This window comes from Cellulomonas sp. P4_D11 (genome assembly GCF_056401915.1).
Window position 1 is genome coordinate 1 of record NZ_JBFUIK010000012.1, and the last position, 114,392, is coordinate 114,392.

The window sequence follows — 114,392 nt, forward strand, 5'->3', positions numbered from 1 at the left end:
GTCCCGGGCGCGGCGGCCCGGGCCTGGCGCGACGACACCGACGCCGGCCGCGTCTGGGCGTGCGCCGACGGACCGCGCTGGGCGGTCGGTGCCGACGGGGGCCCGGACGCGTCCCTCGTCCTGTACCGGCACGGGTCCGGACCGGTCGAGGGCGGGACCGCGACGTTCTGCGTCGACCTCGCGCTCACGTCCGCGGAGCGCGCGGCCGTCGTGCGGGCGGCCACCCTGCCGGCCGCGCCGGAGCAGCCCCCACCGCCCACGCCGGTCGTCGCGGCCCCAGACTGGCTGACCGGCACGGTCCGCATCGAGCTGACCGCGGGGGTCGCGGCGTCGACGTCGACCTCGCTGCTGGGCGACAACCGCGCGACGTTGGTGCTCACGCTCGACGCCGCCTCCGGGCCGGCGCTCGCGACGGCCTGGGCCGCGGGCCTGCCCGACGCGCACGCGGTCGCGGACCTGCGGGTGCGCGCGGTCCGGCGGGCGTCGGCGCGGGCGTCGGCACCCGGCGTGCACGTGGCCGTCGACGTGTCCGACGTCGTCGACGAGCCCCTGACGCTCACGTCCGACCTCCGGCTTCCGGAGCCCGCGCGTATCTCCCGCCTCTCCGACATCCACCTCTAGGCATCGCAGCTTCGAGAGGAACCGCACCATGCTCAGCTTCTACGACAGCCTGACCGTCCCCGGCCTGGACAGCGTGACCGTCTACCGGGACGACGAGGACGCCTGCCGGTTCTACGTCATGCCGGCGACGCCGCGCATGGCGCGCGACGACCAGGGCCAGCTCCTGCTGCAGCTCATGATCTACGCGCGCAACGTGGACACCCTGCCGCCGGAGGAGCTCGAGGCGCAGCGCGGCTGGATCGCGGCCTCCGTCGAGCTGCGGCTGACCGACGCCGAGGAGGAGCAGGTCCGCGCGTACCTCAAGGAGGTCATCAACACGGGCCGGTTCCTCTGGTTCGCGCGCTTCTACCGGCTGGACCTCGCGCCGCGCGAGCCCAAGATCACGCTGCCCGCCGAGTGGATCTCGGGCGACGTCTCCCTGTCGATGCCGGCCCCGGGCGGGTCGAGCACGATCACCACCTCGAAGCCGTCGCTCATCGGCACCAACGTGGCGACGCTCGCCGGCGACCTGGGCCAGGACGCCTCCGAGCTGGCCCGGCAGGGGGTGCTCAAGGGCGGGCTGCCGATGGCCGTGAACTACACCAACCTCACGTTCGCGGCGCGGATCCCGTCGATCACCGTGCGCATCCACGGCGACCGCAGCGCGTTCATGAGCGAGGCGATCAAGCGGTACGAGAACGTGCACGTCGAGCACACCCGCACCGAGGTCGACTACTTCGGCGGCCTGATCTCGTTCACCTACGACTACTACCGCCGCTGGACCACGCCGGGCGTGACCATCTCCCAGTTCCAGAACGACACCCAGTCGATCACGCTCGAGATCGACGACACGGACTTCCGCAACGACCCGGACTCGGTGGCCATCCGCGCCAAGTTCGAGGAGATGGCGATCAAGATCTTCACGGAGTCCGTGGTGCCGTCGATCATGAAGGGCGCGGAGGAGCAGTTCAAGGCGGCCCGCGAGGCGATGGCCAAGACCCAGGACCCGTCGAAGCCGCCGCCGGACGTCTCCGAGCAGGAGATCACCTCGACCGTCACCGGCACGGTCGACATCACGTTCTCCAAGTCGGCCGTGGTGCAGATCGCCAAGAACCCCAACGGCGCGCTGGCCAAGGACCTGACGCCCGAGGAGATCACCAAGGCGGTGACCTACCTCGACCTCAGCAACCCGTACTTCAAGGAGCTGTTCCTGCGGGTGCACGCCAACGTGAACTTCGAGCAGGACCCTGTCTACGGCCTCAAGGTCAACGTCGAGTACGACCAGCAGGACGACCAGATCCCCCGCCCGGTCAAGGGCGCGAAGTCGATGCTGTTCACCAGTGCCGACGAGGTGAAGACGTTCCGGCAGATCCTCGCGCGCGGCTCGGACGGCAAGACCAAGGACGAGTACCGGTACTTCTCGGAGATCATCTACAAGGAGACCGGCCAGACGATCCGCGTGCCCGCCAGCGGGTACCTGCCGGGCACCGGCACCGAGCTGATCATCAGCTACCGCTCGCTCGGGTTCGTCAAGGTCGGCGTCACGCTCGGGCCGCAGCCCGCCGAGGTCGTGTCCGTGCGCGTGGCGTTCACCTACCCGCGCTCGACGGCCCAGACCGCGACGCAGACCATCGAGCTCACGCCGGCGGCACCCTCGGGGCGGTACTTCACCTACACCGGCCACGACGGCGACCCCGACCCGTACACGTACGCCGTCACCTACGTGCTCGCCGACGGCCAGCAGATGGACGTCGCGCCGCAGACCAGCCGCTCCGAGACCCTGGCCGTCGGCAACCCGTTCGAGGGCAGGACCACCGCGACGTTCGTGGCGCAGGGCGACTTCTCGGTGGTGGACAAGGTCATCGTCGACGCCGCCTACGACGACGCCGATCACGACCTGCACCTCACCCACCACGCCGAGCTGGCCACCAACGGCGCCTCCGACCCGTGGTCGGTGGCGCTGCGCGACCCGGCCCGCACGGCGTTCACCTACCGGACCACGGTGCTGTTCAAGAACGGCTCGAGCGAGCAGCGGGGCCCGACGCCCGCGGTCCTGGGCGAGACCGTGCTCGTGGGCGTCGGGGCCAGCGCCGCGCTCGAGGTCATGCTCGTGCCCAACCTCGACGACCGGTCGTTCAGCTCCGCGATCGTCCAGCTGGAGTACCACGACCCCGCGGGCGCGACGCAGACGCAGAGCTACCAGCTGACCAACGCCACCGCGCCGCCCGTGTTCCGGGTGCTGCTGCGCGACCCCGCGGCACGCACCTACCGGTACCGCATCCAGCTGCTGGCCCTCGGCAACGGCCAGCCGTGGGACTCCGGCTGGCGCGACGGCACCGACAGCGTGCTCCTGGTGCGGGCGGACACGCCGGTGACCCCACCCACACCGGCCGCTCCCCCGGCCACGCCCGCGCCGCCGGTCGCGACGCCGACCCCGCCGGTCAGCCCCGCCCCGCCGGAGCCGGTCCCCGGGCCGGGCACGGCCACCCCGCCGACCCCGGTGGCCTGAGCCATGGCCGACAACACGATGGCGATCGCCGGCCTGTCCGGCGCGACGTTCCAGCTGGCCCGCTCGCAGACGATCGCGACCTCGGTCAACCTGTCGATGCTGCAGCGCGCGGTGCTGGTGGTCGGCGGTGGCGGCCCCACGTTCGCCGCGGGCCAGGAGCCCCTGCTCGACGGCACCGCGTACACGGCGACCGACGGCGTCGCGTACTTCCGCCCGCAGATCATGGTCGCCGGCCGCCCGCCGGGCCGGCGCCCCGGGCCGGACGTCTGGTTCCTCAAGGACGACGCGGGCGACATCAGCCTCCAGTGGACGCTGGCCACGGCCCCGTTCCCGGCCAACCCCGCGGCCGTCCCGCTGCCGTTCACCATCACCGCGGTGCGCATGGAGTGGGCGCAGGGCTCGTTCGACTTCGTCGCGCCCGGCGTCGAGCCCGTCGAGGGCCATGCGCCCGACCAGCCGGCGTACCTGATCCACGGCGGGGCACCCCTGCTGCGCGAGAAGGCGAACGAGCTCGAGGCGGCGATGAACCGCCCGGACTCGGCCTGCCGGCTGACGGTGACCTACACCTACGACTACACGGTGCAGGTCCCGGTCGACGGCGGCCAGTCGCCCACGGGTCCGGTGCTCGACGTGCCGATCGTCCGCGACCACCGGCACGACATCGGCGACGCCGTCGTGCGCGACCACCGGATCCGGGACGGTGTGCGGCTGTCGCCGCAGGCCGACCTCGTGTCGTTCGACGTCTCCGCCGCCGTCGTCGCCGAACCCGCGATGTCGGCCGTGCCCGTCGCCGGCCTGACCCGCCGGTTCGACGCGCGGATCAGCAACGTCTTCGAGGGCGCCGCACTGTCGGCGATCTTCGCGGCGCAGCAGACCAACCCCGAGAACCGGACGCAGACGGTGGTGCGCTCGGTGCCGTTCGTGTTCGAGCCCTCCGACGAGCAGAACGCGCCGATCTACCGCTCCCTGCACGGCGCGGCGAACCTCACGGACGCCTGGGTGCGCGGCGACGGCGGCTGGATGAGCGGCTCGGAGCTGCCGAACACGGTCTACCGCCTGCCCGACGACCTCCGCCTCGCCTGGGACACCGAGCTGGGCGGCCCGCACATGGTGCCGACGCTGCACCGCGCGACCACCGGCGACATGCGCGTGCGGCTCCTGGTGCGGCTCGCGCCGTGGCACGACACCCGCAAGGTCGCGCTCGTGCGCAAGCTGGTCAACCTGCCCGCCGCGCACGTCGTCATCGGCGAGGTCGACAAGTCGATGCTGCGCATGGGCGGCTCGTTCCCCGAGGAGCTGTCGGTCGTCGGCGACGCCGGCGCCCCCGCCCCGCTGACCGGTCTCGACCTGACGCTCGACCTCTCGCTCGCGTACTACCAGCTGTTCTGCGAGCAGATCACGACGCCGATCGGCGTCCCCGGCACGGTCGACGTCGTGCTGGCCACCTCGCCGCCGGCGACCGAGGGCGCCGAGGCGACCGCCCAGGCCACGACCGTCCCGGTGCAGCTGCGCCTCGACCGCGTCGACGACCTGCCGTGCTCGGTCGCGTTGCCCGAGGTCTCGTCCCCGCGCACGGTCACCGTGACCAACCTGTCGGGCGTCGACATCACCGTGGCCGGCGCCGAGGTCACGCTGCTGCAGGTCGACGAGGAGTCGGTGACGCCGGTCGACACCTGCCCGGGCCGCTGCACCGCCACGTTCCCGCTGACCATCCCGAGCACGGGGTCGGTCGAGCTGCCCATCGAGCCCGCGGAGGAGGCCGCCACCCCGGACGCCCAGATGATCTGGAACGGGGTGCTCTTCGAGCTGGTCGACAAGCGCCTCCTCACCACCCCCGACCAGATGCTCAAGCACCTGCACGAGCTGGCCGGCGCGTCGGACTCGAGCCGCGACCTCAGCGTCTCGTCGCCGGTCTTCGCCACCGGCACCGTGCCCGAGCGGTGGAAGGGCCTGGTGAGCATCGAGGTCGAGGTCACGCCACCGGGCGGCGCGCCGACGTCGGTGGTGCTCAGCCCGACCAACCCGAGCCGGACGATCGCGGCGCGGATCACGCTGCAGGACGTGGCCGCGGGCGCGCCGGGGGGCATCTCGGCCGTCGGCTTCCGGGTGCGGAACAACTACGCCGACCACCAGGGCCAGTGGACGGAGAGCCAGCAGCAGTCGGGCACGGACCTCGTCGTCTACCCGAACGCGACGCCGGGCGACTGACGGTGCGGGCCGTCGCGGCGACGGTCGGCTCGGCCGTGCGCCGGCTCGGCCAGCTCGCGCACCGCGGCGGCACGTGGACCGACTTCTGGCTCGACCCCGGTCCGTCCTCGTCGTGGGTCACGGCCTACGTCGGCCTCACGCTGGCGCACGCGGCCGACGACGACCGCCTGCACCCGGACGTGCGGGCGCTCGCCCGCCGCACCGCCGACCGAGCCTCCGACGCGCTGCTGAGCACCACGCGCGACGCCGCCTGGGGCTGGTCCCCCACGGTCCGGCCCGACGCGGACTCGACGGCCTGGGCGGTGCGTCTCCTGTGCGCGACGGGTCGGCCGGTCGAGGCGCGGACGTGGGCGTTCCTCGACGAGCACACGGGCGCGGACGGCGTGCGCACCTACGCGGGGTCGCACGCCGCGGGCCGCTGGTCCGACGCGATGCCCGAGGTCACCGCCGTCGCGCTCATGGCCCGGCACGAGGGTGGCCGGCTGCCCCGGGAGCAGCTCGCCGCGCGGTGGGTCGAGCGCTTCGGCGCGGACAGCGGCTGGTCCAGCCACTGGTGGCCAGGCACGGCCCACCCGACGGCGCTCGTGCTCAGCGCCTGGCAGCTCGCGGRCCGGCCCGCAGGGGGCCACCAGGTCGAGGCACCGGCGAGCGGCGACCCCGCCGATCTCGTGCGGATCGCGGCGGCGCTCGGGGTGCCGACGAGCCTGGACCGGCTGCTCGCCGGCGCGCAGCCGAACGGCCAGTGGCCGGGGGCCACGGTGCTCCTCGTCCCGGCCGCCCACCCCGGGCAGGCGCCCACCCGCACGACCGACGCCCGCGGCGCCTTCACCACGGCGACCGCGCTCGACGCGCTGCTGGCCACCCGCCCCTGGCCGTCGGCTCCCGCACGCCCGGCGCGCCCACGCTCCCGCGACGATCGCTGGGACCCGGTCGTCGCCGACGCGGCCACCGCCCAGGGCGTGGACGACACCACCGCCCTCGCGGCGTTCCGGGCGCTCACCCGCGAGAGCCTGGCCGCCCCCTCGCCGTGGCCCGCCGAGCAGCTCTCGTCGCTCGCGGCCGGGCTCCCCGTCGAGCTCTCGGTGCAGCTCGGCACCCACCCCGACGCCGCTCTCCGGCTCGCGTGCGACGTGGGCGACCCGCGGCTCGCACCGCACCGCCGAGCGCGCTCCGGCCTGGCCGCCCTCGCCCGGACCGCCGACCACCTCGGTCTCGCGGACGCGTGGCACGCCGCCCGGCCGGTGCTCGGTCTGCTCACCGACCGCGACCTGCCGGTCCCGGACGGCAGCCGGTTCTGGCTCTGGGGCGGCCTCGACCTGCGCGCGGACTCCTCGGCCACGCTCAAGGCGTACCTGTCGATGCACGGCGGCGACGTGCCCGGCTGGCAGGCGCGCGAGACCGCCGCCCTCGTCGCGGCCGGCGTCCCCGCCGGGGCGCCGGTCCACGACGCGACCAGTCTCCTGGCGACGGCGGGGTGGTGTCAGCAGGTCGGGGTCGGCCTCGCCGCCGACGGTCGGTGGGGCCTCAAGGTCTACTACGAGCTCGGCGGGTGGCACCCCGAGCTCGTGCGCGAGGTGCTCGCCGCCTGCCGCCTGCCCGACGAGGTCGGCAGCCTGACCCCGGAGGTCCCGGGCGTGCTGCGCGCCTCCCTGGCCGCACGCCGGCGCGCGGGCGTCTCCCTGCGCGTGGATCCCGCGACGGGCGCGGTCGGCGAGCTCACGGTGACGTCGGCGTTCCCGCCGCCGCTCGTCGGGCGCGACGAGCTGGACGCGCGCGTCCTGCGCTGGCTCGCGACCACCGGCGCCGAGACCGGCCCGCTGGCCGCGCTCCTCGCCGCCGTCGCGCCGACGTGGCGGGACGCGCCGCCGCTCGACCGCCGCCTGAGCCTGTTCACCCGCAGCCTGAGCCGCACGCGGACGGCGACGACGGTCTACGTGCGGCCCGGGCTCACGCGAGCGTGACCCACTGCGCCCGCCAGGCGGGTGCCTCGAACGGCTCCGCCCAGTAGGCGGTCTCGCGGGCGATCTTCCCGTCCCGCAGCTCGAAGATGAACGTGCTGAGGAACACCGGACCGTCGTAGTCCAGCCTCGCCTCGAGCACGACCAGGTCGTTCTCGGCCAGCACCCGACGCGGGGTGATGGTCGGCAGTCCCGGGAACGCGCCGTAGACCCCACGCCGGGCGTCGCCGCCCACGACGGTCTCCCCCGACTGCGGCCAGTCCATCACCGCGTCCTCGTGGAACAGGTCGTCCATGACGTCGACCTTGCGGTCGTTCAGGGCCTGGACCAGCCGCTCGACGACGGCACGGTTCTCCGCCTCGGACATCCCGCTCACCGCCTGCGGGCGTAGTCGCTCGCGCCGTACCAGTCGACGACCACGACTGGTTCGTCGCCGAGCACCCAGGCGTCGTGCCCCTGGGGCAGGGAGGTGACGTCGCCGGCCGTCGCGACCATCTCGGTGCCGTCGTCCATGCGGATGGCCAGCCGACCGCTCACGTGGTACTGGAAGTGGGGCGCCTGGCAGCTCGGTGTGCCCGCGATCGGCTTGACGTCGACGGACCAGCGCCAGCCCGGGTCGAGGACCAGTCGGCCGATCTCGCTGTCCCCCACGGTGACGATCTCTGCTCTGCCGTGCGGGAACTCCCGGGTCTCGTCGGGCGCCTGGAACGTCTTGTGCGCTGTCTCCTGCATCGGTCCGGCCTCCTCGTACGTCGGGCGTTCTGTCCTGATATGAACCCTGCTCTGGTATCCTGACCTTCTAGTAGGTAGGTGTCAATGAATCTCACCCGACGGAGGATGCGGGCATGACCCAGACCGACGCCCCCGACACCCGCACGCGGATCCTCGACGTCGCCGAGCGCCTGGTGCAGACCCGCGGCTTCAACGGGTTCAGCTATGCCGACGTGGCCACGGAGCTCGGCATCGCCAAGCCGAGCCTCCACTACCACTTCGGGACGAAGGCCGACCTCGGCGAGGCGCTCATCCGTCGGTACGCCGAGCGGTTCGCCGCCGCGCTGACCGCGATCGACGCGCGGCCCGACGACGCCCGGCGCAAGCTCGACGCCTACGCGGCCCTGTACACCGACGTCCTGCGCGACCAGCGGATGTGCCTGTGCGGCATGCTCGCCGCCGAGTACCCCACGCTGCCGGAGCCCATGCGGGCCGCCGTCACGACGTTCTTCGACGACAACGAGGCGTGGCTCGAGCAGGTGCTCGATGCGGGCCGCGCGCAGGGCGCGCTCCAGCTGACCGGGCCGTCGGACGAGGCCGCCCGGATCATCGTCGGCGGGCTGGAGGGCGCCATGCTCGTCGCGCGGTCGCACGGCGACCCCACCCGGTTCGAGACCGCGGCGGGCCGGTTGCTCGCGGACGTGACGGGTGCGGGCACCACCTGACCGCCGGCCGGTCGCGGCCGAAGGGGCGTCGCTAGCATCGGGGGCATGCGCAGCTCACTGATGCAGAACGCCGAACGGTCCACCGAGCCCGGCAGCTTCGTGCTCCAGAACACGCGGATGCTTAAGGTCGACCTCGCCGGCACCGGCGGGTTCTTCTACGCCAAGCAGGGGTCGATGGTGGCCTACCAGGGCGACGTCGACTTCGCCTACGAGGGCAGCGGCGGCATGACCAAGATGTTCAAGAAGGCGTTCACCGGCGAGGGCATGAAGCTCATGAAGGTGTCCGGCAGCGGGGACGTGTTCCTCGCCCAGGACGCCGACGAGATCTTCGTGCTCGAGCTCGAGAACGAGAGCGTCACGGTCAGCGGGTCGAACATCCTCGCCTTCGAGAGCACGCTGACGTGGGACATCAAGCGCGTCGAGGGGGCCTCGATGCTCAGCGGGGGGCTCTTCAACACGACGTTCTCGGGATCCGGTGCGCTCGCGGTCACCGCGTACGGGACGCCCGTCGTCCTCCAGGTCGACGTCCCGACGTTCGTCGACATCCAGTCCGCCGTCCTCTGGTCGACCTCGCTCACCTCCAGCGTCCGCAAGACCGCCAAGATGTCCGCGGCGATCGGCCGGGGCTCGGGCGAGGCCTACCAGCTGGGCCTGTCGGGCAACGGGTTCGTCGTCGTGCAGGCCTCCGAGGGCCACACGATCCCGACGCAGAACTGAACCGGAACGCCGATCGGCCCCGGCGCGGGTGCGCCGGGGCCGATCGGAAATGAGGTGCGTCAGGCCACGCGGCCGGTCGCGTTCTCCTCGTCGCCGATCTTGTGCACGACGATCGAGTTGGTCGAGCCGACCACGCCCACGGGGGCGCCGGCGACGACCACGACGTAGTCGCCGATCTCCGCGAGGCCCTGCGCCCGCAGGGTCGAGTCGACCTGGTTGACCATCGCGTCGGTGCTCTCCACGGCCGGCACGCGGTACGTCTGCACGCCCCAGCTGAGCGAGAGCACGTTGCGCACGTCGTCGACCGGCGTGAACGCCAGCAGCGGGATGGCCGAGCGCAGGCGCGACATCCGCCGGGCCGAGTCGCCCGACTGCGTGAACGTGACCAGGTACTTCACGTCGAGCGTCTCGCCGATCTCGGCGGCCGCGCGGGTGATCGCGCCACCACGGGTGTGCGGCGTGGAGCCGAGCGGCGCGATGCGCTCGCGACCGAGCTCCTCGGTCGCCTCAATGATCCGCGCCATCGTGCGCACGGTCTCGATCGGGTAGTCGCCCACGCTGGTCTCGCCCGAGAGCATGACCGCGTCGGCGCCGTCGAGCACCGCGTTGGCGCAGTCCGACGTCTCGGCGCGCGTCGGGCGCGGGTTCGTCGTCATCGACTCGAGCACCTGCGTCGCGACGATGACCGGCTTGGCGTTGCGGCGGGCCAGCTCGACCGCGCGCTTCTGCACGAGCGGGACCTGCTCGAGCGGCAGCTCGACGCCCAGGTCGCCGCGGGCGACCATGATGCCGTCGAACGCGGCGATGATCTCGGCCAGGTTCTCGACGGCCTGCGGCTTCTCGATCTTGGCGATGACCGGGACGACCCGGTTCTCCTCCTCCATGATCCGGCGCACGTCGGTGTAGTCGTCGGCCGACCGCACGAACGACAGGGCGATGATGTCGGCGCCGATGGTGAGGGCCCAGCGCAGGTCCTCCTCGTCCTTGTCGCTCATCGCGGGAACGGACACGGCGACGCCGGGCAGGTTGAGGCCCTTGTTGTTCGACACGGGTCCGGGGACCTCGACGCGCGTGACCACGCGCGGGCCCTCGACGGCGGTCACGCGGACCAGGACCTTGCCGTCGTCGATGAGGATCGGGTCGCCCACGCGCGCGTCGTTCGGCAGACCCTTGTGGGTCGTCGAGACGAGCTCCTTGGTGCCCTCGACGTCCTCCGTCGTGATGGTGAACGTGTCGCCGACCGCGAGGTCGTGCTTGCCGTCCTTGAACCGGCCGAGCCGGATCTTCGGGCCCTGCAGGTCCACCAGGACGGCGACCGAGCGACCCGACGCCTGCGCGGCGGCGCGGACGTTGTCGTACACCTTCTTGTGGACCTCGGTGTCGCCGTGGCTGCGGTTGAGCCGCGCCACGTCCATCCCGGCGTCGACGAGGGCCTGGATCTGCTCCGCGGACTCCGTGGCGGGGCCGATGGTGCAGACGATCTTTGCTCTACGCATGAAGCGAGCCTATGCCTTCCGTGTATTCAAGGTCGGACCGAAAGTCCCGTCCGGCCACCATGGCCGGCCGGTAGACGACACCCGGTCAGGAGGGGTTCAGGGGCGCAGCGCCACGGTGCTGGCGGTGACCGGGGAGGGCAGCTCCGTGCTGCCGGAGAGGTAGGTGTCGACGGCCGCGGCGGCCGCCCGGCCCTCGGCGATCGCCCAGACGATGAGCGACTGGCCGCGGCCCGCGTCGCCGGCGACGAACACGCCGGGGACGGTCGTCGCGTAGTCGTCCGTGCGCGCCACCAGTCCGCGCGGCGTGAGCTCGATGCCGATCTGCGCGGTGAGCGGGTCGACCTCGGGACCGGTGAAGCCCATCGCGACGAGCACCAGGTCCGCGGGGATCTCCCGCTCGGTCCCGGGCGTCGGCACGCGGCGCCCGTCGGACAGGTACTGCGTCGTCGCCAGCTTCAGCGCGCGGACCGTGCCGGTGTCGTCGCCGACGAACTCGACCGTCGACGCGAGGTAGTCACGCTCGCCGCCCTCGGCGTGGGACGACGACACCTCGAACAGGATCGGGTCGGTCGGCCACGGCTGGTGCGCGGGGCGCTCCTCCGGCGGGCGCTTGCCGATGGCCAGCGTCGTCACCGACGCGGCACCCTGGCGCAGCGCGGTGCCGAGGCAGTCCGAGCCGGTGTCGCCGCCGCCGATGATGATGACGTGCTTGCCCTCGGCGGTGATCTGGTCCGCGACGGGCTTGCCGGCGGCGACCGAGTTGGCCTGGTGCAGGAACTCCATGGCGACGTGCACGCCGCCGAGCTCCTTGCCCGGCACCTGCAGCTCGCGCGGCACGGTGGCACCCGTGGCGATGACGATCGCGTCGTACCGCGCCTGCAGCTGCGGCCAGGTGACGTCGCGCCCGACCTCGACGCCCGGGCGGAACCGCGTGCCCTCGGCCTCCATCTGCGCCAGGCGGCGGTCGATGTGGATCTTCTCGAGCTTGAAGTCGGGCACGCCGTACCGCATGAGGCCGCCGATGGCGTCGTCGCGCTCGTAGACGGCGACCGTGTGCCCGGCGCGCGTGAGCTGCTGCGCCGCGGCCATGCCGGCCGGGCCCGAGCCGACCACCGCGACCGTGTGGCCCGTGAGGCGCTGGGGCACCTGCGGCGTGACGTACCCGCGCTCGAACGCCTCGTCGATGATCGAGACCTCGATGTTCTTGATGGTCACGGCCGGCTGGTTGATGCCCAGGACGCAGCTGGACTCGCACGGCGCCGGGCAGATGCGTCCCGTGAACTCCGGGAAGTTGTTGGTCGCGTGCAGGCGGTCGATCGCGTCCGACCACTGCCCGCGCCACACCAGGTCGTTCCACTCGGGGATGAGGTTCCCGAGCGGGCACCCATTGTGGCAGAACGGGATGCCGCAGTCCATGCAGCGGCCCGCCTGCTCCTTGAGGTACGGCTGGCCGTCCTGCAGGTGCTCGTGGACGTCCTTCCAGTCGCGCAGCCGGATCTCGACGGGGCGGTTGGGCGGGAGCTCACGGTCCCGCACCTTCAGGAAGCCGCGGGGGTCAGCCACGGGCCACCTCCAGGATCTGGTCCCACACGCCGGGCGCGGCCGGGTCGAGGCCGTCGGCCTCGGCCTGGGCCAGCGCACGGCGGACGCGGGCGTACTCGGTGGGCAGCAGGCGCGTGAATCGCGCCCGCGTCGAAGAGAAGTCCTCGAGCAGCTGAGCCGCGACCGGCGAGCCGGTCTCGTCGAGGTGCGCGCGCAGGAGGGCCGAGACCAGCTCGGCGTCCTCGTCGTCGAGCGGGTCGAGCGACAGCTCGTTCGTCCGCAGGGCGTCGATGTTGACCAGCGCCGGCTCGAGGTCGAGCACGTAGGCCGTGCCGCCCGACATGCCGGCGCCGAAGTTGCGTCCCGTGCGGCCGAGCACGAGGACCGTGCCGCCGGTCATGTACTCGCAGCCGTGGTCGCCCACGCCCTCGACCACCAGCGTGGCGCCCGAGTTCCGGACGCCGAACCGCTCGCCGACCAGCCCGCGCAGGAAGACCTGCCCGGTGGTCGCGCCGTAGCCGATGACGTTGCCGGCGACCACGTTGTGCTCGCTCGACAGCGCGGCGTTGCGGTCCGGTCGGACGACGATCCGGCCGCCGGAGAGGCCCTTGCCGACGTAGTCGTTGGCGTCGCCGAACAGCCGCAGGGTGATGCCCCGGGGCAGGAACGCGCCGAACGACTGGCCCGCCGAGCCCGTGAGGGTCACGTCGATGGTGTCGTCCGCGAGACCCGCTCCCCCGAACCGCTTGGTCACCTCGTGGCCGAGCATCGTGCCGACCGTCCGGTTGACGTTGCGGACGGGCAGGTCGATCCGGACCGGCTCGCGGCGCTCGAGGGCGTCCTCGGCCAGCGCGATCAGGCGGTTGTCGAGCGCGCGGTCGAGGCCGTGGTCCTGGTCCTTGGTGCGGTGCAGCTCCGTGCCGGCGACCGGCGACGGGACCGCGAGCACCGGCGCCAGGTCGAGGCCCTCGGCCTTCCAGTGGTCGATCGCCGCGCGCGTGTCGAGCAGCTCGACGTGACCGACCGCCTCGAGCAGCGTGCGGAAGCCCAGCTGCGCGAGCAGCGCGCGGACCTCCTCCGCGATGAACTCCATGAACGTGACGACGAACTCCGGCTTGCCCGTGAACCGGGCGCGCAGCTCGGGGTTCTGCGTCGCGACGCCCACCGGGCACGTGTCGAGGTGGCAGACGCGCATCATGATGCAGCCCGAGACCACCAGCGGCGCCGTGGCGAAGCCGAACTCCTCGGCCCCGAGCAGGGCGCCGATGATGACGTCGCGGCCGGTCTTCAGCTGCCCGTCCACCTGCACCACGACGCGGTCGCGCAGGTTGTTGAGCACCAGCGTCTGCTGGGTCTCGGCCAGGCCGATCTCCCACGGCGTGCCGGCGTGCTTGAGCGACGTCAGCGGGCTCGCGCCCGTGCCGCCGTCGTGGCCCGAGATGAGCACCACGTCGGAGTGCGCCTTGGCGACGCCCGCGGCGATGGTGCCGACGCCGAACTCGCTGACGAGCTTGGTGTGGATCCGAGCCCGCGGGTTCGCGTTCTTGGCGTCGTGGATCAGCTGCGCCAGGTCCTCGATCGAGTAGATGTCGTGGTGCGGCGGCGGCGAGATCAGGCCGACGCCCGGCGTCGAGTGCCGCGTGCGCCCGATCCACGGGTAGACCTTGTTGCCCGGCAGCTGACCGCCCTCGCCGGGCTTGGCGCCCTGCGCGAGCTTGATCTGGATGTCGTCGGCGTTGGTCAGGTACTCGCTGGTCACGCCGAACCGGCCCGACGCGATCTGCTTGATCGCGGAGCGGCGCGCCGGGTCGTGCAGGCGCTCCGGGTCCTCGCCGCCCTCACCGGTGTTCGACTTGGCGCCGATGCTGTTCATGGCGATCGCGAGCGTCTCGTGCGCCTCCATGGAGATGGAGCCGTACGACATCGCGCCGGTGTTGAACCGCTTGACGATCTCGCTGACGGGCTCGACCTCGTCCAGCGGCACCGGCTCGCGCACGCCGTCCTTGAACGCGAGCAGCCCGCGCAGGGTCATCAGTCGCGACGACTGCTCGTCGACGCGGTGCGTGTACTGCTGGAAGACGTCGAACTGCCGCGTGCGCGTCGAGTGCTGCAGGCGGAACACCGTCTCGGGGTCGAACAGGTGGTCCTCGCCGTCGCGACGCCACTGGTACTCGCCGCCGACCGCGAGCCGCAGGTGCGCCTGGCGGTTGCCGCTGGCCGGGTAGGCGTCCGCGTGCCGCGCGCCCACCTCCGCCGCGATGACGTCGAGCCCGATGCCGCCGAGCCGGCTGGTGGTGCCCGTGAAGTACTTGTCCACCAGCGGCTGCGAGAGCCCGATGGCCTCGAACACCTGGGCGCCGCGGTACGACGCGATGGTCGAGATGCCCATCTTGGACATGACCTTGAGCACGCCCTTGCCGAGCGCCTTGATGAGGTTGGCGACCGCCTTCTCCGGGCCGACGCCGGGCAGGTAGCCCGACCGCGCCAGGTCCTCGACGGTCTCCATGGCGAGGTACGGGTTGACCGCCGCGGCGCCGTAGCCGATCAGCAGCGCGACGTGGTGCACCTCGCGCACGTCCCCCGCCTCGACCACGAGCGAGATCTGCGTGCGGGTGTGCCGGCGCAGCGTGTGGTGGTGCACCGCGGACAGCAGCAGCAGCGACGGGATCGGCGCCAGGTCGGCGTCGGAGTTCCGGTCCGAGAGGACGAGGAAGCTCACGCCGTCGGCGACCGCCGCGTCGACCTCGGCGAAGATCTCCTCGAGGCGAGCCTCGAGCGCCTCTCCCCCGCCGCTGACCTTGTACAGGCCGCGGATGATGACCGACCGGAAGCCGAGCGACGGCTCCTTGGCCACGTGCACGATCTTGGCCAGCTGGTCGTTGTCGATCACGGGGAACGGCAGGATCAGCTTGCGGGCGTGGCCCGGGCCGTCCTCGAGCAGGTTGGGCTCGGGGCCGATCGCCCCGCCGATCGCCGTGACCAGCTCCTCACGGATGGCGTCCAGCGGCGGGTTGGTCACCTGCGCGAACATCTGCGTGAAGTAGTCGAAGAGCATCCGCGGCCGGCTGGACAGCACCGCGACCGGCGTGTCCGACCCCATCGCGCCCAGCGGCTCGGCGCCCGCCGCGGCCATCGGGCTGAGCAGGATCTTCAGCTCCTCCTCGGTGTAGCCGAACGCGCGCTGGCGCCGGCGGACCGAGGCAGCCGAGTGCGCGACGTGCTCGCGCTCGGGCAGCTGCTGCAGGTAGACCGAGTTGTCGCGCACCCAGTCGGCGTAGGGCCGCTGCGCCGCGAGCGACGACTTGATCTCCTGGTCGTCGATGATCCGGCCCTTGCCGGTGTCCACCAGGAACATGCGGCCGGGCTCGAGGCGGCCCTTGGCGACGACGGTCGCCGGGTCGATGTCGAGCACGCCGGCCTCGGACGCGCACACGACGAGCCCGTCCTCGGTCACCCAGTACCGACCGGGACGCAGCCCGTTGCGGTCCTGCACCGACCCGATCAGCGTGCCGTCGGTGAATGTGATCGCCGCCGGGCCGTCCCACGGCTCCATGAGCGTCGAGTGGTACTCGTAGAAGGCGCGCCGGGCGGGGTCCATCTGGGCGTGGTTCTCCCACGCCTCCGGGATCATCATCATCACCGCGTGCGGCAGCGTGCGGCCCGACAGGTGCAGCAGCTCGAGGACCTCGTCGAAGCTGCCCGAGTCCGAGCCGCCCGGCGTGCACACGGGCAGGAGCGGCGACAGGTCGCCCAGCTCCTCGCTGGCCAGCGTGCCCTCGCGCGCGGCCATCCAGTTGCGGTTGCCGCGCACCGTGTTGATCTCGCCGTTGTGCGCGATCATCCGGAACGGCTGCGCGAGCGGCCAGGAGGGGAACGTGTTCGTCGAGAAGCGCGAGTGCACCAGCGCGATCTCGGAGGCGTACCGCGGGTCCGACAGGTCGGCGAAGAACGGCTCGAGCTGGCCGGTGGTGAGCATGCCCTTGTAGGCGAGCGTGCGGGCCGACAGCGAGGCGAAGTAGAGGCCGTGCTCGCGCTCGGCGCGCTTGCGCAGCCGGTACGCGCGGCGGTCGAGGTCGATGCCGGACAGCTCCCGCGACGGGTCCGCGACGACGAGCTGGCGGAACACCGGCATCGAGGCACGCGCGGTCGGACCGACGAGGTCCGCGGTCACGACGACCTCGCGCCAGGCGAGCACGTCGAGCTTCTCCTCGGCGGCGATGGACTCGAGGGCCGCGACGGCCACACGCTGCTCGGTCTCGTCGACCGGCAGGAACGCCATGCCGATCGCGTAGAAGCCGGCGGGCGGCAGCTCGGCGTCGACGACGTCGCGCAGGAAGGCGTCGGGGATCTGCGTGAGGATGCCGGCGCCGTCGCCGCTGTCCTCCTCGGCGCCCACGGCGCCGCGGTGGTCCAGGTTGAGCAGCGCGGTGAGGCCCGCGTCGACGATGTCCCGGCCCGGGGTGCCGCGCAGCGTGGCGACGAACGCGAATCCGCACGCGTCGTGCTCGGCAGCGGGGTCGTAAAGACCCTGCGGCGGCGGCGCACTCATGGCGCCAGGGCTCGCGGGCGACGTCGACATCAGCACCGTCCTCACGGTCCCCGAGGGGTCGGGGCGTAGCACGAACAAGGGGGGAACGCGGGACGTCGTCGGCCCAGTGTGGCGACGATACAGGGCGGTCCGCGGACCGGTCGCATCGTCAGCGATGAGGGGGAGCCACCAGCCCTCCGCGGGTCAGCGGGCGGGGTCGGTCGCGTTCTCCTCGTCGTCCTGCACGGTCGGGGGTGCCAGCAGGAGGGTCGTGTCACGTCCTGGGTGCCGGCGCCCGACCACCACGAACGCTACCAGCGCTCCCAGACCCACGATGATGGACGTCCAGACGTTGATCCGGAGGCCCAGGAAGTGGTGGGCGGGATCGATCCGCAGCAGCTCGATCCAGAGCCGGCCCGTCGTGTAGATGACGACGTAGAGCCAGAACACGCGCCCGTAGCCCAGCCGCAGCCGGCGGTCGAGCCAGATCAGCAGCGCCGCGCCCGCGAGGTTCCAGATGATCTCGTACAGGAACGTCGGGTGGTAGAGCGTGCCCGCGGGATCGCCGACGGGCATGTGCTCAGGATCGATCCGCAGGCCCCACGGCAGCGTGGTGGGCCCGCCGTACAGCTCCTGGTTGAACCAGTTGCCCAGCCGGCCGATCGCCTGCGCCACCAGCAGGCCGGGCGCGAGCGCGTCGGCCCACGGGGGGAGCCGGACGCCCTGGCGGCGGGCGCCGATCCAGGCACCGACGCCGCCGAGCGCGACGGCCCCCCAGATGCCGAGCCCGCCCTCCCAGATGTACAGGGCGCGCACGGGGTCCCCGCCGACGCCGAAGTACGCGTCGGGCGAGGTGATGACGTGGTAGATCCGGCCGCCGACGATGCCGAACGGCACGGCCCAGAACGCGATCTCGAGGGTCGTGTCGGGCTCGCCGCCGCGCTCGATCCAGCGGCGCCGGGTCATCCAGAGCGCGACCACGATGCCGAGCAGGATCGCGAACGCGTAGGCGCGCACCGGGAAGGGCCCGAGGTGCCAGACGCCCTGCGACGGGCTCGGGATCGCGACCGGGAGCAGCGCGCTCACCGGGCCCTCACCGGTGCCGAGCGGACGCCCTCGGCCAGGTCGGTGGCCAGACGCGCCAGCGCGGCGCGGCCCGCCGCGTCGTCGTCCGCGTCGAGCAGCGTGCGCACCAGCGCCGAGCCGACGATGACCCCGTCGGCGTAGCGGGCCACCTCGGCGGCCTGGTCCGGGCGGGACACCCCGAGGCCGACGCACACGTGCGCCGCGCCGGCCGCGCGCGTGTGCGCGACGAGCTCCTCGGCGCGGCTGCCGACCGTCGCGCGCTCCCCCGTGACGCCCATGGTCGAGGCGGCGTAGACGAACCCGCGCGACGCGGCGCTGGTCGAGACGAGGCGCTCGGGCGTCGAGCTGGGGGCGACGAGGAACACGCGGTCGAGCCCGTGGGCGTCGGAGGCGGCGATCCAGTCGGCGGCCTCGTCCGGGATGAGGTCCGGCGTGATCAGGCCGGCGCCGCCCGCCGCGGCGAGATCGCGCGCGAACGCGTCGACGCCGTAGCGCAGCACCAGGTTCCAGTAGGTCATGACCAGCACGGGGGCGCCGCGCCCGGCCACCCGCTCGACCGCGCGGATCGTGTCGCTCACGCGCGTGCCGCGCGCCAGGGCCGCGTCCACCGCGCGCTGCACGGTCGGACCGTCCATGACGGGGTCGCTGTACGGCACCCCGAGCTCGACCACGTCCACGCCGGCGTCGATCATCGTGCGGACGGCCTCGACCGACCCGTCCACCGAGGGGTACCCGACGGGCAGGTAGCCGATGAACGCGGGGCGCCCGAGGGCGTCGAGGTGCTCCGCGACCTGCGACCGGACGGCGACGGCGCTCACAGCTGCTCTCCCTGGTCGGCCAGCACGACGGGCTCGTCCTCGATCAGGTCGAACCACGCCGCGGCGGTGGCCACGTCCTTGTCCCCGCGTCCCGACAGGTTGATCAGCAGCACCGGCTCGTGGCCGTCGTCGCCGGTCCAGGTCGCCAGCTCCGCGCCCAGCTGGATCGCGCCCGCCAGCGCGTGCGCCGACTCGATCGCCGGGATGATCCCCTCGGTCCGGCACAGGAGGCGGAAGGCCTCCATCGCCTCGTCGTCCGTGACGGGCCGGTAGTCGGCGCGCCCGATGTCGTGCAGCCACGCGTGCTCGGGACCGACGCTCGGGTAGTCGAGGCCCGCCGACACGGAGTGGCTGGGCAGCGTCTGGCCGTCGTGGTCCTGCAGCAGGTACGACTTGGCGCCGTGCAGCACGCCGGGCTCGCCGCCCGAGAACCGTGCCGCGTGCCGGCCGGACGAGATGCCCGCGCCGCCGGCCTCGAAGCCGAACAGCCGCACGCCGGGGTCGTCGAGGAACGCGTTGAAGATGCCCATGGCGTTGGACCCGCCGCCGACGCACGCCGCCACCGCGTCGGGCAGCCGGCCGATCTCCTCGAGGAGCTGGGCCTTGGCCTCCTCGCCGATGATCTTGTGGAAGTCGCGGACCATCTCGGGGAACGGGTGCGGCCCCGTGACGGTGCCGAGCAGGTAGTGCGTGGTCTCGACGTTGGCCACCCAGTCGCGCAGGGCCTCGTTGATCGCGTCCTTGAGGGTCCGCGTGCCGATCGTCACCGGGATGACCTCGGCGCCGAGGAGCCGCATGCGCGCGACGTTGAGCGCCTGCCGCCGCGTGTCCTCCTCGCCCATGTAGACCGTGCACTCGAGGTCGAGCAGCGCGGCCGCGGTCGCCGTGGCGACGCCGTGCTGGCCGGCCCCGGTCTCCGCGATCACGCGCGTCTTGCCCATGCGCTTGACCAGCAGGGCCTGGCCGAGCACGTTGTTGATCTTGTGCGAGCCCGTGTGGTTGAGGTCCTCGCGCTTGAGGAACACCCGTACGCCGGGCGCGACGTGGGCGGCGAACCGCGGCACCTCGGTCAGCGGGCTCGGGCGTCCGGTGTACGTCTTGTGCAGCCGGGCGAGCTCGCGCCCGAACGCCGGGTCGGTGAGGGCCTTGTGGTACGCCGTGTCGAGCTCGTCGAGCGCCGCGATCAGCGCCTCGGGCACGAACCGGCCGCCGAACTCGCCGAAGTACGGGCCAGCGTGCGTGGAGAGCGGTCCGCCCGCCACGGCCTCGAGCAGCTTGTCCGAGAGCGGTCCGACGGTGGGGCGACCGCTCACTGACGCACCGCCCGCAGGGACGGGTGCGCCCCCGCCGCCACGAGGTCGGCGACGGACTCGCGCGGCGCGTCGTCCGTGACGAGCGCCTCGCCCACGAGCACCGCGTCCGCGCCGGCGCGGGCGTAGTCCATGACGTCGTGCGGGCCGCGCACGCCGGACTCGGCGATCTTGACGATGTGCGACGGGATGGCCGGGGCGACCCGGGCGAACGTGGTCCGGTCGACCTCGAGCGAGCGCAGGTCGCGGGCGTTGACGCCGATCACGCGCGCGCCGGCGTCGGCGGCCCGGGCGACCTCCTCGGTGTCGTGCACCTCGACCAGGGCGGTCATGCCCAGGCTGTGCACACGCTCGACCAGCGACTCCAGCACGGTCTGCTCGAGGGCGGCGACGATCAGGAGCACGAGGTCGGCGCCGTGGGCACGCGCCTCCCACACCTGGTAGGGCGTGACGACGAAGTCCTTGCGCAGGACGGGGATGTCGACGCGCGCGCGGACCGCGTCGAGGTCCGCCAGCGAGCCGTGGAAGCGCCGCTCCTCGGTGAGCACGGAGATGACGGCGGCGCCGCCCTTCTCGTACTCGGCCGCCAGCGCGGCCGGGTCCTTGATGGTGGCCAGCGCGCCCTTGCTCGGGCTCGACCGCTTGACCTCTGCGATCACGCGGACCGCGTCCTCCGCGCGCAGGCGACCCACGCACTCGATCGCGGACTCGCGGCGGTTGGCGCGCTCCTTGACCTCGGCGAGCGGCGTGGCCTGCTCCCGGACGGCCAGATCCAGTCGGACTCCCGCGACGATGTCGTCCAGCACGGTCATCGACAGCTCACCTTCTCCCCCGGTCGGTTCCGGACCTTCTGCACGCCGTCGATCGTGGCGGTGGTCCAGTGGGACATCGTAGAGCGGTCCCGGAGTGACCCGGACCACAGGCCGCTGGGTGGGACAGAGACCTTCGTCAGGGGGCCAGCCACGGGGCCAGCACCGGGACGTTCCGCAGCACCCCGAAGAGCAGGAGGACGGCGAGGGTCGCCCAGGCGAGCCACGCCGGCGTCGGGCGGGCCGGCCGCCCCTGCGCGCGGCGGACGACCAGCCGGCCCCACAGGGCGATCACCACCGGGACGGCCAGCACCCAGAGGGGGTTCATCGACCAGGCGCCTGCGAGGTCGCCGTGCGCGAGGTCGTGCGTGGCCCGCAGCCCCCCGCACGCGGGGCACCACAGGCCCGTGAGCGCGTGGAGCGGGCAGACGCCGTAGCTGCCGGTCGTGTGCGGGTCGCGGACCGCGAGCACGAGGGTCGAGACCGCGACCACCGCGCCCGCGACCAGGGGCCCGCGCACGGACGCGCGTCGGCCCGCTCCGCGGGACACCGTGGCGTCGGGCGCGGGCGGGCCGGCGGGCAGCTCAGTACCCGGAGTTGTAGCCGTCTTCCCAGCCCTGCTGGATGTCGGCCCAACCACCGGTGGCGATGATCAGCAGGAAGAAGGCGATCCCCAGGATCGACAGCGCGATGCCCACCCAGCCGAGGATGATGCCCGCGGTCGCCATGCCGCCGTTGTTGGCCTCGCCCGCGGCGACGGCCTTGCGCGCCTTGTAGCCGACGATCACCGCGGCGACCGCCGAGAAGACGCCGCACAGGACGAACGTGAGGATGCCGAGCACCAGCGACCAGACCGCGAGGTTGTTCTTCGGGTACACGGCGCCGTAGCCGGCCGGCGGGTAGCCGCCCGGTGCCGAGCCGTACGGAGCGGCGGCCGGGTACGGGGTCGGTGCGCCGTACTGCGGGGCCGAGGGGTACTGCGGGGCGCCCGGGGCCTGCGGTGCCTGCGGGGCAGCGCCGGGGTACTGCGGCGCGGACGGGTACTGCGGTGCCGCGGGGGGCGGTGGGGGTGCGGCCGGGTACTGCGGCGTGGCGTCGGGGTCCTTCGGCGGCTCGGCGCCGTACGGGTTCTGCGGCTCGTTGGGGGTCGACATCGGTCCTCCTGGGTCGCGAACGCTCACCCGGTTCTCGGGCGGCGGTGGAACAGCTGTGCTCAGTGCCCGCCGTTGCGGGCCGCGCGGGCCCGCGTCTTCGCGCCGCCCTGGCCGTGGCCCGCAGCCTGCAGCGCCTTGCCGGCCACCAGGGCGAGCACGACGAGCGCCATCCCGACCCAGAAGAGCCAGATGATCGCGAACAGGACGCCCAGGCCGGCGATCGTGAAGGCGACCAGCACGCTGTACGTGGTGACCCAGGCGGCGAGCGTCTTGCCGTGGTTCGTGGGGGCCGCCGTGGGCGGCAGGTGCATCGCCTCGGTGGTCGTGGCGTTCTGTGCGCGGTGCGCGAGGGTGTTGTCGGCCATCGGTGTGCCCCTTCGTGCTCGGTTCTGCGCTCACCCTATCGGACGGCCGGGCCCCCACCCGGCACGAGCACCGCAGGTCAGGACGGGTCGTCGCCCCGGCTGAGGGCGTCCCAGTCGGCGCGCTCGTCGGGTTCGGCGGACGCCGTCGGCGAGGCCGCCGTCTCGTGCCGGCGGGACGGCCCCGCCCAGGCGCGGGACGCGATGACGAGCCAGACGCCGGCGAGCGCGTCGAGCACCCCGACGACGACCGCCAGCCACGGCCACACGCTGGTGGTGACGGGGCCCGCGAGCCGGCCCACGCCCGTCTCGTCGGCGACCACGGGCGTCACGGCCGCGGCCGGGTCCGCCAGCACGGCCAGCGTGGTCCCGACGACGAGCACGCCGCAGGCCACGACGACCAGCGCGACGACCCACCGGCCCGCACGCCCGACGAGGGCCACGGCCGCCACGGCGGCGAGCAGAGCGACCGCCGCCGCGAGGATCGCCGGCGCGACCTGCGAGCCCGACACCTGCACGGTCACCGTGCCCTCGAGCGCCGTGGTGCCCGTCGTCGTGAACCACGTGGGCACGGCGACGACGGCGGTCAGCCCCGCCAGGACCAGCAGCAGGCCGGCCGCGCGGCCCCGTCCGGACCGGCTGCGCGGTGCCGGGGCTGCCGGCACCGTCACGCGCCCGCCCGGCGCAGGCGGGAGGCGATCTGCACGGCGCGCACCGCGGCCGCCGCCTTGTTGCGCGACTCCTCGTACTCCAGCGCCGGCACCGAGTCCGCCACGATGCCGCCGCCGGCCTGCACGCTCGCGCGCCCCTCGCGGATCAGCGCGGTGCGGATCGCGATGGCCATGTCCATGTCCCCGGCGAAGTCGAAGTAGCCGACCGTGCCGCCGTAGATGCCGCGGCGGGCGGGCTCGATCTCGTCGATGAGAGCGATGGCACGCGGCTTGGGCGCGCCCGAGAGCGTGCCGGCCGGGAACGTCGCGACGAGGGTCTGCAGGGCCGTCGCGCCCTCCCGCAGGCGGCCGACCACGGTGGAGCAGATGTGCATGATGTGCGAGTACCGCTTGACCGCCATGAACTCCACGACCTCGACGCTGGTGGGCTCGCACACCTTGACCAGGTCGTTGCGGGACAGGTCGACCAGCATGATGTGCTCGGCGCGTTCCTTCGGGTCCGCGAGCACCTCGTCCTGCAGGCGGCGGTCCTCGTCGGGGGTCGCGCCGCGCGGCCGCGAACCGGCGATGGGAAAGGTGACAACGCGGCCCGACGTCACCTTGACCAGCGTCTCCGGGCTCGACCCGACGACCGCGAAGTCGCGTCCGTCCGCGTCCTGCAGCTGCAGGTAGTACATGTACGGGCTCGGGTTGATGGTGCGCAGCACCCGGTAGACGTCGAGCGGCTCGGCCGGGCAGTCGAGGTCCAGGCGCTGCGAGATGACCACCTGGAAGACGTCGCCGTCCCGGATCGCCTCCTGTCCCGTCCGCACGGCGTCCTCGAACTCCTGCCGGGTCGACCGGAACGCGAGCTGCGGCTCGGCGACGTCGGCCAGGACGGCGACGGCCGACTCGGTCGGCTCCAGGAGCGCGGCCTCCATCGCGTCGAGCCGCGCGACCGCGTCCGCGTGCGCCTCGTCGACCCGCTGGTCCGTGTCGTCGAAGTTGATGGCGTTGGCCACCAGCCACACCGAGCCGTCGTGGTGGTCGACGACCGCGAGGTCGGTGGCCAGCAGCAGGGTGAGCTCGGGCACGCCGAGCTCGTCGGGCGCGTTGGCCGGCAGCGTCGGCTCCCAGTGCCGCACGATGTCCCACCCGAGCGCTCCCACGAGGCCGCTGGTCAGCGGTGGGAGCCCCGAGATCGCTGGGGTGCGCAGGGCGTCGAGCGTGCCGGCCAGGACGTCCAGCGCGTCGCCGTCCGTCGGCACCCCCACCGGGACGTCGCCCACCCAGACCGCCGAGCCGTCGCGCACGGTCAGCGTCGCCCGCGAGTGCACGCCGACGAACGAGTAGCGGTCCCACGTCCCGTCCGCCTCGGCCGACTCGAGGATGAACGTGCCCGGCCGACCCGCCGCGAGCGTGCGGTACAGGCCGACGGGCGTGATGTCGTCGGCGAGCAGGCGGCGCACGACCGGGATGACCCGACGGTCCCGGGCCAGGCCGCGGAACGCGTCGAGCGACGGCCACGTGGCACCCCAGGGGACCTCCGCCGCGGCGATGTCCGGGAGTGTGGGCGCCGTCATCGAGCGTCTCCTTCGGTGGGTCGGGTGCCGACGACGACCGGCAGCGGGCCGCCGGCGTCGAAGCAGGTGCGTGCGCCGGTGTGGCAGGCGGCACCGACCTGGTCGACCTCGACCAGCAGGGCGTCGCCGTCGCAGTCGAGGCTGACGGCCTTGACGTACTGCGCGTGGCCGGACGTGTCGCCCTTGCGCCAGTACTCCCGGCGCGAGCGGCTCCAGAACACGACGCGGCCGGTGGAGAGCGTGCGGCGCAGGGCCTCGTCGTCCATCCACCCGAGCATGAGCACCTCGCGCGAGTCGTGCTGCTGCACGATCGCCGCCACCAGGCCGTGCTCGTCGCGCTTCAGGCGCTCGGCGACGGCGGGGTCGAGGGTCGGTGCGGAGGGGCTGGAAGACACGGACCGATCCTGCCACGCGGCCGCGCGGGTCACGCGCACGTCGCCGCCCCGTCCCACCACCCGTCAGCGGGTCTGGGACACCCAGGCGGCGTGCATCGCGGCGTAGTGACCGTCCCGCGCGACGAGCTCGTCGTGGTGGCCGACCTCGACCACCCGGCCCGCGTCGACGACGACCACGGTGTCGGCCGCCTCGGCCGTCGAGAGCCGGTGCGCGATGGTCAGGGTGCTGCGGCCGCGGGTCAGCGAGTCCAGGGCGCGGGCGATCCGCACCTCGGTCGCGGGATCGACGGCGGAGGTTGCCTCGTCGAGCAGGAGCAGGTCCGCCTCGGCCAGGTAGGCCCGGGCCAGCGCCACCAGCTGCCGCTCCCCCGCCGACAACGACTCGCCGCGCTGCCCGACGGGCGTCTCGAGGCCGTCGGCGAGCTCGTCCACCCACGAGTCCAGGCCGAGGGCGTCGATGGCCTCCCGGATGCGGGCGTCGTCGGACGACGCGGACGTCGTCCCGTCCTCGTGCCGCAGCCCGTACGCGACGTTCTCGGCGAGGGTGCCGTCGAAGAGGAAGCCCTCCTGCGGGACGAGGACCACGCGGCGGCGCAGCTCGGCCATCGAGATGTCCCGCAGGTCGACGCCGTCGAGCAGAACCGCGCCGCGGGTCGGGTCCATGAACCGCGCGACCAGCTTCGCGATGGTGGTCTTGCCCGACCCGGTCGCGCCGACGACCGCGACCGACGCGCCGGCGGGGATGGCGACGTCGACGCCGGTGAGCACAGGCGGTCCGTCGGGGTAGGCGAAGTCGACGTCGCGGAGCTCGACGTGGGCGGGCCCGCGCGGGCTGGGCACGCCGTCCGGACCGGCGTCGACGACCTCGACCGGCGTCTCGAGCACGCCGAGCACGCGCCGCCACCCGGCGACGGCGTTCTGCAGCTCGTTGAGGATCTCGGTCGCCATCTGCACGGGACCGGTGAACAGCTGGACGAGGAAGAGGAAGGCGAGCAGCCGGCCCACGGTCATCTCGCCGGCGATGCCGAGGTAGGTCCCGGCCACGACGACGATCGCGAGCACGAGGTTGGCCACGAGCACGCCGCTGGAGAACACGAGGGCGACCAGGTTCTGCGCGCGCACCATGGCGCCGCGCGTCGCCCCGACGGCGGCGTCGATCTTGCGCTGGGTCCGCCCCGCGACGCCGTACGCGCGGATCGTCTCGGCGCCGACGACGGCCTCGGACACGGCGCCGAGCATCCCGCCGACCCGCTCGCGCACCGCGGTGTAGCGGGCGTTGACCCGCTTCTGCAGCGGCTGGAGGAGCACGAACAGGGGCACGAAGCCGGCCCACACGATCAGGGTGAGCTGCCAGGAGTAGACGGCCATCAGCACGGTCGCGACGCCGATCTGCAGCACCGAGACGAGCAGCATGATGCCGCCCCACTGCACGAACAGCGAGATGGTGTCGACGTCCGACGTCACGCGCGAGACCAGCGAGCCGCGGCGCTCGGTGTTCTGCGTGAGCACGGACAGGTCGTGGACGTGCCGGAACGCCTGCGTCCGCAGCGAGAGCAGCCCGCTCTCGCTCGACCGGAACAGCCGCACGTTGACGTACGCGGAGCACACGGCGCCGACCAGGAGGCCGAGCGCGGCCAGCCCGGCGAGCGCGGCCACGCGCGGGACGTCCGGGCCGCCCTCGGCGAGGATCCCGGTGTCGACGGTCTGCTGGACCGCGATCGGCACGAGCACGCGGCCGATCGAGGCCACCACGGCGAGCAGCACCGTGAGCTGCCACCCGACCAGCAGCTGGGGCGAGACCTGGATGCCGCGACGCAGGGTCGCCAGCACGCCGAGCGTGCTGGCCGGCGCGAACCGATGGCTCATGCCGACTCCTCCACGACCTCGAGGGCCTCCTCGTCGGCCGCCTCGGCCGCCCGGCGAGCCGTCTCCTGCTCGTAGGCCGTCGCCAGCTCGCGGTACCCGGCGTCGCGCGCCAGCAGCTCGTCGTGCGTGCCGCGGTCGATGACGCGGCCGCCCTCGACGTGCACCACCTCGTCCGCCAGCAGGACCGACGACATCCGGTAGGCGACCAGCAGCACCGTCGGGCTCCCGGCGCCGCCCTCGTCGCGCAGGCCACGAAGGATCGCCTGCTCGATCCGCGGGTCGACCGCCGAGGTCGCGTCGTCGAGCACGAGCACCGCGGGCCGGCGCACGAGCGCGCGGGCGAGCGCCAGGCGCTGCCGCTGGCCGCCGGAGAGGTTGGCGCCCCGCTCACCGAGCGGCGCGTCGAGGCCGCCCGGCAGCGCGCGCACGACGTCGTCGACGCGCGCGAGGCTCAGGGCCGCCCACACCGCCTCGTCGTCGGGCGCGCCCTCCTCGCCGTCGTCGGCGAGCGTGACGTTCGACCGGACGGTGTCCTCGAAGACGAAGGTCGACTGCGCGACCAGCGCCACGTGCCGGCTCAGGTCGGCTGGGCGGACGTCCCGCAGGTCGATGCCGTCGACCAGGACCGAGCCGCGCGACGGGTCCGCCAGGCGGCTGACCAGGGAGACCAGCGTCGTCTTGCCGGCGCCCGTCGGGCCGACGACGGCGATCGTGCGTCCGGGGGCGACGTCCAGGTCGACGTCGTGCAGCAGCTCGAGCTCGCCGCCGCCGGGCAGGGCGACGGAACGCCCGACGTCGCGCAGCTCGACCCGTGCACCGGCGGCGGGCGACCACGGGGTGGTGCCGACGCTCAGGGCGCCGTGCGCGTCGATCACCCGCGCGATGCGGTCGTAGCCGACGAGCGCGCGCGGCACCTCGCCGAGCACCCAGCCGAACGCCCGGACGGGCACGGCGAGCAGGGTCAGCAGGTAGGCGGCGGCCACGACGTCGCCGGTGCCGATCCGCCCCGCGCTCACCTGCACGGTGCCGACGACGAGCACGAGCAGCGTGCCGAGGCTCGGGAGCAGGTCGATGACGGGGTCGAACAGCGCGCGGACGATCCCGACGCGCACGTTCGCGTCCCGCAGCTGCGCGGCCCGCGCCGCGAACCTGGCCTCCTCGCGTGCCTCCGTGCCGAGCGACGTGACCAGCACGGCCGCCTCGAAGCTCTCATGGGCGATGTCGGCGACCTCGGCCCGCAGCTGCTGCGCGTGGATCGCCGCGGGCGACATGCGGCGCTGGAACACGAGGTTCGCGATGACCGCGAGCGGCAGCACGACGAGGGCGGCCAGGGCCAGCCACACGTCGGTGCGGAAGAGCTCCACGGCCGCCACCACCAGCATGACGACGACGCCCAGGGCGAACGGCAACGGGTTGAAGATCGCCGTGGCCGCCTCGACGTCGGCGCTGGCGTTCGACAGCAGCTGCCCCGTCGGGTGCCGGCGGTGCCACGACATCGGGAGCCGCAGGTACTGCCGGGTCACGGCGAGGCGGTGGTCCTCCTGGATCAGGGCGTACCCCCGGCCCGCGAACATGCGGCGGCCGGCGACGGTGATCGCGAGCGTCACCGCGACCAGGGCGATGGCGAGCCCGGCCAGCCAGATGTCGCCGCGCGCCTCCGTCGAGCCCGACATCGCGGGGACGACCACCCGGTCCGTCACCGCACCGAGCACCCGGCTGACGGTGACCGTGAGGACTCCGAAGACCGCCGACGTGCCGATGGCCATCACGTAGGTGCCCGGGTGTGCGCGGATGCCGCGGGTGACCAGCTGAACAGCCCGGCGCGGCACGGAGCCGGTGAGGGCCACCGACTCTGGTGACTTGTCTCGCGTGGGCACGACAGGACCTTCCGTGGAGCTCAGGGGGTACGCCATCCTCTCACGACCGAGCGAGCGCTTACCTGTCACGCGGGGTCGCCGCGCGCGTGCGATCCTGCGCTCATGACCTGGCACGAGATCGAGCGCGCGCAGCTGGCGCAGGCCCTCCTGGACGTCGCCCCCGACGCGCCGACGCTCTGCGAGGGATGGCAGGCGCGACACCTGGCCGCGCACGTCGTGCTCCGGGAGCGCTCGGCCGTGGTGAGCGTCGGGATCGCCGTCCCGGCCCTCTCGTCGCGTGCGGAGGCGGCGATCGCGCGCCTCGCGGACACCGCGGCGACCGAAGGTGCCTACCGCGACCTCGTGGCCCGCGTGGCCGCCGACCGGCCCGCGTTCTGGCACCCCGGCGCCTGGGCGGCCGAGTCCACCAACGTCATCGAGTTCTTCGTGCACACCGAGGACGTCCGGCGCGGCGCCGGCTCGGTCCCGCGGCGCGACCTGGACCCCGACCTCGTCGAGACCCTCTGGGCGCAGCTCAGGAAGTCGGGCGGCATGCGGCTGCGGAAGGTGCCCGTCGGCGTGGTCATGGTCCGCAGCGACGGTGTCCGCCACCGGCTCCGGGCGCCGAAGGACGCCGACCACGGCACCGTCGTCGTCCGGGGCGACGTCGGCGAGCTGGTCCTGTACCTGCTCGGCCGCGGCGCCGCGGCGGACGTCCGGGTCGAGGGCTCGGCGGACGACCTCGCGGTGATCGAGGACGTCCTGCCCTCGCGCTAGCCGGCCGCCTGGTCCGGGTGGCCCGTGGCCAGGATGTCGACGACGAACACGACGGTCTGGCCCGCGAGCTCCTCGCTGTCCGTCACGCCGAGCGCGTACGTGGGCGGCACGACGAGCATGACCTGGCTGCCCACCGGCTGGTCGACCAGTCCCTCGGCCCAGGCCTGCACGTCCTGCAGCGAGAACGAGACGGGTAGCCCGTGCGTCCACGTCGAGTCGAAGGGCTCGCCCGTCGTCCACGCGAACCCGGTGTACTGCACGGTGACCACGTCGCTCGCGCCCACCTGCTCGCCGGTCCCGCGGATGAGCGGCTGCGCGACCAGCGCCGACGGCGGGTCGGTGCCCGTCGCGGTGATCGACGGGGCGCCCGACGCGTCCAGCGTCACCGCGGGCAGGTCGGGCCGGGGCGTCACCTGCTCACCGTCGGCGCGCGTCGGCAGGACGTCGATCACCGTCACGGTCGGGTAGTTCGTCGCCCCCGAGCCGGACCCCGGGCTCACCTGGAGCAGCCGCGCGCCCACCTTCTGGCCGCGGAGCGTGTCGTAGAGGTCCGTGCCCAGGTCCTCCTCGGTCAGCAGCATCGCCGTCGGGTTGGTGGAGTAGCTCTCCTTCACCAGCGACGCGTCCGTGGCGTCCTCGAGCCAGAAGTCGATGAGCACCGGGGCGCCTTCGACCAGCGCCGGGCCCGTGCCCTCCCAGATCTGCTCGGACCGGGTCGTGTCGACCTGCAGCGGTGTCACGTACGTGATGGTCGGCGCCTCACCGGGTTCGCCGGAGACGGTCACCGCGGCCGGCGTCGACTCCGGGGTGCTGCACCCGGCGAGAGCCAGGAGGGTCAGCACCAGACCGGCTACCAGGGCACGGCCCTGCAGTCGTCGCACGTCGTTCCTTCCGTTCTCGGCCCGGGCGGCCACCACGATGCACACGTCCTGAGGGACTGCAGGACCGCCACACTGTACGGCGTGGTCCTGGACGGGCGACCTGCTACATCGACTCGATGAGCCGGTCCACCCGCTCGTCGACGCTGCGGAACGGGTCCTTGCACAGCACCGTGCGCTGCGCCTGGTCGTTGAGCTTGAGGTGCACCCAGTCGACCGTGTAGTCGCGGCGGGCGTCCTGGGCAGCGCGGACGAAGTCGCCGCGGAGCTTGGCGCGCGTGGTCTGCGGCGGGACGGCGGTCGCCTCGAAGATCTCGAGGTCGGTGGTGACGCGCTCGACCAGCCCCTTGGCCGCGAGCAGGTTGTACAGACCCTCGGTGCGGGAGATGTCGTGGTACGCCAGGTCGAGGCGCTGCACCCGGACGTCGGACAGGTCCAGGTCGTGCTTGGCGCGGTACCGCTCGATGAGCTTGTACTTGATGACCCAGTCGAGCTCGCGCTCCACCAGCGACAGGTCGCCGGTGCGCAACGCGCGCAGCCCGCGCTCCCAGAGGTCCAGCACCTGCTTGTTCTCGGGCGTCGGACCGCCCTCGGCGGCCAGGAAGTCCGTCACCCGCGTGAGGTACTCCTCCTGCAGGTCGATCGCCGTGACCGTCCGGCCGTTCGCCATGGTCACCGGGTGCATCCCCGTGATGTCGTGGCTGATCTCCCGGATCGCGCGGATCGGGTTCTCCAGCGCCATCTCCCGCATGGGGACGCCGGCCTCGATCATCCGCAGCAGCAGGTCCGTCGTGCCGACCTTGAGCATCGTCGTCGTCTCGGACATCGACGAGTCGCCCACGATCACGTGCAGCCGCCGGTAGTGCTCGGCGTCGGCGTGCGGCTCGTCCCGCGTGTTGATGATCGGGCGGGACCGGGTGGTCGCGCTGGAGACCGCCTCCCAGATGTGGTCGGCGCGCTGCGACAGGCAGTACAGCGCGCCCCGCGGCGTGGTGAGCACCTTGCCGGCACCCGTGAGGATCTGCCGCGTGATCAGGAACGGGACCAGCACGTCCGACAGCCGCGAGAAGTCGCCCTGGCGCCGCACCAGGTAGTTCTCGTGGCAGCCGTAGGAGTTGCCGGCCGAGTCGGTGTTGTTCTTGAACAGGTGGATCTTGCCGGGCAGGCCCTCGTGCTCGAGCCGCTGCTGCGCGTCGGCGACCAGGCCCTCGAGGATGCGCTCGCCGGCCCGGTCGTGCGTGACCAGCTGGCGCACGTCGTCGCACTCCGCCGTGGCGTACTCGGGGTGCGAGCCGACGTCGAGGTAGAGCCGCGACCCGTTGCGCAGGAACACGTTGGACGAGCGGCCCCACGCGACGACCTTGCGGAACAGGTACCGCGCGACCTCGTCGGCCGAGAGCCCGCGGCCGTCCTGGGCGGCGCAGGTCACGCCGTACTCCGTCTCCAGGCCGAAGATCCGCCTGTCCATCGCCGTGCTCCCTCCTGTCGACCCGCGCCGGTCCGCTCTGCTCAGTCTGCGTCCAGCAGGTCCTCCAGCAACGCCCCCGCCAGCCGCCGGAACGTGCGCCGCGGCCGCGTCCTGTCGAGCACGGCGACCTCGAGCTGCGGCGCAGGGATCGGCCGCGCGTCACCGCCGTCCTCCGCCGGGGCGCCGAGCGTCCGCACCGCCAGCGCCAGCACCTCCGGCAGGGTCAGGCCGGCACGCCACTCCTGGGCCAGGAGGCCGCCGAGTCGCTCCGCCTGGCCGCCCATGACGACGTAGCCGTGCTCGTCGGTGACCGACCCGTCGTAGGCCAGCCGGTAGATCTGGTCGCCCGCCGCGGCCCGCCCCACCTCGGCGACCACGATCTCGACCTCGAGCGGCTTGGACTCCGTGGTGAACGAGGTGCCCAGCGTCTGGGCGTAAGCGTTGGCCAGGCCCCGCGCCGTGACGTCCTCGCGGTCGTAGGAGTAGCCGCGCAGGTCGGCGTAGCGCACGCCGGCCACCCGCAGGTTCTCGAACTCGTTGTACTTGCCCACGGCCGCGAAGCCGATGCGGTCGTAGATCTCCGAGATCTTGTGCAGCGCGCGCGACGCGTTCTCGGTGGCGAACGCGATCCCGTCGTCGTACTGCAGCACCACGACGGAACGGCCCCGGGCGATGCCCTTGCGGGCGTAGTCCGCCCGGTCCTTCATCAGCTGCTCGGGCGAGACGTAGAACGGCATGCTCATCGCGCACCCCCGCGGCCCTCGTGCGTCCGCCGACGTTCCTGCTCGACGGTCTCCGCGACCGCGCTCAGGTCGGTGTCGGAGACCCGCAGGTAGCCCGACTCGGTCACGGTCGCGACGACCGGCCAGATGCCGCGGGTGTGGTCGGGACCGCCGGTCGCGGAGTCGTCGTCCGCCGCGTCCACGAGCGCCTCGACGGCCACCCGCACGGCGCCGGCGGCGTCGAGCCCCGGCCGCCAGAGCTTCTTCAGAGAGCCGCGGGCGAACACCGAGCCCGAGCCGACCGCGTGGTGGTCGTGCTCCTCGTAGCGGCCGCCGGTGACGTCGTAGGAGAAGATCCGACCGACGCGACGGTCCAGGTCGAAGCCCCCGAACAGCGGGACGACGGCCAGCCCCTGCATGGCCAGGCCGAGGTTGCCCCGGATCATCGTCGCCAGGCGGTTCGCCTTGCCGTCCAGCGAGAGCAGGCTGCCCTCGATCTTCTCGTAGTGCTCGAGCTCGAGCTGGAAGAGCCGGACCAGCTCGACGGCGAGGCCCGCCGTGCCGGCGATGCCGACCGCGGAGTACTCGTCGGCGGGGAAGACCTTCTCGATCTCGCGGCTCGCGATCATCGAGCCCATGGTCGCCCGGCGGTCGCCCGCCATGACGATCCCGCCGTCGAACGCGAGGGCCAGGATCGTCGTGCCGTGCGGCGCCTGGACGTCTCCGCCCGGGCGGTTACCCGGCAGCAGCTGCGGGGCGTGGCTGGACAGGAACTCCACGAACGACGACGAGCCCGGCGTCGTGAACGCGTGCGGCAGCCGACCGGAGGCCGACGTGTCGTGAGAACTCATCGGCGCTCACTGACCGCCCTTCTGGACGAATCCGCGCACGAACTGCTCGGCGTTGGACTCCAGGACGTCGTCGATCTCGTCGAGCAGCGCGTCGACCTCGGCGTCCCGCGCCTGCGCGGCGGGTGCGGCCGGGGCCGGCGTGTCGGGGCCGTCGTCCGGCTCCGCGTCCTCGCGGCGTGGGCGTACGTGTTCCTGACCAGCCATGGTGACCTCCCCGGAGTGCCGACGACGTGCTGACGCCCACCCTAGGCCCATCTTCCGACGCTCCCGGTCCGCACGCCACGGAGCGGACCGGCGACGTCAGGCGCCGAGCGCGTCGAGCAGGGCGGTGGCGTCCGGGCTGCGGTCCAGCAGGGCGCCCACGTGCGCCTGCGTCCCGCGCAACGGGTCGCGCATCGGCACGCGCTGCAGCGTCGCCGCCCCGGGCACGTCGAACACCACCGAGTCCCAGCTGGCCGCCGAGATCTCGCCGCCGTAGCGCGCCACGGCCTCGCCGCGGAAGTAGGCCCGGGTGTCGCGCGGCGGGTGCACGACCGCGTCGGACACCTCCTCGGCGCTCACCAGCAGCTCGACCGCCCCGGCCTGGACCAGCCGGTGGTACAGGCCCCGCTCGGGCCGCACGTCCGCCCACTGCAGGTCCATCGCGGCCAGCCGCGGGTGGTCCCAGGCCAGCCGGTCGCGGCGCCGCATGCCCTCGAGCAGCCGCAGCTTGGCCAGCCACTCCACCTCGCGCGCGCAGGACGCGGGGTCGGCCGCCAGCCGGTCGAGCACCGACTCCCAGCGGTCCAGCACGTCCGTGGTCTGGTCGTCCGGGGCGTCCCCGACGTGGACCAGCGCCGCCCGCACGGCCTGGAGGTACTCGCGCTGCACCTCCAGCGCCGTCAGACGGCGCCCGTCCGCGAGCTCGAGCCGGGTGGTCAGGGTGAGGTCGTGGCTCACCAGGTGCACCGCGTGCACCGGGTCGCGCAGAGTCAGGCGGTCGACCGCGGCGAGCGCTCCCCCGGCTCCCCCGTCGGCGACCGCGCGCTCGATGAGCCAGAGCACGAGCGAGGTGGTGCCCAGACGCAGGTAGGTGGCCACCTCGAGCATCGTCGCGTCGCCGATGATCACGTGCAGCCGGCGCCAGCGGTCCGGGTCGGCGTGCGGCTCGTCGCGCGTGTTGATGATGGGGCGACGCAGCGTCGTCTCGAGGCCCACCTCGGCCTCGATGTAGTCCGCCCGCTGCGAGAGCTGGAAGCCGGGCTCCTCGCCCCGCTGGCCCAGCCCGACCCGGCCCGCGCCGGTGAACACCTGGCGCGTGACGAAGAAGGGGATGAGCCGGGCGGCCAGGTCGTTGAACGGGACCGCCCGGTCCACGAGGTAGTTCTCGTGCATGCCGTAGGTCGCGCCCTTGCCGTCCACGTTGTTCTTGTAGAGGGCGACGTCCGGGAGCGCCGCGGTCGACGCGAGGGCCCGCACCGACGCGAGCATGACGCGCTCGCCGGCCCGGTCCCAGCGCACCGCGTCGAGCGGGTTGGTGACCTCCGGCGAGGAGTACTCGGGGTGCGCGTGGTCGACGTACAGCCGCGCGCCGTTGGTGAGGATGACGTTCGCCGCGCCCGGGTCCTCGTACTCCTCGCTGGTCGCGCGCGGGAGGGCCTGCGGGCCGTCGCCCGACGGCGCGGGCTTCTCCGGGTCGTCGGTCAGCAGCGACGGGTGCGCCGACGCCCGCTGCAGGTGGAAGCCGCGGGCGTCGTGCAGCGGGTCCTCGTCGTCGTAGTCCCACCGGGCCTTGGTGCGTGCGCCCTCGCGGGCCGCGGCGTGCACCGCGACGACGTGGCTCGACAGCAGCATGGGGTTGGCCAGCGGACGTCCGGGCTGGAGGATCCCGTACTCGGTCTCGATCCCCATCACGCGGCGCACGGTCACGGGACCACCCTAGGGTCCCGCGACCGCGCGTCGGCGCGGACGGCCGTGCTCAGAGGTACTGGCCGGTGCTCGTCACGTTCTCGATCGTGCGCGAGCCCTCGGCGCCCTTCTTGCCCTGCACGATCGTCCGGATGAACACGATGCGCTCGCCCTTCTTGCCGGAGATGCGCGCCCAGTCGTCGGGGTTGGTGGTGTTGGGCAGGTCCTCGTTCTCGCGGAACTCGTCGACGCACGCGGTCAGCAGGTGGTCCACCCGGATGCCGCGCTGGCCGCTGCTCAGGAAGTCCTTGATCGCCGACTTCTTCGCGCGGTCGACGACGTTCTGGATCATGGCGCCCGAGTTGAAGTCCTTGAAGTAGAGGACCTCCTTGTCACCGCTCGCGTAGGTGACCTCGAGGAACCGGTTCTCGTCGCTCTCGGTGTACATGCGCTCGACGACGCGGGTGATCATCGCCTCGACCGCCGCCGACGCCGACCCGCCGTGCTCGGCGATGTCGTCCGGGTGGATGGGCAGCGTCGGCACGAGGTACTTGCCGAAGATCTCCCGCGCGCCCTCGGCGTCGGGCCGCTCGATCTTGATCTTCACGTCGAGGCGGCCGGGCCGCAGGATGGCCGGGTCGATCATGTCCTCGCGGTTCGACGCCCCGATGACGATGACGTTCTCGAGCCGCTCGACGCCGTCGATCTCGCTCAGCAGCTGCGGCACGATCGTCGTCTCGACGTCGCTGGAGACGCCGGTCCCGCGCGTGCGGAACAGCGACTCCATCTCGTCGAAGAACACGACGACCGGGTGCCCCTGCGACGCCTTCTCGCGGGCACGGGCGAAGATCAGCCGGATGTGCCGCTCGGTCTCGCCCACGTACTTGTTGAGCAGCTCGGGGCCCTTGACGTTGAGGAAGAAGCTCTTGGTGTCCGCGGTGCTCTCGCCGCGCGCAGCCGCCGCGGTCGCCGCCAGGGAGTGCGCGACGGCCTTGGCGATGAGCGTCTTGCCGCACCCGGGAGGCCCGTACAGCAGGACACCCTTCGGCGGCTTGAGGCCGTGCTCGAGGAACAGCTCGGGGTGCAGGAACGGCAGCTCGACCGCGTCGCGGATCGCCTCGATCTGCGGCCCGAGGCCGCCGATGTCCTTGTAGTCGATGTCCGGGACCTCTTCGAGCACCAGCTCCTCGACCTCGGCGCGCGGGATCACCTCGAAGACGAAGCCGCTGCGCGAGTCGATGGTCAGCGCGTCGCCGATCCGCACGCCGGCGTCCAGCACCTGGCCGGCGAAGCGCACGACCCGCTCCTCGTCGCCGCGCCCGACGACGAGCGCGCGGTCCGACCCCAGCAGCTCCTTGACCGTGACCAGCTCGCCGACCTGCTCGTAGCCGCCGGCCTCGACCACCGTCAGGGCCTCGTTGAGCATGACCTCCTGGCCGGGCAGGAGCCGGGAGACGTCGAGGGACGGGCTGGCGCCGACGTGCATCTTGCGTCCCGACGACACGATGTCGACCGTGCCGTCGGTGCGCGCGCCCAGGAACGTGGCGTACGTGCCGGGGGGCTTGGCCAGGTCGTCCACCTGGCGCTTGAGGTCGATGATCTGCTCGCGGGCCGCGACGAGGGCGTCGCTGAGGCGTTCGTTCTTCGCCGCCAGCACGGTCAGCTCTCGGTGCAGGTCCCGCCCAGGGGCAGCCGGATCGGTCATCTCGTCGGCCTCCGTTCCGCGTCGCGCGTGGTCGTCAACTCCGTTCCCACCGTGCACCGCTCTGTGCCTGCTGGTCCGACGACCCTAACCACCAGTGTCAACCGCCGACCGGCGACGCGCGCGAGCCCGCTCAGATACTGACCACGTGCCCGGGGTCTCAGACCTCCCGCGTCGGGTCCGGCGTCGCGCCCGGCACCGCAGGGGCCTGGCCGACGTCGCGACGCGCCCGGCGCAGCTTCTTGTCCGACACGAGCCGCTCCCCCATCGCCTCGGGCGACCAGAGCTCGGCGTCGTCGACCGCGGGGGCCCCGTCGGGCGCGACGGGGTACGCGCCCTTCGCGGGCCGACGACGACGCTGCGGGGCGTCGACCCCGTCCGCGAGCCGGCGGGTGGTGAGCAGGAACCCGGTGTGGCCGATCATCCGGTGCTGCGGGCGCACGGCCAGGCCCTCGAGGTGCCAGCCGCGGACCATCGACTCCCACGCCTCGGGCTCGGTGTACCGGCCGTCGGTGCGGATGTCCTCGGCCAGCCGCGACAGCTGCGTCGTCGTCGCCACGTACGAGATGAAGACGCCGCCGGGCGCCAGCGCCTCGGCCACCGCGTCGAGGTTCTCCCAGGGCGCGAGCATGTCGAGCACGACGCGGTCGACGCTGCCCGGCTCGGCGACGGTCGGCAGCACGTCGGACAGGTCCCCGACCGACAGCTGCCAGGCCGGGTGCGGACCGCCGAAGAAGCCCTCGACGTTGCCGCGGGCGATCGCCGCGAAGTCCTCGCGCCGCTCGATCGAGTGCAGCGAGCCGCCGTCGCCCACCGCGCGCAGCAGCGACATGGTCAGCGCGCCGGAGCCGACGCCGGCCTCGATCACCCGGGCGCCCGGGTAGATGTCCGCCATCGCCACGATCTGGCCGGAATCCTTGGGGTACACCACCGCCGCGCCGCGCGGCATGGACAGCACGTAGTCGGCGAGCAGCGGGCGGACCGCGAGGTACTCGATCCCGGCCGTGTTCCGGACCACCGAGCCCTCGGGCGCGCCGAGCAGCTGGTCGTGGTTCAGGTAGCCCCGGTGCGTGTGGAACGAGGCTCCCTCGGCCAGCGTGATCGTGTGCAGCCGGCCGCGCGGGTCGGTGAGCTGCACGCGGTCGCCCGCGCGGAAGAGGCCGCGACGCTGCGCGGCCCCGGTGGACGTCTGGTCGGGGTTCACGGTGCCCGAGTCTAGGAGCGGATGGCCGCGACGACGTCCATCGCGCGGATCAGCCCGACCACGCGACCGTCGACGACCGCCGCCACGACCGGCGAGTGCTGGGTCGCGCGCCCGACCGCGGCCACCAGCTCCTGGCCCGCGAGCGTGCCGTCGACGACGGCACCGACCGGCAGCGGGACGGCGACCGCCGTGACCGGCGTGGTCCCGGCGACGTCGGCGGGGACCGAGGCCGCCGCCGACCGGTCCACGTACGCCGCGGGCCGTCCGTCCGGCGAGAGGATCACGACCTCGTCGGCACCCGCGGCCGCGGCGAGGGCGCCGGCGTGCGCGATCGACTCGGTGAACGCGACGCCCACCGCGCGTCGACCCACCGACGTCACGGTGATCTGGCCGACGGCCTTCTGCGTCCGACCGCCGCGCACCGCGGCCGAGGCGCCCGTCCAGAGGAACGCGCCGATGAGAGCGGCCCAGACGACGTCGGTGAGGTCCGGCTGCCGGCCGGCCATCAGCGGCAGCACGAGCGCCCACGCGAAGACGGCGACGGCCACGACGCGCCCGACCCACCCGGCCGCGACCGTTCCTGTGTGCCGGTTCTTGGTCACGGCCCACACGGCCGCCTCGAGCAGGTAGCCGCCGTCGAGCGGGAGGCCGGGCACCAGGTTGAACAGCCCGACGAACGCGTTGGTGATGCAGCCCGACCAGAGCAGCAGCCCGATCAGGCTCACCGCGTCCACCGGCTGCGCGAGCGCGTAGAACCCGGCCGCGAGCACGAGGTTCGCGATCGGGCCGACGACCGCGATGAGCGCGCTGCTGGCCGGCGTGGGAGTGGCACCGCCGAAGGCCGTGTGGCCGCCCCAGAGCGTGAGCACGAACTCCTGGGGCTGCTGGCCGCGCGCCCGCGCCATGAGCCCGTGCGCCAGCTCGTGCACCAGCACCGAGGCGAACAGCAGGATGACGAAGCCCAGCGCCACGAGGTAGACCAGCGCGCCGAGGTTCTCGGCGCGGGCCCGCACGCTGGGCGCGAAGATGAGGGTCAGCACCACGGCGGCGATGAGCCAGCTGGGGGCCAGGATGATCGGCGCCCCGACCACGCGGCCGATCACCCAGCCGGAGGTCCGCCGGGCCGGGGGTCGGGAGTCGCTCACCCATCCAGCGTAGGTGCCCGCGCGGGCAGGTCCGGCGGGTGCCGGGGTGGGTCGGTCGCCGGGCGTGTGGGCGGCGGCGCCTAGGCTCGACGACGTGACAGTGCAGCACCTCGACCAGGACACCCCCGACGCGACGCCCGATGCCGTCGTGGGCGCCGACGACGCCGTCGAGGAGCTCGTGGAGGTCGCCGTCGAGGAGGCCGCCAACGAGCGGCCCCCGTCGCGGCCGGGCCTGTCGCCGTCCCGGGCCAACGACTTCCTCCAGTGCCCCCAGCTGTTCCGGTTCCGCGTGATCGACCGGCTGCCCGAGCCGCCCAGCTCCGCCGCCGCCCGCGGCACGCTGGTCCACGCCGTCCTCGAGCACCTCTTCGACCTGCCGGCCGCGGACCGCACGCTGGCCGCCGCGCACGCCCTGCTGCCGGACCAGTGGGCCACGCTCCTCGAGCGCAACCCCGACGTCGGCGAGCTGTTCGCCGAGCCGGCCGACCTCGCCGAGTGGCTGACCAGCGCGGAAGCCCTCCTCGCGACGTACTTCACGCTCGAGGACCCGACGCGCCTCGAGCCGCGGGAGCGCGAGCTCATGGTGTCCACGGAGCTCGAGGAGGGCGGCCCGCTGCTGCGCGGCATCGTCGACCGCGTCGACGTCGCGCCCAACGGGTGGGTCCGTGTCGTCGACTACAAGACCGGCCGCTCGCCGCGGGCGGGCTTCGAGAGCTCGGCGCTCTTCCAGATGCGGTTCTACGCCTACGTCATCTGGCGCACCCGCGGGGTGCTGCCCAAGCGTCTGCAGCTCGAGTACCTCGGCGACGGCGTGGTCCTCACGCACGAGCCCACCGAGCCCGAGATGGCGACGATCGAGGCCCGCGTGCGGTCCATCTGGGCCGGGATCGAGGACGCCGCACGGTCGGGCGACTGGCGTCCGCGGACCTCGAAGCTGTGCGACTGGTGCTCGTTCAAGGCGCTCTGCCCGGCCTTCGGCGGCACGCCGCCCGAGATCCCGGCGGGGGCCGTCGAGCGCTCGATCGGCGTCGTGCCCGCCGCCTGAGCCCAGCCCGCCGCTGTCGCGGGTGGGGCTGTCAGCTCGCCTTGAGCCGGTCCAGCACGTCGCCGCGCGCGATCCGCGCGAGGTCGGTCAGGGTGAGGTCGGCCAGCGACGAGACGCGGCTGAGCCCGGGCCGCGCGGCGACCGCCTGCATGACCTCGACGGCCAGCACGCGAGCGCCCGAGGCCACCGCGGACGCGACCCCGGTGCGGGAGTCCTCGACGGCGATGCAGGACGCGATGTCCACGCCCAGGCGCTCGGCGGCCAGGAGGTAGGGCTCGGGGTCGGGCTTCGGGCGGCTGACCTCGTCGCCGCTGACCACGACGTCGAACAGGCCCGCGGCCGCGGCGAACGGCTCGGCGAGGACCGCGAACGACGAGGTGACCAGCGCCATCGGCACGCCGGCCGCGGCCACCTCCTCGAGCAGCTCCCGGGCGCCCGGCTGCCACGGGATGCCCGCCGCGACGCCGGCCGCGACGCGAGCGTTGAGGAAGTCGACGATCTCGTCGTGCGGAAGGTCGACGCCACGCTCCCGCAGCACCTGCGCGCTGACCAGCATCGGGTTGCCCACGAGCGCGAGGCCGTCCTCGTGGGTCCAGACGCCACCGTGCGCCTCGACCAGCTCCGTCTCGGCGGCGATCCAGAAGGGCTCGGTGTCGATCAGGGTGCCGTCCATGTCCCACAGGACGGCGGACGGCGCGGCGAGGTCGGAGAAGGTGCGGGGCATCGGTCCATCGTACGAGCCGACACGTGAGGGCTTTCGACGCGCGGGCGGCCCGTCCGTGGCGGGCGGTGTCGCGCGCAATAGTCTGAGCCGATGAGCGAGACCCCACCGGCCGACCTCCCCGCCCGCGAGACCGTGCTGCTCGCGGCGTTCGAGGGGTGGAACGACGCCGGGTCGGCGGCGACCCAGGCCCTGGAGCACCTGCACGAGGTCTGGGGCGCCGAGCACGTCGACGAGCTGGACCCCGAGGAGTACCACGACTTCCAGGTCAACCGCCCGGTCGTCGGCCCGGGACCCGACGGACGCCGCGAGATCACCTGGCCCACCACGGCCGTCGCCGTCGCGACCGCACCCTTGAGCGGTCGCCGGGTCATCCTGGTGCACGGCATCGAGCCGTCCATGCGCTGGCGCCGGTACTGCACCGAGCTCCTCGACATCGCCGCCACCCTGGGCGTCGACGCCGTGATCACCGTGGGCGCGCTGCTGGCCGACGTGCCCCACACGCGCCCCATCCCCGTGAACGCGACCAGCGAGGACGCGGACGTGCGTGACGTCTTCGGCCTCGAGCCGAACACGTACGAGGGCCCGACGGGCATCGTCGGCGTGCTCCAGCACGAGGCCGCGGCGCGCGGGCTGCGGGCCATGTCGCTCTGGGCGGCGGTCCCCCACTACGTCGCGCACCCGCCGTCCCCCAAGGCGACGCTCGCCATCCTGCACCGGATCGAGCAGCTGCTCGGCGAGCCCATCCCGCTCGGCGAGCTCCCCGACGACTCGGCGGCGTGGCAGCACGGCGTCGACGAGCTCGCGGCCGAGGACGCCGAGATCGGCGAGTACGTCCACCAGCTCGAGGAGGCCAAGGACACCGCCGACCTGCCGGAGGCCAGCGGCGAGGCGATCGCGCAGGAGTTCGAGCGCTACCTGCGCCGCCGCGACAAGGGCACCGGCGGCTGACCCGCAACGTCCGAGCAGATGGAGCCCCTGACCTCCATCCGCTCGGACGTCCGGCCGTCACTGTGTCCAACGTCCGAGCAGCGGTGGCCCCTGAGCTCCCTCTGCTCGGACGTCCGCGGATACGGTCGTCCCGGCGCGCGGGTGTGCGGACGTCCTCGGGTGGGCTAGAGGCGGATGCCCAGGAGGGCGTCGAGGAGGCGGCCGATGATGCCCGGGGCGCCCTCGACCGGGTTCTCGGTGCCGGCCAGCGCCAGGTCCGACCACGCGTCCACGGCGGCGAGCGCGCCGGGGGTGTCGAGGTCGTCGGCGAGCGCGGCGCGGACGGCGGCCAGCGTGCCGTCGGCGTCGGGTCCGCCGTTGCCGGAGACCGCGCGGCGCCAGTGCTCGAGCCGGGCCTCGGCCGTGTGCAGCTCCTGGTCGGTCCAGTCCCAGTCGTCGCGGTAGCGGTGCGCCAGGATGGCCAGCCGCACGGCCATCGGGTCCACGCCCTCCTCGCGCAGCCGCGAGACCAGCACGAGGTTGCCGCGGGACTTGCTCATCTTGTGCCCGTCGAGCCCGACCATGCCGGTGTGCAGGTGCACGCGCGCGCCGCGGCCGGCGTCGAGCAGGCGGGCGTGCGACGTGCTCATCTCGTGGTGGGGGAACAGCAGGTCGGAGCCGCCGCCCTCGACGTCGAACGGCAGCCCGAGGGCGTCGCGGGCGATCACCGCGCACTCGATGTGCCAGCCGGGCCGGCCGCGGCCGAGCGAGCCGCCGTCCCAGGAGGGCTCGCCGGCCCGCTCGCGACGCCACAGGAGCGGGTCGAGCGGCGCGCGCTTGCCGGGGCGGTCGGGGTCGCCGCCACGCTCCTGGGACAGGGTGCGCATGGTGTCGTCGTCGAGGCCCGCGACGGCGCCGAAGTCGATGTCGGCCGAGAGGTCGGCGTACACGTCGCCGAGCCCGTCGTCCTCGACCGCGTCGTGCGTCGGCACCCGGTACGCCGCGCCGGCGGCGAGGAGCACCTCGACGGCGTCGACGACTGCCGGGATGACCTCGACCACGCCGGAGTACACGTCGGGCGGGATCACGGCGAGCGCGGTCATGTCCTCGGCGTAGAGCGCGGTCTGCTCGGCGGCCAGGTCGCGCCAGTCGACGCCGGTCGCGGCAGCGCGCTCGAGCAGCGGGTCGTCGACGTCGGTGACGTTCGAGGCGTAGCGCACGCGGTGCCCGGAGTCCCGCCACGCGCGCCCGAGGACGTCGAACGCGACGTAGGTCGCGGCGTGCCCGAGGTGGGTCGCGTCGTACGGGGTGATGCCGCAGACGTACAGCGTGGCGTCCGGCCCGGCGGCCGCGACCACGAGCCGGTCGGTCGAGGAGTCGCGCACCTGGACCGGGAGGCCACGGCCGGGGATCTGCGGGATGAACGGGGCCGGCCAGGTGAGCACGGCGGAAGCCTAGCCGCGTCCCGGCACCTGACAGCGCGGAGGTCCACAATGCCGTGGTGAGCACCGAGCCCCTGACCCAGCCCGACGAGCGCGTGTGCGTGGAGACGCCGGGCGGCTGGAAGCGCGCCGAGACGGGCGCCCGCACCAAGGGGGCGCGCTGGGTGATCGTCCCGATGGACGACCTGTCGGACGCCGCGCGCCGCTACGGCATCAGCGAGCACGCGATCGCGCTGCTCGAGCACCGCATCCCCGGCGCCCACCCGTCGGCACCGAACCACGCCCAGCGCGCCCGGCTCGAGCGCTCGCCGGACGGGGAGCTCATCCTCACCACGCCGACGCTCTCGTACGTCGAGGCCACGCACGACGTGCACACCGGGGCGCTGACCAGCGTCGTCGGCAAGGACGTCGTCATCATGGCCGAGCTGGGCGACGCGGCCGTTCTCGACCGCGCCCTCGCCAAGCTGACCGGCGGGTTCCCGGTGCCCGACGAGGGTGTCCACCAGGTCGTCGCCGCCGTGGTCCTGACGCTCGTCGCGGAGGCCTCGGAGGTCGAGATCGGCCTGGGCGACGCCGTCGCGGACGCGGAGCGCCTCGTGTTCTCCACCGCCCGGCACGAGAACCCGCTCGAGATGATCTACGACCTCAAGCGCGAGATCGCCGAGGCACGCCGGGCCCTCAGCCCGGTCACCTCGGTGCTGCCCGAGCTGATCGCCGAGGCAGAGGAGGCACCCGGCCGGCGCCTGTCCCAGCCGTGGCTGCGCCGGGCGGAGGCCTGGGTCGACCGGCTGGACAAGCACCTCGACGGCTACGACGACCTGCTCAGCGACATGCTCTCGGTGCACCTGTCGCAGGTGTCGGTGCGGCAGAACGAGGACGTCCGCAAGATCTCGTCGTGGGCCGCGATCGCCGCGGCGCCGACCCTCGTCGCCAGCATCTACGGCATGAACTTCGAGCACATGCCCGAGCTCGACTGGACCTACGGGTACCCGCTCGCCATCCTCGCGATGGGCGCCATCTGCGTCACGCTCTACCGGCTGTTCCGGCGGTCCGGCTGGCTGTGAGGGCTACGTGGTCGGCGCGCTGTTCGCGTCGAGCACGCCCGTGAGCAGCAGGATCACGACGAGCGCGGCGAGCCCGAGCCGGTAGTACACGAACGGCTTGTAGCTGAAGGTCGAGACGATCTTCAGGAACACGATGATGACGAGGTAGCCGACGACGAACGCCACGAGCGTCGCGACGAGGGTCGCGCCGAACCCGGGCGTGCCACCCTTCCCGAAGTCGTCGACGCTCTTGGCCAGCTGGAACAGGCCGGAGCCGAACACCGCGGGGATCGCCAGCAGGAACGAGTAGCGCGCCGCCGCCTCCCGCGTGTAGCCCATGAGGAGCCCGCCGGTGATGGTGCCGCCGGAGCGGGACACGCCCGGGATGAGCGCCAGCGCCTGCCAGAAGCCGAACTGCACGGCGTGCCTGCCGGTCAGCTCCGTGAGCTCGCGCTGCTTGGCGCCCACCTTGTCGGCCCAGCCGAGCACCAGGCCGAAGCCGGCGAGCGTGAGGGCGATGAGCCAGAGGTTGCGGAACGTCTGCTCGATCGCGTCCTGGAACGCGAGCCCGAGGATGACGATCGGCAGCGAGCCCAGGACGATGAACCACGCCATGAGGGCGTGGTGGTCGGAGGGCTGCCCGGCCGGCATGCCCGCGCGGGACCGCCAGTCGGAGCCGAGGTCGCCGCGGATCGCGCGCCACCAGGCGCTCGCGATCCGCGCGATGTCGCGCCGGAAGTACAGGATCACGGCCGTCTCGGTGCCCAGCTGGGTGATCGCCGTGAACGCCGCGCCGGGGTCGGACGACCCGATGAGCTCGCCGACGATGCGCAGGTGCGCGCTCGACGAGACCGGGAGGAACTCGGTCAACCCCTGCACGAGCCCCAAGAGGATCGCTTCGCCCAGTCCCATCGCGTCCGTCACGAGCGGAACGATAGCCGGGGTGCGTTGCCGCTGATGACACGCAGGCGCCGATTAGTGTTGCGCCTCATGGAACAGCGCCACCTGGGCCGCACCGGTCTGCGGGTCTCCCGGCTCGGGCTCGGCACCATGACGTGGAGCCGGGACACCGACGAGCACGACGCGACCGAGCAGCTCCGGGACTTCACCGACGCCGGTGGCACCCTCATCGACACGTCCGCCTCGTACGCCGACGGCGGCGCCGAGGAGCTGCTGGGCCGGCTGCTCGACGACGTGGTCCCCCGCGACGAGGTCGTGCTCTGCACGAAGGCCGGCATCCGGCGCACGAGCAACGGCGGCGTGGTCGACGCCTCCCGTGGCGGCCTGCTCGCCTCCCTCGACGGCTCCCTGCGCCGCCTGCGCACCGACCACGTGGACCTGTGGCTGGTCCAGACCCCCGACCCGCGCACCCCGCTCGACGAGACCGTCTCCGCCCTGCGCCTCGCGGTGACCAGCGGCCGCGCCCGCTACGTCGGCCTGTCCAACCACGCCGGCTGGCAGGTGGCGCGCGCCGCGAGCCTGCTCGAGGGCGAGGTCGGGCTGACGGCGGTCGAGGCCGAGTACTCGCTGCTGCAGCGCGGGATCGAGCGCGAGGTCGTGCCCGCGGCCGTCGCGCTCGGCGTCGGCGTGCTGGCGTGGTCGCCCCTGGGCCGCGGCGTGCTCACGGGCAAGTACCGGCGCACCATCCCGGCCGACTCGCGGGCCGCGTCGCCGCACCTGGCGGGCTTCGTCGAGCCGTACCTCGCGCGGGCGTCGGCGACCATCGTCGAGGCGGTGGCCACGGCGGCCGACGGGCTCGAGCGCACACCGCTCGAGGTCGCGCTGGCGTGGGTGCAGAGCCGCGGCGTCGCCTCGGCGATCGTCGGGGCCCGGACGGCCACGCAGCTGCGCGCGTCGCTCGGTGCGCAGGACCTCGTGCTCCCCGACGAGCTCCGCAAGGCGCTCGACGAGATCAGCGCACCGGACCTCGGGTACCCCGAGCGGTTCTAGCGGCTGGCCTCGTCGGCGAGGTCGTCGACGTCCGCGTCGTCGTAGTCCTCGTCCTCGTCCTCGTCCTCGTCGTCCTCGTCCTCGTCGTCGTCCTCCTCGGCGAGGTAGAACGGCGTGGCCTCGCCGTGCACGGTGCCGAGGGCGTCGTCGTACACCTCGAACGCGTCGGCCAGGATGTCGTACGCGTCGTCGACCGCCGGGTCGTCCTCGCCGTGCGGCGCGGCGACGGCGGTGTAGTGGGCCTCGAGGGCTGCGATCAGGCGGTCCAGCGCGGCACGCGGGTCGACGGTCATGCGACGACCGTAGCCTTCTGCGAGGCACAATGGCAGCGCGTAAGGTTCTTCGGCACCAGCATCAGGACGTAGGCGCGGGGACGCGCGGGACGGGGTGGTCGATGGCAGACGGACAGACGAGGACGAAGCGGCCGGACTGGGTCGCGCAAGGCGGTCAGTACGAGTACCGCGTCCTCCGGATCCCGGCGACGACCTCACGCAACGACGCCCGCCGGATGCTGACCGAACAGGCCGAGCTGGGCCGCTGGGAGCTCTCCCGCACACTGCTGTTCGCCGGGGGCGAGCGCAAGGTGTGGCTGCGGCGCAAGGTCATCCGCGTGCGCAGCACCCTCGGGACGGACTGACCGGAGCGCCCGCTACAGCTCGGCCAGGGAGATGCTCTCGTCCGCGAGCCGCTCGGGGTCGATCTGTCGGCCGACGAGCGCGCGCAGCCGGTCGTTGATGTCCCACACGTTCACGTTCATGGCGGCGCGCACCCGTGCGTCGCGCAGCCAGAACGCCACGAGCTCCGGCCCGGTCGGGTCGCCCCGCACCACCACCTCGTCGTCCGCGTCCGCGTACCCGACGTACTCCATGCCGAGGTCGTACTGGTCGGTGTAGAAGTACGGCTGCCAGTCGTGCACGGCGTCCCGGCCCAGGACGGAGCGAGCCGCGAGCGCACCCTGCCGGATCGCGTTGTCCCAGTGCTCCACGCGCAGGCTGTGCCCGAGGGTGGTGTTGTGCGCGAGCGCGACGTCGCCGGCCGCGAGCACCGCGGGGTCGGCCGTGCGCAGGTGCTCGTCGACGACGATCCCGCGGGCGTCCGCCGCGAGGCCCGCCGCCACGGCGAGCTCCACGTTCGGGGCCGCGCCCACGCCGACCAGCACGACGTCCGCCGGCACGAGCTCGCCGCCCACCCGCACCCCGGTCACGCGGCCCGCAGCACCCTCGAACGCCTGCACGCCCACACCCGTCCGCAGGTCCACGCCGTGCGCCCGGTGCAGCGCCGCGAAGTAGGCGGCCAGCTGCGGACCGAGCACCCTCAGCAAGGGCTGCGCGGCGTACTCCAGCACGGTGACCTCGCAGCCCGCCGACCGCGCTGCGGCGGCGACCTCGAGGCCGATCCAGCCGCCCCCGACGACCACCAGTCGCGACTGCGCGGCGAGGTCGTCGCGCAGGACGTCGCTGTCCCGCAGCCGGCGCAGCGTCCGCACGCCATCGAGGTCCGCGCCGGGCACGTCCAGGGTCCGCGGGCTCGACCCGGTGGCCAGCACGAGGTGGTCGTAGGTCAGGACGGAGGCGTCCGAGAGCGTCACCGTCCGGGCGGCGCGGTCCACCGACGTGGCGGTGGTGCCGAAGCGGGTCTCGACGTCGTGCTCGGCGTACCAGTTCTCGGCGTGCACGAAGACGTCGTCGCGCGGCGTGGCGCCCTGCAGGTAGCCCTTCGACAGCGGCGGCCGTTCGTACGGCCGGACGGGCTCGTCGCCGACGAGGGTGACCGGCCGGTCGTCGCCCTCCTCGCGTAGCGTGGCGACGACGTGCGCCGCGGCGAGCCCCGCACCGACGACCACGGTTCCTGGCATCACGACCTCCTGACGGACCTACGGACGAACGGCGGCGAGGAACTCCGCCCGGGTGGCGGGCGAGTCCCGCAGCGCACCGGAGAGCGCCGACGTCGTCGTCACCGCGCCACCGGCCCGCACCCCGCGCATGCTCATGCACAGGTGCTCGGCCTCGACGACGACCCCGACGCCGCGCGGCGACAGCTCCGCGTCGATCCAGTCCGCCACCTGGCGGGTCAACCGTTCCTGGACCTGCGGGCGGCGGGCGAACATCTCCACCACGCGGGCGAACTTGGACAGGCCGAGGATCCGCCCCGCGGGCAGGTAGCCCACGTGCGCCACGCCGACGAACGGCAGCAGGTGGTGCTCGCAGAGCGACTGCACGGGGATCGAGCGGACCACGACGAGCTCGTCGTAGTTCTCCTCGTTCGGGAACGTCGTCATGGCGAACGGGCGCGGCGTCAGCATCGCGGCGTAGGCCTCGGCCATCCGTCGGGGGCTCTGCTCCGTGCCGGGGGTGTCGCACGAGATCCCGAGCGCCTCGAGGAAGGCCCGCGCGGCGTCCTCCGCGGCGTCGATGCCGACGTCGGCACGGGTCGTGGTGAGCGTCACCCGAGCGCCTCGATTCTATCGGATAGTGTTCTGTACTTTAGAAATACCCGCCGCTAGTGTCAAGAGCGTGGAGGGTGTGAGCACGGGGACGTTCGGGGCCGACGCCGGGCGCATCGGCGCGCTCGCCGACCCCGTCCGCCTGGCGCTCTACCGCTTCGTCAGCGCCCAGCCGGAGCCGGTCAGCCGCGACCAGGCGGCCGAGGCGACGGGCATCCCCCGCCACCAGGCGCGGTTCCATCTCGAGCGGCTCGAGGCGGACGGCCTGCTCGCCGCGAGCCACGCGCGCCTGACCGGCCGCACGGGTCCCGGGGCCGGACGGCCGGCCAAGCTCTACCGACGCGCTGCGCGCGAGATCGCGGTCACGCTCCCCGACCGGGAGTACGAGCTCGCCGGGCGCCTGCTGAGCGACGCGGTCGCGGAGTCGGCGCGGACCGGCGGCCCGGTCCTCGACGCGGTGAACCGGGCCTTCGCGGACTACGGGGCGTCCGCCGGCGCGTCGGCCCCGACGGAGTCGGACCCGCTGGACGCCGCGGCGGACGTGCTCGCGCGGCAGGGGTACGAGCCCCGGCGCGACGGGGACCGCGTCGACCTGCACAACTGCCCGTTCCACGCGCTCGCGCAGGTGCAGACCGAGCTGATCTGCACGGCCAACCGGTGCCTGGTCGCGGGGCTGGCCGACGCGGTGGCACCCGATCGGCTCGCCGCCCGGCTCGAACCGCACCCCGACCGGTGCTGCGTCGTCCTGGAGACCAGGCAGTAGCCTCGCTCAGCAGGTGCGCAGCAGGCGGTCCAGCACTCGCGTACCGAAGCGCAGGGCGTCCGACGGCACGCGCTCGTCCACGCCGTGGAACATGCCGGCGAAGTCGAGGTCGGCGGGCAGCCGCAGCGGCGCGAAGCCGTAGCCGCGGATCCCGAGCCGCGACAGGGACTTGTTGTCGGTCCCGCCCGAGAGCGTGTACGGCAGGACGGTCGCGTCGGGGTCCTCGGCGAGCAGCGACTCGACCATCCGGTCCACCAGGTCGCCCGAGAACGGCACCTCCAGCGCCGTGTCGTGGTGCAGCCGCTCGATCCGCACGTGCTCGCCGGCGAGGTCGGCGACGGTCCGCGCGAACTCGTCCTCGAGCCCGGGCAGGAAGCGGCCGTCGACGGTCGCCTCCGCGGCCCCGGGGATGACGTTCGCCTTGTACCCCGCCGCCAGCTGGGTCGGGTTGGTGGTGTGCCGGAGGGTGGCGCCGACGAACTTCGACGCCGGCCCGAGCGCGGCCACGAGCCGGTCGACCCCGTCCGGGTCCTCGGGGTCGAACGGCAGGCCGGTGAGCTGGGCGACGCCTTCGAGCAACGCGTGCACGGTCGGCGTGAGCTGCAGCGGCCAGGGGTGCCGGCCGAGCCGGGCCACGGCCTCGGCCAGGTGCGTGACCGCGTTGTCGGCGTTGACCTGGCTTCCGTGGCCGGCGCGGCCGTCGGCCACCAGCCGCATCCAGGACAGCCCCTTCTCGGCGGTCTGCAGCAGGTAGGCGCGCCGACCGTCGACGTCGACCGAGAAGCCGCCGACCTCGCTGATCGCCTCCGTCGCGCCCTCGAACAGCTCCGGGCGGTGGTCCACGGCCCACCGGGCGCCGAGCGAGCCGCCGGCCTCCTCGTCGGCGAACATCGCGACGACGACGTCCCGCGCGGGCTTGCGCCCCTCGCGCGCCATCTGCCGGACGACGGACAGGATCATCGCGTCCATGTCCTTCATGTCGACGGCGCCGCGGCCCCAGACCAGGCCGTCGAGCTCCTCGCCGCCGAACGGGTCCACGGTCCAGTCGTCGGCGCGCGCGGGCACGACGTCGAGGTGGCCGTGCAGCACGAGCGCCGGCCGGGTCTGGTCCGAGCCCTCCAGCCGGACGACGACGCTGGCCCGGCCCGGCGTGCTCTCGAACAGCTCGGGGTCCAGCCCGACCTCCGTGAGCAGGCCCATGACGTGCTCGGCCGCGGCGCGCTCCCCCGGCCCGGAGTCGTCGCCGTAGTTCGACGTGTCGATCCGGATGAGGTCGCGGCAGATCTGCACGACCTCGTCCTGCGCGGTCACGTGGTCGGAGGGCGCGGGCGTGCCGGAGGCCGGGTGGGTGACGGGCATGCCGTCCACCGTACCGGCCCCCGGCACCGGGTTCAGGCTGTCTCCGCGGCCGCCCCGAGCAGGCCGCGGCGCGCCAGCAGCGGGTCGATCAGCGGGTCGCGTCCCCGCAGGTCGCGGAAGGCCTGCATCGGGTCGAGCGAGCCGCCGCGCGAGAGCAGCCGCGCCCGGAACGTGTCGCCGTTCGCCCGCAGCAGCCCGCCGTTCTCGCGGAACCACTCGACCGTGTCGGCGTCGAGGACCTCCGACCAGATGTACGAGTAGTAGCCCGCCGAGTAGCCGCCGCCGAAGACGTGGTTGAAGTACGTCGTCCGGTAGCGGGGCGGCACGGGCGCGTAGTCCACGCCGGCACGCTGCAGGGCCGCCGCCTCGAACGGCTCGACCTCGTCGACGTCGGTCGGCACCTCGTCGGGTGACAGCCGGTACCAGGCCTGGTCCAGGAGCGCCGCGGACAGGTACTCCGTCGTCGCGAAGCCCTCGCCGTCCTGCCGGGCCGCCAGCAGCGTGTCCACCCACTCGGCCGGCATCGGCTCGCCCGTCTCGTGGTGGAGCGCGAACGCCCGGACGATCGACGGCTCCCAGGCCCACATCTCGTTGACCTGCGACGGGTACTCCACGAAGTCCCGCGGCACCGACGTGCCCGACTGCGACGGCCAGCGCACCGCCGAGAACAACCCGTGGAGCGCGTGCCCGAACTCGTGGAACAGCGTGATGAGCTCGTCCCACGCGAGCAGGGTCGGCTCCCCCTCGGGGGGCTTGGGGATGTTGAGGTTGTTGACGACGACGGGCGGCTCCCCGAGCAGCGTCGACTGGTCCACCAGGTTGTTCATCCAGGCGCCTCCCCGCTTGGACTCGCGGGTCCAGTAGTCGGCGAGGAACAGCCCGAGCCCCGTGCCGTCCTCGTCGAACACCTCGAACACGCGCACGTCCGGGTGGTACCCCACGAGGTCGTGCCGCTCGGCGAAGGTCAGCCCGTAGAGGGAGCTGGCGGCCCGGAACACCCCGTCGGCCAGGACCCGCTCGAGCTCGAGGTACGGGCGCAGCAGCGCGTCGTCCAGCGCGCGGCGCTCCTTCTTGACCTGCTCGGCGTAGAACGACCAGTCCCACGGCTCGAGCGTGGCGCCCGGGTGGTCCGCCTCGAGCGCGGCCTGCAGGTCGGCGCCCTCGACGCGCGCGTTGGCGACCGCGACGGGCGCGAGCCGCTCGAGGATGTCGGCGACGGCCTCCGCGGTCTTCGCGGTCGCGTCCGCGGCGATGTACGCGGCGTGGTGCGGGTAGCCGAGCAGCTGGGCGCGCTCGGCTCGCTTGCGCGCGAGGCCCAGCAGGGTCGGGCGGGTGTCGAAGGGGGCCGACGAGCCGCGCGTGGCCGACGCGCGGAAGACGCGCTCGCGCAGGTCCCGGTCGCGCAGCACCGCCAGGACCGCCTGCTGCGTGGGCAGCGCGAGCTCGAGGAACCAACCCTCCTCGTGCCCGCGGTCGCGCGCGGCCTTCGCCGCCGCGGCGCGGGCGTCCTCGGCCAGCCCGTCCAGCTCGTCCTCGTGGGTGACCAGCACCCCGGCCGCGTTCGTGGCCGCCAGCAGGTCGCGCCCGAAGGCGGTCTCCAGGCTCATGATCTCGGCGTTGAGGGTGCGGAGCCGGTCCTGCGACGCCTCGTCGAGGTCGACACCCGCGCGCACGAACGCCGTATGGGTGCGGTGCAGGAGCCAGGCGGTGTCCGGCTCGAGCTCGAGCGCACCGGAGTCCACGTCCGCCTGGAGAGCCGCGACACGTGCGAAGAGCCGCGCATCGAGGTAGATCGCGTCGTGGTGGGCCGCGAACAGCGGCGCGATCTCCTCCTCGACGGCCTCAAGGCCGGGCGTCGAGTCCGCGCTGGACTGGTTGTAGAAGCTCGTCGCGGCGCGGTGCAGGAGGCGGCCGGAGCGCTCGAACGCCTCGAGGGTGTTCTCCACGGTCGGCGCGGCGGGGTCGGTCGCGATCGCCTCGATCTCGGCACGCTGCTGCGCCATGCCGGCGAGCAGCGCCGGGAGGTAGTGCTCCTCGCGGATCCGAGTGTGGTCGGGGAGCCCGTACGGGAGGGTGGACGGCGCACCGAAGGGGTTGTCGGTGGCGAGGTCGGTCGGATTCATGGCGGACATCATCGCCGACGGGTGCGCGGTCCGCCCGTCACGACGTGCGGGCGAGGAACTCGTCCTCCGCGGCGTACGCGAAGAACGTGTCGTCCGGGTCCATCCGCACGAAGGCCGGGAACGCCTCGCGCCAGTCGCGGCGCGACGCGGCGTCGACGAGCCACTCGATACAGGCTCCGACGGTGTCCTCGTAGTGCCCCGGGGCCACGTATCCGAGCTCCGCGACGGCGCGGGCCATGCCGAGGACGACGGGGTGCGGCACCGTCCACGGCGTGCTCCCGAGGTCGCCCGCGGGGGCACCGGGGAGCATCACGTAGGTCGGGCTCACGCCCATCGCGGCGTCGACGACGGCGGAGATCTCGGCGACCGTCAGCGCCCGCGGGTCCACGGCGTTGAGCACGCGGTGGGCCGGGCGCGCGGCGGCGAGCCGGGTCAGCTCGCCGAGCACCGAGGTCGCCGTGGTGTGGAACCGGCTCTCGCCGTCGTAGGCGAGCACGCGGACGTCCCGGCCGTCGAGGGCCCGCTTGACGAACGTCCACTCCCGCGGCTGGCGGCACCACGGGCCGTGGATGGCGCCGGGTCGCAGGATCGTCGTCGGCACCGCGGAGGCCGCCCACGCCCGCTCGAGGGCCACCTTGCCGGTCGCATAGGTGTCGCGGCCGGCCTCGACGGTCGGCTGGTCCTCGTCGATCGGCATCGGGTAGCTGCCGAACTCGTCCGTCTCGAAGCCGTTGCCGACGTCGTCGACGTAGACCGCGCCGCTCGAGACGATCACCGCCGACCCGATCCGGTCGCCCCGCGCGACCAGGGGCTCCGCGTGCCGGTCGTCGTACGCCACGACGTCGACCAGGACGTCGACGCCGGACCCGAGCACGGCGTCGAGCGTGTCCGGGTCGGCGCGGTCACCGACCACCACCCGCGCACCCTCGACGTCGGCCGCGTGGCGCGCGAGCACCCGCACGTCCCAGCCGTCCGCCAGCAGCGCGGGCACCACGGCCCGGCCGATCTGCCCTGTCCCGCCGATGACCAGCGCCGTCGCCATGGCCCGACGCTACGCCAGCGCGCTCGTCAGGTCCTCGTACGTGCGGTAGCCGTGCGCCCGCCCGACCGCCGCGTTGTAGAGCCGGCCGGCGTGGGTGGTCAGGCCGGCGCCCAGCGAGGGGTCGGCGTCGACCGCGCCGTGCCAGCCCAGGTCCGCGAGCGCCCCGAGGTACGGCAGCGTCACGTTGGTCAGCGCGCGTGTGGACGTGACCGGGACGGCGCCGGGCATGTTGGCGACGCAGTAGAAGACGGACCCGTGCACCGCGTAGGTCGGGTCGTCGTGCGTCGTCGCGCGCGTGTCCTCGAAGCAGCCGCCCTGGTCGACCGCCACGTCCACCAGCACGGAGCCGGGCTTCATGCGGGAGACGAGCTCGTTGGTGACCAGCCGCGGCGCGCGGGCGCCGGGCACGAGCACGGCCCCGATCACGAGGTCCGCGTCGAGCAGCTCGCGCTCGATCGCGTAGGCGCTGGACGCCACGGTCCGCACCCGGCCGCCGAACGCGGAGTCGGTGTCGCGCAGCCGCGGCATGGACAGGTCGAGCACGGCCACGTCGGCGCGCATGCCGACCGCGATCTCGGCCGCGTGCCGGCCGACGACGCCGCCGCCGAGCACGACGACCTTCGCGGCGTCGACACCGGGCACCCCGCCCAGCAGCACGCCGGCGCCGCCCTCGTTCTTCATCAGGTGGTAGGCACCGACCTGCGTGGACAGCCGACCGGCCACCTCGCTCATGGGCGCCAGCAGCGGCAGGGAGCCGTCGGGCAGCTGCACGGTCTCGTAGGCGATCGAGGTGGTGCCCGCCGCGAGCAGCGCGTCCGTGGCGGGGCGGTCGGCCGCGAGGTGCAGGTAGGTGAAGAGGACGAGGTCGTCGCGCAGGTAGCCGTACTCCGACGGCACAGGCTCCTTGACCTTGCAGACCAGGTCGGCGCTCGCCCACACCTCGGCGGCCGAGGCGACGATCCGGGCGCCGGCCGCGACGTACTGCTCGTCGGTGATGGCGGAGCCCTCGCCCGCGCCCGCCTGGACGAGCACCTCGTGGCCGGAGGACACCAGGTGGTGGACGCCCGCCGGGGTGGCGGCCACGCGGTACTCGCGGTTCTTGACCTCGCTGGGGATGCCGACCTTCATGATGGGCTCCGTCGCCTTCTGTGTGTGTGACATCTCGTGCCGGCCAGCACTCATCGGCAATTCTGAACTTCCTGTGTTGCCAACGCATGACGATCGATGAACATTCGCTAGATTCGCCACATGTCCGCCCTCGATTCCACGAGCGAGCCTCTCACCGGTCCGAAGCGAACGACGTTCGGCGCCGTCGAGCTCGACGAGGTGGACCGGCGCCTGCTCAGCGAGCTCGAGCGCGACGGCCGCATCTCGAACAAGGAGCTCGCCGCTCTGGCCGGGATCGCGCCATCCACGTGCCACGCCCGCGTCCGGGCGCTGCGCGAGTCGGGCGTGCTGCGCGGCTTCCACGCGCAGGTCGACCCCGAGGCCGTCGGCCGGGGCTTGCAGGCGATGATCGCCGTCCGCCTCCAGGCCGCGGCCCGGGCCCGGCTCGCGGAGGTCGCCCACCGGCTGGCGCAGCGCCCGGAGGTGCGGGACGTGTACCTGCTCGCGGGCGTCGACGACGTGCTCGTGCACGTGGCCGTCCGCGACTCGCGCGAGCTGCGCGCGTTCGTGCTCGAGCACCTGAGCACCCGCCCCGAGGTCGCCCACACCCAGACGAGCCTCGTCTTCGAGCACGTGCACGCCCCGGGCACGGCCTCGATCTGATCAGCGGGCCATCCGCGCCCAGACGGCCGCCTGCGCGAGGATCCGGCGGGCCACGGGTTCGTCGTCGAGCTCGTCCCACACCCACAGTGCCGACTCGGTGCACCGCGCGAAGGCCCACGCGCCGATGCGCGCGGGGTCCAGGTGCCCCGCCACCGCCTGCACCCGCGCGCGCAGGACGCGGGCCGCGTCGGCGTGCGCGAACGGGTCGTCCACCTGCTCGAGCAGGGGCCACAGGTCGTACGCCGGGTCGCCGCGCATCGGCTTCGGGTCGATGGCGAGCCACCGGCCCCCGGCGTCGAGGATGTTGCCCGGGTTGAGGTCGCCGTGGATCAGCACGGAACCGTCCCCCGGGAGCGTGCGCAGCAGGTCCGCCGCGTCCCGCACGAGGCCGGCGTCGGCGTCGTGGCGCGCGGCCCGTTCCTCCAGCAGGTCCGCCCACCCCGCGCACACCTCCCCGAGCAGTGGCACGGGCGGCACGTCGGGCACGGCCCACAGGACCCGGGCCACACCCGCGCCGATCTCGAGCCGCTCCTGGGGGGTCCCGGGCGCGTCGGCGAGCGGGGTCCCGGGCTCGATGCGCTCGAGCAGCAGCGCCCAGTCGTCGGCGTCGGCAGCCAGCACCTCCGGGACGCCGTGGCCGTGCCAGGACCGGAGTGCGACCACCTCGTCGCGCGCCTCGTCGTGCGGGAGCGACACCTTGAGGACGACCGGCCGCCCCACGGCCGTGGTCCCCGGCGCGCACCACGACGCCGCCCCGGTGACGAACGGCGCCCCGAGCGTCAGGTCCCAGCGCTGGACGGCCCGGCCGACGAGGTCGGGGAGCCGGTCGATCCACGCCCGTCCGGCGGGCGTGCGGCCCACTCCGTCGTGCAGGATCGCAGGGATGTCGGGACCGGCCACGGAGCGAGGCTAGCGATGGACGTCTTCCGCAAGCAGCGGGTCGGCGCGCCCGCGGGCTTCTTCGCGTGCGAGGCGGCGGGCCTCGACTGGCTCCGGGCCGCGGGCGGCGCGCGCGTGGTCGAGGTGCTCGGGGTCGACGACGACGGGCTCGACCTGCGCCGGCTGGCCCCCGCCCCGCCGACGCGCCCGCTGGCGGCCGCGTTCGGGCGCGACCTGGCCCGGACGCACGCGGCGGGCGCCCCCGCCTTCGGCAGCCCGCCGGACGGGTGGGCGGGCGACGGGTTTTTCGGGCCGCTCGACCAGCCTCTCCCGATGCCCTCCGGCGCCCACGGCGGCTGGGGCAGCTTCCTGGCGGAGTGCCGGCTCGACCCGCTGGCCGTGGCCCTGCGCGAGGCCGGGTCGCCGGAGCCGGCCGACGCGGTCAGCCGGGTGGCCGACCGGGTGCGGTCGGGCGCCRTCGACGACGACGAGCCGCCGGCCCGGCTGCACGGCGACCTGTGGGCCGGCAACGCCGTCTGGACGGTCGACGGGGTCACGCTGATCGACCCCGCGGCCCACGGCGGGCACCGCGAGACGGACCTCGCCATGCTCGCCCTCTTCGGCTTCCCGTTCCTGCCGGACGTCCTCGCGGGGTACCAGTCGGTGCGGCCGCTGCGCGCCGGGTGGCAGCGCCGGGTCGGCCTGCACCAGGTGTACCCGGTCGGCGTCCACGCGCTGCTGTTCGGCGGCGGCTACCGCGCGCAGCTGCTGCGCCTCGCGGGTGAATGGGGCGCCTGACGGGTGCGTGACGGGGGCGATCGCCCCGCGCGCGCGACTGCGGCATGTGCGATCCTGCGCGGACCGACGCGCAGAGTGTGGAGGAGTGCAGGGGTGGACGCAGGGTGAGCGCAGGCGACCCGCAGGGACTCAATCCCTGGGTCGGCGCGCGGGGCGACGAGCCCTTCCCGCCGCTCCTGCCGCACCCGCGCGGACCCCTGGAGGACCGGGTCGTCCGCTTCCTCGGCCCCGCGGTGCGGGTGCGCCGCGGCCCGCGCCTCGGCTTCCTCCTCGTCGTCGCCCTCATCGTCGGCGTGCTGGTGGTCGGCGGCCGCTGGTGGATGGCGACGGCCACGATGTTCGGCCCGCCGTCGGGCCTCGAGGAGGCCTCCGTCCCGCTGGGCGCGCCGCCCGCCGGGCACCCGGCGGACGGGGTGTTCGCGTTCACGACGATGCAGCCCGACGGGAACGGCCCGGTGGCGTACAGCCCGTGCCGGCCGATCCACTACGTCGTGCGGCCCGACGGGGCTCCCCTCGGCGGCGCGGAGTTCATCACCGCCGCCGTCGCCACCGTGTCCGCGGCGACGGGGCTCCGGTTCGTCGACGACGGCGCGACGGCCGAGGCGCCGAGCCCGGACCGCGAGGCGTACCAGCCCGACCGCTACGGGAAGCGCTGGGCACCCGTGCTCGTCGCCTGGTCGGCGCCCGACGAGACCCCGGAGCTGGCCGGTGACGTGGCGGGGATCGGCGGGTCGGCCGCGGTGACCCGGTCGGGGCGGTCGGTGTACGTCACGGGATCGGTCACGCTCGACGCCACCGACCTGGGCACCCTGATGGCGACGCCCAGCACTCGCGCGACGGCCCTCGGCATCGTGACGCACGAGTTCGGCCACCTCGTCGGCCTCGACCACGTGGACGACCCCACCCAGCTCATGTACCCGAGCACCAGCACGTCCGTCTCCGGCTTCGGGACGGGCGACCTGGCGGGGCTCGCGGCCCTCGGCAGCGGCGAGTGCGCACCGAACGTCTGACCGAACCCTCCACGCCGCCCACGCACGCTCTCTCACGGAACTCCCAGGTCCGGTGGGTACGCTCGCCGCGCCCACGAAGGAACTCCGAGGAGACCGCCATCCACCGTCGACCGATCGTGCTCGTGCACGGCACCCGGACGTCGTCCGTCATCTGGCGGCGACAGGTCGAGGCGCTCGAGCGTTCCGGGCACCCGACGGTGACGCTGGACCTGCCCGGGCACGGGCGCCGGTCGCACGAGCGGTTCAGCCTCGAGGGCGCCCTGGTCGCCATCGACGAGGCCGTGGACTCGTGCTCCGAGCCGCCGCTGCTGGTCGGCCTCTCGCTCGGCGGCTACACGAGCCTGGCGTACGCCCGCCGGCACGAGGACAAGGTCGCGGGCGTGGTTCTGGCTGGCTGCTCGACGGAGATCAAGGGCAAGCCGCTGCACACCTACCGCCGCCTGTCCGGGATGGTCACCCGGGCCCTGCGCCTCGGCGGCGGTGACTGGCACGTGGTGACCGACATGCTCGCCGCGATGTCCGGCTACTCCCCGCTGACCGACCTGCGCCGCACCGCTCTGCCGGTCTGGCTGGTCAACGGCAGCCGCGACCCCCTCCGCCTGGACGAGCGCCGGTACCGCGACGCCCGTCCCGGCACGCGCCTGACGGTGGTCCCCGGTGCCGGGCACGACGTGAACTCCCACGCGCCGGTCGCGTTCAACCGCGTCCTGCTCGACGCCCTGCACGAGCTGCGCCACCGCGGCGGCCTCGCGATCGCCTGACGGCCCGCTGCGCCGCGGTGCGGGAAACCGTGTCCCGCCAGGCACAGTAGGGGCGTGGACCCCGCGCACCTCGCCGACGCCTCACGGCTGCGCACCCGGGCGACAGTCCTGCACGCAGACGCCGACTCGTTCTTCGCGGCGGTCGAGCAGCGCGACAAGCCGTCGCTGCGCGGCAAGCCCGTGCTGGTCGGCGGGACGGGGCCGCGCGGGGTCGTGTCGACCGCGTCCTACGAGGCGCGGCGGGCCGGCGCCCGGTCCGCGATGGCGATGAGCCGCGCGCGCCGCCTGGCCCCCGCCGCCGCCGTGCTGTTCCCCCGGTTCGAGGCGTACTCCGCGTACTCGCGGATCATCATGGCCACGCTCGGCACACTCTCGGAGCTCGTCGAGCCGCTGAGCATCGACGAGGCGTTCGTCGACCTCGAGGCCGGCCCGTTCGCCGACGACCCCGCGGCGGCGGCCGCGGACGTCCGCGCCCGGATCCGGGAGCTCACGGGCCTCGCGGTGTCCATCGGCATCGGCCGCACCAAGCTCATCGCCAAGCTCGCGTCGGACGCCGGCAAGCCCGACGGGCTGCTCGTGGTCGAGCCCGCCGACGAGGACGACTTCCTCCTGCCGCTGCCCGTGCGCGCCGTGCCCGGCATCGGTCCCGCGACGGCGGCCGCGCTCGAGCGCCTCGACGTCCGCACGGTCGCCGACCTGCGCCGCCAGGAGCTCGACGTCCTCACCATGACGGTCGGCGAGTCGTCGGGCGCCAACCTCTTCCGCCTGGCCCGCGGGATCGACCCCCGTCCCGTGGCGCCCGGCGGCGAGCGCAAGTCCGTCGGCGCAGAGCGCACGTTCGCGGAGGACATCTTCGGGACGGACCTGATCGCCGCCGCGATCGACCGCGTCACCGACGAGGCGCTGCGCCGGCTGACCGCGCACGGCGGTGGCGCCCGGACCGTCGTCGCCAAGGTGCGGTTCGCCGACTTCACCACCCTGACCCGGTCCGTCACGCTGCCCCAGCCGTCCGCCGAGCCCACCGAGCTGCGCGCCGCCGCGCACCAGGCGGCCCGCGCCGCGGGGATCAGCGACTCGGTGCGGCTGCTCGGGGTCTCGTTCCACAACCTCTCCGCGCACGCCCAGCTGACGCTCCCGTGGGGCGACGACGAACCGGCGCCCGTCGTCGAGGATCCCCCCGACGGCCCGACGACCCTCGGACTGCTCACCGAGGCGAACGCGCGCCCGGGACTCGACGTCGAGCACGCGACGCTCGGGCGCGGCTGGGTGGTCCACGTCCGTGGGCGCCAGGCGACCGTCCGGTTCGAGAGCGTGGACACCCCGCCGGCCCGCTCGCAGGTGGTCGACCTCGAGACCGACCCGCTCCTGCTCGTGCCGCCCCTGGCTCCTACGCTCGACGCATGACAGCCGCACCGCGCAACATCGTCGCCGCGCTGGAACAGGTGCCCGAGCCGTGGCAGCCGCACCTGCTCGCCCGGTTCAACGACCACGAGCTCAAGGTGGTCAAGCTGCACGGCGAGTTCGTGTGGCACACCCACCCCGACACCGACGAGATGTTCGTCGTGGTCGCCGGCTCCCTGACGATCCAGCTGCGCGACGGCGACGTCGTGCTCGGGCCACAGGACGTCTTCGTCGTCCCGCGCGGCGTCGAGCACTGCCCGCGGGCAGACGGGGAGGTGTCGGCGCTGCTGGTCGAGCTCGCCGGGACGGCCAACACCGGCGACGCGGGCGGCCCGCGCACCGCCGTCACCCGGGAGCTCGGCCCCGACCGTCCAGCCGGATCGTCCACGGCGTGATCGAGGCGACGACGAGGTGCGTCCCGCTCCACGGGTCCCGCGCCAGCGTCGTCCGCACCTGCTCCACGGAGTCGGCGTCGACGGCGTGCACCACGCGCACCTCGTCGGCCAGCGGGCCTCCGAGCACCAGGAAGCCCTCGTCGACAAGCCCGTCCATGAACCGCGCGTGCTCGGTCCAGCCGACCTGCTCCTCCAGCGGACGGGTGACGTCCCACAGGGGACCGGACCGCGTGAGCACCACGAGGAACATCGCCTACCGCCCGGCCTGGGTCAGCGCCTCGACGCGGGCGGCCACCTCGGGCCACGCGCGCTCGGGCGGCACCCCGTGCCCTGCATCGGGGACGACGAGCAGCTCCGCACGGGGGATCTCCCGCGCCAGCGCCTCGCCGTGCGCGAGCGGGAACAGGGGGTCATCAGATCCGTGCACGACGAGCGTCGGCGCGGTGATCTCGCCCAGGCGGTCGCGCCACGATGGTCCCGGGTCGACCAGGAACGGGTTGGTCGTGGCGGCCCGCACGTCCCGTGCCCGGTCCGCGGTGCGCTCCGCGATCTGCCGCTGCAGGGACTCGTCGAAGCCCGCCCGCTGGAACGGCCGCTCGAGCTCGGTGAGGTAGGCCACCACCGCGTCACGGTCGTCCCAGTCCGGTTCCGGCGACCCTCCGTCGAAGAACGCCCGCAGCTCGTCCGACATCCCCGGCAGGTCGCCCGACCCCGGGGTGCTGCTCACGAGCGTGAGCGCCGAGACGCGGTCGGCCGAGTCGATCGCGAGCTGCTGGCCGACGAGGCCGCCGCCCGAGACGCCCAGCACGTGCGCGCGGTCGACACCCTCGTCGTCCATGAGCGCGAGCACGTCCGCGACGTTGTCGCTCGTGTCGTAGCCCGGCTCCCCCACCGGCCACGAGGTCGAGCGGCCCTGGTCGCGCGCGTCGAAGCGGAGCACCCGGTGGTGACGAGCCAGGAGGTCGACCAATCCGTCCGGCCACGCGACGAGCCCGCAGCCCGCGCCGTGCACCAGCACCAGCGGCTCGCCCGTCCCCCGCACGTCGACGCAGAGGCTCACGCCGTGGGCCACCTCGACCATCCGCTCGGTCACTCGAGCGCCCGGCGGCTGCGGCGGTCGTTCTCCTTCTCGATCGCCTCGACGAGCTCGCCCTTGCTCATCCGCGAGCGCCCGTCGATCCCGAGCTCCTTCGCCACGTCGTACAGGTGCGCCTTGCTCGCGTTGGCATCGACTCCGCCGGCCGTGGGCGCGGTCGAGCCGTAGCCCTCCTCGGCGTGCTGGTCGGACGGCCCGTACTCCTGCTTGGGGCGCCAGCTGTCGCCGACCTTCTCGTGGGTGTGCTTCAGCGCGGCGAACGCGACGCGGTGCGCGCGCTCCTCGTCGCCGTCGTACTGCTCGATCGCCGCGTCGTACGCGTGGGCGTAGGTGCGCTGCGCCTTCTCGTCGGAACGCTGCAGCGTGCTCGGCAGCTCGCTCTGCTTGGCGGCGCCGGATCGGGTCGTCTTGGGCACAGGACGATCGTGACGCCCCGATCCGGACGCCGCCAGCGCAGCTACTTCGTCTCGGCCTGCGCCTCGTCGGCCGCCGCCTTGATCTCGTCGGCCTCCGCCTTGTCGATGGCCTTCTCGACGATCGCGTCGGCCTTGTCGAGCGCCTTGCGGATCGCGACGGCGCCCGGGTCGGAGACGAGAGCGACGATGCCGGAGTGTCCTGGAGCGATCGAGTCCTGCAGCTCCTCCGCCAGTCCCTTGCGGTTGTGGAGCTCGCGCGCCTTGCCCGTGGCCGCGCCCACCGCACCCAGCACGGCAGCGCTGCCGATGATGGACGGCGGGAAGATCAGGCCGAGCGCGACGCCGCCGACGACGCCCCAGGACAGGCCCCGGCGCGTGCTGTGGTCGGTGGCCTTCTGGATCTCGAGCTTCCCGTCCGCGTCGCGCTTGACGACGATGACGCCCTCGATGTCGAGGGTCTTGCCGTCCTCCACCGACTTGAGCGTCTCGTAGGCCTGCCACGCCGTGTCGGTGTCCGTGAAGTCCGCCACGAAGAGGGTGAAGGCGCCGTCGCTCAGTGCGGCGACGACATCGGTGGGCTGATCGTCCGACATGAAGTGCTCCTTGTGGTCCGTCGATGTCTGACTTGGTGCGTGATCGACCGTAGACCTGACCAGCGACTCTGCGCACGTGCCGACCACGCTGCGCGGCGACGTCGCACGGGCCACCCTGTCGCGAGCACGGGCCGGTCTACCCTGGCTGGGCATGGGCTTCCTCTACGAGGAGAGGACCTCGGCCTCGCCGTTCGTCGACGTGGTCTGGCACACGCGTGACGCCACCGACGGCACCTACCTCGCGTCGGCCGACGCCCGCTGGGACATGATCTTCACGATCACGGGGCACGGCCGCCGCGTCCTGCTCAGCGGCCCGTCGTCGCAACCGACCGTGGTCCCGTACACCGCTGGCAACGTCAACACGGGCATCCGGTTCGCCGCGGGCACCTACTTCACCCACGTCCCCGTGCGCACCATGTGCGACCGCACGATCGCCCTCTGGATGCCGTCACCGACGACGTTCCTGCTGGCCGGCAGCACGTGGCCGTTCCCGGACCTCGAGGGCGTCGGCGTCGACGCCCTGGTGGACTCGCTGGCTGAGCGCTGCCACCTGGCCCACGACGACGTCGTCGAGGCCGCCCTCGACGGCGCTCCCGTGCCGCTGTCCCCCCGGTCGGTCGAGCGGCACTTCACGCACGTCACGGGAATGAGCCCGCGGCACGTCCGCCAGATCGCGCGCGCCCGCGAGGCCGTGGCGCGCCTGCAGGGCGGGCACCCCATCGCGGACGTCGCCCAGGAGCTCGGCTACGCCGACCAGTCGCACCTCACGCGCGACCTCAAGCGGCTCACGGGATACACGCCCGGCCAGTCGCAGCAGCGCGACGAGCCCGTCTGAGCGGGTGTCGCCCCGGTTCAAGACGACGCGGGCGCCGGCGGCTTGACTCGAGGGGACACCACCTCGGAGGGGAAGGCATCGCCATGGACATCCGGCCGTACGAGATCAGCATCCCTGACGCGGACGTCGACGACCTCGTCGACCGCCTCGGCCGCACCCGGTGGCCGGCCGAGCTCACGTCCGGGTGGGAGCGCGGCACCCCGGTGGCGTACGCCCGCCGCCTCACCGAGCACTGGCGGACCTCGTTCGACTGGCGCACCCAGGAGCGGCGGCTGAACCGGATGCCCCAGTTCGTCGCCGACGTCGACGGGCAGCCCGTGCACGGCCTGCACGTGCGTTCGGACCAGGACGGCGCGATCCCCCTGCTCCTGTGCCACGGCTACCCGGCGTCGTTCGTCGAGTTCGCCACCCTGGCGCCGCTCCTCGCCGAGCCGGCCGACGGCCCGGCGTTCCACGTCGTCGCCCCGTCGATCCCGGGCTTCGGCTTCTCGACGCCGCTGACCGGGATCGGGTGGGACCTCGGCCGGACCGCGCTGGCGTTCGACCGGATCATGACCGGGCTCGGCTACGACCGCTACGCGGTCTTCGGCGGCGACGTCGGCGCCGGGATCAGCGAGCAGGTGTGCCTCGAGGCAGGTGGCCGGGTGATCGCTTCGCTGGTCGCCACCGACCCCGGCGCGATCGCGACCGCCTACACGCCGCCGACCGATCACCTGACCGCCGAGGAGAAGGAGCGGCACGAGGCGCTCAAGGCCGCCCGCTCCGAGGACTTCGGGTACCTGCAGGTCCAGACCACCCGGCCCCTGAGCGTCGCGTACGGGCTCACCGACTCCCCCGCCATGCAGCTGACGTGGATCGCCGAGAAGGTCCGCGAGTGGACCGACCCCCAGCGCGAGCTGCCCGAGGACGCCGTCGACCTCGATGACCTCCTCACGCTGGTCAGCGTGGCGTGGTTCGGCCGGGGCGGCGACGGCGCGGCGAACCTGCTCTACGAGGCGGCGCACGCCCCCGCGGCCTGGGGCCGCCGGCACGACCGCCCGCAGGGGATGGTCGCGTTCGGCGACGAACCGCTGATGCGCCGCATCCTCGACCCGGACGGTCACCTCGCCTACTGGGCGGAGCACCCGCGGGGCGGCCACTTCCCCGCCCTGGAGCGTCCGGAGGAGCTCGCCGCCGACCTCCGCGCGTTCCTGGCGTCGGTGCTCGTCGGCTGAGGGCCGCCGTGCCCTGGGCAGATGTGGGTGGGATGCGGTCTGATCGTGTCGAGAGACCGCGCCGTGCGGTCGCGCTGACTGGAGGACCCGATGGCGACGCTCGTCTCCACCCTGTTCATCTCCCTCGACGGTGTGGTCGAGATCGACCCCGCCTGGCACTTCCCGTACTTCGACGCGAACATGGGCGCCGCCGTGGGGGACGACTACGCCGGGACCGACGTGCTGCTGCTCGGGCGTGTGACGTACGACAGCTTCGCGGGCGCGTGGCCGGGCCGCGAGACCGCCGGCGGCGAGGACGCCACGTATGCGGCGCAGCTCGGTGACATGCGCAAGGTCGTCGTCACGCGCGGGACCCAGGACCTCGGGTGGCGCAACGCCGAGCCGATCCAGGGCGACCTCGTCGAGGCGGTCACGGCGCTCAAGGCCGAGCCCGGCGTCGAGAAGGTCCTCGTGGGCGGCTCGGTCTCCGTGGTCCGCCAGCTGCTCGCCGCGGGGCTGCTCGACGAGCTCCGCCTGCTGGTGCACCCGGTCGCCGCTCGGCACGGCGAGCGGTTGTTCGACGAGGGCGAGCCGATCTACCCGCTGCGGCTGCTGCGCTCCGACGTGTTCCCGACCGGGGTCGTCCGGCTGATCTACGCTCCGAGCCAGCTGCCCGGCGCCGAGGGGTACGACGACGTCACCGACAAGCTCCCGGGCGCCGACGAGGGCTGACGCCGTGGCGATCAGCTGGCCGCAGGCGCTCGCGTGGCGGCTGCGGCGCCACCTGCTCGAGCCGGTCGGCGACGGCTCGGCCGCGGACGTCGTGCATGCCCTGGGTGCCGTCCCGACCCAGAACGACGCCGCCGAGCTCGCCGTCGGCATCCGGCGCCGCAGCGCGCGGCCCGGCGACGTCACGCGCGCCCTGGCCGACGGCGAGCTGGTCATGACGTTCGCCTTCCGCGGCGCCGTCCACCTGATGACGCCCGAGGACGCGGGAACCTACCTGGCCCTGCGCGGCGACAGCCGGATGTGGGAGCTGCCCAGCTGGCAGTCGTACTACGGCCTGGCCCCGTCCGACTGGCCGGCGTTCCGCGAGTCGGTCCGCGACGCCCTCGCCGGGGGTCCGCTCACGATCGACGAGCTGGCGGCGGCGGTCACGTCGCGCCCCGCGTACCGCCGGCTCGACGTCACGTGGACCCTGCTCAAGGCGCTCGCGTGGCAGGGCGACCTGTGCTTCGGACCCAGCCGCGACGGGCGCCCGACCCTGCAACGCCTGGACACCAACCCGCGGTGGACCGGGCTGCCCGACGTCGACGAGGCGGGGCCGCGCGCGATCGAGGCGTACCTCCGGGCGTACGGACCCACCACGACCGACCACGTGCACCGCTGGCTCGGCGAGGGCCTCGGCGCCGCCCGCAAGCGCCTGCGGACCTGGATCGCCGGGTTCGGCGAGCGCCTGGCACAGCTCGACGTGGACGGCGAGCCCGCCCTCGTCCTGCGCGAGGACCTCGACCAGCTGACCGCCACGGCGCCGACGACGGCCGTCCGACTTCTGCCCCGCTACGACCAGTGGGTCCTCGGACCCGGGACCGCGGACCCGCACGTGGTCCCGCCGGCTCATCGCCAGGAGATCTCGCGGGGGGCGAACGTCGTCCTCGTCGGCGGCGTCGTGAGCGGCACCTGGACCCCGGAGGGCAACGAGGTCGCCGTCACCTGGTTCCCCTCTGCCCCGTCGGTCGCGGCCGAGGATCTGGCTGCGGAGGCCCAGCGCATCGCGCCGCTCCTGGAGCGGTAGGCCCCTTTTGTCCGGATAGCAAGACCGCTAGTGACGTCGGCGTCCTGCCGTCGCATCCTGTGGGGACGTCGGCACCGAGACCGGCGTGGGACCGGCACCGGCGCCGGCGTGAGCTGGGCGGTCGACGATGACGAACCCGCGAGTGATCGCGCTGTGGGCGGCGCCCGCCGCCGCGCTCCTGCTCCTCGTCGTGCTGGTGGCGTCGCGCGAGCCCCTGTGGACCACCTGGCCGGGCACCGCGGTGCGCTTCGCCGGCTTCCTGGCCGTCGCCGCCGGGATGTACGCGCTCGCCGGCCGCTGGGAGCGCCGCGCCGCCCGCCGCTGACCCCCGTCAGCCCATACCGCGGTCACGACGCCCCTGCTCCCGGGCTCTCCGCACGGCGACAGTCTCCCGCGCGCGCTGCACGGCCGACCCGGCCGCAGGCGGGTCCAGGAACGAAGAATGCCCCCGATCCGCGTCTCCGCAGATCAGGGGCACTTTCGTCGCTGTCTCAACGAGTGTCCGGAGGGGGACTTGAACCCCCACGCCCTTTCGGGCACTAGCACCTCAAGCTAGCGCGTCTGCCATTCCGCCACCCGGACAGGTGGACCGCAGGGCACCCGGAGGCGCCCTCAGGTGCGGCAGAAAAGATAGCACGGCGCGGCGCCCGGGCACGCATCGCCCCCGCGAGGCAGACTGGCCGCAGGCGCCGAGACAGGACGTCATCGGCTTGACGCAGGGAGCCCCATGACGGACGCCAGCAGCTCGACCGGACGGGGTGCGTCCGGCCCCGCCGCACGCAAGGTTGCCGGCGCTCGCCGCAACCCGAGCGCGTACGGGGTCGAGCACACCGCCCCGCGGTGGTTGCGCAGCGCTGCCGGCACCTCGTGGCGGCTTCTCGTCGTCATCGCCATGGTCGCGCTGATCTTCTACGTCACCGGTCGCGTGCAGCTCCTCTTCGTCGCCCTGTTCCTGGCGTTCGTGTTCACCGCGGTCCTGCGGCCGGTCGTCGACTTCTTGGCCCGCACGATGCCGCGGGGGCTGGCGACGGCCCTGGCACTCCTTGGCGGCATCGTGTTCTTCCTCGGGCTCCTGACGTACGTCGGGTACTCGATCGCGAACCAGTGGACGGACCTCACCAAGCAGTTCAGCGATGGCATCGGCCAGATCACGGACTTCCTGGAGAACGGGAACCTGCCGTTCACCATCACCAACGAGCAGATCGCCGAGTGGATCAGCAACGGGCAGAAGTGGGTGCAGGATCACGCCGGCGACCTGGCGGGCCAGGCGGCCGCCGGGGCCGGCTCCGTGGTCGAGGTGTTCACCGCGCTCGCGCTGGCCATCTTCTGCACGGTGTTCTTCCTGGCCCGCGGGCGCGAGATGTGGACGTGGTTCCTCAACCAGCTGCCCGCCCGGGTGCGCGAGAGCTGGAAGACGGCGGGCGGCGCCGGCTGGTACACGTTCTCCGGCTACACGCGCGGCACGGTGATCATCGCGGTGACCGACGGTGCTCTCGCCTTCATCCTGCTGACCGTCCTGCGCGTGCCGCTGTCCGCGCCGCTCGCCGTTCTGGTGTTCATCGGCGCGTTCATCCCGCTGATCGGTGCCCCGGCCGCCATGGTCGTGGCGATGATCGTGGCGCTCGCCGCCAACGGGCTGCTGTCGGCCGCGATCGTCGGCATCGGCATCGCGCTCATCGGTCAGTTCGAGGGGCACATCCTGCAGCCGATCGTCATGGGCAAGCAGGTGTCGATCCACCCGGTCGTGATCGCACTGGCGGTCACTGCGGGAACCCTGACGGCGGGCATCCTCGGCGCCGTCATCTCCGTGCCGCTCGTGGCGGTGTGCTGGGCGATCTTCTCCCGGCTGCGGACCCTGGACCCGCCGATGGAGGAGGAGGACTCGGACGACGAGGTCGAACCCGTCGACGATGCTCCGCAGCTCGAGGACGACGAGGTCGTCAAGCAGCCCTGAGCGTCACCACCGCCACGTCGCGGCCGCGTCAGCGGAAGTCGCGTGACGCCGACCGGACCTTCAGCGACATCGCGCTCAGGTGCTCGGCCACCAGGTTGGTCGCGCCGTCCGACCGCTCCAGCCGGCCCCGGACGACCAGCGCCCGCGACGTGCGGGCCACCTTGCGGAACTTCTGCCACAGCCCCGCCGAGCAGATGACGTTGAGCAGCCCGGTCTCGTCCTCGAGCGACAGGAACGTGATCCCGCCCGCCGTGCCCGGCCGCTGCCGGTGGGTCACGACGCCGGCGACAGCGACCCGGCGCCCGATCTCGTGGGTGTACGCCTGCTCCACCCGGAGCACCCCGGCGGCGTCGAGCCCGTCGCGCACGAACTGGGTGGGGTAGGAGTCGACGGAGACCCCCGTCGCCCAGACGTCGGCGGTCGCGATCTCCACGTCGCTGAGACCCGGCAGCATCGGTGCGCTCACCCCCACCGAGACCCCCGGGAGGGTGTCCGGGCCCTCCTGCGCGAGCGCGCCGGCCGCCCACAGCGCCTCCCGGCGCGTGACCCCGAGGCTGTCGAGCGCTCCGGCGGTGGCGAGGGCCTCGAGCTGCGCGGTCGAGAGCTGGACGCGCCGGACCAGCTCCCGCAGGTCCGCGAACGGGCCTCGTGCGCGACGCTCGTCGACCACGCGTCGTGCGACGTCCTCCCCCACCGACCGCACGGACGAGAGGCCCAGCCGGACCGCCAGCGCGCGCACGCCGTCGCCCGTCCGCACCCCCGGCGCGGTGACAGGACCGGTCCCGCTCGGCGTCGGCACCAGCCGCGGTTCACCGCCGGAGGGCGTCGGGCCGAGCCGCTCGACGACCGCGAGCACGTCGGACGCCTGCACGTCGGGGCGCAGCACCTCCAGGCCGTGCCGGCGGGCGTCGGCGGCCAGGCTCTGCGGCGAGTAGAAGCCCATCGGCTGCGCCGCGAGCAGCCCGGCGTAGAACGCCGCCGGGTGGTACACCTTCAGCCACGCGCTGGCGTAGACCAGGAACGCGAACGAGTACGCGTGCGACTCGGGGAACCCGAAGTCGGCGAAGGCCTTGAGCTTGTCGAAGATCTCCTGCCCGGTCTTCTCGTCGATCCCGTGCCCGGCCATGCCGGACATCAGCCGGCCGCGCATCGCCTCCATCCGCTCGGTCGACCGCTTGGACCCCATGGCCCGCCGCAGCTGGTCGGCCTCGGCCGGCGTGAAGTCGGCGACGTCGATGGCCATCTGCATGAGCTGCTCCTGGAACAGCGGCACGCCCTTGGTCTTGGCCAGCGACTTCTCCAGCAGTGGGTGCAGGTACGTCACGGGCTGGCGGCCGTGCGCGCGCTCGATGTACGGGTGCACCGAGCCGCCCTGGATGGGGCCGGGGCGGATGAGCGCGACCTCGATGACGATGTCGTAGAACGTCCGCGGCTGCAGGCGCGGCAGGGTGCCCATCTGCGCGCGGGACTCCACCTGGAACACACCCACCGTGTCGGCGGCGCTGAGCAGGTCGTACACGCGCGGGTCCTCGGCAGGCAGCCCGTGCAGGTCCAGCTTCCTGCCCTCGTGCTCCTGCACGAACCCGAACCCGATGCGCAGCGCGGTGAGCATGCCGAGGCCCAGGAGGTCGAACTTCACCAGCCCCGCGTCCGCGCAGTCCTCCTTGTCCCACTGCAGCACCGTGCGCCCCGGCATCCGTGCCCACTCCACCGGGCACACCTCGATGACCGGCCGGTCGCACATCACCATGCCGCCCGAGTGGATGCCCAGGTGCCGCGGCAGCCGCAGGAACCGGTCCGCCAGGTCGATGACCTGCTCGGGGATCTCGTCGAGGTCGCTGGCCGCAGGAGGCCGGATCGCCGGGACGACGTCGTGCCCGTCCGCCGTCGCCAGGCCGGGCGTGTCCACGCCCTTCGGGGCGCGCAGCATCGAGGGCGGCTCCCACGTGTTGCCCCACATCGAGGCCTGCGTCCGCCGACGATCCTCGCGCGCGGTGCTCACCGCGGCGGGCGGCTCGGGCACCGGGCCGGTGTGCCCGGCGTGCGGGCGCGCCTGCCGACGACCCGGCCCCGCGGACGGCTTCTCGGGCGGCGGCGTCGGCGCGGTCGACCGCAGGCTTCCCCACCGCTCGATCGACTGCGCCCATGCGTCCTGCTGCCCGGCGTCGTACCCGAGCGCCCGCGCGGCGTCCCGGACCGCCGACCGCGGGCGGTAGGAGATGACGTTGGCCACCTGCGCGGCGTGGGTACGTCCGTGCTTCTCGTAGACGTACTGGATGACCTCCTCGCGCCGTGCGGACTCGATGTCGACGTCGATGTCCGGCGGCCCGTCCCGCTCGGGCGCGAGGAAGCGCTCGAACAGCAGCCCGTGCCGGACGGCGTCGACCGCGGTGACCCGCAGGGCGTAGCAGACGGCCGAGTTGGCGGCCGAGCCGCGGCCCTGCGCCATGATCCCGTTGCGACGGCAGAAGTCGACCAGGTCGTAGACCACGAGGAAGTACCCCGGGAAGCCGAGGTCCTCGATCACCCGCAGCTCGTGCGCCAGCTGCGCGTACGCGCCGGGGACCTTCTCCGACTCCGGCGGTCCGTACAGCTCGAGGGCGCCGCGACGGACCAGCTCGCGCAGCCACGTGGCCTCGGTGTGGCCGGACGGCACCGGGTAGGGCGGCAGCTGGGGCGCGACGAGCGACAGGTCGAACGCGCACTCGTCGGCCAGGTCCGCCGCGGTCACCACCGCCGAGGGGTGCCGGCGGTGCAGCGCGAGCATCTCGGTGGCCGACCGCAGGTGCGCCATCGGGCCGCCGGGCAGCCAGCCGTCCAGGTCCTCCAGCGAGGACCGGGCACGGACCGCTGCGAGCGCAGCGGCCAGGTCGGCGTCGCGCGGGGTGGCGTAGTGGACGTTGCCGGTGGCGACGAGCGGGAGCCCGGCGTCGGCGGCGAGGAGCGCGAGGGCGTCGGCGCGGTCGGAGTCGTAGGGGTCGCCGGCCGCGGTGATCTCGACGGCCACGTTGTCCCGCCCGAACAGCGCGACCAGCCGGTCGAGCTCGGTCCGCGCAGCCGCGACCCAGGTGGCGCTGACCCCGGCGACGCCCGACGGGTCCCCGCCCGCGAGCGCGCGCCGGACGGACCCCTTGCGGCAGCCGGTGAGCACGAGCCACTGCCCGGCGGCGGTCGCCGCGAGCTCGTCCAGCCGGTAGTCGGCCGCGCCCTTCTGGCCCGTGCGCAGGTGCGCCTCCGCGATCGCGCGGGACAGGGCTCGGTACCCGTCCGGCCCGCGGGCGAGCACGAGCAGGTGCGACGCCCGCGGGTCCGGGATGCCGGTCGGCAGGTCGAGCACGGGCGGTCCGGGGGTGGCGCGCGCCTTCTCCCGCGGGTGCCGGCGACCGTCCGGGGCGGGCAGGTGCAGCTCCGCGCCGAACACGGTGGGCAGCCCGACCGCCTTCGCCGCCTGCGCGAACCGGACGACACCGTAGAGGCCGTCGTGGTCGGTGAGCGCGAGAGCCCCGAGCCCGAGCCGCGACGCCTCGGCGGCGAGCTCCTCGGGCTGGCTGGCGCCGTCGAGGAAGCTGAACGCGGAGTGGGCGTGCAGCTCGGCGTACCGGGGCGGGAACTCCGCAGCCCTCTCAGTCATAGGTCGCCTCGCACGTCCACCCGCTCGCCGTGCACGCCAGCAGCACCGCGCGACCGTCGTCGAAGGTCACCTGCAGGTGCGCCCGCAGCCCGGGGCGGTCGTCGGCGGTCACCCACCAGCGCTCGCTCAGCAGCCACGGCCCGGCCCACCCGACCACCGCGCGCGGGGCGGTGTCCGCGGACCGCACGCGCTCGAGGGCGGCGTCCCACGACTCGGCCCGGCCTCGTCGACGTCCGCCGGCGCTCGGCGCTCCATCGACCCGACCGCGCTGTGGCGCGACGTCGTCGTCCCGCGCCGGCGGCAGCCACCGCACCCAGGCCGGCTCGCCGCGCATCCCCCTGCGCACGTCGAGCACGACCGGGACCCCGGAGGCGTCGCGCACGTCGACCCGCTCCGGCGGTTCCAGCACGGTCGCGGGCGCGGGGTCCGGCAGCCGCCCCGGCCAGGGCCGGTCCACGGGCCGTGCCGGTTCCGTCTGCTCGCCCCACGGCCGCAGGTGCACCTGGTCCCGCACGTCGCGCCCGCCCTGCAGGGTCGCGACGAGCAGCCCCGCCCCGCCGACGATCCCCTGCACCCGGTCGAGCGCCCGGTGCGCGCGCAGGTCACCGCCGGAGGGGCCGCCCCACAGCCGCCCCTGCTCGGCGCCGGCCGGTGCGACGTCGAGGGCGGTGACCGCGAGGTGGACCAGCGTGACCGCCCGCGTCTCGTCGTCCGGCCACGGGTTGATGGGCAGGTCGTCGTGCGCCCACGGGTCCCGGCCCGACGTGACGGCGTCCCGCGCGGTCCGTGCACGGGCACGCCCGGCGGGGTCGTCGGCCGCCCGCGCCCGGGCCGTCTCGACCGCGCTCGACGCCAGCCAGCCCTCGAGCTGCCAGCGGATCCGGTCGGTGATGCGCGCCGGGGTCAGCCCACCCCACCCGCCGAGATCCGTGCGCCAGGTCCGTACCAGGTCGGTGCCCTCGTCAGTGCGCGCAGCGATCTGCAGGCGCCCGCAGGTGACGGAGTGCTGCACCAGCAGCGCGTGGAGCTCCTCGGCCAGCCGGCGGCCGGCGAACGTCGCCGAGTCCACGCGGTCGAGCGGCGGGTCGAGGTCCGTGGCCACCTCGAGGTCCKCCTCCGGCCGCCGGCGCGCGGGCGGCCGCTCGTCGTCGCCGCGCGCGAGCAGCTGCGCCCAGGCACCGAGCCGCCCGAAGCGGGCGTGCACGTCGGTCGGTGGCAGCGCGGCGAGCCGGCCGAGGGTCCGCAGCCCCAGGCGGTGCAGCAGGTCGACCAGCTCGGCCACCGCGGAGGCCGCCTCGTCGGTGACCGCGGCGTGCACCAGCTCGCTCACCCCGCGCGGGGCCAGGTATGCCGCCGACCCCCCGGGCGGCACCACCGCACCGGTCCGGGCGGCCAGCACGGCCGCCAGCAGCCCGTCCGCCGTGCCGACCGCGCACTCGTGCCCGGACCCGGCCGCGACCGCGTCGATGAGCTTCTCCGCCAGCGCGTCCTCCGAGCCGTGGTACCGGCTCGCGCCGCCCGCGGGCAGCAGCAGCATCCCGGCGCGGACCACCTCGATGCCGGCCACCACGGTCTCGGCCGCCGCCGCGACCGGCTCGAACAGCCGCACGTCGCGGGCGTCGTCCGCCGGCAGCAGCACCAGCTCGGGGCAGACCCCCTGCGCCTGCCGCCGCCGCATCCCCCGGCGCACGCCCTCCGCCCGCGCGAGGGCGGACACCGCGGTGAGCTGCCGGCCGTCGTGCACGGCGGTCGGCTGGTGCGGCGGCACCTCCTCGGAGGTCGCCGCGGCCACCACCGGCCAGTCCGGGACCCACAGGACGGTCGTGCGCGTGCTCATCCGACGAGCCTCAGGCCGGGTGCGGGCGCCGCCTGGGCCGGGACCTGCGGGACGGTCGACGACCCGATCGGCAGGGTCAGGTCGAGCGCGCGCGGCACGGCGGCGCTCCCCCGGCCGGTGCGGACCAGCCGGATCTCGTGCGTGCGCAGGCGCCCCTCGCCCGCGTCGATCCCCGTCCACCGGCCCGACTCGACCGTGAGCACCACGCCGGCACCGGGCCAGTCGACGGTCGACAGCAGCACGGCCCCGCGGTCCCGGGCGCGTGCCGACAGCTTGCGGCGCTCGGCGTCGGTCAGCGCGACCTCGGGGCCGACGACCACCACGTCCACCCCGTCGAGCAGCGCGGCCACCACGGTCGGCGCCTCGAGACCCGGCCGCGGCACCACGGCCAGCCGGTCGAGCGACACGCCCGCCTGGGCCGCCGCGAGCAGGCCGACGGTGGGCTGCCCGACGACCGCGGCCCAGGCACCACCGGCGCACGCGTGCGCGAGCAGCGCCAGCACCAGCGAGGTCGATCCCGTGACCACCGTGGTGCCGCCGCGGCGCAGGCCCTCGGGCAGGATCGGCACCAGCGGCGGCGGCACCGCCATCGGAGGGCGCTCGCTGGTGATGACCCCCGTGGTCGGCGGCTCCGGCGGGCCGGCGAGGTCGGGGACCAGCGCGACCGCTGCGGGGGCCGAGGTCGTGACGGGGGCCGCGTGCAGGCTCGGGGCCGGGTGCAGGGTGGCCGCCGCCTCGCGCACCGCGGGCTCGGCCGGTCCGGCACCGACGTGCCCGCGGTCGCCTGCCCCGCCTGCTGCACGGGCGACAGCCGTCGTCGCGAGGCCGCCCAGCGGCAGCACGCTGCGCGCCCCCGTGCGCTGCTCGGCGCGCGCGAGCGCAGCCCGTGCCCGCATGACCCGGTCCTCGCGGGACGGCGTGCCGGCGGCCGCGTCCGACACCACCTCCACTGCCACGTCCACCGCCTGCACCTCCCCTCGATCGGCCGATGAGAGGGTGCTCTCGAGACCTTCATCGAACATCTGTTCGAAGTATCTCAGTACACGCTGACATCCCGGAGGTGTCAATCCGCCGTCGCCCGTACGGACCGCGGTCGACCGGTCAGCGGCGTGCCCGCAGCGCGACGCCGCAGGTCTCGGCTATGTTCTCGTCGCCCGGCAGCGTGGCCGGCGCCGGACAACATGGGCACGGAGGCACGTCATGGGAGTCGTCGTCGGGATCTACCGCCTCGCACTGGCGGCGATCACGTTCCTCGCCCTGTTCTGGGCGCCGAGCACGGGCGTCACGTTCGACCTCGAGGACTACGTCTACTTCACCAACCAGTCGAACCTGCTGCTGGCCGTCGTCATGCTCTGGGGCGGCATCACCGTGCTCGCCCGCCGGGTCGAGCCGCCGCCGTGGCTGTTCGGCGCGGTGACGCTCTTCATCCTCATCACCGGCCTGGTGTCGTACCTCATCCTCGACCCGGCGCCCCCGGGCGAGGAGGTCGTCGCGCTCGGCCTCACCCACGACCAGCTCGTGCACCGCCTGACGCCGATCGCCGCGTTCGTGCACTACCTGCTGATGGTCCCGCACCGCCGCCTGCGCATCCGCAACGCGGCGTACTGGCTGCTCTACCCGGTGGCGTACTGCGCGTTCACCACGATCCGCGGCGTGCTGAGCCCCGGCAGCGACTACCCGTACGGGTTCATCGACGTCTCCGAGCTGGGCTACGGCGGGCTGCTGCTCAACGTGCTCATCTACGGCGTTGGCTTCTTCGTGCTCGGCCTCGCACTCGTCGGCATCGACCGGCTCCTGCCCGCGCAGGCGATCATCGGGCGACGCGTGCCCGAGCCGACCCCGCGCGCGCCGCTGGTCCCCGCGGAATGATGTCGGCATGGCCGTGAACCTCACCCGTCCCGTCGCGCCCGACCCCTACTCCCTGCTCCCGTCGGTCCCCGACTTCACGCTGACCAGCGCCGACTTCCGGCACGGCGAGCGCCTCCCCGACGTGCACACCAACACCGACGCCGGCAGCAACGTCTCGCCGCAGCTGTCGTGGGAGGGCTTCCCGGACGGCACGCAGTCGTTCCTGGTCAGCTGCTTCGACCCGGACGCACCCGGCCCCGCCGGCTGGTGGCACTGGACCGTCGTCGACGTGCCCGCGACCACCACGTCGCTGGACACGGGAGCCGACCTGCCCGGCGGTGCGTTCGCGCTGCGTGGCGACGACGGCGAGGCCGCCTACCGCGGCGCCGCGCCCCCGCCCGGGGACCAGGTGCACCGGTACTTCTTCGTCGTGCACGCCCTCGACGTGCCGTCCCTCGGGTTCGGGCCGGACACGATGCCCGGCGCCGCGAACACCGCCGTCGTCTTCCACACCCTCGCGCGCGCGGTCCTGGTGGGGACCTACCAGCGGTGAGCCTCGGCACGCTGACCTGGGTGCGAGCCCTCGACCGCCCGGACCTGCTCGCCGTCTCGACCCTGGCCACGATCACGGCCTGGGCCGCGCAGGACCCGGAGGTCGCCGACGCGGTCCTGGTCACGCAGATCGACCCCGACCTTGCGGACACGGCAGCGCTCACCGAGGCGTACGCGCTGCCGCCGGCGGCGTCGGCCAACTGCGTGCTCGTCGCCGGCCGGCGCGAGGGCGAGGAGCGCGTCGCCGCGGCCGTCGTGCGCGCGACCACGCGCGCGGACGTGAACGCCACGGTCAAGCGGCTGCTCGACGTGCGCAAGGCGTCGTTCCTGCCGATGGACCGGGCGGTCGAGGAGTCGGGGATGGAGTACGGCGGCATCACGCCGCTGGGCCTCCCGCCCCGCTACCGCGTCCTGGTCGACGCGCGCGTCGCCGTGGACGACCCCGTGGCCGGGCCGGTCGTGATCGTCGGCAGCGGCGTCCGCCGGTCGAAGCTCGCCCTGCCCGGCGCGCTCCTCGCGCGAGCGCCGGGCGTGGAGACCGTGGACGGCCTCGCCCTCGGATAAACTTTCCTCGAGTAGCATCGGAGTCAACTTTACGACGCCGTCGAGGAGGTGCCCATGGGCCGCTACGTCACGCTGCAGTGGACACCGCGCACCACCGACGGGGTCCCGCGCCGCTACACCCGCTCGGGTGCCTACCAGTCCTTCGTCCCGGACTCGCTGCTGGACCACGACGCTCCGCTGGACGCCGCCACCGGGGCGCTCCTGGACGAGGCGGAGCGCAGCGCGCGCGAGGCGGCCGACCTCGCCGCGCACGTGGGCGTCGGGCAGATCGGCGACCTCCTCGTGCGCTCCGAGGCGGCGGCGTCCTCGCTCATCGAGGGCTACGAGCCGACGCCGCGGGCCGTCGCCGTCGCGGACTTCGTGGCGCGCGGCCGCGAGTCCGCCGTCACCGTCGCGCGCACGCTGCACGCCGTGCGGGAGTCGGTCGAGCGCGCCCGCGACCCGGAGGTGTCCCTCGTGTGGGACGTCGTCGAGCTCCAGCGCCTGATCGCGCCGCGGCACGCCGGCGTCCGGACGGAGCCGGTGTGGATCGGCGGCCGGACGCCGCTCGAGGCCCACTACAACGCGCCACCGCACGAGCTCGTGCCGGCGCTGCTCGACGACCTGGACGCCTACCTCGCCTCGCGACGCCACCGGCCGGTCCTCGCCGCCGCCCTCGCGCACGCGCAGCTGGAGACCATCCACCCGTTCGCCGACGGCAACGGCCGTGCGGGCCGCGTGCTCATCGGGACCGTCCTGGCCCGCTACGGCGTGGCACCGCAGATCACCCTGCCCATCAGCACCGCGCTGTTCCGTGACCGCGAGCGCTACTACGCGGCGCTCGACACCTTCCGCCGCGGGGACGGAGGGGCGGCGGTCGTCGCGGTGATCGCCGAGGCCGTGCACGCCGCGGCCGGCGACGCGATCCGGCTGTCGGGCCAGGTGACGGCCTGGCAGCAGCGGCAGACCGAGACCCTCGACGCGTACCTGCGGGACAGGTCCCCGACCGGCCGGGTCCGGCGCGGGGTCGCGCACCGGCTGGTCACCGACCTCCCGACCCACCCGGTTCTCGACGCCGCATCCGTCGCGGCCCGGTTCGACGTCACCGGCGTCGCCGCCCGCAACGCGCTCGACTCCCTGGCCGCCGCGGGGGTGCTGCGTCCCGACCGGAAGGCGGACCGCACCCGGACCGTCTACGTCGCCACCGAGCTCCTGGACCTCGTGGCCGAGCCCGGCGCGACGTCGGACGCGGAGCCGGTGCCGGCCGTCGAGATTCCCGTGGCGCCGACCGGGCTCGAGCCCGAGACGGCGTGCGGCGCCTGGCTCCCCCGCGCCGGCCGCGCATGCCGCCTGCCCCGCGGTCACCGGGGCCAGCACCGCTGACCGGTATCTCCCGGACCGGGCAGCGGTCCTTCCCCCCGTGCCGGCGCACGGCCGACTCAGGGGGAGGGACTCGTCATGGGCGAGCTGCAGGTATGGGCCGACGGGGTCGCGGGGACGGTCATCGGCGCGGACGTCTGGAACGGGCGGACGGTGCTGGCCACCGACTGGTCGGGCGGACGGCTGCTGGCGCTGACGGTCGAGCGCGGTGAGCTGACCGAGTGGGGCGACGGGTACGTCCAGCCCGAGGGGGTCAGCGTCGTCGGCGACGAGGCGCTCATCACCGAGCGCGGCGGCACCCTCCTGCACCAGGACCTGCTCAACCCGGGTCGCGCGAACGCGACGGTGGTCGCCACCGGGCTCGGCGCACCCCATCAGGTGGTGCGTTCCGACGACGGCGGCGCGGCGCTGATCGCCGACCACGCAGGGGGTCGGATCGTGAGCGTGGACCTCGCGACCGGCGCCACGCAGGACGTCGTCGTCGGGCTGAGCCAGCCCGTGGGCGTCGCGGTGGGGCCGGCGGGCGAGCTGTACGTCACCGAGCAGGGCACCGGCACGCTGAGCCGGCACGACGCGGACGGGACCGCCTCGGTCGTCGTCGGCGGGCTGGTCTCGCCGTTCTTCGTCGCGTGGGCGGACCCCCTGCGCACGTCGCTGCTGGTCACGGAGCGCGCTCCCGCGCACCGGGTCGGCGTCGTCGACCTCACGGCGGCGGTGCCGGCGGTCGAGCGGCTGGTGGGCCGCGGCATCACGCAGCCCTCCCACGCGATCGTCGTGCAGGACCGGCTCGTCGTCACGGGCGCGAACCGGGTGCTGTCGCTCGACGCGTCCGCCGGCCTGCACGGCGGGGTGACGATCGGCGTCCCGAGCGGGCCGCTCTGGCCGGGCTCGTGGGCCGACGTCGAGATCGACACGGGCGTCACCGGCTGGACCCGCGCGGACCTCGACCTGGTCACCGACCCGCCGGGCGTCCTGACCCTCAGCGAGCACCCCGGCGCGGACGCCGACCCGACGCACCCGACCGTCCGGCTGCTCGCGCACGCCACGCTCGAGCGCACCGACGTGGTCGCGCGCGACGCGGCCACCCTGACCGAGCTGGGCCGCGCGACGGTCGAGGTCGGCTTCGACCCGACGTCCCCCGTGGACGGTCCGCCGCTGTGGATCGACGGGCCGACGCAGCCGCCCGTGCTGCACACCCTCGCGCTGACCGCGGGGGTCGACGACGCCGGCGCGAAGACGCCCAAGGACGCGGCCGGGACGAAGCTGACCGCGTGGCGGGTCGCCGCGATCCTCGTCGACACCTTGGACGCCCGCTGGCCGGCGGCGGTCTCGCCCGCCAACCCGGCGCCGACGATCGCCGACGCGAAGACCACCTGGCGCAACGTCCTCGTCGGCACCAACGGGGTCGACGCGTTCTACCGAGAGATGTCGGGCAACCGCCTCGGCATGCAGCTCGCCGGCGGCGCGGTGCAGGGGCCGGTCGGCCTGGACGGGACCTGGACCGACTGGTTCTCCATGATCACCGTCGGGGGCATCAGCCAGTGGATCGTCAAGGACGACGTGGTCCAGCGGGCGGTGTCGGGGGTGCAGGGCCAGGGCGGCATCGACTGGACGGCCGTCGACGCGGTGTTCCTGGTCTTCCGGTCGGCCGGTGGCAACTTCATCTGGCCGCGCGCGCAGAACAAGGTCTACAAGGTGCAGGTGAAGGCTCCCGACGGCTCCGACCGGACCGTGGAGATCGCCAAGGTCGGCATGCCGCACGACCAGCTGACCGCCCCGAACCTCGGCTTCACCAACGTCGAGGTCTCGTCGCACGAGCTCGGGCACACGCTCGGCCTGGCGGACCTGTACATGGACACCACGTTCACCACGTCGATGCGCAGCCGCGACCTGACCAACCACGAGCTCATGAGCGACCAGACCGGCCTGCCGCACCTGTCGGCCCGCCACAAGCTGCTGCTCGGGTTCCTCGACACGGGGCACGTGCGGTCGTTCGCCTACGGTTTCCAGGAGGACGTCACGATCGAGCTGGCGCCGCTCGCCGCCGGCCTCCCGACCGGCGGCCGGTTCGCCGCCGTGGAGCTCAAGGTCGCGCCGCGGCTCTCGTGGTTCTTCGAGTACCGCGCGGGGCAGCCCGGCAAGCTCGGCGACGGCGCCGCGACCGCGTTCCCGGGCGGAAAGGTCATGGGCTACAACGCCACGAGCTACGAGTTCCCGCCCGTGGTCGCGGACAAGCGTCAGCCGATCATCCTGCTGCTCGACGACGGCGACGGCGAGGGCTCGATCCTCGCGGCCGGCAACGACTACGACCACCTCGACGTCGAGGGCGACGCCCTCTCCCAGTTCCGCGTCGACGTCGTGTCGATGACGGCGACGTCGGCGAAGATCCGCGTGCGCGTGGGCAAGGTGGCCGCGCCCGACCCCTGGATCCAGGGCAACAACGGCGAGGCGGGCGACTACAAGAGCCCGGACATCGAGATCCGCAACGAGGTCAGCGACAAGGACGGCACCTGGCTCAACAAGCCGATCATCGGGCTCAACCGTCTCGTCGCGAAGGTGCACAACGGCGGCGGCCTGGACGCGCCCGACGTGTCCGTCCGGTTCAAGATCCTGCCGTTCAACACGGACGACCCCGACTCGGAGCGCTGGGACGATCTCGGCGACCCGGTGAAGCACGACATCGCCGCGGGCCAGACCGTCGAGTTCCAGACCGAGTGGTCGCCGGACCACGACGCGCACTTCTGCATCCAGGCGCGGATCGACCGCTACACGTCGATCCCGCGCGCGAAGGCGGACGAGCCCGACGTCGACAACAACCTCGCGCAGTCCAACTACTTCGACATCTACTCCAAGCCGTCGTCGCCCGCGTCACGCGAGGTCAGCGACGTGGAGGTCCACAACCCGTACCCGTACGCCCTCGACGCCCTGGTCGACGTCTCGCAGGACAGCACCGCGTACCGCTCGTACGTCGACCACCAGTGGCTGCACCTGGAGCCGGGGCAGACGCGCACGGTCCGGCTCGAGGTCGAGTCGAAGGCCACGACGATCTGGGACGCCGTCGAGCGCGAGTACCCCGACGGCCGGACGTGGCTGCGCAGCTGGCTGCCCGGCCAGGGGTGCGTCGCCCGCACGGGCTCGGGCGTCACGCTCGTGGCCCGCACGGCGGTCGCGACCGAGCTGCGCGTGGTCGAGCGGAGCCCCGGCGGCCTCCTCGTGCAGGTGGTCTCCCCCGCCGGCGCTCCGGCGCCGTCCACGGGCTCGGTGGCGATGCAGGTCGACTACGAGGACGAGCGGCACGACGTGGTCGTCGGCGACATCGAGAACGACGGGTTCGTGCACCTGCGGTTCGACCCCGTGCGCGGACGCGGCGTCCTGCACTTCTCGGGGACCCGCGGCTACGCGCCCACGTCCGGCATCGAGGTCGACCTGCCCGACTGACGGGCTAGGGTGCGCGGCATGAGCCGGACGACGAGCCGCGTCATCAGGGACCGGGCCGTCTGCCGTGCGCACGGGATCGCCGGCGTGCTCGCCCGACCGGCCTCGGGGACCGAGCGCGCCGTCGTCGTGATCGGCGGGTCCGAGGGCGGGATGCACGAGCGCGACGCCGTCGCCCTGGCGGAGGAGGGCTTCGCCGCCCTCGCGCTGGCCTATTTCGGTGCACCGGGCGTCCCGTCGGCCCTGGTCGACATCCCGCTGGAGTACTTCACGCGGGCGCTCGACCTGCTCGAGGCGCAGGGGTTCGGCCCCGGCTCGATCGGGCTGCTCGGCGGTTCCCGCGGCGGCGAGGCGGCGCTGCTCGTCGGCAGCCGTGACGAGCGGGTGGGGTCCGTCGTCAGCGTCGTCGGCAGCGGGGTCGTCACCGCGGGCATCGACTACGCGGCCGGACGCCTGGACGCGATCCTGCGGATGTCCGGCCCGGCCTGGACCGTCGGCGGGGAGCCGCTGCCGTTCCTGCCGTACGACGTCACGGACGAGCTCGCGCAGACCATCGAGCGCCACGAACCGGTCGCGCTGCGCGACGGCTTCGCGGCGTTGCCGACGGACCCGGCCGCCCTGGAGCGCGTGAGCATCCCGGTCGAGCGCATCCGCGGCGGCGTCCTGCTGGTGTCCGGGGGCGACGACCAGATGTGGGACTCCCCCGCGTACAGCGGCGTCGCCGCCGACCGCCTGCGCCGCGCCGACCACCCGTACCCGTGGGCGGACGTCGTGCTCGACGGGGTCGGGCACATGATCGCCGGTCCGCCGGGCGGCGTGGCCACCAGCCACGGTCCGGGTCCCGGCGTCGTCTTCCGCTACGGCGGTGACCCCGTGATGACGGCGCGCGCACGCGCGGAGACGTGGGTCAGGACGACGGGCTTCCTGCGCTACACGCTCCCCCGGGAGGAGCCGGCCTGAGCCGTCACCCGGGTCGCCCAGAACGCCACCGCGGCGGCAGCGGCCACGTTGAGCGAGTCGACCCCGCCGGCCATCGGGATCCGCACCACGAGGTCGGACTCGGCGACGGTGACGGGCTTGAGGCCGTGCCCCTCGGCGCCGAGCACCAGCGCGAGGCGGGCCGGCGGGTCCGCCACCAGCTCGTCCAGGGTGATCGCGTCGTCGGACAGGGCGAGCGCGGCGGTGACGAACCCGGCCTCGCGCAGCAGCGAGATGCCGTCGGGCCACGGGTCGATGCGCGTCCACGGCACCTGGAACACGGTCCCCATGGAGACGCGCACCGACCGCCGGTAGAGCGGGTCGGCGCAGCGCGGGGTGACCAGCACGGCGTCGACGCCGAGCGCGGCGGCGGACCGGAAGGCCGCGCCGACGTTGGTGTGGTCGACGATGTCCTCGAGCACGGCGACCCGGCGCGCGCCGGCGAGCAGCGACGACACCGGCGCCAGGGCCGGGCGGTGCATCGCGGCGAGCGCCCCGCGGTGCACGTGGAACCCCGTGATGGCCTCGAGCACGGGCTCCTCGGCGACGTAGACCGGGACCTCCGTGTCGTCGGCCGGCAGGCTCGCCAGCAACCGCTCGAGGTCCGGCAGCCAGCGCGGCGACAGCAGGACCGAGCGCGGGCGGTGACCGGCAGCGAGCGCCCGGCCGAGGACGGTCGAGCTCTCGGCGATGTAGAGGCCCTTGGCGGGCTCCTGCCGCGATCGCAGCGCGACGTCGGTCAGCGAGACGTAGTCGGCGAGCCGCTCGTCGGCGGGGTCGGTGACGGGCTGCAGGGAGGGCACGGGCACGCGCTCATCCTCCCAGCCGGACGACGACCTCCCCGTCACGCTCGAGCGGGAACGGCGCACCGTCCACGGAGTACGTCCCGAGGAACCCGCTCACCGGCACGCGCCCCGACGCGTCCGTGCGCAGCGTCGTCGGCGGCAGCCACCACTCGTCCTTCACCAGGCGGCGCAGGGCGTGGTACGCGGGCTTCGGGGTGCCGTCGGCGCGCACGAGCCCGGCCGGCGCGCCGAGCCAGGCGCCCTCGTCGGTGATCCCCCAGTAGGTCGCCGCCTGCACGGCCGGGTGCGCCAGCAGGGTCCGGTAGTGCCGCTCGATCTCGTCCGCCTGCCGCGCCTCGCCCTCCGGCGTCGACGGCCACGACGAGACCTGGTGGTCGTTGAGGTCCTCGATGTGCGCCGGCATGAGCTCGCCGGACAGCAGCGTCGTCTCCGTGAGGTGCAGCGGGAGGCCGAACCGCGCGAACCGGTCGAGGATCGCCTGCGTCTTCTCCTCGCCCCAGTAGCCCTGGTGCATGTGGCTCTGCAGGCCGATCGCGTCGACCGGGATGCCCGCCTCGAGCACGCCCTCGATGAGGCACTCGTAGGCGGTCGACATGTCGAAGTCGTTGAGCAGCAGCGTCGCCGACGGGTTGGTCTGCCGCGCGGCGTCGAACGCCAGCCGGACGACCGGGATCCGCCCGCGGTCCCAGGCCAGCCGGGTCAGGCCGTTGGGCTCCTTGTCGAACACCGGCATGATCACGACCTCGTTGATCACGTCCCACGTGTCGATGACCCCGGCGAAGTCGGCCACCTCGCGGCGGATCCGCGCGTCCTGGACCTCGGCGATCTCGTCCGTCGTCAGGTCGAGCAGCCAGGGCGCGGCGACCGTGTGCCAGGCGAGCGGGTGGCCCTTCACGACGACGCCGCGGTCCGCGAACCAGCGCGCCGCGCGCAGCAGGCGCGCGGTGTCGGGCTGCCCGCGCACGGGCTCGAAGCCGCCCCAGTAGAACGGCAGCGTCGCGGCGTTGAAGACGTCGAACCAGAGGTCGGCCAGCGCGGCGGCCGAGTCCGCGGAGGCGCCGCCGAACACGGAGGGCTCCGCCTGCTCCCCGCCCGCGAGGCCGACGAAGTCGAACCCGATGTTGCCGAACAGGAACGCGTGCCGGTCCTGGGCGACCACCACGTCGGTGTCGGCGAGCGGGCGGCCGTCGGGCCGCAGGACGGTGACGACGGCGTCGGCGCGTCGGTGGGCGAGCGGGGGCATGCACCCAGCCTGCCACGATCGAAAACGTTATCGATCCGCCGCCACGCCGCGGTCGAGCTGCTCGACGGGGACCACGGGCCTGCGGAGCGCGCGCCCGCCGACCATGGCCGCCGCCGCCCCGACGAGGGCCACGACGGGGACCACGAGGAACGCCCGGTGGGTGCCGAACGCGTCCGCGAGCGCCCCGAGCGCGAACGGGGCCACGCCGATCGCCAGGCTGCCGACGAAGGTGGCGCGGGCCTGTGTCGCATCGGTGCGACCGGGCGCGGTGGCCAGCAGCAGGGCGACCGACAGCGGGTACTGCGCGCCGTACCCGAACCCGGCGACCACCAGCCCGACCATCGCGGTCGCGGGGGTGGTCGCGGTCCACAGGATGGCCCAACCTCCGACGGCGACGACGAACGCGACGGCCAGCAGCATGGCCGGCGCGACGCGCAGGGAGAGCGGACCGACGACGAACCGGACCGCCGACATGCCCGCCACGAGACCGGCCGTCGCGGCGGCCGCGATGCCGGCGCCCGCGCCGGTCTGCTGCAGGATCAGGCTCGTCGACCAGTAGGTCGTCGCGAACTCCAGCGAGATGCCCGCCACGAGCGTCACCAGGAAGCACCACGCCGGCACCCGGCTGCCCGTCCGTACCGGCTGCGCGGCCGGCGGGTCCTCGCCGGCGACGTGCGCGGGCGTCATCGCGCCGCCGACCGGGACGCGCGAGAGGAGGAGCACGGTGACCAGGGCCAGGGCGACGGTCACCAGCACCGCAGGGCGCCAGCCCCAGCCGACCGCGACGCAGAGGCCGACGACCAGGGGGCCGACGAGCCCGATCGAGGAGCCGACGCCGTTGCCCTCCGTCAGCGCGGCCGACGCCTTGCTGCCGTGCCGCAGGGCCAGGCCCGCCTGCGCGGCGCTGATCATGACGTTGCCGCCGAGCGCCAGCACCACCATGGCCACGAGGCTCCACCCGAGCGCCGGCGCGGCCACCAGCCCGGACGCGCCGACCGCGACGAGCCCGCACGCCAGCAGGATCGCGGTCCGGCGGCCCCGGCCGCGGACCAGCCGCGGCGTGAGGAGGGCCGCGAGGATGCCGCCCGCGGCCATGGCCGTCCCGTGCAGGCCGGCCTGCGCCTCGGAGATCCCGAGCTCGTCGGCCAGCAGGGGCACGCTCGGGTTGAAGCTGTACAGGAGCCAGCCCCAGACCGCGAAGCAGCCGTAGAACGCGATCGTCATCCGGTCGCGCGGGAACCCGGTGCGCTCGGCGTCGGGCAGGGGCGGCATGGGCCGAGCGTACGGGCCGATCAAATCGATTCGGTCAGGTCGTCCACGGCCCGCCGGTAGGCGGCCGAGCGCGGGTAGTCGGAGTGCCGCACGGCGACGAACATGTAGGCGTCCTCGTCGTACTCGCCGGCCATGCGGTCGATCGCGCGCGGTGCACCGGGTGCGGGTTCGGGGCGCTCCGGCGGCGCCGGCTCCTCGGCGTCGCGCGGCGGCCCGATCGTGTACGCGTCGACGGGAAACCCGGCGAAGTCGGTGCGCCGCCAGAGGCTGATCCACCGCGGCGCGGCCCGGCCGCCCAGCGAGTCGAGCAGCGTGAGGGCCGGCGGGTCGGTGGGCTGCAGCCGTTGCGGGACGGCGAACGGCGGCCGCGGACCCGGCACCTGGGCGTCCGCGGACCAGGGGTCCCGGTCGGTGATGCGCGGCGCGAGGCACGGCCGGGTGCCCAGCACGTGCGGCCCGAACAGCTCGGGGAAGAACCGGCCGAAGTAGGGGCGCAGCTGGGTGCCGTAGGTGAGCAGCGAGATGCGAGGGTCGGTCGACGACGCCACCGTCTCGCCGTCCATCGCGCGGACGCCGCCGTCCCAACGCGCGAACAGCGTCGAGACGGCCAGCACCGCGCCCATGCTGTGCGCCGACAGGACCACCCGCCGCTCCGGGTCCTGCGCCCGGGTGCCCACCGCGACGCCCTCGGTCTTGAGCTCGAGCCAGTCGTCGATGCGGCGCCGCAGCTCGGGCACCACGCGCTCGGAGTAGCAGGGCGGCCCGAACGGGTGCGCGGCGCGGGGCAGGAAGCACTGCAGGTCCCACAGGAAGCCCCACGGCCGGGCGGCGCCCGCCTGGCTGCCGGCCAGGACGTTGCCCGCCATCACCCCGGCGACCCCCACCAGCAGCGCCGCCACGATGGTGCGCAGCGACGTGCTGTCGCAGGCGATCCGGCAGGTCGGCGGGAAGTCCTGCGCCCGGGACGTCGCCTGGACCCACACCGCCGTCGCCAGGGCGGCCACCAGGGCGGCACCGAGCAGGGCGGCGAGCGCGCCGACCACGACCTCCGCCCGCTGCGCCATCGCGGCCGCCCTCCGGGCGCCGAGCACGATGTCCTCCCCGACGGGGTTGAGGTCACCCACACCCTCGAAGGTGCCGCCCGGTCGCACGGGGATCCGACCGGCCGTCATCCCCCGCCACACGGTGAAGGCCGCGACGAGCACGAGCCCGAGCAGCACGGCCACCGTGGCATACCCGAACGACGTGAACACCGTGGGGACCGCGACGACGTGGTGCAGCCCGCTCGTGCTGCCCTCCAGCGCCCGCGGCGTGGTGAGCGTGTCCAGGACCGGCGTCTGGACGCCCGCCGACGCCGCCGGGGCGTCGAGCAGCGCGGCGGTGCCGACGACGACCAGGCTGCTCATGAGCACGGCCAGCCCGGCCGCCAGCGCCATGAAGACGGCCGGTCCCGTCCCCGCCCACCCGGTGTACGGACGCTCGTGGACGTCGCCGTGGCTGGTGAGCACCAGGGTGGTGAGCACGACGACGAGGATCCCCGCGATGCAGGCGGCGACGATCGCGGCTCCGGTCGACGAGCCGTGCGCCAGCAGGGCGGAGCAGACGGATGCCACCACCGCCGCGCCGGTCAGCCACATCCAGGTCTGGCCGCGCAGGCCCCGCCGCAGCCCGACCCCGACGAGGCAGAGCAGCACGAGCAGCCCGACGATCCCCGTGACCACCGCGTCCGAGGCGACGGACACCGGGGCCAGCGTGCCGGGGTTCGCCCCGGGCAGGTAGTTCCCGGCTCCGACCAGGCCCAGCTGGACGCCCACGAGCAGGACGACCGCCGAGCCCAGCAGGATCGGTCCCCACGGGAGCCGGAGCACGGGGTTGGTCACGGCGACCGGGACGAGCGGCCGTGCCGACGGCGGGCCGTCGCCGTCGACGTCCGGATAGCCGGAGGTCGCCCCGACGATCCGGGCGGCGACCGCCACGAGCAGCACGACGGCCAGCGCGAACAGGACGCGCCACCACCACAGGCCCTCGTCCCCCGCCATCATCCGCTGGTGGGCGAGCAGGGCGGCCACCAGGGCGAGCCCGGCCGCGACGTGCGACGAGGCGTCGGCGCCGGCCTTCACGGACGTGCTCCAGAAGCCGGTGCGCGCCAGCACGGGAGCGTCCCACGTGTGCACGTCCTTGGTGGGCGGGCTCACGGCCCGCGTGACGGAGACGCGCTGGTCGAACCGGACCCGCCCGCTCCACGCGATGAGCACCAGCAGGACGAGCAGCGCCGCGGGGACGAGGCCGGCCAGCGCCAGCCGCTGCCCGTCGCTCAGGCCGGCCAGCGACCGGACCGCGGCAGGCAGGTGGGCGCAGACGAGCCGGGACGTCGTGGTGCGCTGGGCCTCGGTGCCGGTGCTGTCGACGATCGTCGTCGTCACGGTGCTCTGCGGACCGAAGCACTGCGTCGCGACCACGTCGACCGAGGCGGTCGAGAACGTCACCACGAGGAGCAGGGTCAGCAGCAGGCAGAAGAGGCGGGCGGCGGCCGCACCGAACGGCGGCGGCAGCTCCTCGGGCGGCCGGGGGGCCGTGGGGCGCCGCAGCCGGAAGTCCTCGGGCAGCCGCCGCGCCCAGTACGCCGCGTTCGCCACCCCGAACGGGATGAGGAACGTCCACCCCGCCCGGATCACCGCCTGCCCGAGCCCGGCGACGAACCCCAGGCCCGGCAGCGAGCTCGCGCGCGCCAGCGCCCCCCACGAGTACGCCTCGACGCGCCGCCGGTCCGAGGCGCCGGCCGCCGCCGGGTCCTTCGTCGTCCAGAAGCTGGCGAGCGTGTCCCCCTCGGTGCGCACGACCTGGTCGGCGGCGACGCCGAGCATGCCCTGGGCGGGCGTGTTGCCGACCCCGTGGATCCGCAGCTCGAGGACGGTCGGCCCCGGCGGTTCCGGCTCAGCAGGAGCCGGTACCGGCTCAGCAGGAGCCGGTACCGGCTCGACGGCCGGCGGCTTGCGCCGCACTCGCTCCCCGGCCATGGCGTCCCCCCGCAACCTCGCTCGTGCGCGACATTGCGGACATTACGCCCATCGGGTGAATGCGCGTCAGTCGACGGGCGCCACCGCCGCGGCGAACTGGCTCGCGTAGAGCCGCGCGTACGCGCCGTCGGCGTCGAGCAGGTCGTCGTGCGACCCCTGCTCGACGATCGCACCGTCCTCCATCACGAGGATGATGTCGGCGTCGCGGATGGTCGAGAGCCGGTGCGCGATGACGAACGACGTCCGCCCGTGCCGCAGCGCGTTCATCGCCTGCTGGACCAGCACCTCGGTGCGGGTGTCCACCGACGACGTCGCCTCGTCGAGGATGAGGATCGCCGGGTCGGCCAGGAAGGCCCGGGCGATGGTGAGCAGCTGCTTCTCCCCCGCCGAGACGTTGGCGCCCTCGTCGTCGACCTTCGTCTCGTAGCCGTCCGGCAGGGTGCGCACGAAGCGGTCGACGTGGGTCGCGACGGCGGCGTCGACGATCTCGTCCTGCGTCGCGTGCTCCACGCCGTAGGCGATGTTCTCGGCGAGCGTGCCGCCGAAGAGCCAGGTGTCCTGCAGGACCATGCCCATCTGCGAGCGCAGCGCGTCGCGGGTCATGTCCCGCACGTCGACGCCGTCGAGGGTGATCCGGCCGGCGTCGACCTCGTAGAACCGCATCAGGAGGTTGACCAGGGTCGTCTTGCCCGCGCCCGTCGGTCCGACGATCGCGATGGTCTGGCCCGGCTCGGCCACCAGGGACAGGTCCCGGATGAGGGGCTTCTCCGGCGAGTAGCTGAACGCCACGTTCTCGAACGCGACCCGGCCCTGGATGGGCTGGTCCGGCTGCACCGCGTCGACCGGGTCGGGCTCCTGCTCCTCGGCGTCGAGCAGCTCGAACACCCGCTCCACGGACGCGACGCCCGACTGGAGCAGGTTCGCCATGGACGCGATCGCCGTGATCGGCTGCGTGAACTGCCGGCTGTACTGGATGAACGCCTGGACGCTGCCCAGCGTGAGCGCTCCGGACGCTACCTGCAGGCCGCCGACGACCGCGACGATCACGTAGTTGAGGTTGGCGACGAAGCCGAGCGCCGGCTGGATGATCCCCGAGATGAACTGCGCCTTGAAGCTCGACTCGTACAGCCGCTCGTTGCGCTCCGCGAACACCTCGGCGGCCTCCTTCTGCCGACCGAACACGGTGACCAGGGAGTGCCCGGTGTACATCTCCTCGATGTGGGCGTTGAGCTGCCCGGTCACCGCCCACTGCTGCATGAACTGCGGGCGCGACCGCTTGGCGATCATTGCCGCGATCCACATCGAGAGCGGGACCGTGATCAGGGCGATGACCGCGAGCAGCGGCGAGATGAAGAACATCATGGCCAGCACGCCGACGACGGTCAGCACCGACGTGATCAGCTGCGAGAGCGTCTGCTGCAGCGTCTGGGCGACGTTGTCGATGTCGTTGGTGACGCGGCTGAGCAGCTCGCCGCGCGGCTGGCCGTCGTGGTACTTCAGCGGCAGCCGGGACAGCTTCGCCTCGACCCGCTGCCGCATCTGGTAGACCACGCGCTGCACGACGACGGCCGTCATCCGGCCCTGCAGCCACCCGAACAGGAACGACCCCAGGTAGATGGCCAGGACCACGAGCAGGATGTTGCGCAGGTGGGTGAAGTCGATGCCGACGCCGGGGATCGCGCCGGACGACTCGACGATGTTGGCCTGAGCCGTCTCGCCGCGCGAGCGCAGGAACTCGACCGCCTGGGCGTTCGTGGTGCCCGCAGGCAGCTGCTTGCCGATCACGCCGGCGAAGATCACGTTGGTCGCGTTGCCCAGGAGCTTCGGCCCGGTGACCGCCAGGACGACGGACGCGGTGCCCATCGCGACGATCGCCAGCATGGGCCAGCGCTCGCCGCGCATCTCGCCCAGGAACCGGCGCGCCGACCCGCGGAAGTTCATCGACTTCTCGCCGGGCATGCCCATGTTCATCATCGGACCGCCGCCGCCGGGTCCGCGGCGCTGCGGGGGGATCCGCTGGGCGGGTGCCGGACGCTCGTCGGTGCTCATGCCGCCTCCTCCACGCTGACCTGCGAGTACACGATCTCCCGGTACGTCTCCGACGACTCCAGCAGCTCGCTGTGCGTGCCGACGCCGACCACGAGGCCGTCCTCCATCACGACGATGGAGTCGGCGTGGCGGATGGTGGCCACCCGCTGCGCGACGACCAGCACGGTCGCGTCCTGCGTCTCGGGGACGAGGGCCGACCGCAACGCGGCGTCCGTCCCGTAGTCGAGCGCGGAGAACGAGTCGTCGAACAGGAAGACCGACGGCTTGCGCACCAGCGCCCGGGCGATGGCGAGCCGTTGTCTCTGGCCGCCCGACACGTTGGTGCCGCCCTGGGAGATCGGGGCGTCCAGCCCTTCGGCCAGCGCCTCGACGAACGGCCGGGCCTGGGCGACGTCGAGCGCGTGCCACAGCTCCTCGTCGGACGCCCCCGGCTTGCCGTACTCCAGGTTCGACCGGACGGTGCCGGCGAACAGGTACGGCTTCTGCGGGACGAGCCCGATCTGCGTCCACAGCTGGTCGGGGTCGAGATCGCGCACGTCGACGCCGTCGAGCAGCACCGCGCCCCCGGTCACGTCGAACAGCCGCGGAATGAGGTTCACGAGCGTCGTCTTGCCGGAGCCCGTGGAGCCGATGATGGCCGTCGTCCTGCCCGGCTCGGCCAGCAGGTCGATGCCGTGCAGGACCGAGCGCTCGGCGCCCGGGTAGCGGAACTCGACGCCCCGCAGCTCGAGCAGGCCGGGCCGGTTGCCCGGCAGCCCGCGCGGGTGCGGCGACGGCACCACCGACGTGTCGGTCGTGAGGATCTCCCCGATGCGCTCCGACGACACGACGGCCCGCGGGACCATCACGAACATCATCGTCGACATCATGACCGCGATGAGGATGTAGGCGATGTACGACAGGAACGCCGTCAGCTGGCCGATCTGCATGGCGCCCGAGTCGACGCGGTACGCACCGAACCAGAGCACCGCGACGCTCGTGATGTTCAGCACGACCATCACCGACGGGAACATGAGCGCCATGAGCTTGCCGACGCGCAGGGACGTGTCGTAGAGGTCGGTGTTCGCCTCGTCGAACCGCTGCGACTCGCGGCGCTCGCGGACGAACGCACGGACCACCCGGACCCCGGCGATCTGCTCGCGCAGCACCCGGTTGATCCCGTCGATCCGCTTCTGCATCGACCGGAAGTACGGCACCATCCGCGAGATGATCAGGCCGATGACCAGGCCGAGGACCGGCACCGAGACGAGCAGGATGCCGGAGAGCGCGACGTCCTCCTGCATCGCCATGATCACGCCGCCGACCAGCATGATCGGCGCCATGATCATCATGGTGAAGGTCATCATCGTGACCATCTGCACCTGCTGGACGTCGTTCGTCGTGCGCGTGATCAGCGTCGGCGCCCCGAACTTGGCCACCTCCTGCGCCGAGAACGTCTGCACCTGCCCGAACAGCCGCGTGCGCACGTCGCGGCCGAACGCCATCGCCGTCCGCGAGCCGTAGTAGACGGCGACGATGGCCGCGACGATCTGCACGAAGCTGACCGCGAGCATCACGCCGCCGAGGCGCATGATCTCGGCGGTGTCGCCCTTGACCACCCCGTCGTCGATGATCCGGGCGTTCAGGCTGGGCAGGTAGAGCGTCGCCATCGTCTGGATCAGCTGGAGCAGGACGACCGCGATCACCGCGCCCTGGTACGGCTTGAGGTGCTCCTTGAGCAGCTTGACCAGCATCACGAGCTCCTGTCGGTCGAGGTGGGGGCGAGGGCGCCGTGGAGGAGGAGGTCCACCAGCTGCTCGGGGTCCGGCGGACCGGTGTCCAGGCCGCGGCGGGCAGCCTCGACGGTACGCATCGTTGCCCCGAGCAGCACGGTGTTAAAGAGCTCGATCACGTCGGCGAGGGGCAGCCGGAGCAGGTGGGCGTCGGGCTCCAGCAGCTCCGCGACGGCCGCCGTGACGGCGGCCGTCCCGGCCTGCTGACGGCGCCCCCACTGCCGGATGGCGGCCTCGCGGTTCTCCGCGGTGGGCCCGGCGGGCTCCAGCCGTCCCACCTCGTGCAGCAGGCCCATCCAGCGCATCGAGTCGCCGACGTGGGCCTGCGCCTGGGTCATCAGGACGACCAGCTTGTCGCGCAGCGGCAGCGACCGGTCGATCAGCGCGATCTCGGGGACCGCGTCCGCCGGGTCGATCGCGGCGAGCACGGCCTCGCGGATCAGCGTCACCTTGTCGGTGAACACCCGGAAGAGCGTGCCCTCGGCCACCCCGGCGGCCTCGGCGAGCTCCCGCGACGTGACCGCGGCCCCTCGCGCCAGCAGCACGGGACGCACGGCCAGGAGGATCGCGGCGCGTCGCTCGTCGGGCGGCAGCGGGGCTGCCCGTCCGACGCGCGCACCGGTGGTGAGGTCCATGCGGCGAATGTAACTGAGTGAGCACTCACTCCGTGCATGTGTTCGCTGTGAGCGAACACCTCGCTCGAGCGAGTCAGGGCCGGGCCGCTGGGTCCGGCATCACCTCACTGCGTGGGCGCGTCCTCCGGCGGCTCGGGGGCCGGCGGCGTGGCGCGCGGACGCACCGCCCCCCCGCCCGGGCGCTGGCCCAGCTCGACCGACGGGTCGAACGGCAGCCCGCTCAGCGTGCCCGAGCTCGTCGCGTCCGCGGTGGCCGCGGCCGACTCGCGCCGCGCCTCGGCGAGCGCCTCCGCGGGGTCGGTCAGCGTCGTCGGCGGCAGGTCGTCGCCCAGCGGCGACGTGCCCGCGGGGCGTCCGCTGTCGTCCGGCGCGAACGGTCCGCCGAAGCCCTTGGCGAAGACGCCGAGCGCGCTCGTGAGCTCCGACGGGAGGAACCACATCTTGTTCGACGGGGTCGCCGCGATCTTCGGCAGCATCTGCAGGTACTGGTAGGCCAGCAGCTTGGGGTCGGCGTCGCCGCGGTGCACGGCGTCGAACACCTGCAGGATGGCGCGCGCCTCGCCCTCGGCGTTGAGGATCGCGGCCTGCGCGTTGCCCTCGGCCGTGAGGATCGCTGCCTGCTTCTGCCCCTCGGCCGTGAGGATCTGGGACTGCTTGATGCCCTCGGCCGTGAGGATCGTGGCGCGACGGTCACGCTCCGCGCGCATCTGCTGCTCCATCGAACCCTTGATGCTCTCGGGCGGGTCGATCGACTTGAGCTCGACGCGGTTGACGCGCACGCCCCACTTGCCGGTCGCCTCGTCGAGCACGCCACGCAGCTGGCCGTTGATCTGGTCGCGGCTGGTCAGCGTCTGCTCGAGGTCCATCGAACCGACGACGTTGCGCAGGGTCGTGACGGTGAGCTGCTCGATGCCCTGGATGTAGTTGGCGATCTCATAGACCGCCGACTTCGGCTCGGTCACCTGGAAGTAGATGACGGTGTCGATGCTGACCACGAGGTTGTCGGACGTGATCACGGGCTGCGGCGGGAACGACACCACCTGCTCGCGCAGATCGACGCTCGCGCGCACCCGGTCGACGAACGGGATGAGCAGGTGCAGGCCGGCGTCCAGCGTCCGCGAGTACCGGCCGAGCCGCTCGACCACGACCGCGGTGGCCTGCGGCACGATCCGCACCGCCCGCACCAGGGCGACGATGACGAACAGCAGGATCAGAGCGCCGACGATGTAGGCGGCGATCGTGCCCGAGCCGACGTTGTCCAAGAACATCAAGCCTCCTGACGTGGCGCGGACGCGCTGCCCGCGGGTCGTACGTGGATCGAGTCTGCGTCAGAGGCCCGCGACGGGCGCGACGACCGCGGTTGCGCCGTCGATGCGCGAGACGCGCACCTCGGTGCCCGGCGGGATCGCCTGCGCGACGTCGACGCGTGCGCTCCAGACCTCGCCGTTGAGCTTCACGCGGCCTCCCTCGACCGTGACGGTGGAGACGACGACCGCCTCCTGCCCGACGAGCGCGGCCGAGTTCGTCTCGATCAGCGGTGTGCGCTCACGCAGGCGCTTGAGCAGGAACGGCCGCAGCGTGGCCAGCAGGACCACCGAGGTCAGGGCCGCCACGATGATCTGGACGCCGACCGGGGCGCCGAGCCCGTAGGCGGCGGCGCCTGCCAGGGCTCCCCCGGCGAACATGATGAGCACCAGGTCGAGCGAGAGCATCTCGAGGATGCCCAGCACGAGCGCCGCACCGATCCACCACAGCCAACCCATCGGGGCCTACTCCCTCGGTCGGGGCGGAGTCCGTCGACGGATCCCGCGTCCCCATCGATACTAGGCTTTTTCTTTGCGATCGGTTGGCCCAACCTCAACCCTGTGACGAGTCCGCCCGTGCGGCCCAACGGCCGTCGGCCCGGTCCACGACCAGCGGCAGGTCGAAGGCTCCCGACAGCGTCTCCGGCGTGAGGACCTGGTCGATCGGCCCCGCCGCGAACGCCTTGCCCTCGCGCAGCAGCAGGATGTGCGTGAAGCCGGGCGGGATCTCCTCGACGTGGTGCGTGACCAGCACGAGGACCGGCGACTTGCGGTCGCCCGCCAGCTCGGCGAGAGCGGCGACCAGCTCCTCCCGGCCGCCGAGGTCCAGGCCGGCGGCCGGCTCGTCGAGCAGCAGCAGCTCGGGGTCGGTCATGAGCGACCGGGCGATCTGCACGCGCTTGCGCTCGCCCTCGGAGAGGGTCCCGAAGTAGCGGTCGGACAGGTGGGCCACCCCGAAGGCCGCGAGGAGGTCGGTGGCGCGCGACTCGTCCAGCGCCTCGTACTCCTCGCGCCAGCGACCGGTGACGCCGTACGCCGCGGTGAGGACGACGTCGCGCACCCGCTCCCCCGCCGGGATCCGGTCCGCGAGCGACGCGCTCGACAGACCGATCCGCGGGCGCAGCTCGAAGACGTCCACCCGGCCCATCCGCGAGCCCAGCAGGTCGGCGGTGCCGCTGGTCGGGTGCATCCGACCCGAGGCCACCTGGAGCAGGGTGGTCTTGCCGGCGCCGTTGCGGCCGAGCACCACCCAGCGCTCACCCTCCCGGACCGTCCAGCTCACCTCGTCGAGGATCGTCGTCGTTCCCCGGCGGATCGTCACGGCCTGCAGGTCGAGCACGTCGGTCATGGGCATGACCCTAACCGTCGAGCCGCACGTCGGCGGCGTGCGACGGGCCGTTCGCCGGTGGGGTTCGCTCACGTCTACCGTTGTCCGGTGGACCTCACCCTGGAGCTCCCCCGCTCCGTCCTGCTCGCCCTGTGGCTGGCGGACGACCGTGCCGACCGGTCGGTGCTGGTCGACGCCCTGCAGTCCGACGACGAGCCGCACACGGTGCAACGCCGGCCGTCCCCCGACGAGCCCCTGCGCGACGACGTCGCCGAGGAGCCCCTCGGCACGCTGCTGGATGTCCTCGCCGGATCTCCGCGGGACGTAGCGGCGGTGCTGCCGGTCCCCGGAGACCCGGGCGCGACCCCTGCGTCGGTGAGCTCCGCGGCGACCGAGGCCGGGGAGGCCGTGCTGGTCCGCACGCCGCAGGAGTGCCTCGTCGCGGTGCCCGTCGTGCAGCGCTTCGGGTCCGAGCTCGAGCCCGGGCACCTGGTCACGTGGGAGGTCTCCGAGGTGCCCGACTGGCGGCACGCCGCGCACGCGCGGACGGGTTCGCTGCAGGACGCCGAGCGGGATCTGCGCCAGGGCCTGCTCCAGGCGACGGAGGCCCTGGTCAAGCTCGACGTCGCCCGGTGGCGGCCCGACGCCGCCGAGCAGGTCGCGGCGCTGCGGGACCTGGAGCTGCCCGCCTGGCGGCTGCCGGACGGGCTCGAGGGACGGCGGGTCCGCGTGCTCGCGTCCGCCGCCCGCCTGCGGGCCATCGTCGCGCTGGCCACCCAGGACGACGGCGCCGCGGTCAACCTGTGGCAGGCCGACCAGCGCTCGACCGCCCTGCGCGAGGTCGACCGGATGGCCCGCCGCGCGATGTCGGCGGCGGCGTCCCAGCTCAGCCCTTAGGCCAGCGCCGCCCGGTACACCTCGAGGGTCCGGTCCGCGATGGCCTCCCACGTGAAGTGGTCCTCGACCCGCCGCCGCGAGGCCAGCCCCCACTCCGCCGTGCGCGCGGTGCTGCCGACGACGTCCGTGAGCGCCTCGGCCAGGTCGGCGACGAATCGGTCGGGGTCCACCGGGGTGCCGGTGCCGTCCTGCAGCTGGTCGATGGGCACGAGGCGGCCCGTGACGCCGTCGTCGATGACCTCGGGGATGCCGCCCGTGGCGGTCCCGACGACCGGCAGCCCCACCGCCATCGCCTCGAGGTTGACGATGCCGAGGGGCTCGTAGATCGAGGGGCACGCGAACACCGTGCCGTGCATGAGGACCGCGATGAGCTCGTCGCGCGGCAGCATCTGCTCGATCCACACCACGCCCGACCGGCGCGCCCGCAGCTGCTCGACCAGCCCGCTGACCTCGGCCATGATCGCCGGGGTGTCCGGGGCGCCGGCGCACAGCACCACCTGGACGTCCGGCGGCAGCAGCTCGGCCGCGCGCAGGAAGTACGGCAGCCCCTTCTGGCGGGTGATCCGACCGACGAAGACGACGGCCGGGCGCGACGGGTCGATGCCGAGCGCCCGCACGGTCGCGTCCGCCTTCGCGACGGCCTCGTCGTCGGTCGGGCGCTGCCACTGGTCGAGGTCGATCCCGTTGTGCACGACCTTGACCAGCGCCGGGTCGACCTTCGGGTAGGCCCGCAGGATGTCCTCCCGCATGCCCCCGCTCACGGCGATCACCGCCGCGGCGCCCTCGTAGGCGGTCTTCTCGGCCCAGCTGGACAGCGCGTAGCCACCGCCCAGCTGCTCGGCCTTCCACGGCCGCAGCGGCTCGAGGCTGTGCGCGCTGACGACGTGGGGCAGGCCGTGCAGCAGGCCGGCCAGGTGCCCGCCGAGGTTGGCGTACCAGGTGTGCGAGTGCACCAGGTCGGACGCGACGCCGTCGGGACCGACCTTGCCGACCGCGTCGGCCATCTCGAGGTCGATGCCGAACGTCTGCAGGGCGGCATTGGCGTTCGCGAGCTCCGTGGGCACCGAGTACCCCGTGACCCGGGGGTCCTCGCGCGGTCCGTCGAAGCAGTGGACGCGCACGTCGATCGTGCGCTCGAGGACGCGGGACAGCCCCGCGACATGGACGCCAGCACCGCCGTAGATGAACGGCGGGTACTCCCGGGTCAGCAGGTCGACACGCACTTCAACCATCCCCTCGCCACCGGCACCCGCGTCCGGCTCTCCCGCCGACACGCTAGCGCGTGAGCGACACCACGCCTCGCTGGGACCGCGCCGGGGGCCTAGGGTCGTAGCCATGGCAGCGCCGCGCGTCCTCGCTATCGTCCTCGCAGGTGGGGAGGGCAAACGTCTGATGCCCCTCACCGCTGACCGTGCCAAGCCGGCCGTGCCCTTCGGGGGGCTGTACCGGCTCATCGACTTCGCCCTGTCGAACGTCATCAACTCGCGGTACCTGCACGTCATCGTGCTGACCCAGTACAAGTCGCACAGCCTCGACCGGCACGTGTCCAAGACGTGGCGCATGTCGCCGCTGCTGGGCAACTACGTGGCGGCCGTCCCGGCGCAGCAGCGCGTCGGCAAGCACTGGTACCTGGGCAGCGCGGACGCCATCTACCAGTGCCTCAACATCATCGAGGACGAGCGCCCCGACATCGTCGTCGTGGTCGGCGCCGACCACGTGTACCGCATGGACTTCTCCCAGATGGTCGACGCCCACATCTCCTCGGGCGCCGAGTTCACCGTCGCGGCCATCCGCCAGCCCATCGAGGAGGCCGACCAGTTCGGCGTCATCGAGGTCGACCCCACGGACCCCACGCGCATCAAGGCGTTCCTCGAGAAGCCGACCGACCCGGTGGGCCTGGCCGACTCCCCCGGCGAGATCCTCGCGTCGATGGGCAACTACGTGGCCAACGCGGACGCCCTGGTCGCCGCCGTGACCGCGGACGCGGAGAACGTGAGCTCGCGGCACGACATGGGCGGCGACATCGCCCCGTACTTCGTGGAGCGCGGCACGGCCGGCGTCTACGACTTCCTGCGCAACGACGTCCCCGGCTCGACGCCGCGCGACCGGGACTACTGGCGCGACGTCGGCACCATCGACGCGTTCTACGAGGCGAACATCGACCTCATCTCCATCGAGCCCGTGTTCAACCTCTACAACGACGAGTGGCCGCTCTACAGCGGGTACACCAGCCTGGCTCCCGCCAAGTTCATCCACGCGGGTGCGGGCCGGCTCGGGCACGCCGTGGACTCGGTCGTGTCGCCCGGCGTCCTGGTCTCCGGCGCGACGGTGTCCGGGTCGGTCCTCTCGCCCGGCGTGCGCCTGCACTCGTGGGCGCAGGTCACCGACTCGGTGCTCTTCGACGACGTCCACATCGGCCGGTACGCCCAGGTCCACCGGGCGATCATCGACAAGAACGTCGTCATCCCGGAGCGCGCCCGCATCGGTCTGGACCACGACCACGACCGCGCGCGCGGCTTCACCGTCACGGAGTCGGGCATCACCGTCATCCCGAAGGGCTCGATCGTCGAGGACTGAGCCGCCTGCCCGGAGCTGCGTCGTCCGCCACTATCGTGCGGTTCCGTGACCCCTCACCAGCCCCGCCTCGTCGTGATGGACGTCGACTCGACCTTCATCACCGGTGAGGTCGTCGAGATGCTCGCTGCGCGCGCGGGCTCGCAGGAGCGCGTCACCGAGATCACCGAGCGCGCCATGCGCGGCGAGATCGACTTCGCGGCGTCGCTGCACGAGCGGGTCGCGACGCTCGCCGGCCTGCCGGAGTCGGTGCTGGCGGACGTGCTGGCCGAGGTGGAGCTCTCCCCCGGAGCGCGCGAGCTCGTCGCCGAGCTGCAGTCCCGCGGCTGGCCCGTCGGCCTGGTCTCGGGCGGCTTCATCGAGATCGTGCAGCCCCTCGCGGCGTCGCTCGGCATCGCGCTGACCCGCGCGAACGCGCTCGAGGTCGTCGACGGCCGGCTCACCGGCCGCGTGCGCGGCGACGTGGTCGACCGGGCCGCCAAGGCGGTCACGCTGCGGGACTACGCCGCAGCGGTCGGCATCCCCATGGAGCGCACGATCGCGATCGGCGACGGCGCCAACGACCTCGACATGCTGGCGGCGGCCGGGTTCGGCATCGCCTTCAACGCCAAGCCGCTGGTGTGCGCGGCCGCCGACGCCGTCGTGGTCGACCGCCTCGACGCCGTGCTCGCGCTGCCGGTCTTCGCGCGGTGACCACCTTCGTGCCCGGCCTCGACCTGGCGAACCTCCTCTACGACGAGGTCCGCCCGGTGGTCGTCGAGCGCGGCCTGGCCCACACGGCGGCGCTCGTCGGCCCGGGTTCGGACGTCCTCGGTCTCGACGACGCGACGTCCACCGACCACGACTGGGGACCGCGCCTCCAGCTGCTGCTCTCCGACGAGGACCACCGGGCGCACGCCGCCGACCTGCACGAGGAGCTGCGCCACCGGCTGCCGGCCGAGGTCGGCGGCTGGTCGACGCGCGCCGCCGCAGCCGCGGCCGACGGCACTCGCGGACCGGGCGACGCCGGCTCGACCGGACCCGTGGACCACCGCGTCGACGTCCTCACGCTCGACGCGCTCCTCGCCCGGGTGCTCGGCCCCGTCGACCCCCGCGGTCCCCTGACGGCCGCCGACTGGCTGGTCCTCCCCCAGCAGCGACTCCTCGCGCTCACGTCCGGCGCGGTGTTCCACGACGACCTGGGCCTCGAGGCGGTCCGCGCTCGGCTGCGCTCGTACCCGCACGACGTGTGGCTCTACCAGCAGGCCGCCGCCTGGTCGGCCGTCGGCCAGGACGAGCACCTCGCACCGCGCGCGGGGATGGCGGGCGACGACGTGGGCTCGCGGATGATCACGGCCCGGGTGTGCCGCACAGCCGCCCAGCTGGCGTTCCTGCAGGAGCGCCGGTACGCCCCCTACGACAAGTGGCTCGGGACCGCGCTGGCCCGGCTCGGGTCGACCGGCCCGCTCCGGGCGGCGATGGCCGCCGCGCTGTCCGCCGATCACTGGCAGGACCGGCAGGAGCGGCTCGGCGAGGTCCTCGTCGAGCTGGTCCGCCGGCACAACCGTCTCGGCGTCACCGCCGCGGTGCCCGAGCGGACCGGGCCGTTCCATGGCCGCCCGTTCGCGGTGGTCGACGGCGCGTCGGTGGCAGGGCTGCTCGTCTCCGCGGTGACCGACCCGGAGGTCCGCGCGCTGGCGTCGCGTCCCCTCGTCGGCGGCATCGACCTGGTCACCGCGAGCACCGACCTCGCGACTGATGCCGGCCGCACCCGCGCGCTGCGCGAGCTGTACTGACGTCAGTCGGGGATGACGAGGCGGCGCAGGTTCGCCGTGGCCGCGCCGAGCGCGTCCCAGCCGTCCACCTCCAGCAGCGACCAGCTCGCGGTCGGCACCCCGACCCGGACGCGCGCGAGCGTCGTCGGGTCCGAGTCCGGGCCTGCCAGGACGACGGCCGCCTGCGACATCGTCGGCTCGTGGCCCACCACGAGGAGCGTCCGCACCTCGGCGGGCACCGCCCGGACCAGGTCGACCACCGCGTGCGAGCCCGCGTAGTACAGGTCCTCGAGGTACCGGACGTCGGGATCCGCACCGAGAGAACCGCGCACGAGCTCCCAGGTCTGCCGGGTGCGCACGCTCGACGAGCAGAGCACCAGGTCCGGGACCAGGTCGGCCTCCGCGAGCGCCGCGCCGACCCGCGCCGACTGACGGCGCCCGACGAGTGACAGCGGCCGCTGGACGTCCGCGAGCAGGTCGGGGTGCTCCGCCTTGGCGTGGCGCAGCAGCAGCAGTCGCCGGGTGCCGGTGTCGGGCGTCACGCGCCCAGCGTCCCACCTGCGGGGCCGCTGCGCGCAGGACTTCGGGTCACAGACCCATCGCGTGGTAGCCGCCGTCGACGTGCACGATCTCGCCCGTGGTCGCGGGGAACCAGTCGGACAGCAACGCGGCGACGGCGCGGGCCGTCGGCTCGGGGTTGAACGCGTCCCACCCGAGCGGCGCGCGCTCGGGCCAGCCGCCCTCCATCGCCTCGAAGCCGGGGATCGACTTCGCGGCCGTGGTGCGGATCGGGCCGGCCGAGACGAGGTTGACGCGGATGCCGTGCGGGCCGAGGTCGCGGGCCAGGTAGCGCGAGGTCGACTCGAACGCCGCCTTGGCGACGCCCATCCAGTCGTAGACCGGCCAGGCGTAGCGGGCGTCGAAGGTGAGCCCGACGATCGCGCCGCCGGAGCTGAGCAGCGGCTGGGTGGCCACCGCGAGCGACTTCAGCGAGTACGCGCTGACCTCGAGCGCCGTCGCCACGTCGGTCCACTCGCCGGCCAGGAAGTTGCCGCCCATGACCGACTGCGGCGCGAAGCCGATCGAGTGCACCACGCCGTCGAGGGCGTCGAAACCGGCCTCGCGCACCCGGCCCTCGAGCGCCGCGAGGTCGTCGGCGTCGGTGACGTCGAGCTGCAGGACCTCGGCCGCCTTGGGGAGTCGGCGCGCGATCGCCTGCGTCAGGCGGAACTGGCGGCCGAACGAGGTGAGCAGCACCTCGGCGCCCTCCTCCTGCGCCAGACGCGCCACGTGGAAGGCGATCGACCCGTCCGTGAGGACGCCGGTGACCAGGAGCTTCTTGCCGTCGAGCAGACCCATGAGTGTTCCGTTCTGTGTGTCGCCGTGCAGAAAGAGTGTGTCAGTGCCCCATGCCGAGGCCGCCGTCGACCGGGATGACCGCGCCCGAGATGTAGCCCGCCGCGTCCGACGCGACGAACTCGACGACGCCGGCCACCTCGTCGGGCTCGGCGAACCGGCCGAGCGGGATGGACTCGCGGTACGCCTTCTGCTTGTCCTCGGGCAGCGCGCGCGTCATGTCGGTGTCGATGAAGCCGGGCGCGACGACGTTCGCGGTGATCGCCCGTCCGCCGAGCTCGCGCGTGATCGAGCGGGCCATGCCGACGAGCGCAGACTTCGAGGCCGCGTAGTTGACCTGCCCGGCCGAGCCGTAGAGGCCGACCACCGACGAGATGAAGATGATGCGGCCGCGCCGGAGCCGGATCATGCCCTTGCTGGCGCGGCGGGCGCAGCGGAAGGCCCCGGTGAGGTTGACGTCGAGGACCTCGGAGAACTCCTCGTCCGTCATGCGCATGAGCAGCTGGTCGCGCGTGACGCCCGCGTTGGCGACGAGCACCTCGACGGGACCGTGCGCCGCCTCGATCTCGGCGAAAGCCGCGTCGACGCTGGCCGTGTCCCGCACGTCGCCCACCACCCCGAGGACGCCGGCGGGCAGGTCGCCCGCGCGGTAGATCGTGGCGACCTTGTCGCCGTTCGCCACGAACCGCTCGGCGATCGCCCGGCCGATGCCGCGGTTGGCCCCGGTGACGAGGACGCTGCGCGGGGCCGCCGTCGGTGCGGAGCTGCTGGTGTTGTCGGAAGTCTCTGGCACGGGACACGACGCTATCCGACGTCCGCCGCACGTCACGGCAGGGTCCGCGCCCATGTTCGTCGCACAGCGTTGTGGGACCTGCACAACAGCGCCCTCAGCGTCGTCTCAGCGAACCCGGACTACGATCAGGTGGTGAGCAGCAACCGTCGTCACCCGGACGTCCCCCCGGGTGAGGTCCACAGCATCACGTCGGCACCCGAGCCCCTCTCCGACGACATGGCCCGTCGCCAGAAGCGCTACCTGGTGCAGATGGGGATCCGCATCGTCTGCTTCGCCGGGGCGGTCCTCACGTGGGGTCGCATCCCGATGTGGGCCTCGCTCCTGCTCATCGTCGCCGCCGTCGTCCTGCCCTACTCCGCCGTCCTGTTCGCCAACGCCGGCCGCGAGCGCCGCGACAGCGACGGGACGTTCATGACCCCGCGCGAGATCGGTTCCGGCTCCGGGCCGGCGCGCGGTCTCGGCCCGTCCGACGACGCCCCGGACGGTCGCGCGTGAGCCTGCTCGGTCCCGTCCCCGACGCGGTGGACGACCTGATCTGCAGCAGCCGCGGCTGCCGGGCGACCGCCACGTGGGGGCTGCTCTGGAACAACCCCAAGCTGCACACGCCCGACCGCCGGAAGGTCTGGCTCGCGTGCGACGACCACCGCGACCACCTCGGACAGTTCCTGGACGTGCGCGGATTCCTCCGGGACACCGTCCCCGCCGCGGAGCTCGAGTCCGCCCCGCGGTCATGAGTCCCGCGGCCCGCCGCGCCGTCGGCCTGGTCCTGCTCGGGGTCGTGGTCGCCGTGGCCTGCACGTTCCTGGGGCGCTGGCAGTGGAACCGGCACGTCTGGCGGGACGCCGCGATCGCCGTCGTGGAGACCAACTGGTCCGCCGACCCCGTCCCCCTCGACTCCGTGCTGCCCACCACGGCCGCACCGCTCACCGACGGCGACGTCTGGCGGCGGGTGACCGTGCGCGGCCACTACGAGCCCGAGGGCACCGTGCTGCTGCGCAACCGCCCGGTCGACGGTGCACCGGCGTACCACGTGCTCGTCCCGTTCGTCGTCGACGACGCCTCCGCGGGGACCGCGCCCACGCCGACGCAGGCGGGCACCGTGCTCGTCGTCGACCGCGGGTGGGTCGACCCCGGGGCGGACGCGAGCGCCGACGTCGCCGCCCCACCGCCGCCCGAGGGCACGGTGACGCTCACGGCCAGGCTGCGACACGACGAGCCGGCGTCGAACCGGACCGCTCCGGCTGGCCAGGTCCAGGCGATCTCCGCGGAGCAGGTCCTGACGGCCGGTGGCGTCGAGGGCGAGACCTACGACGCCTACGTCGCGATGACGGCGGAGGACCCGAGCGCCTCGCCCGTGCCCGGCGCGCTGCCGCCCCCGAGCACCGACCCGGGGTCGCACCTGTCCTACGCGTTCCAGTGGTGGACGTTCGCGCTCGGCGGGCTGATCGCGTTCAGCCTCGGCGCCCGCCGCGAGCTGCGCGACGAGCGCGACCTCCTCGACGCCGAGCCGGCGGCGCCCGCACCGGTGCAGGTCTCGCCCTCCGGCGTCGAGCTGTGGCCCACGCGCGACACCGCGCGCCCCCGCCGGGCCCAGGCCGCGCCCACGCCCGACGTCCCCCGGCGCCGAGGTGGCCGCGACGAGGACACCGAGGACGCGCTCATCGAGGCCCAGCTCGCCGAGGCGTCGGCGCGCGAGGACCACCCGGGCTGACCTCCGACGCTCGTCTCGCGCGCGAGCCAGCGACGTGGTGTGTGGAACGTCCGGGCAAGACGCTGGTCACGTTCGACTCGGTCGCGGAGCAGCCGCCTGCGACGCCCCGGACCCGCTCGGTCCCGGGCGTCGTGTGCGCTGCAGGTCAGGCCAGGGCGATGAGGTCCAGGTACGCCGGGCTCCACAGGTCCTCGTCGCCGTCGGGCAGCAGCAGCACGCGCTCGGGGTCGAGCGCTGCGACGGCGCCCTCGTCGTGCGACACCAGGACGACGGCACCGGCGTAGCCGCGCAGGGCCGCGAGGATCTCCTCGCGCGACGCGGGGTCGAGGTTGTTCGTCGGCTCGTCGAGCAGCAGGACGTTCGCGCTGGAGACGACCAGCGACGCGAGCGCGAGGCGGGTCTTCTCCCCGCCCGAGAGCACGCGCGCCGGCTTGTCGGCGTCGTCGCCCGAGAAGAGGAACGAGCCGAGCACCGAGCGCACCTGCGTCTCGGTGAGGTCGGGCGCGGACGACTTGAGGTTCTCGACGACCGTCCGGTCCATGTCGAGCGTCTCGTGCTCCTGCGCGTAGTAGCCGAGCTTCAGGCCGTGACCCGGCCGCACCTCGCCGGTGTCCGACGTCTCGATGCCCCCCAGGATGCGCAGCAGCGTCGTCTTGCCGGCGCCGTTGAGGCCGAGCACGACGACCTTGCTCCCCCGGTCGATGGCCAGGTCCACGTCGGTGAAGACCTCCTGCGACCCGTAGGTCTTCGAGAGTCCCGCGGCGGTGAGCGGCGTCTTGCCGCAGGCGGCCGGCTCCGGGAAGCGCAGGCGCGCGACCTTGTCCGAGGCGCGGACGTCCTCCAGCCCGGACAGCAGGCGCTCGGCGCGGCGGGCCATGTTCTGCGCGGCGACGGTCTTGGTGGCCTTGGCGCGCATCTTGTCGGCCTGCGCCATGAGCGCGGACGCCTTCTTCTCGGCGTTGGCGCGCTCGCGCCGGCGCCGCTTCTCGTCGGTCTCGCGCTGCTGCAGGTACGCGTCCCAGCCGAGCGCGTACTGGTCGAGCTGCGAGCGGTTGGCGTCGAGGTGGAAGACCTTGTTGACGACCGCACGCAGGAGGTCGGCGTCGTGCGAGATCACGATGAGCCCGCCCGAGTAGGACTTCAGGTAGTCGCGCAGCCACATGATCGAGTCGGCGTCGAGGTGGTTGGTGGGCTCGTCGAGCAGCAGCGTCTCGACGCCCGAGAACAGGATGCGGGCGAGCTCGACACGACGGCGCTGACCACCCGAGAGGGTCCCGATGGTCTGGCCGAGCACGCGCTCGTCGAGGCCGAGGTTCGACGCGATGCGGTGCGCCTCGCTCTCGGCGGCGTACCCGCCGGCCGCGTTGAACCGGGAGTCGAGCCGGGAGTAGCGGTCCATCGCCTTCTCCCGGACGCCGTCGTCCTCGCTGGCCATCGCCGTCTCGGTGGCGCGCATGGCACGCACGACCTCGTCGAGGCCGCGGGCCGACAGCACCCGGTCCATCGCCAGCTGCTCCAGGTCACCCGTGCGAGGGTCCTGCGGCAGGTAGCCGACGTCGCCCGAGCGGATGATCTGACCGCCCGTGGGCTGCGTCTCCCCCGCCAGGGTCTTGGTGAGCGTGGTCTTGCCGGCGCCGTTGCGACCGACCAGACCGATACGGTCGCCGGCCGCGATGCGGAACGACGACTCCTCGAGCAGCACGCGTGCGCCGATGCGCAGCTCGACAGCCTGGGCAGTGATCACTTGACGGTTTCCTCCGAGTTCGCCGCGCTGGCGTTGGCCGCGGGCACAAACGCCAGCAAGTCTACGACCGGCTAGCGTGGCGACCGGCCGCAGGGGACGGACGTCACACCCCCACTCCCGCGCGAACGCCCGCACCCGCCACGACGATCGAGGGGTCACCCCATGTCCGCACCCGAGGACCAGACCGCCGCCGCCCTGCCCGCACCCGTCTCTCGGTCCTCGGTGAGCACGGACGTCGCGCTCGTCGCCAGCTTCGCCGCCTTCATCGCCGTGTGCGCGATCCTGCCCGGCATCCCGACGCCGTCCGGCGTGCCCATCACGCTGCAGACCTTCGGCGTGATCCTCGCGGGCCTGGTGCTCGGCTGGCGGCGCGGCGGGCTGGCCGCCCTGCTCTACGTCGCGCTCGGGCTCGCCGGCCTGCCCATCTTCGCCGAGGGCACCGGCGGCCTCGTCGTGCTGAGCAAGCCGTCGGTCGGCTACCTGCTGGCCTTCCCGTTCGCCGCCGCGCTCGCCGGGGCCCTCGGCGGGATCGCGCTGCGGCTCGCTCCTCGCCTGCAGGCGTCGGCGTTCGCGGCGCGGCTGGGCGGGTGGGCCGTCCGGACCACCTCCGCGTGGCGCTACCCGCTCCTGGTGCTCGCCGGCCTCGGGGCCAGCTTCCTGACCATCCACCCCGCCGGCATCGTCGGGCTGATGGCCCGCCTCGGCCTCTCGTTCCGCGAGGCCCTCGCGATCGACGTCGTCTACTGGCCCGGCGACGTGCTCAAGAACCTCGCGGCGGCCGCCGTCGCCGTCGCGATCTTCAAGGCGTTCCCCGACATGCTGCGCTCGCGCCGCTGACGCATCCGTGATCGTCCTCGACGACGTCCTCGTCACCGCCTACAGCCCGGACCCCGCGGGCGGTGCGGACCGCGTCGTCCGCCTGCTCGGGCCGGTGACGCTGGAGCTCGGCGAGCGCCGGGTCGCGATCGTCGGCGCCAACGGCTCGGGCAAGTCCACGCTCGCGCGCCTGCTCAACGGCCTCGTCCTGCCGTCGTCCGGGACCGTGCGCGTGGACGGCCTGGACACCGCCACGGACGGGGCAGCCGTCCGGCGCAAGGTCGGGTTCATGTTCACCGACCCCGACGCCCAGCTGGTCATGCCGACGCCGGTCGAGGACGTGGCCCTCTCGTTGCGGCGGCTGCCGATGACGCCCGCGGAGCGTGACGCCGCCGCGCGCGCCGCGCTGGCGCGGTTCGGGCTGGCCGCCCACGCCGAGGTGCCCGTGCACGCCCTGTCCGGCGGCCAGCGACAGCTGCTCGCCCTCGCCTCGGTGCTGGCCACGGAGCCGACCGTGCTGGTGTGCGACGAGCCGACCACGCTGCTTGACCTGCGTTGGCGGGGCGTGGTCGACGCGCTCCTGGCGGACCTCGGCCAGCAGGTCGTCGTCGTGACGCACGACCTCGACGCCGCCCTGCGCGCCGACCGCGTCCTGGTGGTGGACGACGGCGCGATCGTGTTCGACGGTGAGCCCGCTCCCGCCGTCGCGTCGTACCGGGCGCTCATGGAGGTCCGCTCGTGAGCGGCCCGATCCGCCCGCCCTGGGCCGGTCCGCTCGGGCTGTACCACCCCGGCACCACCGTCATCCACCGCGCGTCCGCCGGGTTCAAGCTCGCGTTCCTCGCCCTGTTCGCCGTCGCCGTCGTGTGGGTCCGCGGTCCCCTCTCGGCAGTGGTCGCGCTCGGCGTCGCGCTGCTCGCCCAGGTGGTCGCGCGCATCCCCTGGCACCGGACCACGCGCGGCCTGGTGCCTGCGCTGGCGACCGCCGCGCTGATCGGCGCCTACCAGTGGTGGGCGCGCGGCTGGGCCACGGCCGTCGAGGTCGCGCTCGACCTCGTGGCGCTCGTGCTCCTGGGCGCCGTCGTCACCGCCACCACGCGCGCCGACACCCTGCTCGACGCCCTCGCGCGGCTGGCCCGGCCGCTGCGGCACGTCGGCCTCGCGCCCGAGACGTTCGCGCTGGCCGTCGGCCTGTTCCTGCGGACCATCCCCGTCCTCGCGCGGATGTCGCTCGAGACGCGCGACGCCGCGCGCGCCCGGGGGCTCGACCGCGAGCCGCGGGCGCTGCTCGTCCCCGCGGCGGTCCGGATGGTCGCGCACGCCCGGACGACCGGTGACGCCCTGGCCGCGCGGGGGTTGGGCGAGGACTGATCACCCGCTCTCGACGAGCGGGCACGCCGAGACGTCGCTACGGTGCCTCGGTGACGTTCCAGGAGGGTGGCAACTTCGGCGGCGGCCGCGTCCGCACCGGCGGCAACGGCGGCAAGATCGCCGCCGGCGGTGGCGGGGCGATCGGCCTCGTCGTCCTGCTCGTCTACCTGTTCTCCAACGGGCAGGTGGACCTGACCGGTGCCACGGGCGGCGGCGCACCGCAGCCCGAGGGGACAGTCGGCGAGTGCTCGGCGGAGCAGGCGAACACCGACCGCACGTGCCGGCTCAGCGCCACGCTCGACTCGCTCGACACGTACTGGAGCCAGGCCGTCCCCGCCGCCGGGGGCCAGTTCAGCCAGCCGGACGCCGTCGCCTTCACCGACTCCATCAGCACGGGCTGCGGCGACGCGACGAGCTCCACGGGGCCGTTCTACTGCCCGCCCGACGCGACGATCTACCTCGACGTCTCCTTCTTCGACCAGCTCAGCCAGCTGGGCGGCGAGGACGGGCCGCTCGCCGAGGAGTACGTCATCGCGCACGAGTACGGCCACCACATCCAGCAGATCACCGGCGTCATGGACCAGGCGAACCGCCAGGGCACGGGCGCCGACTCCGACTCCGTGCGGGTCGAGCTCCAGGCCGACTGCTACGCCGGCATGTGGGCGGGCACCGCCGCGACGACGGTCGACCCGGACACCGGCGTCACCTACCTCGAGCCCATCACACCCGAGCAGCTGCAGAACGCCCTGGGCGCGGCCGCCGCGGTCGGCGACGACAACATCCAGGAGCAGTCCGGTGGCGGGGTGAACCCCGACTCGTGGACGCACGGCTCCAGCGAGCAGCGGCAGCGCTGGTTCACCGCCGGCTACGAGCAGCGCACCTTCCAGGCGTGCGACACGTTCGCCGCGGACCAGCTCTGACACGACGGGCGTGGTCCGATGGTGGAGCCCAGCGCTCGACCTCGCTGACCTCCGTCTCCCGCGCGGGTCACCGACCCCTGTGAGCAGCGCGTTCGTGCTGCTAGCGTCGGCCGCATGAGCAGACCGCGCGCGGCCCTGGTACGGATCGGTCTCGTGGTCGCCCTGGGCGGTGCGGCCTTGGCCGCCTGTTCCAGCAGCGAAGACTCGTCCGGAGCCGCCCTCGAGCCCAGCGACGTCACCGGGACCTGGTCGCAGACGGACACCGAGCCGCCGGTCGACCTCGAGCTCGCCGACGACGGCACAGTCAGCGGCAGCGACGGGTGCAACCAGCTGAACGGCACCTGGAAGATCGACGGCTCCGAGGTTCAGCTCGGTCCGTTCGCCGCGACCATGATGGCCTGCGACAACGTCGACACCTGGCTGTCCGCAGCCACGTCGGCCAACGTCGACGGCGACGAGATGACGGTGTTCAACGAGGACCACAAGGAGATCGGCGTCCTGTTCAAGGAGTGACGCCGGACGGGGCCTTCGGCCGTGGCTTGCTCAGATGTTGAAGCCGAGGGCCCGCATCTGCTCGCGGCCGTCGGGCGTGATCTTCTCCGGGCCCCACGGCGGCATCCACACCCAGTTGATGCGGAAGCCGTCGACCAGCCCCTCGAGCGCCTGCGCCGACTGGTCCTCGATGACGTCGGTCAGCGGGCAGGCCGCCGACGTGAGCGTCATGTCGATGACGGCGGTGTTCGTCTGGTCGATCGTCAGCCCGTAGACCAGTCCGAGGTCGACGACGTTGATGCCGAGCTCGGGGTCGATGACGTCGCGCATGGCCTCCTCGACGTCGGCCACCGTGATCGGGGCGGGCGAGGGCGTGTCCGTGCTCATGAGTTCTCCCGTGCGCCGGTCTTGATGAGTGCGTCGGTCAGCGCCGCCCAGCCGAGCAGGGCGCACTTGATCCGCGCGGGGTACTTGGCGACGCCCGTGAAGGCGGTCGCGTCACCGAGGGTGTCCTCGGCCTCGTCGTCGAGCCCCGCGCCGCGCGTCTGCATGAGCGCGCGGAACGTGCCGCCGAGCTGGTCCACCGTGGCGAGGTCGTTGCCGACCACGAGGTCGTGCAGCACGGAGACGGAGGCCTGCGAGATGCTGCAGCCCTGCCCGTCCCAGCGCACGTCACGCACGGTCCCGGTGTCGTCGAGGTCCACCTGCAGGGTGACCTCGTCGCCGCACGTCGGGTTCACCTGGTGCGACTCGCCCGTGTGCAGGTGCAGGTCGCCGGCCACGCCGAGTCCCTTGCCGTGCGGGAACTTCGCGTGGTCGAGGATGACCTGCTGGTACAGCTGCTCCATCGATCCCGTGCTCATGACACCTCCAGACCGAAGAACGCCCGGACCCCCGTCAGTGCTTCCCGGAAGACCTCGATCTCTTCGTCGGTCGTGTAGACCGCCGCGCTCGCGCGCGAGGTCGACGCTACGCCGAACCGGCGGTGCAGCGGCTGCGCGCAGTGGTGGCCCACCCGCACGGCCACCCCGGCGTCGTCGAGCACCTGGCCGACGTCGTGCGCGTGCACGCCGTCGACGACGAACGAGACGGTGGCCAGCCGGTCGCGCGTGTCCGTCGGGCCGATGACCCGCACGCCCGGCACCGACGCGACGGCGTCGAGCAGGAGCCCGGCCAGGTGCGCCTCGTGCGCGGCGACGGCGTCCATGCCCAGCTCGGCCAGGTAGGACGCGGCGGCGCCCATCCCCACGGTCTGCGCGACCATCTGCGTGCCCGCCTCGAACCGCTGGGGCGGGGGTGCGTAGGTGGTCGACTCCATGGTGACCACCTCGACCATCGACCCGCCGGTGGTGACCGGGGGCATGGCCTCGAGCAGCTCGCGCCGCCCGTACAGGGCGCCGACGCCGGTTGGACCGAGCATCTTGTGCCCCGAGAACGCCGCGAAGTCGACGCCGAGGGCCGTGAGGTCCACCGGCAGGTGCGGGACCGACTGGCAGGCGTCCAGCACCGTCAGCGCTCCCACGGACCGGGCCTTCTCGACGAACGGCGCGACCGGGGTGATGGCGCCCGTGACGTTCGACGCGTGCGTGAACGCCAGCACCTTGGTGCGCTCGGTGACCACCGTGTCGAGCTCGTCGACGCGGATGCGGCCGTCGTCGTCCACGCCGAGCCACCGCAAGGAAGCACCCGTGCGCAGCGCGAGCTCCTGCCACGGCACGAGGTTCGCGTGGTGCTCCGCCTCGGTCACCACGATCTCGTCGCCCGGACCGAGCGCGAACCGCCGGGCGGCCGCTCCCCCGCGGCCCAGCGACGCGTTCGACATCGCATAGGCCACCAGGTTGATCCCGGCGGTCGCGTTGGACGTCCAGACCAGCGACCCCGGCGACACCCCGACGAACGAGGCGACCCGGTCGCGCGCGTCCTCGAACGCCTCCGTGGCCTCCTCGGCCAGCTGGTGGGCGCCGCGGTGCACGGCGGCGTTGCGCTGGCCGTAGAAGTCCTGCTCGGCGTCGAGGACGACCTCGGGCTTCTGCGAGGTGGCCCCCGAGTCGAGGTACACCAGCGGCCGCCCGCCACGCAGCGTGCGCGTGAGCAGCGGGAAGTCCGCGCGCACGGCGGCGAGCTCGGACGCGTCGAGCGTCCGGGCTGCGCCGTCGAGGCGGCTTGTCACCACCGCGCTGGTCACCGTGGGCCTCAGAGAACCGGGGTGCTCGTCGTCAGGAACCGGTCGTAGCCCTCGTTCTCGAGGCGCTCGGCCAGCTCGGGGCCGCCCTCCTCGGCGATCTTGCCGTCGACGAAGACGTGCACGAAGTCCGGCGTGATGTACCGCAGGATGCGCGTGTAGTGCGTGATGAGCAGGACGCCCACGTCACCGCCGGCCTTCACGCGGTTCACGCCCTCCGACACGACGCGCAGCGCGTCGACGTCGAGGCCCGAGTCGGTCTCGTCGAGGATCGCGAACGCGGGCTTGAGGAGCTCCATCTGGAGGATCTCGTGGCGCTTCTTCTCGCCGCCGGAGAAGCCCTCGTTCACGGAGCGCTCGGCAAACGCCGGGTCCATGCGGAGGTTGTCCATGGCGGTGCGGACGTCCTTGACCCACGTGCGCAGCGGCGGGGCCGAGCCGTCGATCGCGGTCTTGGCGGTGCGCAGGAAGTTCGAGACGCTGACGCCGGGGACCTCGACCGGGTACTGCATGGCGAGGAACAGGCCGGCGCGGGCACGCTCGTCGACCGACATCGCGAGGACGTCGACGCCGTCGAGCGTCACGGTGCCCGAGGTGACCTGGTACTTCGGGTGGCCGGCCAGCGAGTACGCGAGCGTGGACTTGCCGGAGCCGTTCGGGCCCATGATGGCGTGGGTCTCGCCGCTGGCGACGGTCAGGTCGACGCCGCGCAGGATGGGCTTGGCGCCCTCCTTCGTCTCGACGCTGACGTGCAGGTCGCGGATCTCCAGGGTGGACATGCTGTTCCTTCCAGACTTCTTCAGAGCGGGGCGTCGACGTCGACCAGCACGCGCTGGCCGTCGACGGTCACGGGGTAGACGGGGACGGGCCGGACGGCGG

At 73.6% G+C, this 114,392-nt stretch carries 107 protein-coding genes and 1 tRNA gene (1 of these 108 running past the window's edge); 43 read left to right on the forward strand and 65 right to left on the reverse strand.

Translation table 11 applies throughout. The annotated features are described in order from the left end of the window. The 4 genes from AC1DT4_RS09340 to AC1DT4_RS09355 all read left to right on the forward strand — a co-directional run. Positions 1-621 (forward strand): hypothetical protein (locus AC1DT4_RS09340; protein WP_477089507.1); only part of this gene is annotated, 621 nt, incomplete at its 5' end. A 28-nt stretch (positions 622-649) separates the two neighbouring features. After that, positions 650-3,109 carry a hypothetical protein gene (locus tag AC1DT4_RS09345; RefSeq protein WP_477089508.1) on the forward strand — a complete coding sequence of 820 codons (2,460 nt, stop codon included), beginning with the start codon at positions 650-652 and terminating at the stop codon, positions 3,107-3,109. A gap of 3 nt (positions 3,110-3,112) precedes the next feature. Next, a complete protein-coding gene (locus AC1DT4_RS09350) occupies positions 3,113-5,317 on the forward strand; it encodes a hypothetical protein (RefSeq protein ID WP_477089509.1) in 2,205 nt (734 codons plus the stop codon). Positions 5,318-5,319: 2 nt separating this feature from the next. Beyond that, positions 5,320-7,278: a hypothetical protein gene (locus AC1DT4_RS09355; protein ID WP_477089510.1), complete on the forward strand. Its 1,959-nt coding sequence runs from the start codon at positions 5,320-5,322 to the stop codon at positions 7,276-7,278. Here the strand turns inward: AC1DT4_RS09355 and AC1DT4_RS09360 are convergent. Both AC1DT4_RS09360 and AC1DT4_RS09365 read right to left on the reverse strand, forming a co-directional pair. Beyond that, the gene (locus tag AC1DT4_RS09360; RefSeq protein WP_477089511.1) at positions 7,265-7,642 is read right to left on the reverse strand and encodes a nuclear transport factor 2 family protein; all 378 of its coding nucleotides are present in this window, start codon (positions 7,640-7,642) and stop codon (positions 7,265-7,267) included. The two genes, AC1DT4_RS09355 and AC1DT4_RS09360, sit on opposite strands and share 14 nt — an antisense overlap. 5 nt (positions 7,643-7,647) lie before the next feature. Continuing rightward, positions 7,648-8,007, reverse strand: a complete 360-nt coding sequence (locus AC1DT4_RS09365; RefSeq protein WP_477089512.1) for a cupin domain-containing protein — start codon at positions 8,005-8,007, stop codon at positions 7,648-7,650. Positions 8,008-8,120: 113 nt separating this feature from the next. On the opposite strand from AC1DT4_RS09365, the gene AC1DT4_RS09370 reads away from it, so the two are divergent. Both AC1DT4_RS09370 and AC1DT4_RS09375 read left to right on the forward strand, forming a co-directional pair. After that, complete coding sequence (locus AC1DT4_RS09370) at positions 8,121-8,711, forward strand: TetR/AcrR family transcriptional regulator (RefSeq protein WP_477089513.1); 591 nt, start codon at positions 8,121-8,123, stop codon at positions 8,709-8,711. Between the two features lie 45 nt (positions 8,712-8,756). Then, complete coding sequence (locus AC1DT4_RS09375; RefSeq protein WP_477089514.1) at positions 8,757-9,428, forward strand: AIM24 family protein; 672 nt, start codon at positions 8,757-8,759, stop codon at positions 9,426-9,428. 59 nt (positions 9,429-9,487) lie between these two features. Here the strand turns inward: AC1DT4_RS09375 and pyk are convergent, their stop codons facing one another. From pyk to AC1DT4_RS09450, 15 genes are all read right to left on the reverse strand, one after another. Continuing rightward, entirely contained in the window at positions 9,488-10,924 is a 1,437-nt protein-coding gene (gene pyk / locus AC1DT4_RS09380) for a pyruvate kinase (protein ID WP_477089515.1), read from the reverse strand. 96 nt (positions 10,925-11,020) lie between these two features. Beyond that, on the reverse strand, positions 11,021-12,487 hold the full coding sequence (locus AC1DT4_RS09385; protein ID WP_477089516.1) for a glutamate synthase subunit beta: 1,467 nt from the start codon (positions 12,485-12,487) through the stop codon (positions 11,021-11,023). Further along, positions 12,480-17,045, reverse strand: a complete 4,566-nt coding sequence (gene gltB / locus AC1DT4_RS09390) for a glutamate synthase large subunit (protein ID WP_477089517.1) — start codon at positions 17,043-17,045, stop codon at positions 12,480-12,482. Before gltB ends, AC1DT4_RS09385 begins: the two co-directional genes overlap by 8 nt. A gap of 153 nt (positions 17,046-17,198) precedes the next feature. Beyond that, positions 17,199-18,080, reverse strand: a complete 882-nt coding sequence (lgt, locus tag AC1DT4_RS09395) for a prolipoprotein diacylglyceryl transferase (RefSeq protein WP_477089518.1) — start codon at positions 18,078-18,080, stop codon at positions 17,199-17,201. Beyond that, complete coding sequence (gene trpA / locus AC1DT4_RS09400; RefSeq protein ID WP_477089519.1) at positions 18,077-18,898, reverse strand: tryptophan synthase subunit alpha; 822 nt, start codon at positions 18,896-18,898, stop codon at positions 18,077-18,079. Before trpA ends, lgt begins: the two co-directional genes overlap by 4 nt. Next, the gene (gene trpB / locus AC1DT4_RS09405) at positions 18,895-20,211 is read right to left on the reverse strand and encodes a tryptophan synthase subunit beta (protein ID WP_477089520.1); all 1,317 of its coding nucleotides are present in this window, start codon (positions 20,209-20,211) and stop codon (positions 18,895-18,897) included. Before trpB ends, trpA begins: the two co-directional genes overlap by 4 nt. After that, the gene (trpC, locus tag AC1DT4_RS09410) at positions 20,208-21,020 is read right to left on the reverse strand and encodes an indole-3-glycerol phosphate synthase TrpC (RefSeq protein ID WP_477089521.1); all 813 of its coding nucleotides are present in this window, start codon (positions 21,018-21,020) and stop codon (positions 20,208-20,210) included. Before trpC ends, trpB begins: the two co-directional genes overlap by 4 nt. Positions 21,021-21,156: 136 nt before the next feature. Further along, positions 21,157-21,537 carry a DUF2752 domain-containing protein gene (locus AC1DT4_RS09415; protein ID WP_477089522.1) on the reverse strand — a complete coding sequence of 127 codons (381 nt, stop codon included), beginning with the start codon at positions 21,535-21,537 and terminating at the stop codon, positions 21,157-21,159. A 64-nt stretch (positions 21,538-21,601) separates the two neighbouring features. After that, on the reverse strand, positions 21,602-22,171 hold the full coding sequence (locus AC1DT4_RS09420; protein ID WP_477089523.1) for a DUF4190 domain-containing protein: 570 nt from the start codon (positions 22,169-22,171) through the stop codon (positions 21,602-21,604). A gap of 59 nt (positions 22,172-22,230) precedes the next feature. After that, positions 22,231-22,536, reverse strand: coding sequence for an HGxxPAAW family protein (locus AC1DT4_RS09425; protein WP_477089524.1), 306 nt, complete (start codon positions 22,534-22,536; stop codon positions 22,231-22,233). 77 nt (positions 22,537-22,613) lie between these two features. Further along, on the reverse strand, positions 22,614-23,204 hold the full coding sequence (locus AC1DT4_RS09430; protein ID WP_477089525.1) for a Trp biosynthesis-associated membrane protein: 591 nt from the start codon (positions 23,202-23,204) through the stop codon (positions 22,614-22,616). Continuing rightward, a complete protein-coding gene (locus AC1DT4_RS09435; protein WP_477089526.1) occupies positions 23,201-24,766 on the reverse strand; it encodes an anthranilate synthase component I in 1,566 nt (521 codons plus the stop codon). The genes AC1DT4_RS09430 and AC1DT4_RS09435 overlap by 4 nt, the downstream gene beginning before the upstream one ends. Further along, complete coding sequence (hisI, locus tag AC1DT4_RS09440) at positions 24,763-25,161, reverse strand: phosphoribosyl-AMP cyclohydrolase (RefSeq protein ID WP_477089527.1); 399 nt, start codon at positions 25,159-25,161, stop codon at positions 24,763-24,765. The genes AC1DT4_RS09435 and hisI overlap by 4 nt, the downstream gene beginning before the upstream one ends. 63 nt (positions 25,162-25,224) lie before the next feature. Then, positions 25,225-27,027, reverse strand: a complete 1,803-nt coding sequence (locus tag AC1DT4_RS09445) for an ABC transporter ATP-binding protein (protein WP_477089528.1) — start codon at positions 27,025-27,027, stop codon at positions 25,225-25,227. Continuing rightward, positions 27,024-28,904, reverse strand: coding sequence for an ABC transporter ATP-binding protein (locus AC1DT4_RS09450; protein WP_477089529.1), 1,881 nt, complete (start codon positions 28,902-28,904; stop codon positions 27,024-27,026). The genes AC1DT4_RS09445 and AC1DT4_RS09450 overlap by 4 nt, the downstream gene beginning before the upstream one ends. A gap of 102 nt (positions 28,905-29,006) precedes the next feature. Here AC1DT4_RS09450 and AC1DT4_RS09455 point away from each other — a divergent pair, with 102 nt between their 5' ends. Beyond that, positions 29,007-29,660 (forward strand): TIGR03085 family metal-binding protein, encoded by a 654-nt coding sequence (locus AC1DT4_RS09455; protein WP_477089530.1) that lies wholly within the window; start codon positions 29,007-29,009, stop codon positions 29,658-29,660. Here AC1DT4_RS09455 and AC1DT4_RS09460 read toward each other — a convergent pair. The 9 genes from AC1DT4_RS09460 to AC1DT4_RS09500 all read right to left on the reverse strand — a co-directional run bounded on the left by AC1DT4_RS09460 (position 29,657) and on the right by AC1DT4_RS09500 (position 39,517). After that, complete coding sequence (locus AC1DT4_RS09460; protein WP_477089531.1) at positions 29,657-30,541, reverse strand: FKBP-type peptidyl-prolyl cis-trans isomerase; 885 nt, start codon at positions 30,539-30,541, stop codon at positions 29,657-29,659. The two genes, AC1DT4_RS09455 and AC1DT4_RS09460, sit on opposite strands and share 4 nt — an antisense overlap. 103 nt (positions 30,542-30,644) lie before the next feature. Next, positions 30,645-32,006, reverse strand: coding sequence for a Pup--protein ligase (pafA, locus tag AC1DT4_RS09465; RefSeq protein ID WP_477089532.1), 1,362 nt, complete (start codon positions 32,004-32,006; stop codon positions 30,645-30,647). A 41-nt stretch (positions 32,007-32,047) separates the two neighbouring features. Continuing rightward, complete coding sequence (gene prcA / locus AC1DT4_RS09470; protein WP_477089533.1) at positions 32,048-32,749, reverse strand: proteasome subunit alpha; 702 nt, start codon at positions 32,747-32,749, stop codon at positions 32,048-32,050. Then, positions 32,746-33,579, reverse strand: a complete 834-nt coding sequence (gene prcB, locus AC1DT4_RS09475; RefSeq protein WP_477089534.1) for a proteasome subunit beta — start codon at positions 33,577-33,579, stop codon at positions 32,746-32,748. The genes prcA and prcB overlap by 4 nt, the downstream gene beginning before the upstream one ends. 6 nt (positions 33,580-33,585) lie before the next feature. Beyond that, positions 33,586-33,783, reverse strand: coding sequence for a ubiquitin-like protein Pup (locus AC1DT4_RS09480; RefSeq protein ID WP_477089535.1), 198 nt, complete (start codon positions 33,781-33,783; stop codon positions 33,586-33,588). Positions 33,784-33,879: 96 nt separating this feature from the next. Beyond that, positions 33,880-35,487 carry a depupylase/deamidase Dop gene (gene dop / locus AC1DT4_RS09485; RefSeq protein WP_477089536.1) on the reverse strand — a complete coding sequence of 536 codons (1,608 nt, stop codon included), beginning with the start codon at positions 35,485-35,487 and terminating at the stop codon, positions 33,880-33,882. Between the two features lie 49 nt (positions 35,488-35,536). Beyond that, entirely contained in the window at positions 35,537-37,171 is a 1,635-nt protein-coding gene (arc, locus tag AC1DT4_RS09490; protein WP_477089537.1) for a proteasome ATPase, read from the reverse strand. A 157-nt stretch (positions 37,172-37,328) separates the two neighbouring features. Continuing rightward, on the reverse strand, positions 37,329-38,372 hold the full coding sequence (locus tag AC1DT4_RS09495; protein ID WP_477089538.1) for a tRNA (adenine-N1)-methyltransferase: 1,044 nt from the start codon (positions 38,370-38,372) through the stop codon (positions 37,329-37,331). Positions 38,373-38,383: 11 nt separating this feature from the next. Next, entirely contained in the window at positions 38,384-39,517 is a 1,134-nt protein-coding gene (locus tag AC1DT4_RS09500) for a site-2 protease family protein (protein WP_477089539.1), read from the reverse strand. A 178-nt stretch (positions 39,518-39,695) separates the two neighbouring features. Here AC1DT4_RS09500 and AC1DT4_RS09505 point away from each other — a divergent pair, with 178 nt between their 5' ends. Beyond that, positions 39,696-40,562, forward strand: coding sequence for a RecB family exonuclease (locus AC1DT4_RS09505; protein WP_477089613.1), 867 nt, complete (start codon positions 39,696-39,698; stop codon positions 40,560-40,562). A gap of 31 nt (positions 40,563-40,593) precedes the next feature. Here AC1DT4_RS09505 and AC1DT4_RS09510 read toward each other — a convergent pair whose 3' ends face one another. Continuing rightward, a complete protein-coding gene (locus AC1DT4_RS09510) occupies positions 40,594-41,286 on the reverse strand; it encodes an HAD family hydrolase (protein WP_477089540.1) in 693 nt (230 codons plus the stop codon). Between the two features lie 90 nt (positions 41,287-41,376). Here AC1DT4_RS09510 and AC1DT4_RS09515 point away from each other — a divergent pair, with 90 nt between their 5' ends. Further along, positions 41,377-42,234: a PAC2 family protein gene (locus tag AC1DT4_RS09515; protein ID WP_477089541.1), complete on the forward strand. Its 858-nt coding sequence runs from the start codon at positions 41,377-41,379 to the stop codon at positions 42,232-42,234. Between the two features lie 164 nt (positions 42,235-42,398). Here the strand turns inward: AC1DT4_RS09515 and mshC are convergent, their stop codons facing one another. Then, positions 42,399-43,658, reverse strand: coding sequence for a cysteine--1-D-myo-inosityl 2-amino-2-deoxy-alpha-D-glucopyranoside ligase (gene mshC, locus AC1DT4_RS09520; RefSeq protein ID WP_477089542.1), 1,260 nt, complete (start codon positions 43,656-43,658; stop codon positions 42,399-42,401). Between the two features lie 56 nt (positions 43,659-43,714). Between mshC and AC1DT4_RS09525 the strand changes: the two genes are divergently transcribed. Continuing rightward, the gene (locus AC1DT4_RS09525) at positions 43,715-44,719 is read left to right on the forward strand and encodes a CorA family divalent cation transporter (RefSeq protein ID WP_477089543.1); all 1,005 of its coding nucleotides are present in this window, start codon (positions 43,715-43,717) and stop codon (positions 44,717-44,719) included. 3 nt (positions 44,720-44,722) lie between these two features. Here the strand turns inward: AC1DT4_RS09525 and AC1DT4_RS09530 are convergent, their stop codons facing one another. Continuing rightward, positions 44,723-45,610: an undecaprenyl-diphosphate phosphatase gene (locus AC1DT4_RS09530; RefSeq protein WP_477089614.1), complete on the reverse strand. Its 888-nt coding sequence runs from the start codon at positions 45,608-45,610 to the stop codon at positions 44,723-44,725. 78 nt (positions 45,611-45,688) lie between these two features. Here AC1DT4_RS09530 and AC1DT4_RS09535 point away from each other — a divergent pair, with 78 nt between their 5' ends. Next, positions 45,689-46,648 (forward strand): aldo/keto reductase, encoded by a 960-nt coding sequence (locus tag AC1DT4_RS09535; protein WP_477089544.1) that lies wholly within the window; start codon positions 45,689-45,691, stop codon positions 46,646-46,648. Here AC1DT4_RS09535 and AC1DT4_RS09540 read toward each other — a convergent pair. Beyond that, positions 46,645-46,941 (reverse strand): primosomal protein, encoded by a 297-nt coding sequence (locus tag AC1DT4_RS09540; protein ID WP_477089545.1) that lies wholly within the window; start codon positions 46,939-46,941, stop codon positions 46,645-46,647. The genes AC1DT4_RS09535 and AC1DT4_RS09540 overlap by 4 nt on opposite strands. Positions 46,942-47,042: 101 nt before the next feature. On the opposite strand from AC1DT4_RS09540, the gene AC1DT4_RS09545 reads away from it, so the two are divergent. Beyond that, entirely contained in the window at positions 47,043-47,285 is a 243-nt protein-coding gene (locus AC1DT4_RS09545) for a DUF5703 family protein (protein WP_477089546.1), read from the forward strand. A gap of 12 nt (positions 47,286-47,297) precedes the next feature. Here AC1DT4_RS09545 and AC1DT4_RS09550 read toward each other — a convergent pair whose 3' ends face one another. Next, positions 47,298-48,503 (reverse strand): NAD(P)/FAD-dependent oxidoreductase, encoded by a 1,206-nt coding sequence (locus AC1DT4_RS09550; protein WP_477089547.1) that lies wholly within the window; start codon positions 48,501-48,503, stop codon positions 47,298-47,300. 18 nt (positions 48,504-48,521) lie between these two features. Beyond that, positions 48,522-49,094, reverse strand: a complete 573-nt coding sequence (gene folE, locus AC1DT4_RS09555) for a GTP cyclohydrolase I FolE (RefSeq protein WP_477089548.1) — start codon at positions 49,092-49,094, stop codon at positions 48,522-48,524. Positions 49,095-49,170: 76 nt separating this feature from the next. Here folE and AC1DT4_RS09560 point away from each other — a divergent pair, with 76 nt between their 5' ends. After that, positions 49,171-49,854, forward strand: a complete 684-nt coding sequence (locus tag AC1DT4_RS09560; protein WP_477089549.1) for a helix-turn-helix transcriptional regulator — start codon at positions 49,171-49,173, stop codon at positions 49,852-49,854. Positions 49,855-49,860: 6 nt separating this feature from the next. Here AC1DT4_RS09560 and AC1DT4_RS09565 read toward each other — a convergent pair whose 3' ends face one another. Genes AC1DT4_RS09565 through ald form a run of 4 tightly spaced genes read right to left on the reverse strand, consistent with a single transcriptional unit; the run spans position 49,861 to position 55,506 of the window. After that, a complete protein-coding gene (locus AC1DT4_RS09565; RefSeq protein ID WP_477089550.1) occupies positions 49,861-51,213 on the reverse strand; it encodes a M20/M25/M40 family metallo-hydrolase in 1,353 nt (450 codons plus the stop codon). Positions 51,214-51,245: 32 nt separating this feature from the next. Continuing rightward, the gene (locus AC1DT4_RS09570) at positions 51,246-53,336 is read right to left on the reverse strand and encodes a M3 family metallopeptidase (protein ID WP_477089551.1); all 2,091 of its coding nucleotides are present in this window, start codon (positions 53,334-53,336) and stop codon (positions 51,246-51,248) included. A gap of 37 nt (positions 53,337-53,373) precedes the next feature. After that, positions 53,374-54,378 (reverse strand): NAD-dependent epimerase/dehydratase family protein, encoded by a 1,005-nt coding sequence (locus AC1DT4_RS09575; protein WP_477089552.1) that lies wholly within the window; start codon positions 54,376-54,378, stop codon positions 53,374-53,376. A 9-nt stretch (positions 54,379-54,387) separates the two neighbouring features. After that, positions 54,388-55,506, reverse strand: a complete 1,119-nt coding sequence (gene ald, locus AC1DT4_RS09580; RefSeq protein ID WP_477089553.1) for an alanine dehydrogenase — start codon at positions 55,504-55,506, stop codon at positions 54,388-54,390. Between the two features lie 120 nt (positions 55,507-55,626). Between ald and AC1DT4_RS09585 the strand changes: the two genes are divergently transcribed. Further along, a complete protein-coding gene (locus tag AC1DT4_RS09585) occupies positions 55,627-56,148 on the forward strand; it encodes an Lrp/AsnC family transcriptional regulator (RefSeq protein WP_477089554.1) in 522 nt (173 codons plus the stop codon). Here the strand turns inward: AC1DT4_RS09585 and AC1DT4_RS09590 are convergent, their stop codons facing one another. Further along, positions 56,149-57,048, reverse strand: a complete 900-nt coding sequence (locus tag AC1DT4_RS09590; RefSeq protein ID WP_477089555.1) for an aminoglycoside phosphotransferase family protein — start codon at positions 57,046-57,048, stop codon at positions 56,149-56,151. 15 nt (positions 57,049-57,063) lie between these two features. Between AC1DT4_RS09590 and AC1DT4_RS09595 the strand changes: the two genes are divergently transcribed. The 5 genes from AC1DT4_RS09595 to AC1DT4_RS09615 all read left to right on the forward strand — a co-directional run bounded on the left by AC1DT4_RS09595 (position 57,064) and on the right by AC1DT4_RS09615 (position 61,392). Beyond that, complete coding sequence (locus AC1DT4_RS09595; protein WP_477089556.1) at positions 57,064-57,825, forward strand: fructosamine kinase family protein; 762 nt, start codon at positions 57,064-57,066, stop codon at positions 57,823-57,825. A gap of 104 nt (positions 57,826-57,929) precedes the next feature. Further along, positions 57,930-58,835 carry a matrixin family metalloprotease gene (locus AC1DT4_RS09600; protein WP_477089557.1) on the forward strand — a complete coding sequence of 302 codons (906 nt, stop codon included), beginning with the start codon at positions 57,930-57,932 and terminating at the stop codon, positions 58,833-58,835. A gap of 116 nt (positions 58,836-58,951) precedes the next feature. After that, entirely contained in the window at positions 58,952-59,596 is a 645-nt protein-coding gene (locus tag AC1DT4_RS09605) for an alpha/beta fold hydrolase (RefSeq protein ID WP_477089558.1), read from the forward strand. A gap of 54 nt (positions 59,597-59,650) precedes the next feature. After that, positions 59,651-61,000 carry a DNA polymerase IV gene (locus tag AC1DT4_RS09610; protein ID WP_477089559.1) on the forward strand — a complete coding sequence of 450 codons (1,350 nt, stop codon included), beginning with the start codon at positions 59,651-59,653 and terminating at the stop codon, positions 60,998-61,000. Further along, on the forward strand, positions 60,997-61,392 hold the full coding sequence (locus AC1DT4_RS09615; protein ID WP_477089560.1) for a cupin domain-containing protein: 396 nt from the start codon (positions 60,997-60,999) through the stop codon (positions 61,390-61,392). Before AC1DT4_RS09610 ends, AC1DT4_RS09615 begins: the two co-directional genes overlap by 4 nt. Here AC1DT4_RS09615 and AC1DT4_RS09620 read toward each other — a convergent pair. The 4 genes from AC1DT4_RS09620 to AC1DT4_RS09635 are packed head-to-tail and all read right to left on the reverse strand — an operon-like array spanning position 61,343 to position 63,497. Further along, positions 61,343-61,633 (reverse strand): YciI family protein, encoded by a 291-nt coding sequence (locus AC1DT4_RS09620; RefSeq protein ID WP_477089561.1) that lies wholly within the window; start codon positions 61,631-61,633, stop codon positions 61,343-61,345. The two genes, AC1DT4_RS09615 and AC1DT4_RS09620, sit on opposite strands and share 50 nt — an antisense overlap. 12 nt (positions 61,634-61,645) lie before the next feature. After that, a complete protein-coding gene (locus tag AC1DT4_RS09625; protein ID WP_477089562.1) occupies positions 61,646-62,452 on the reverse strand; it encodes an alpha/beta fold hydrolase in 807 nt (268 codons plus the stop codon). A 29-nt stretch (positions 62,453-62,481) separates the two neighbouring features. Then, a complete protein-coding gene (locus AC1DT4_RS09630) occupies positions 62,482-62,904 on the reverse strand; it encodes a ChaB family protein (protein WP_477089563.1) in 423 nt (140 codons plus the stop codon). Positions 62,905-62,945: 41 nt separating this feature from the next. Then, positions 62,946-63,497: a DUF1269 domain-containing protein gene (locus tag AC1DT4_RS09635; RefSeq protein WP_477089564.1), complete on the reverse strand. Its 552-nt coding sequence runs from the start codon at positions 63,495-63,497 to the stop codon at positions 62,946-62,948. 76 nt (positions 63,498-63,573) lie between these two features. Between AC1DT4_RS09635 and AC1DT4_RS09640 the strand changes: the two genes are divergently transcribed. The 5 genes from AC1DT4_RS09640 to AC1DT4_RS09660 all read left to right on the forward strand — a co-directional run bounded on the left by AC1DT4_RS09640 (position 63,574) and on the right by AC1DT4_RS09660 (position 67,645). Continuing rightward, entirely contained in the window at positions 63,574-64,332 is a 759-nt protein-coding gene (locus tag AC1DT4_RS09640) for a helix-turn-helix domain-containing protein (RefSeq protein ID WP_477089565.1), read from the forward strand. Positions 64,333-64,415: 83 nt separating this feature from the next. Beyond that, positions 64,416-65,546, forward strand: a complete 1,131-nt coding sequence (locus AC1DT4_RS09645) for an epoxide hydrolase family protein (protein WP_477089566.1) — start codon at positions 64,416-64,418, stop codon at positions 65,544-65,546. Between the two features lie 90 nt (positions 65,547-65,636). Continuing rightward, positions 65,637-66,257 carry a dihydrofolate reductase family protein gene (locus AC1DT4_RS09650; protein ID WP_477089567.1) on the forward strand — a complete coding sequence of 207 codons (621 nt, stop codon included), beginning with the start codon at positions 65,637-65,639 and terminating at the stop codon, positions 66,255-66,257. Between the two features lie 4 nt (positions 66,258-66,261). Then, positions 66,262-67,320 (forward strand): DNA glycosylase AlkZ-like family protein, encoded by a 1,059-nt coding sequence (locus AC1DT4_RS09655; protein WP_477089568.1) that lies wholly within the window; start codon positions 66,262-66,264, stop codon positions 67,318-67,320. A 127-nt stretch (positions 67,321-67,447) separates the two neighbouring features. Further along, positions 67,448-67,645 (forward strand): hypothetical protein, encoded by a 198-nt coding sequence (locus tag AC1DT4_RS09660; RefSeq protein ID WP_477089569.1) that lies wholly within the window; start codon positions 67,448-67,450, stop codon positions 67,643-67,645. A 174-nt stretch (positions 67,646-67,819) separates the two neighbouring features. Here AC1DT4_RS09660 and AC1DT4_RS09665 read toward each other — a convergent pair. Then, a tRNA-Leu gene (locus AC1DT4_RS09665) sits at positions 67,820-67,902 on the reverse strand. A gap of 145 nt (positions 67,903-68,047) precedes the next feature. On the opposite strand from AC1DT4_RS09665, the gene AC1DT4_RS09670 reads away from it, so the two are divergent. Beyond that, a complete protein-coding gene (locus AC1DT4_RS09670) occupies positions 68,048-69,274 on the forward strand; it encodes an AI-2E family transporter (protein ID WP_477089570.1) in 1,227 nt (408 codons plus the stop codon). Between the two features lie 28 nt (positions 69,275-69,302). Here the strand turns inward: AC1DT4_RS09670 and AC1DT4_RS09675 are convergent, their stop codons facing one another. Genes AC1DT4_RS09675 through AC1DT4_RS09685 form a run of 3 tightly spaced genes read right to left on the reverse strand, consistent with a single transcriptional unit; the run spans position 69,303 to position 75,704 of the window. Further along, entirely contained in the window at positions 69,303-72,905 is a 3,603-nt protein-coding gene (locus AC1DT4_RS09675) for an error-prone DNA polymerase (RefSeq protein ID WP_477089571.1), read from the reverse strand. Then, positions 72,898-74,742, reverse strand: a complete 1,845-nt coding sequence (locus AC1DT4_RS09680) for a DNA polymerase Y family protein (protein ID WP_477089572.1) — start codon at positions 74,740-74,742, stop codon at positions 72,898-72,900. Before AC1DT4_RS09680 ends, AC1DT4_RS09675 begins: the two co-directional genes overlap by 8 nt. After that, complete coding sequence (locus AC1DT4_RS09685; RefSeq protein WP_477089573.1) at positions 74,739-75,704, reverse strand: hypothetical protein; 966 nt, start codon at positions 75,702-75,704, stop codon at positions 74,739-74,741. The genes AC1DT4_RS09680 and AC1DT4_RS09685 overlap by 4 nt, the downstream gene beginning before the upstream one ends. 238 nt (positions 75,705-75,942) lie before the next feature. Between AC1DT4_RS09685 and AC1DT4_RS09690 the strand changes: the two genes are divergently transcribed. The 6 genes from AC1DT4_RS09690 to AC1DT4_RS09715 all read left to right on the forward strand — a co-directional run bounded on the left by AC1DT4_RS09690 (position 75,943) and on the right by AC1DT4_RS09715 (position 83,460). After that, entirely contained in the window at positions 75,943-76,611 is a 669-nt protein-coding gene (locus AC1DT4_RS09690; RefSeq protein WP_477089574.1) for a Pr6Pr family membrane protein, read from the forward strand. Positions 76,612-76,618: 7 nt separating this feature from the next. Further along, positions 76,619-77,143 (forward strand): YbhB/YbcL family Raf kinase inhibitor-like protein, encoded by a 525-nt coding sequence (locus AC1DT4_RS09695; RefSeq protein ID WP_477089575.1) that lies wholly within the window; start codon positions 76,619-76,621, stop codon positions 77,141-77,143. After that, on the forward strand, positions 77,140-77,706 hold the full coding sequence (locus tag AC1DT4_RS09700; RefSeq protein WP_477089576.1) for a YbaK/EbsC family protein: 567 nt from the start codon (positions 77,140-77,142) through the stop codon (positions 77,704-77,706). The genes AC1DT4_RS09695 and AC1DT4_RS09700 overlap by 4 nt, the downstream gene beginning before the upstream one ends. Before the next feature lie 54 nt (positions 77,707-77,760). Continuing rightward, the gene (locus AC1DT4_RS09705) at positions 77,761-79,068 is read left to right on the forward strand and encodes a Fic family protein (protein WP_477089577.1); all 1,308 of its coding nucleotides are present in this window, start codon (positions 77,761-77,763) and stop codon (positions 79,066-79,068) included. Between the two features lie 75 nt (positions 79,069-79,143). Next, positions 79,144-82,503 carry a hypothetical protein gene (locus AC1DT4_RS09710; protein ID WP_477089578.1) on the forward strand — a complete coding sequence of 1,120 codons (3,360 nt, stop codon included), beginning with the start codon at positions 79,144-79,146 and terminating at the stop codon, positions 82,501-82,503. Positions 82,504-82,521: 18 nt separating this feature from the next. Next, a complete protein-coding gene (locus AC1DT4_RS09715) occupies positions 82,522-83,460 on the forward strand; it encodes an acyl-CoA thioester hydrolase/BAAT C-terminal domain-containing protein (RefSeq protein ID WP_477089579.1) in 939 nt (312 codons plus the stop codon). Here AC1DT4_RS09715 and AC1DT4_RS09720 read toward each other — a convergent pair. From AC1DT4_RS09720 to AC1DT4_RS09765, 10 genes are all read right to left on the reverse strand, one after another. Beyond that, positions 83,430-84,287, reverse strand: a complete 858-nt coding sequence (locus tag AC1DT4_RS09720; RefSeq protein ID WP_477089580.1) for a TrmH family RNA methyltransferase — start codon at positions 84,285-84,287, stop codon at positions 83,430-83,432. The two genes, AC1DT4_RS09715 and AC1DT4_RS09720, sit on opposite strands and share 31 nt — an antisense overlap. Before the next feature lie 4 nt (positions 84,288-84,291). Continuing rightward, positions 84,292-85,527, reverse strand: coding sequence for an endo-1,4-beta-xylanase (locus AC1DT4_RS09725; RefSeq protein ID WP_477089581.1), 1,236 nt, complete (start codon positions 85,525-85,527; stop codon positions 84,292-84,294). A gap of 27 nt (positions 85,528-85,554) precedes the next feature. Then, complete coding sequence (locus AC1DT4_RS09730; protein WP_477089582.1) at positions 85,555-86,799, reverse strand: MFS transporter; 1,245 nt, start codon at positions 86,797-86,799, stop codon at positions 85,555-85,557. A 20-nt stretch (positions 86,800-86,819) separates the two neighbouring features. Further along, positions 86,820-89,816 carry a hypothetical protein gene (locus AC1DT4_RS09735; RefSeq protein WP_477089583.1) on the reverse strand — a complete coding sequence of 999 codons (2,997 nt, stop codon included), beginning with the start codon at positions 89,814-89,816 and terminating at the stop codon, positions 86,820-86,822. A 66-nt stretch (positions 89,817-89,882) separates the two neighbouring features. Then, on the reverse strand, positions 89,883-91,865 hold the full coding sequence (locus tag AC1DT4_RS09740) for an ABC transporter ATP-binding protein (protein WP_477089584.1): 1,983 nt from the start codon (positions 91,863-91,865) through the stop codon (positions 89,883-89,885). Beyond that, a complete protein-coding gene (locus AC1DT4_RS09745; protein ID WP_477089585.1) occupies positions 91,862-93,598 on the reverse strand; it encodes an ABC transporter ATP-binding protein in 1,737 nt (578 codons plus the stop codon). The genes AC1DT4_RS09740 and AC1DT4_RS09745 overlap by 4 nt, the downstream gene beginning before the upstream one ends. Continuing rightward, a complete protein-coding gene (locus AC1DT4_RS09750; RefSeq protein WP_477089586.1) occupies positions 93,598-94,272 on the reverse strand; it encodes a TetR/AcrR family transcriptional regulator in 675 nt (224 codons plus the stop codon). The genes AC1DT4_RS09745 and AC1DT4_RS09750 overlap by 1 nt, the downstream gene beginning before the upstream one ends. 104 nt (positions 94,273-94,376) lie before the next feature. Beyond that, a complete protein-coding gene (locus AC1DT4_RS09755) occupies positions 94,377-95,540 on the reverse strand; it encodes an SPFH domain-containing protein (RefSeq protein ID WP_477089587.1) in 1,164 nt (387 codons plus the stop codon). 60 nt (positions 95,541-95,600) lie between these two features. Continuing rightward, complete coding sequence (locus AC1DT4_RS09760) at positions 95,601-96,035, reverse strand: NfeD family protein (protein ID WP_456845412.1); 435 nt, start codon at positions 96,033-96,035, stop codon at positions 95,601-95,603. A gap of 94 nt (positions 96,036-96,129) precedes the next feature. Continuing rightward, positions 96,130-96,924: an ABC transporter ATP-binding protein gene (locus tag AC1DT4_RS09765; protein WP_477089588.1), complete on the reverse strand. Its 795-nt coding sequence runs from the start codon at positions 96,922-96,924 to the stop codon at positions 96,130-96,132. Between the two features lie 87 nt (positions 96,925-97,011). Here AC1DT4_RS09765 and AC1DT4_RS09770 point away from each other — a divergent pair, with 87 nt between their 5' ends. Continuing rightward, positions 97,012-97,800: a hypothetical protein gene (locus AC1DT4_RS09770; RefSeq protein ID WP_477089589.1), complete on the forward strand. Its 789-nt coding sequence runs from the start codon at positions 97,012-97,014 to the stop codon at positions 97,798-97,800. On the opposite strand, the gene glgA is transcribed toward AC1DT4_RS09770, so the two are convergent. After that, positions 97,797-99,023, reverse strand: a complete 1,227-nt coding sequence (gene glgA / locus AC1DT4_RS09775) for a glycogen synthase (RefSeq protein ID WP_477089615.1) — start codon at positions 99,021-99,023, stop codon at positions 97,797-97,799. The two genes, AC1DT4_RS09770 and glgA, sit on opposite strands and share 4 nt — an antisense overlap. A 112-nt stretch (positions 99,024-99,135) precedes the next feature. Here glgA and glgC point away from each other — a divergent pair, with 112 nt between their 5' ends. Genes glgC through AC1DT4_RS09790 form a run of 3 tightly spaced genes read left to right on the forward strand, consistent with a single transcriptional unit; the run spans position 99,136 to position 102,149 of the window. Then, on the forward strand, positions 99,136-100,377 hold the full coding sequence (gene glgC / locus AC1DT4_RS09780) for a glucose-1-phosphate adenylyltransferase (protein ID WP_477089590.1): 1,242 nt from the start codon (positions 99,136-99,138) through the stop codon (positions 100,375-100,377). A gap of 45 nt (positions 100,378-100,422) precedes the next feature. Then, positions 100,423-101,067: a phosphoserine phosphatase SerB gene (serB, locus tag AC1DT4_RS09785; protein ID WP_477089591.1), complete on the forward strand. Its 645-nt coding sequence runs from the start codon at positions 100,423-100,425 to the stop codon at positions 101,065-101,067. Continuing rightward, a complete protein-coding gene (locus AC1DT4_RS09790; RefSeq protein ID WP_477089592.1) occupies positions 101,064-102,149 on the forward strand; it encodes a DUF4037 domain-containing protein in 1,086 nt (361 codons plus the stop codon). The genes serB and AC1DT4_RS09790 overlap by 4 nt, the downstream gene beginning before the upstream one ends. 2 nt (positions 102,150-102,151) lie before the next feature. Here AC1DT4_RS09790 and AC1DT4_RS09795 read toward each other — a convergent pair whose 3' ends face one another. The 3 genes from AC1DT4_RS09795 to fabG are packed head-to-tail and all read right to left on the reverse strand — an operon-like array spanning position 102,152 to position 104,277. Then, positions 102,152-102,670, reverse strand: a complete 519-nt coding sequence (locus tag AC1DT4_RS09795; RefSeq protein WP_477089593.1) for a SixA phosphatase family protein — start codon at positions 102,668-102,670, stop codon at positions 102,152-102,154. Between the two features lie 46 nt (positions 102,671-102,716). Further along, complete coding sequence (gene fabI, locus AC1DT4_RS09800; protein ID WP_477089594.1) at positions 102,717-103,487, reverse strand: enoyl-ACP reductase FabI; 771 nt, start codon at positions 103,485-103,487, stop codon at positions 102,717-102,719. Between the two features lie 40 nt (positions 103,488-103,527). Then, entirely contained in the window at positions 103,528-104,277 is a 750-nt protein-coding gene (gene fabG / locus AC1DT4_RS09805; RefSeq protein WP_477089595.1) for a 3-oxoacyl-ACP reductase FabG, read from the reverse strand. Positions 104,278-104,409: 132 nt separating this feature from the next. Here fabG and AC1DT4_RS09810 point away from each other — a divergent pair, with 132 nt between their 5' ends. Genes AC1DT4_RS09810 through AC1DT4_RS09820 form a run of 3 tightly spaced genes read left to right on the forward strand, consistent with a single transcriptional unit; the run spans position 104,410 to position 105,988 of the window. Continuing rightward, complete coding sequence (locus AC1DT4_RS09810; protein ID WP_477089596.1) at positions 104,410-104,772, forward strand: DUF3099 domain-containing protein; 363 nt, start codon at positions 104,410-104,412, stop codon at positions 104,770-104,772. Then, a complete protein-coding gene (locus AC1DT4_RS09815; RefSeq protein ID WP_477089597.1) occupies positions 104,769-105,011 on the forward strand; it encodes a hypothetical protein in 243 nt (80 codons plus the stop codon). The genes AC1DT4_RS09810 and AC1DT4_RS09815 overlap by 4 nt, the downstream gene beginning before the upstream one ends. Then, positions 105,008-105,988, forward strand: a complete 981-nt coding sequence (locus tag AC1DT4_RS09820) for an SURF1 family cytochrome oxidase biogenesis protein (protein WP_477089598.1) — start codon at positions 105,008-105,010, stop codon at positions 105,986-105,988. The genes AC1DT4_RS09815 and AC1DT4_RS09820 overlap by 4 nt, the downstream gene beginning before the upstream one ends. A 145-nt stretch (positions 105,989-106,133) precedes the next feature. Here the strand turns inward: AC1DT4_RS09820 and AC1DT4_RS09825 are convergent, their stop codons facing one another. Next, complete coding sequence (locus AC1DT4_RS09825; RefSeq protein ID WP_477089599.1) at positions 106,134-107,732, reverse strand: ABC-F family ATP-binding cassette domain-containing protein; 1,599 nt, start codon at positions 107,730-107,732, stop codon at positions 106,134-106,136. Positions 107,733-107,894: 162 nt separating this feature from the next. Here AC1DT4_RS09825 and AC1DT4_RS09830 point away from each other — a divergent pair, with 162 nt between their 5' ends. The 5 genes from AC1DT4_RS09830 to AC1DT4_RS09850 all read left to right on the forward strand — a co-directional run bounded on the left by AC1DT4_RS09830 (position 107,895) and on the right by AC1DT4_RS09850 (position 111,352). After that, on the forward strand, positions 107,895-108,569 hold the full coding sequence (locus tag AC1DT4_RS09830) for a biotin transporter BioY (protein ID WP_477089600.1): 675 nt from the start codon (positions 107,895-107,897) through the stop codon (positions 108,567-108,569). A gap of 7 nt (positions 108,570-108,576) precedes the next feature. Next, complete coding sequence (locus tag AC1DT4_RS09835) at positions 108,577-109,290, forward strand: energy-coupling factor ABC transporter ATP-binding protein (protein ID WP_477089601.1); 714 nt, start codon at positions 108,577-108,579, stop codon at positions 109,288-109,290. After that, positions 109,287-109,919, forward strand: coding sequence for an energy-coupling factor transporter transmembrane component T family protein (locus AC1DT4_RS09840; RefSeq protein WP_477089602.1), 633 nt, complete (start codon positions 109,287-109,289; stop codon positions 109,917-109,919). The genes AC1DT4_RS09835 and AC1DT4_RS09840 overlap by 4 nt, the downstream gene beginning before the upstream one ends. Positions 109,920-109,969: 50 nt before the next feature. After that, a complete protein-coding gene (gene ypfJ / locus AC1DT4_RS09845) occupies positions 109,970-110,839 on the forward strand; it encodes a KPN_02809 family neutral zinc metallopeptidase (protein WP_477089603.1) in 870 nt (289 codons plus the stop codon). A 114-nt stretch (positions 110,840-110,953) separates the two neighbouring features. After that, positions 110,954-111,352: an META domain-containing protein gene (locus AC1DT4_RS09850; RefSeq protein ID WP_477089604.1), complete on the forward strand. Its 399-nt coding sequence runs from the start codon at positions 110,954-110,956 to the stop codon at positions 111,350-111,352. Positions 111,353-111,382: 30 nt separating this feature from the next. Here AC1DT4_RS09850 and AC1DT4_RS09855 read toward each other — a convergent pair whose 3' ends face one another. The 5 genes in view from AC1DT4_RS09855 to AC1DT4_RS09875 are tightly spaced (at most 20 nt apart) and all read right to left on the reverse strand, a layout consistent with a single transcriptional unit that may run on beyond the window. Further along, complete coding sequence (locus AC1DT4_RS09855) at positions 111,383-111,718, reverse strand: metal-sulfur cluster assembly factor (RefSeq protein ID WP_056093855.1); 336 nt, start codon at positions 111,716-111,718, stop codon at positions 111,383-111,385. After that, entirely contained in the window at positions 111,715-112,194 is a 480-nt protein-coding gene (sufU, locus tag AC1DT4_RS09860; protein ID WP_477089605.1) for a Fe-S cluster assembly sulfur transfer protein SufU, read from the reverse strand. Before sufU ends, AC1DT4_RS09855 begins: the two co-directional genes overlap by 4 nt. Then, complete coding sequence (locus AC1DT4_RS09865; protein WP_477089606.1) at positions 112,191-113,504, reverse strand: SufS family cysteine desulfurase; 1,314 nt, start codon at positions 113,502-113,504, stop codon at positions 112,191-112,193. The genes sufU and AC1DT4_RS09865 overlap by 4 nt, the downstream gene beginning before the upstream one ends. 20 nt (positions 113,505-113,524) lie before the next feature. Continuing rightward, the gene (gene sufC, locus AC1DT4_RS09870) at positions 113,525-114,292 is read right to left on the reverse strand and encodes a Fe-S cluster assembly ATPase SufC (protein WP_477089607.1); all 768 of its coding nucleotides are present in this window, start codon (positions 114,290-114,292) and stop codon (positions 113,525-113,527) included. Between the two features lie 20 nt (positions 114,293-114,312). Then, positions 114,313-114,392, reverse strand: partial view of a non-heme iron oxygenase ferredoxin subunit gene (locus tag AC1DT4_RS09875; protein ID WP_477089608.1) — the 3' portion only. 253 nt of this gene lie beyond the right edge of the window; 80 of the gene's 333 nt are visible here — the last part of the coding sequence; the start codon falls outside the window, past its right edge — the gene reads right to left on this strand; the stop codon is at positions 114,313-114,315.

Coding starts and splice junctions, on each gene's coding strand:
- AC1DT4_RS09345 (WP_477089508.1), top strand. CDS start 650: ATGCTCAGCTTCTACGACAGCCTGACCGTCCCCGGCCTGGACAGCGTG.
- AC1DT4_RS09350 (WP_477089509.1), top strand. CDS start 3,113: ATGGCCGACAACACGATGGCGATCGCCGGCCTGTCCGGCGCGACGTTC.
- AC1DT4_RS09360 (WP_477089511.1), bottom strand. CDS start 7,642: ATGTCCGAGGCGGAGAACCGTGCCGTCGTCGAGCGGCTGGTCCAGGCC.
- AC1DT4_RS09365 (WP_477089512.1), bottom strand. CDS start 8,007: ATGCAGGAGACAGCGCACAAGACGTTCCAGGCGCCCGACGAGACCCGG.
- AC1DT4_RS09370 (WP_477089513.1), top strand. CDS start 8,121: ATGACCCAGACCGACGCCCCCGACACCCGCACGCGGATCCTCGACGTC.
- AC1DT4_RS09375 (WP_477089514.1), top strand. CDS start 8,757: ATGCGCAGCTCACTGATGCAGAACGCCGAACGGTCCACCGAGCCCGGC.
- pyk (WP_477089515.1), bottom strand. CDS start 10,924: ATGCGTAGAGCAAAGATCGTCTGCACCATCGGCCCCGCCACGGAGTCC.
- gltB (WP_477089517.1), bottom strand. CDS start 17,045: ATGTCGACGTCGCCCGCGAGCCCTGGCGCCATGAGTGCGCCGCCGCCG.
- trpC (WP_477089521.1), bottom strand. CDS start 21,020: ATGACCGTGCTGGACGACATCGTCGCGGGAGTCCGACTGGATCTGGCC.
- AC1DT4_RS09420 (WP_477089523.1), bottom strand. CDS start 22,171: ATGTCGACCCCCAACGAGCCGCAGAACCCGTACGGCGCCGAGCCGCCG.
- AC1DT4_RS09425 (WP_477089524.1), bottom strand. CDS start 22,536: ATGGCCGACAACACCCTCGCGCACCGCGCACAGAACGCCACGACCACC.
- AC1DT4_RS09435 (WP_477089526.1), bottom strand. CDS start 24,766: ATGACGGCGCCCACACTCCCGGACATCGCCGCGGCGGAGGTCCCCTGG.
- AC1DT4_RS09445 (WP_477089528.1), bottom strand. CDS start 27,027: ATGAGCCATCGGTTCGCGCCGGCCAGCACGCTCGGCGTGCTGGCGACC.
- AC1DT4_RS09455 (WP_477089530.1), top strand. CDS start 29,007: ATGACCTGGCACGAGATCGAGCGCGCGCAGCTGGCGCAGGCCCTCCTG.
- pafA (WP_477089532.1), bottom strand. CDS start 32,006: ATGGACAGGCGGATCTTCGGCCTGGAGACGGAGTACGGCGTGACCTGC.
- prcA (WP_477089533.1), bottom strand. CDS start 32,749: ATGAGCATGCCGTTCTACGTCTCGCCCGAGCAGCTGATGAAGGACCGG.
- prcB (WP_477089534.1), bottom strand. CDS start 33,579: ATGAGTTCTCACGACACGTCGGCCTCCGGTCGGCTGCCGCACGCGTTC.
- AC1DT4_RS09480 (WP_477089535.1), bottom strand. CDS start 33,783: ATGGCTGGTCAGGAACACGTACGCCCACGCCGCGAGGACGCGGAGCCG.
- arc (WP_477089537.1), bottom strand. CDS start 37,171: ATGACCGATCCGGCTGCCCCTGGGCGGGACCTGCACCGAGAGCTGACC.
- AC1DT4_RS09510 (WP_477089540.1), bottom strand. CDS start 41,286: ATGCCCCGCACCTTCTCCGACCTCGCCGCGCCGTCCGCCGTCCTGTGG.
- AC1DT4_RS09515 (WP_477089541.1), top strand. CDS start 41,377: ATGAGCGAGACCCCACCGGCCGACCTCCCCGCCCGCGAGACCGTGCTG.
- AC1DT4_RS09530 (WP_477089614.1), bottom strand. CDS start 45,610: ATGGGACTGGGCGAAGCGATCCTCTTGGGGCTCGTGCAGGGGTTGACC.
- AC1DT4_RS09535 (WP_477089544.1), top strand. CDS start 45,689: ATGGAACAGCGCCACCTGGGCCGCACCGGTCTGCGGGTCTCCCGGCTC.
- AC1DT4_RS09540 (WP_477089545.1), bottom strand. CDS start 46,941: ATGACCGTCGACCCGCGTGCCGCGCTGGACCGCCTGATCGCAGCCCTC.
- AC1DT4_RS09545 (WP_477089546.1), top strand. CDS start 47,043: ATGGCAGACGGACAGACGAGGACGAAGCGGCCGGACTGGGTCGCGCAA.
- AC1DT4_RS09550 (WP_477089547.1), bottom strand. CDS start 48,503: ATGCCAGGAACCGTGGTCGTCGGTGCGGGGCTCGCCGCGGCGCACGTC.
- AC1DT4_RS09565 (WP_477089550.1), bottom strand. CDS start 51,213: ATGCCCGTCACCCACCCGGCCTCCGGCACGCCCGCGCCCTCCGACCAC.
- AC1DT4_RS09570 (WP_477089551.1), bottom strand. CDS start 53,336: ATGAATCCGACCGACCTCGCCACCGACAACCCCTTCGGTGCGCCGTCC.
- AC1DT4_RS09575 (WP_477089552.1), bottom strand. CDS start 54,378: ATGGCGACGGCGCTGGTCATCGGCGGGACAGGGCAGATCGGCCGGGCC.
- ald (WP_477089553.1), bottom strand. CDS start 55,506: ATGAAGGTCGGCATCCCCAGCGAGGTCAAGAACCGCGAGTACCGCGTG.
- AC1DT4_RS09585 (WP_477089554.1), top strand. CDS start 55,627: ATGTCCGCCCTCGATTCCACGAGCGAGCCTCTCACCGGTCCGAAGCGA.
- AC1DT4_RS09615 (WP_477089560.1), top strand. CDS start 60,997: ATGACAGCCGCACCGCGCAACATCGTCGCCGCGCTGGAACAGGTGCCC.
- AC1DT4_RS09635 (WP_477089564.1), bottom strand. CDS start 63,497: ATGTCGGACGATCAGCCCACCGATGTCGTCGCCGCACTGAGCGACGGC.
- AC1DT4_RS09645 (WP_477089566.1), top strand. CDS start 64,416: ATGGACATCCGGCCGTACGAGATCAGCATCCCTGACGCGGACGTCGAC.
- AC1DT4_RS09650 (WP_477089567.1), top strand. CDS start 65,637: ATGGCGACGCTCGTCTCCACCCTGTTCATCTCCCTCGACGGTGTGGTC.
- AC1DT4_RS09660 (WP_477089569.1), top strand. CDS start 67,448: ATGACGAACCCGCGAGTGATCGCGCTGTGGGCGGCGCCCGCCGCCGCG.
- AC1DT4_RS09670 (WP_477089570.1), top strand. CDS start 68,048: ATGACGGACGCCAGCAGCTCGACCGGACGGGGTGCGTCCGGCCCCGCC.
- AC1DT4_RS09675 (WP_477089571.1), bottom strand. CDS start 72,905: ATGACTGAGAGGGCTGCGGAGTTCCCGCCCCGGTACGCCGAGCTGCAC.
- AC1DT4_RS09690 (WP_477089574.1), top strand. CDS start 75,943: ATGGGAGTCGTCGTCGGGATCTACCGCCTCGCACTGGCGGCGATCACG.
- AC1DT4_RS09695 (WP_477089575.1), top strand. CDS start 76,619: ATGGCCGTGAACCTCACCCGTCCCGTCGCGCCCGACCCCTACTCCCTG.
- AC1DT4_RS09705 (WP_477089577.1), top strand. CDS start 77,761: ATGGGCCGCTACGTCACGCTGCAGTGGACACCGCGCACCACCGACGGG.
- AC1DT4_RS09710 (WP_477089578.1), top strand. CDS start 79,144: ATGGGCGAGCTGCAGGTATGGGCCGACGGGGTCGCGGGGACGGTCATC.
- AC1DT4_RS09715 (WP_477089579.1), top strand. CDS start 82,522: ATGAGCCGGACGACGAGCCGCGTCATCAGGGACCGGGCCGTCTGCCGT.
- AC1DT4_RS09725 (WP_477089581.1), bottom strand. CDS start 85,527: ATGCCCCCGCTCGCCCACCGACGCGCCGACGCCGTCGTCACCGTCCTG.
- AC1DT4_RS09730 (WP_477089582.1), bottom strand. CDS start 86,799: ATGCCGCCCCTGCCCGACGCCGAGCGCACCGGGTTCCCGCGCGACCGG.
- AC1DT4_RS09735 (WP_477089583.1), bottom strand. CDS start 89,816: ATGGCCGGGGAGCGAGTGCGGCGCAAGCCGCCGGCCGTCGAGCCGGTA.
- AC1DT4_RS09740 (WP_477089584.1), bottom strand. CDS start 91,865: ATGAGCACCGACGAGCGTCCGGCACCCGCCCAGCGGATCCCCCCGCAG.
- AC1DT4_RS09745 (WP_477089585.1), bottom strand. CDS start 93,598: ATGCTGGTCAAGCTGCTCAAGGAGCACCTCAAGCCGTACCAGGGCGCG.
- AC1DT4_RS09750 (WP_477089586.1), bottom strand. CDS start 94,272: ATGGACCTCACCACCGGTGCGCGCGTCGGACGGGCAGCCCCGCTGCCG.
- AC1DT4_RS09755 (WP_477089587.1), bottom strand. CDS start 95,540: ATGTTCTTGGACAACGTCGGCTCGGGCACGATCGCCGCCTACATCGTC.
- AC1DT4_RS09760 (WP_456845412.1), bottom strand. CDS start 96,035: ATGGGTTGGCTGTGGTGGATCGGTGCGGCGCTCGTGCTGGGCATCCTC.
- AC1DT4_RS09765 (WP_477089588.1), bottom strand. CDS start 96,924: ATGACCGACGTGCTCGACCTGCAGGCCGTGACGATCCGCCGGGGAACG.
- glgC (WP_477089590.1), top strand. CDS start 99,136: ATGGCAGCGCCGCGCGTCCTCGCTATCGTCCTCGCAGGTGGGGAGGGC.
- fabI (WP_477089594.1), bottom strand. CDS start 103,487: ATGGGTCTGCTCGACGGCAAGAAGCTCCTGGTCACCGGCGTCCTCACG.
- AC1DT4_RS09820 (WP_477089598.1), top strand. CDS start 105,008: ATGAGTCCCGCGGCCCGCCGCGCCGTCGGCCTGGTCCTGCTCGGGGTC.
- AC1DT4_RS09830 (WP_477089600.1), top strand. CDS start 107,895: ATGTCCGCACCCGAGGACCAGACCGCCGCCGCCCTGCCCGCACCCGTC.
- AC1DT4_RS09850 (WP_477089604.1), top strand. CDS start 110,954: ATGAGCAGACCGCGCGCGGCCCTGGTACGGATCGGTCTCGTGGTCGCC.
- AC1DT4_RS09855 (WP_056093855.1), bottom strand. CDS start 111,718: ATGAGCACGGACACGCCCTCGCCCGCCCCGATCACGGTGGCCGACGTC.
- sufU (WP_477089605.1), bottom strand. CDS start 112,194: ATGAGCACGGGATCGATGGAGCAGCTGTACCAGCAGGTCATCCTCGAC.
- sufC (WP_477089607.1), bottom strand. CDS start 114,292: ATGTCCACCCTGGAGATCCGCGACCTGCACGTCAGCGTCGAGACGAAG.